The sequence below is a fragment of the Microbispora hainanensis genome (assembly GCF_006874475.1).
GTDB classification, from domain to species: Bacteria; Actinomycetota; Actinomycetes; order Streptosporangiales; family Streptosporangiaceae; genus Microbispora; species Microbispora hainanensis.
Window position 1 is genome coordinate 1 of record NZ_VIRM01000020.1, and the last position, 113,269, is coordinate 113,269.

General features: G+C 71.8%; 99 protein-coding genes and 3 pseudogenes (1 of these 102 cut by a window edge). 46 read left to right on the top strand and 56 right to left on the bottom strand.

Annotated features, from left to right (window positions below; all coding sequences use genetic code 11):
- Nucleotides 1–126: 126 nt before the first annotated feature.
- The 9 genes and pseudogenes from FLX08_RS42130 to FLX08_RS17755 all read right to left on the bottom strand — a co-directional run bounded on the left by FLX08_RS42130 (nt 127) and on the right by FLX08_RS17755 (nt 8,575).
- Complete coding sequence (locus FLX08_RS42130; protein WP_244312717.1) at nt 127–1,338, bottom strand: SGNH/GDSL hydrolase family protein; 1,212 nt, start codon at nt 1,336–1,338, stop codon at nt 127–129.
- A gap of 289 nt (nt 1,339–1,627) precedes the next feature.
- The gene (locus tag FLX08_RS17725) at nt 1,628–2,653 is read right to left on the bottom strand and encodes a LacI family DNA-binding transcriptional regulator (RefSeq protein WP_142619982.1); all 1,026 of its coding nucleotides are present in this window, start codon (nt 2,651–2,653) and stop codon (nt 1,628–1,630) included.
- 259 nt (nt 2,654–2,912) lie between these two features.
- Nucleotides 2,913–4,676: an RICIN domain-containing protein gene (locus FLX08_RS17730; RefSeq protein WP_142619983.1), complete on the bottom strand. Its 1,764-nt coding sequence runs from the start codon at nt 4,674–4,676 to the stop codon at nt 2,913–2,915.
- 130 nt (nt 4,677–4,806) lie between these two features.
- Nucleotides 4,807–5,277: a hypothetical protein gene (locus tag FLX08_RS17735; RefSeq protein WP_142619984.1), complete on the bottom strand. Its 471-nt coding sequence runs from the start codon at nt 5,275–5,277 to the stop codon at nt 4,807–4,809.
- A gap of 142 nt (nt 5,278–5,419) precedes the next feature.
- Nucleotides 5,420–5,755 (bottom strand): hypothetical protein, encoded by a 336-nt coding sequence (locus FLX08_RS17740; RefSeq protein WP_142619985.1) that lies wholly within the window; start codon nt 5,753–5,755, stop codon nt 5,420–5,422.
- A gap of 30 nt (nt 5,756–5,785) precedes the next feature.
- Nucleotides 5,786–5,869: pseudogene (locus FLX08_RS43400) on the bottom strand (hypothetical protein); the annotation flags it as partial.
- Between the two features lie 65 nt (nt 5,870–5,934).
- Entirely contained in the window at nt 5,935–6,594 is a 660-nt protein-coding gene (locus tag FLX08_RS17745) for a response regulator (RefSeq protein ID WP_142619986.1), read from the bottom strand.
- Entirely contained in the window at nt 6,591–7,745 is a 1,155-nt protein-coding gene (locus tag FLX08_RS17750; protein WP_142619987.1) for a sensor histidine kinase, read from the bottom strand. The genes FLX08_RS17745 and FLX08_RS17750 overlap by 4 nt, the downstream gene beginning before the upstream one ends.
- Complete coding sequence (locus tag FLX08_RS17755; RefSeq protein ID WP_142619988.1) at nt 7,742–8,575, bottom strand: CPBP family intramembrane glutamic endopeptidase; 834 nt, start codon at nt 8,573–8,575, stop codon at nt 7,742–7,744. The genes FLX08_RS17750 and FLX08_RS17755 overlap by 4 nt, the downstream gene beginning before the upstream one ends.
- Nucleotides 8,576–8,833: 258 nt before the next feature.
- Between FLX08_RS17755 and FLX08_RS17760 the strand changes: the two genes are divergently transcribed.
- The 4 genes from FLX08_RS17760 (at nt 8,834) to FLX08_RS17775 (ending at nt 12,003) form a co-directional block, all read left to right on the top strand.
- Nucleotides 8,834–9,427 carry a TetR/AcrR family transcriptional regulator gene (locus FLX08_RS17760; RefSeq protein WP_142620072.1) on the top strand — a complete coding sequence of 198 codons (594 nt, stop codon included), beginning with the start codon at nt 8,834–8,836 and terminating at the stop codon, nt 9,425–9,427.
- Complete coding sequence (locus tag FLX08_RS17765; protein ID WP_142619989.1) at nt 9,424–10,299, top strand: alpha/beta fold hydrolase; 876 nt, start codon at nt 9,424–9,426, stop codon at nt 10,297–10,299. Before FLX08_RS17760 ends, FLX08_RS17765 begins: the two co-directional genes overlap by 4 nt.
- Before the next feature lie 148 nt (nt 10,300–10,447).
- On the top strand, nt 10,448–10,771 hold the full coding sequence (locus FLX08_RS17770; RefSeq protein ID WP_142620073.1) for a YciI family protein: 324 nt from the start codon (nt 10,448–10,450) through the stop codon (nt 10,769–10,771).
- Complete coding sequence (locus FLX08_RS17775) at nt 10,768–12,003, top strand: RNA polymerase sigma factor (RefSeq protein ID WP_142619990.1); 1,236 nt, start codon at nt 10,768–10,770, stop codon at nt 12,001–12,003. The genes FLX08_RS17770 and FLX08_RS17775 overlap by 4 nt, the downstream gene beginning before the upstream one ends.
- Here the strand turns inward: FLX08_RS17775 and FLX08_RS17780 are convergent.
- Together FLX08_RS17780 and FLX08_RS17785 are read right to left on the bottom strand one after the other, a co-directional pair.
- Nucleotides 11,990–13,351, bottom strand: coding sequence for an aminobutyraldehyde dehydrogenase (locus tag FLX08_RS17780; RefSeq protein ID WP_244312725.1), 1,362 nt, complete (start codon nt 13,349–13,351; stop codon nt 11,990–11,992). The genes FLX08_RS17775 and FLX08_RS17780 overlap by 14 nt on opposite strands.
- Before the next feature lie 702 nt (nt 13,352–14,053).
- Entirely contained in the window at nt 14,054–15,064 is a 1,011-nt protein-coding gene (locus FLX08_RS17785) for a hypothetical protein (RefSeq protein ID WP_142619992.1), read from the bottom strand.
- A 132-nt stretch (nt 15,065–15,196) separates the two neighbouring features.
- Between FLX08_RS17785 and FLX08_RS17790 the strand changes: the two genes are divergently transcribed.
- Both FLX08_RS17790 and FLX08_RS17795 read left to right on the top strand, forming a co-directional pair.
- Nucleotides 15,197–16,321 (top strand): sensor histidine kinase, encoded by a 1,125-nt coding sequence (locus FLX08_RS17790; RefSeq protein WP_142619993.1) that lies wholly within the window; start codon nt 15,197–15,199, stop codon nt 16,319–16,321.
- Complete coding sequence (locus tag FLX08_RS17795) at nt 16,309–16,971, top strand: response regulator transcription factor (RefSeq protein ID WP_142619994.1); 663 nt, start codon at nt 16,309–16,311, stop codon at nt 16,969–16,971. The genes FLX08_RS17790 and FLX08_RS17795 overlap by 13 nt, the downstream gene beginning before the upstream one ends.
- Nucleotides 16,972–17,066: 95 nt before the next feature.
- Here the strand turns inward: FLX08_RS17795 and FLX08_RS17800 are convergent, their stop codons facing one another.
- Nucleotides 17,067–18,212, bottom strand: coding sequence for an FAD-dependent oxidoreductase (locus FLX08_RS17800; RefSeq protein WP_142619995.1), 1,146 nt, complete (start codon nt 18,210–18,212; stop codon nt 17,067–17,069).
- 86 nt (nt 18,213–18,298) lie between these two features.
- Here FLX08_RS17800 and FLX08_RS17805 point away from each other — a divergent pair, with 86 nt between their 5' ends.
- Both FLX08_RS17805 and FLX08_RS17810 read left to right on the top strand, forming a co-directional pair.
- Nucleotides 18,299–18,835 (top strand): TetR/AcrR family transcriptional regulator, encoded by a 537-nt coding sequence (locus FLX08_RS17805; RefSeq protein WP_142619996.1) that lies wholly within the window; start codon nt 18,299–18,301, stop codon nt 18,833–18,835.
- 103 nt (nt 18,836–18,938) lie between these two features.
- A complete protein-coding gene (locus tag FLX08_RS17810) occupies nt 18,939–19,565 on the top strand; it encodes a maleylpyruvate isomerase N-terminal domain-containing protein (protein WP_142619997.1) in 627 nt (208 codons plus the stop codon).
- Nucleotides 19,566–20,041: 476 nt separating this feature from the next.
- On the opposite strand, the gene FLX08_RS17815 is transcribed toward FLX08_RS17810, so the two are convergent.
- The 8 genes from FLX08_RS17815 to FLX08_RS43405 form a co-directional block, all read right to left on the bottom strand.
- Nucleotides 20,042–22,273 carry a DUF222 domain-containing protein gene (locus tag FLX08_RS17815; RefSeq protein ID WP_167530471.1) on the bottom strand — a complete coding sequence of 744 codons (2,232 nt, stop codon included), beginning with the start codon at nt 22,271–22,273 and terminating at the stop codon, nt 20,042–20,044.
- 1,025 nt (nt 22,274–23,298) lie between these two features.
- Nucleotides 23,299–23,631 (bottom strand): YnfA family protein, encoded by a 333-nt coding sequence (locus FLX08_RS17820; RefSeq protein WP_142619999.1) that lies wholly within the window; start codon nt 23,629–23,631, stop codon nt 23,299–23,301.
- A 118-nt stretch (nt 23,632–23,749) separates the two neighbouring features.
- The gene (locus FLX08_RS17825) at nt 23,750–24,052 is read right to left on the bottom strand and encodes a hypothetical protein (protein ID WP_142620000.1); all 303 of its coding nucleotides are present in this window, start codon (nt 24,050–24,052) and stop codon (nt 23,750–23,752) included.
- Nucleotides 24,049–24,540, bottom strand: a complete 492-nt coding sequence (locus tag FLX08_RS17830) for a MerR family transcriptional regulator (RefSeq protein WP_142620001.1) — start codon at nt 24,538–24,540, stop codon at nt 24,049–24,051. Before FLX08_RS17830 ends, FLX08_RS17825 begins: the two co-directional genes overlap by 4 nt.
- Nucleotides 24,537–24,926, bottom strand: coding sequence for a hypothetical protein (locus FLX08_RS17835; protein WP_142620002.1), 390 nt, complete (start codon nt 24,924–24,926; stop codon nt 24,537–24,539). The genes FLX08_RS17830 and FLX08_RS17835 overlap by 4 nt, the downstream gene beginning before the upstream one ends.
- A 381-nt stretch (nt 24,927–25,307) precedes the next feature.
- Nucleotides 25,308–26,093: a crotonase/enoyl-CoA hydratase family protein gene (locus tag FLX08_RS17845; RefSeq protein WP_142620003.1), complete on the bottom strand. Its 786-nt coding sequence runs from the start codon at nt 26,091–26,093 to the stop codon at nt 25,308–25,310.
- Nucleotides 26,094–26,095: 2 nt separating this feature from the next.
- Nucleotides 26,096–26,710 carry a trimeric intracellular cation channel family protein gene (locus FLX08_RS17850; protein WP_142620004.1) on the bottom strand — a complete coding sequence of 205 codons (615 nt, stop codon included), beginning with the start codon at nt 26,708–26,710 and terminating at the stop codon, nt 26,096–26,098.
- 47 nt (nt 26,711–26,757) lie between these two features.
- Complete coding sequence (locus tag FLX08_RS43405; RefSeq protein ID WP_425280629.1) at nt 26,758–26,865, bottom strand: DUF5360 family protein; 108 nt, start codon at nt 26,863–26,865, stop codon at nt 26,758–26,760.
- Between FLX08_RS43405 and FLX08_RS42950 the strand changes: the two genes are divergently transcribed.
- Entirely contained in the window at nt 26,816–26,950 is a 135-nt protein-coding gene (locus FLX08_RS42950; protein WP_280117112.1) for a hypothetical protein, read from the top strand. The genes FLX08_RS43405 and FLX08_RS42950 overlap by 50 nt on opposite strands.
- Before the next feature lie 282 nt (nt 26,951–27,232).
- Here FLX08_RS42950 and FLX08_RS42135 read toward each other — a convergent pair whose 3' ends face one another.
- Nucleotides 27,233–27,457: a hypothetical protein gene (locus FLX08_RS42135; RefSeq protein ID WP_244312729.1), complete on the bottom strand. Its 225-nt coding sequence runs from the start codon at nt 27,455–27,457 to the stop codon at nt 27,233–27,235.
- A 211-nt stretch (nt 27,458–27,668) separates the two neighbouring features.
- Between FLX08_RS42135 and FLX08_RS42955 the strand changes: the two are divergent.
- Together FLX08_RS42955 and FLX08_RS42140 are read left to right on the top strand one after the other, a co-directional pair.
- Nucleotides 27,669–27,776, top strand: a pseudogene (locus FLX08_RS42955) (hypothetical protein); the annotation flags it as partial.
- A 91-nt stretch (nt 27,777–27,867) separates the two neighbouring features.
- Nucleotides 27,868–28,248, top strand: coding sequence for a PP2C family protein-serine/threonine phosphatase (locus FLX08_RS42140; protein ID WP_280117113.1), 381 nt, complete (start codon nt 27,868–27,870; stop codon nt 28,246–28,248).
- 5 nt (nt 28,249–28,253) lie between these two features.
- Here the strand turns inward: FLX08_RS42140 and gap are convergent, their stop codons facing one another.
- Together gap and FLX08_RS17865 are read right to left on the bottom strand one after the other, a co-directional pair.
- Complete coding sequence (gene gap, locus FLX08_RS17860) at nt 28,254–29,252, bottom strand: type I glyceraldehyde-3-phosphate dehydrogenase (protein ID WP_142620005.1); 999 nt, start codon at nt 29,250–29,252, stop codon at nt 28,254–28,256.
- Nucleotides 29,253–29,402: 150 nt separating this feature from the next.
- Nucleotides 29,403–30,350, bottom strand: coding sequence for a GlxA family transcriptional regulator (locus tag FLX08_RS17865; RefSeq protein WP_142620006.1), 948 nt, complete (start codon nt 30,348–30,350; stop codon nt 29,403–29,405).
- Nucleotides 30,351–30,504: 154 nt separating this feature from the next.
- Between FLX08_RS17865 and FLX08_RS17870 the strand changes: the two genes are divergently transcribed.
- Genes FLX08_RS17870 through FLX08_RS17895 form a run of 6 tightly spaced genes read left to right on the top strand, consistent with a single transcriptional unit; the run spans nt 30,505 to nt 37,891 of the window.
- Nucleotides 30,505–31,602 carry an LLM class flavin-dependent oxidoreductase gene (locus tag FLX08_RS17870; RefSeq protein WP_244312718.1) on the top strand — a complete coding sequence of 366 codons (1,098 nt, stop codon included), beginning with the start codon at nt 30,505–30,507 and terminating at the stop codon, nt 31,600–31,602.
- Nucleotides 31,599–32,795, top strand: a complete 1,197-nt coding sequence (locus tag FLX08_RS17875; protein WP_142620007.1) for an LLM class flavin-dependent oxidoreductase — start codon at nt 31,599–31,601, stop codon at nt 32,793–32,795. The genes FLX08_RS17870 and FLX08_RS17875 overlap by 4 nt, the downstream gene beginning before the upstream one ends.
- Entirely contained in the window at nt 32,792–34,402 is a 1,611-nt protein-coding gene (locus FLX08_RS17880; RefSeq protein ID WP_244312719.1) for an ABC transporter substrate-binding protein, read from the top strand. The genes FLX08_RS17875 and FLX08_RS17880 overlap by 4 nt, the downstream gene beginning before the upstream one ends.
- Nucleotides 34,399–35,388: an ABC transporter permease gene (locus FLX08_RS17885; RefSeq protein ID WP_142620009.1), complete on the top strand. Its 990-nt coding sequence runs from the start codon at nt 34,399–34,401 to the stop codon at nt 35,386–35,388. The genes FLX08_RS17880 and FLX08_RS17885 overlap by 4 nt, the downstream gene beginning before the upstream one ends.
- The gene (locus tag FLX08_RS17890) at nt 35,388–36,251 is read left to right on the top strand and encodes an ABC transporter permease (RefSeq protein ID WP_142620010.1); all 864 of its coding nucleotides are present in this window, start codon (nt 35,388–35,390) and stop codon (nt 36,249–36,251) included. Before FLX08_RS17885 ends, FLX08_RS17890 begins: the two co-directional genes overlap by 1 nt.
- Nucleotides 36,248–37,891: a dipeptide ABC transporter ATP-binding protein gene (locus tag FLX08_RS17895; protein WP_142620011.1), complete on the top strand. Its 1,644-nt coding sequence runs from the start codon at nt 36,248–36,250 to the stop codon at nt 37,889–37,891. Before FLX08_RS17890 ends, FLX08_RS17895 begins: the two co-directional genes overlap by 4 nt.
- 59 nt (nt 37,892–37,950) lie before the next feature.
- On the opposite strand, the gene FLX08_RS17900 is transcribed toward FLX08_RS17895, so the two are convergent.
- Genes FLX08_RS17900 through FLX08_RS17915 form a run of 4 tightly spaced genes read right to left on the bottom strand, consistent with a single transcriptional unit; the run spans nt 37,951 to nt 42,184 of the window.
- Nucleotides 37,951–39,135 (bottom strand): LLM class flavin-dependent oxidoreductase, encoded by a 1,185-nt coding sequence (locus FLX08_RS17900; protein WP_142620012.1) that lies wholly within the window; start codon nt 39,133–39,135, stop codon nt 37,951–37,953.
- On the bottom strand, nt 39,132–40,484 hold the full coding sequence (locus FLX08_RS17905) for an NtaA/DmoA family FMN-dependent monooxygenase (protein ID WP_142620013.1): 1,353 nt from the start codon (nt 40,482–40,484) through the stop codon (nt 39,132–39,134). The genes FLX08_RS17900 and FLX08_RS17905 overlap by 4 nt, the downstream gene beginning before the upstream one ends.
- Before the next feature lie 43 nt (nt 40,485–40,527).
- Nucleotides 40,528–41,238: a GNAT family N-acetyltransferase gene (locus FLX08_RS17910; protein ID WP_142620014.1), complete on the bottom strand. Its 711-nt coding sequence runs from the start codon at nt 41,236–41,238 to the stop codon at nt 40,528–40,530.
- Nucleotides 41,239–41,266: 28 nt separating this feature from the next.
- Entirely contained in the window at nt 41,267–42,184 is a 918-nt protein-coding gene (locus FLX08_RS17915) for an NADP-dependent oxidoreductase (protein WP_142620015.1), read from the bottom strand.
- 229 nt (nt 42,185–42,413) lie between these two features.
- Here FLX08_RS17915 and FLX08_RS17920 point away from each other — a divergent pair, with 229 nt between their 5' ends.
- The 3 genes from FLX08_RS17920 to FLX08_RS17930 are packed head-to-tail and all read left to right on the top strand — an operon-like array spanning nt 42,414 to nt 45,016.
- Nucleotides 42,414–43,274 carry an amino acid ABC transporter permease gene (locus tag FLX08_RS17920; protein WP_244312720.1) on the top strand — a complete coding sequence of 287 codons (861 nt, stop codon included), beginning with the start codon at nt 42,414–42,416 and terminating at the stop codon, nt 43,272–43,274.
- A complete protein-coding gene (locus tag FLX08_RS17925; protein WP_142620016.1) occupies nt 43,271–44,035 on the top strand; it encodes an amino acid ABC transporter ATP-binding protein in 765 nt (254 codons plus the stop codon). The genes FLX08_RS17920 and FLX08_RS17925 overlap by 4 nt, the downstream gene beginning before the upstream one ends.
- Before the next feature lie 33 nt (nt 44,036–44,068).
- Nucleotides 44,069–45,016 carry an ABC transporter substrate-binding protein gene (locus tag FLX08_RS17930; RefSeq protein ID WP_244312726.1) on the top strand — a complete coding sequence of 316 codons (948 nt, stop codon included), beginning with the start codon at nt 44,069–44,071 and terminating at the stop codon, nt 45,014–45,016.
- 199 nt (nt 45,017–45,215) lie between these two features.
- On the opposite strand, the gene FLX08_RS17940 is transcribed toward FLX08_RS17930, so the two are convergent.
- Together FLX08_RS17940 and FLX08_RS17945 are read right to left on the bottom strand one after the other, a co-directional pair.
- On the bottom strand, nt 45,216–45,812 hold the full coding sequence (locus FLX08_RS17940; RefSeq protein WP_425280628.1) for a hypothetical protein: 597 nt from the start codon (nt 45,810–45,812) through the stop codon (nt 45,216–45,218).
- 188 nt (nt 45,813–46,000) lie between these two features.
- Complete coding sequence (locus tag FLX08_RS17945; protein ID WP_244312721.1) at nt 46,001–46,576, bottom strand: TetR/AcrR family transcriptional regulator; 576 nt, start codon at nt 46,574–46,576, stop codon at nt 46,001–46,003.
- Nucleotides 46,577–46,686: 110 nt separating this feature from the next.
- Between FLX08_RS17945 and FLX08_RS17950 the strand changes: the two genes are divergently transcribed.
- Nucleotides 46,687–47,241, top strand: a complete 555-nt coding sequence (locus FLX08_RS17950) for a hypothetical protein (RefSeq protein ID WP_142620020.1) — start codon at nt 46,687–46,689, stop codon at nt 47,239–47,241.
- A 59-nt stretch (nt 47,242–47,300) separates the two neighbouring features.
- Here the strand turns inward: FLX08_RS17950 and FLX08_RS17955 are convergent, their stop codons facing one another.
- From FLX08_RS17955 to FLX08_RS17975, 5 genes are all read right to left on the bottom strand, one after another.
- The gene (locus FLX08_RS17955; RefSeq protein ID WP_167530473.1) at nt 47,301–50,915 is read right to left on the bottom strand and encodes a serine/threonine-protein kinase; all 3,615 of its coding nucleotides are present in this window, start codon (nt 50,913–50,915) and stop codon (nt 47,301–47,303) included.
- A gap of 136 nt (nt 50,916–51,051) precedes the next feature.
- Nucleotides 51,052–51,468, bottom strand: coding sequence for a hypothetical protein (locus tag FLX08_RS17960; protein WP_142620022.1), 417 nt, complete (start codon nt 51,466–51,468; stop codon nt 51,052–51,054).
- Complete coding sequence (locus FLX08_RS17965; protein ID WP_142620023.1) at nt 51,465–53,768, bottom strand: nitric-oxide reductase large subunit; 2,304 nt, start codon at nt 53,766–53,768, stop codon at nt 51,465–51,467. The genes FLX08_RS17960 and FLX08_RS17965 overlap by 4 nt, the downstream gene beginning before the upstream one ends.
- Before the next feature lie 149 nt (nt 53,769–53,917).
- Nucleotides 53,918–56,638, bottom strand: coding sequence for an arabinofuranosidase catalytic domain-containing protein (locus FLX08_RS17970; RefSeq protein ID WP_142620024.1), 2,721 nt, complete (start codon nt 56,636–56,638; stop codon nt 53,918–53,920).
- Nucleotides 56,639–57,058: 420 nt separating this feature from the next.
- Entirely contained in the window at nt 57,059–57,775 is a 717-nt protein-coding gene (locus tag FLX08_RS17975; protein WP_142620025.1) for a haloacid dehalogenase type II, read from the bottom strand.
- Between the two features lie 207 nt (nt 57,776–57,982).
- Here FLX08_RS17975 and FLX08_RS17980 point away from each other — a divergent pair, with 207 nt between their 5' ends.
- Entirely contained in the window at nt 57,983–58,342 is a 360-nt protein-coding gene (locus FLX08_RS17980; protein ID WP_142620026.1) for a hypothetical protein, read from the top strand.
- 43 nt (nt 58,343–58,385) lie between these two features.
- On the opposite strand, the gene FLX08_RS17985 is transcribed toward FLX08_RS17980, so the two are convergent.
- Nucleotides 58,386–59,282 (bottom strand): aminoglycoside phosphotransferase family protein, encoded by an 897-nt coding sequence (locus FLX08_RS17985; RefSeq protein ID WP_142620077.1) that lies wholly within the window; start codon nt 59,280–59,282, stop codon nt 58,386–58,388.
- A gap of 329 nt (nt 59,283–59,611) precedes the next feature.
- Between FLX08_RS17985 and FLX08_RS17990 the strand changes: the two genes are divergently transcribed.
- Nucleotides 59,612–60,964, top strand: coding sequence for a family 43 glycosylhydrolase (locus tag FLX08_RS17990; RefSeq protein WP_142620027.1), 1,353 nt, complete (start codon nt 59,612–59,614; stop codon nt 60,962–60,964).
- A 68-nt stretch (nt 60,965–61,032) separates the two neighbouring features.
- On the opposite strand, the gene FLX08_RS17995 is transcribed toward FLX08_RS17990, so the two are convergent.
- Complete coding sequence (locus FLX08_RS17995; RefSeq protein WP_142620028.1) at nt 61,033–61,617, bottom strand: dihydrofolate reductase family protein; 585 nt, start codon at nt 61,615–61,617, stop codon at nt 61,033–61,035.
- A gap of 226 nt (nt 61,618–61,843) precedes the next feature.
- A complete protein-coding gene (locus tag FLX08_RS18000) occupies nt 61,844–62,515 on the bottom strand; it encodes a hypothetical protein (protein ID WP_142620029.1) in 672 nt (223 codons plus the stop codon).
- A gap of 229 nt (nt 62,516–62,744) precedes the next feature.
- Here FLX08_RS18000 and FLX08_RS18005 point away from each other — a divergent pair, with 229 nt between their 5' ends.
- Nucleotides 62,745–64,403 carry a TIGR03767 family metallophosphoesterase gene (locus tag FLX08_RS18005; RefSeq protein WP_142620030.1) on the top strand — a complete coding sequence of 553 codons (1,659 nt, stop codon included), beginning with the start codon at nt 62,745–62,747 and terminating at the stop codon, nt 64,401–64,403.
- A gap of 69 nt (nt 64,404–64,472) precedes the next feature.
- Here the strand turns inward: FLX08_RS18005 and FLX08_RS18010 are convergent, their stop codons facing one another.
- Complete coding sequence (locus tag FLX08_RS18010) at nt 64,473–66,671, bottom strand: glycoside hydrolase family 3 protein (protein ID WP_142620031.1); 2,199 nt, start codon at nt 66,669–66,671, stop codon at nt 64,473–64,475.
- Between the two features lie 110 nt (nt 66,672–66,781).
- On the opposite strand from FLX08_RS18010, the gene FLX08_RS18015 reads away from it, so the two are divergent.
- From FLX08_RS18015 to FLX08_RS18050, 8 genes are all read left to right on the top strand, one after another.
- Nucleotides 66,782–67,357, top strand: coding sequence for a TetR/AcrR family transcriptional regulator (locus FLX08_RS18015; RefSeq protein ID WP_142620032.1), 576 nt, complete (start codon nt 66,782–66,784; stop codon nt 67,355–67,357).
- A 167-nt stretch (nt 67,358–67,524) separates the two neighbouring features.
- A complete protein-coding gene (locus FLX08_RS18020; protein ID WP_142620033.1) occupies nt 67,525–68,274 on the top strand; it encodes a GntR family transcriptional regulator in 750 nt (249 codons plus the stop codon).
- On the top strand, nt 68,258–68,485 hold the full coding sequence (locus FLX08_RS18025) for an indolepyruvate ferredoxin oxidoreductase subunit alpha (protein ID WP_079312946.1): 228 nt from the start codon (nt 68,258–68,260) through the stop codon (nt 68,483–68,485). The genes FLX08_RS18020 and FLX08_RS18025 overlap by 17 nt, the downstream gene beginning before the upstream one ends.
- 15 nt (nt 68,486–68,500) lie before the next feature.
- Entirely contained in the window at nt 68,501–69,955 is a 1,455-nt protein-coding gene (locus tag FLX08_RS18030) for an ABC transporter substrate-binding protein (protein WP_142620034.1), read from the top strand.
- Nucleotides 69,952–70,827 (top strand): ABC transporter permease, encoded by an 876-nt coding sequence (locus FLX08_RS18035; protein WP_142620035.1) that lies wholly within the window; start codon nt 69,952–69,954, stop codon nt 70,825–70,827. Before FLX08_RS18030 ends, FLX08_RS18035 begins: the two co-directional genes overlap by 4 nt.
- On the top strand, nt 70,824–71,633 hold the full coding sequence (locus tag FLX08_RS18040) for an ABC transporter ATP-binding protein (protein ID WP_142620036.1): 810 nt from the start codon (nt 70,824–70,826) through the stop codon (nt 71,631–71,633). Before FLX08_RS18035 ends, FLX08_RS18040 begins: the two co-directional genes overlap by 4 nt.
- A 2-nt stretch (nt 71,634–71,635) precedes the next feature.
- On the top strand, nt 71,636–74,380 hold the full coding sequence (locus tag FLX08_RS18045) for a fumarate reductase/succinate dehydrogenase flavoprotein subunit (protein ID WP_142620037.1): 2,745 nt from the start codon (nt 71,636–71,638) through the stop codon (nt 74,378–74,380).
- Between the two features lie 145 nt (nt 74,381–74,525).
- Nucleotides 74,526–74,753 (top strand): hypothetical protein, encoded by a 228-nt coding sequence (locus FLX08_RS18050; RefSeq protein ID WP_142620038.1) that lies wholly within the window; start codon nt 74,526–74,528, stop codon nt 74,751–74,753.
- A 102-nt stretch (nt 74,754–74,855) separates the two neighbouring features.
- Here the strand turns inward: FLX08_RS18050 and FLX08_RS18055 are convergent, their stop codons facing one another.
- The gene (locus tag FLX08_RS18055) at nt 74,856–75,962 is read right to left on the bottom strand and encodes a YeiH family protein (protein WP_142620039.1); all 1,107 of its coding nucleotides are present in this window, start codon (nt 75,960–75,962) and stop codon (nt 74,856–74,858) included.
- The gene (locus tag FLX08_RS40690) at nt 75,962–76,099 is read right to left on the bottom strand and encodes a hypothetical protein (RefSeq protein ID WP_167530474.1); all 138 of its coding nucleotides are present in this window, start codon (nt 76,097–76,099) and stop codon (nt 75,962–75,964) included. Before FLX08_RS40690 ends, FLX08_RS18055 begins: the two co-directional genes overlap by 1 nt.
- Before the next feature lie 200 nt (nt 76,100–76,299).
- Here FLX08_RS40690 and FLX08_RS18060 point away from each other — a divergent pair, with 200 nt between their 5' ends.
- The 7 genes from FLX08_RS18060 to FLX08_RS18090 all read left to right on the top strand — a co-directional run bounded on the left by FLX08_RS18060 (nt 76,300) and on the right by FLX08_RS18090 (nt 82,443).
- Nucleotides 76,300–77,553, top strand: a complete 1,254-nt coding sequence (locus FLX08_RS18060) for a lanthionine synthetase LanC family protein (RefSeq protein ID WP_244312722.1) — start codon at nt 76,300–76,302, stop codon at nt 77,551–77,553.
- Nucleotides 77,554–77,574: 21 nt separating this feature from the next.
- Nucleotides 77,575–78,711, top strand: coding sequence for a sulfite oxidase (locus FLX08_RS18065; RefSeq protein ID WP_142620041.1), 1,137 nt, complete (start codon nt 77,575–77,577; stop codon nt 78,709–78,711).
- Between the two features lie 151 nt (nt 78,712–78,862).
- Nucleotides 78,863–79,432 carry a hypothetical protein gene (locus FLX08_RS18070; protein WP_142620042.1) on the top strand — a complete coding sequence of 190 codons (570 nt, stop codon included), beginning with the start codon at nt 78,863–78,865 and terminating at the stop codon, nt 79,430–79,432.
- 101 nt (nt 79,433–79,533) lie between these two features.
- Complete coding sequence (locus tag FLX08_RS18075) at nt 79,534–79,755, top strand: hypothetical protein (protein ID WP_142620043.1); 222 nt, start codon at nt 79,534–79,536, stop codon at nt 79,753–79,755.
- Between the two features lie 460 nt (nt 79,756–80,215).
- The gene (locus FLX08_RS18080; RefSeq protein ID WP_142620044.1) at nt 80,216–80,749 is read left to right on the top strand and encodes a flavin reductase family protein; all 534 of its coding nucleotides are present in this window, start codon (nt 80,216–80,218) and stop codon (nt 80,747–80,749) included.
- A gap of 115 nt (nt 80,750–80,864) precedes the next feature.
- A complete protein-coding gene (locus FLX08_RS18085) occupies nt 80,865–81,431 on the top strand; it encodes an NADPH-dependent FMN reductase (RefSeq protein WP_142620045.1) in 567 nt (188 codons plus the stop codon).
- Between the two features lie 37 nt (nt 81,432–81,468).
- Nucleotides 81,469–82,443, top strand: a complete 975-nt coding sequence (locus FLX08_RS18090) for a glutathione S-transferase C-terminal domain-containing protein (RefSeq protein WP_142620046.1) — start codon at nt 81,469–81,471, stop codon at nt 82,441–82,443.
- A gap of 132 nt (nt 82,444–82,575) precedes the next feature.
- On the opposite strand, the gene FLX08_RS18095 is transcribed toward FLX08_RS18090, so the two are convergent.
- The 3 genes from FLX08_RS18095 to FLX08_RS18105 form a co-directional block, all read right to left on the bottom strand.
- Nucleotides 82,576–83,322, bottom strand: coding sequence for a hypothetical protein (locus tag FLX08_RS18095; protein ID WP_142620047.1), 747 nt, complete (start codon nt 83,320–83,322; stop codon nt 82,576–82,578).
- Nucleotides 83,323–83,510: 188 nt separating this feature from the next.
- Nucleotides 83,511–84,275 carry an SDR family NAD(P)-dependent oxidoreductase gene (locus tag FLX08_RS18100; RefSeq protein ID WP_142620048.1) on the bottom strand — a complete coding sequence of 255 codons (765 nt, stop codon included), beginning with the start codon at nt 84,273–84,275 and terminating at the stop codon, nt 83,511–83,513.
- A 33-nt stretch (nt 84,276–84,308) separates the two neighbouring features.
- Nucleotides 84,309–84,869 (bottom strand): NADPH-dependent FMN reductase, encoded by a 561-nt coding sequence (locus FLX08_RS18105; protein WP_142620049.1) that lies wholly within the window; start codon nt 84,867–84,869, stop codon nt 84,309–84,311.
- A gap of 85 nt (nt 84,870–84,954) precedes the next feature.
- Here FLX08_RS18105 and FLX08_RS42145 point away from each other — a divergent pair, with 85 nt between their 5' ends.
- From FLX08_RS42145 to FLX08_RS18120, 3 genes and pseudogenes are all read left to right on the top strand, one after another.
- Complete coding sequence (locus tag FLX08_RS42145) at nt 84,955–85,422, top strand: MarR family winged helix-turn-helix transcriptional regulator (protein WP_142620050.1); 468 nt, start codon at nt 84,955–84,957, stop codon at nt 85,420–85,422.
- Between the two features lie 5 nt (nt 85,423–85,427).
- Nucleotides 85,428–85,827, top strand: a pseudogene (locus FLX08_RS18115) (MoxR family ATPase); the annotation flags it as partial.
- 205 nt (nt 85,828–86,032) lie between these two features.
- Nucleotides 86,033–86,506 carry a hypothetical protein gene (locus FLX08_RS18120; RefSeq protein ID WP_208761517.1) on the top strand — a complete coding sequence of 158 codons (474 nt, stop codon included), beginning with the start codon at nt 86,033–86,035 and terminating at the stop codon, nt 86,504–86,506.
- A gap of 138 nt (nt 86,507–86,644) precedes the next feature.
- On the opposite strand, the gene FLX08_RS18125 is transcribed toward FLX08_RS18120, so the two are convergent.
- From FLX08_RS18125 to FLX08_RS18140, 4 genes are all read right to left on the bottom strand, one after another.
- Nucleotides 86,645–87,166 carry a hypothetical protein gene (locus FLX08_RS18125; RefSeq protein WP_142620051.1) on the bottom strand — a complete coding sequence of 174 codons (522 nt, stop codon included), beginning with the start codon at nt 87,164–87,166 and terminating at the stop codon, nt 86,645–86,647.
- Nucleotides 87,167–87,191: 25 nt separating this feature from the next.
- Nucleotides 87,192–93,608, bottom strand: a complete 6,417-nt coding sequence (locus FLX08_RS18130; protein ID WP_142620052.1) for an RHS repeat-associated core domain-containing protein — start codon at nt 93,606–93,608, stop codon at nt 87,192–87,194.
- Nucleotides 93,609–93,710: 102 nt separating this feature from the next.
- The gene (locus FLX08_RS18135; RefSeq protein ID WP_208761518.1) at nt 93,711–97,511 is read right to left on the bottom strand and encodes a laminin G domain-containing protein; all 3,801 of its coding nucleotides are present in this window, start codon (nt 97,509–97,511) and stop codon (nt 93,711–93,713) included.
- Nucleotides 97,512–97,885: 374 nt separating this feature from the next.
- Nucleotides 97,886–100,531 carry a helix-turn-helix transcriptional regulator gene (locus tag FLX08_RS18140; RefSeq protein ID WP_142620053.1) on the bottom strand — a complete coding sequence of 882 codons (2,646 nt, stop codon included), beginning with the start codon at nt 100,529–100,531 and terminating at the stop codon, nt 97,886–97,888.
- A gap of 42 nt (nt 100,532–100,573) precedes the next feature.
- Between FLX08_RS18140 and FLX08_RS18145 the strand changes: the two genes are divergently transcribed.
- The gene (locus tag FLX08_RS18145) at nt 100,574–101,176 is read left to right on the top strand and encodes a dihydrofolate reductase family protein (RefSeq protein ID WP_142620054.1); all 603 of its coding nucleotides are present in this window, start codon (nt 100,574–100,576) and stop codon (nt 101,174–101,176) included.
- Nucleotides 101,177–101,560: 384 nt separating this feature from the next.
- On the opposite strand, the gene FLX08_RS40695 is transcribed toward FLX08_RS18145, so the two are convergent.
- A complete protein-coding gene (locus tag FLX08_RS40695) occupies nt 101,561–101,734 on the bottom strand; it encodes a hypothetical protein (protein ID WP_167530475.1) in 174 nt (57 codons plus the stop codon).
- A gap of 12 nt (nt 101,735–101,746) precedes the next feature.
- Here FLX08_RS40695 and FLX08_RS18150 point away from each other — a divergent pair, with 12 nt between their 5' ends.
- Complete coding sequence (locus tag FLX08_RS18150; protein ID WP_142620055.1) at nt 101,747–102,583, top strand: SDR family oxidoreductase; 837 nt, start codon at nt 101,747–101,749, stop codon at nt 102,581–102,583.
- Between the two features lie 187 nt (nt 102,584–102,770).
- Entirely contained in the window at nt 102,771–103,430 is a 660-nt protein-coding gene (locus FLX08_RS18155; protein ID WP_142620056.1) for a maltokinase N-terminal cap-like domain-containing protein, read from the top strand.
- A 48-nt stretch (nt 103,431–103,478) separates the two neighbouring features.
- Here the strand turns inward: FLX08_RS18155 and FLX08_RS18160 are convergent, their stop codons facing one another.
- The 4 genes from FLX08_RS18160 to FLX08_RS18180 form a co-directional block, all read right to left on the bottom strand.
- Nucleotides 103,479–105,518, bottom strand: a complete 2,040-nt coding sequence (locus tag FLX08_RS18160; RefSeq protein ID WP_208761519.1) for a beta-galactosidase — start codon at nt 105,516–105,518, stop codon at nt 103,479–103,481.
- A gap of 266 nt (nt 105,519–105,784) precedes the next feature.
- Nucleotides 105,785–107,146 carry an ABC transporter substrate-binding protein gene (locus FLX08_RS18170; RefSeq protein ID WP_142620057.1) on the bottom strand — a complete coding sequence of 454 codons (1,362 nt, stop codon included), beginning with the start codon at nt 107,144–107,146 and terminating at the stop codon, nt 105,785–105,787.
- Nucleotides 107,147–107,236: 90 nt separating this feature from the next.
- A complete protein-coding gene (locus FLX08_RS18175) occupies nt 107,237–108,172 on the bottom strand; it encodes a carbohydrate ABC transporter permease (protein WP_142620058.1) in 936 nt (311 codons plus the stop codon).
- A 3-nt stretch (nt 108,173–108,175) separates the two neighbouring features.
- A complete protein-coding gene (locus FLX08_RS18180; RefSeq protein ID WP_244312723.1) occupies nt 108,176–109,084 on the bottom strand; it encodes a carbohydrate ABC transporter permease in 909 nt (302 codons plus the stop codon).
- A 278-nt stretch (nt 109,085–109,362) separates the two neighbouring features.
- Here FLX08_RS18180 and FLX08_RS18185 point away from each other — a divergent pair, with 278 nt between their 5' ends.
- Entirely contained in the window at nt 109,363–110,460 is a 1,098-nt protein-coding gene (locus tag FLX08_RS18185) for a LacI family DNA-binding transcriptional regulator (protein WP_208761520.1), read from the top strand.
- 7 nt (nt 110,461–110,467) lie between these two features.
- On the opposite strand, the gene FLX08_RS18190 is transcribed toward FLX08_RS18185, so the two are convergent.
- From FLX08_RS18190 to FLX08_RS18205, 4 genes are all read right to left on the bottom strand, one after another.
- On the bottom strand, nt 110,468–111,265 hold the full coding sequence (locus FLX08_RS18190; RefSeq protein ID WP_142620059.1) for a tRNA(His) guanylyltransferase Thg1 family protein: 798 nt from the start codon (nt 111,263–111,265) through the stop codon (nt 110,468–110,470).
- A gap of 112 nt (nt 111,266–111,377) precedes the next feature.
- Nucleotides 111,378–112,040, bottom strand: coding sequence for a TetR/AcrR family transcriptional regulator (locus FLX08_RS18195; protein WP_142620060.1), 663 nt, complete (start codon nt 112,038–112,040; stop codon nt 111,378–111,380).
- A 195-nt stretch (nt 112,041–112,235) separates the two neighbouring features.
- Nucleotides 112,236–112,436, bottom strand: coding sequence for a ferredoxin (locus tag FLX08_RS18200; protein ID WP_142620082.1), 201 nt, complete (start codon nt 112,434–112,436; stop codon nt 112,236–112,238).
- Between the two features lie 52 nt (nt 112,437–112,488).
- On the bottom strand, nt 112,489–113,269 hold the 3' portion of the coding sequence (locus tag FLX08_RS18205; RefSeq protein ID WP_142620061.1) for a cytochrome P450. 431 nt of this gene lie beyond the right edge of the window; only the last 781 of its 1,212 coding nucleotides appear in the window; its start codon lies off the right edge, out of view — the gene reads right to left on this strand; the stop codon is at nt 112,489–112,491.

Here is a 113,269-nt window from a genome sequence, read left to right on the forward strand (position 1 = left end):
CGTGTCTCCTCGTCGTTTCCTCGTCAGTGGGGGTCGGGGGTGAGCCGTCCGGCAGACTCCGTGACGGGCACGGCCGTGGTGTCCCGCCTTCGCCGCGGTCGCCACGGCGAAGGCGGGACACCACCGTCAGACGCGGGTCCAGCGCTGGTTGGCCTGGCCGTTGCACGACCAGATCTGGAGCTTGACGCCGTTGGCGGTCGAGTAGTTGGGGACGTCGAGGCACTTGTTGGCGCCGACGGCGGTGATGGAGCCGTCGGAGTTGAGGCGCCACTGCTGGTTGTTCTGGCCGTTGCAGTCCCAGATGATCACGCTGGTGCCGTCGGCCGTGCCGGCGCCGTACGCGTCGAGGCACTTGCCGCCGTAGACCCGCAGCTCACCGGCACTCGTCACGGTCCACTGCTGGTTGCTCTGTCCGTTGCAGTCCCAGATCTGCACCTGGGCGCCGTTCGCCTGGGAGACGCCGGTGACGTCCAGGCAGCGGCCCGACCCCACGCCGCGGATGGCGCTCGTGGAGGCGGTCGGCGTCGGGCTGGGAGTGCCGCCGGGCTGGCCGATGCTGCCGGAGACCGACTGCAGCGCGGCGTACCATGCGGCGGCCATCTTGTCGTAGCCGTTGGCGGTGGGGTGGATGCCGTCGATGAGGTCGCCGGTGGTCAGCTTGCTGTGCATGTCGACCAGGTGGACGTGCTTGCCGCTGTTCGCCTTGGACTGCACGATGCCGGGGATCGCCGAGTTGAAGGTGCGGGCGGCGGCCTCCTGCCCGGAGTTCGACAGCGGGATGATGGTCGCGACGAACACCTCGGCGTCCGGCGCCGCCGCGGTGATGTGGTCGATCAGCGTGGACAGCCGCTGCGGTGCGCCGGACACGTTGTAGTTCTGCAGCACGTCGTTGGTGCCGATGTGCAACAGCACCGTGCGCGGCGTGTAGTTGCGCAGCCAGCCGGTGATGTTCGCGTCGATCTGGTCGATCCGCCACCCCGGGTGTCCCTCGTGGTCGTGGTCGCCCAGGCTGCCCGGTCCGTTGTACTGCGACCCGACGAAGTCGATCGTGTAGCGGCCCGAGGCAAGACGCGACCACAACCCGATCCGGTAGCCGCCGGGCACCTGCGTGCCCTCGGTGATCGAGTCGCCCAGCGGCATCACCCGCACCCCGCCGTTCGACTCCGCGACGGCGACCCCCGGGCTCGTCAGCGTGCCCGCAATCGCCACGACCACGGCCAGCAGCGCCGCGGCCGACAAGCGTCTCCACGTACGCGCGGTCGCCGCCGCGTGTCCGCCGAGCATGTTGCGAGGGGTGATTGCGGCGCCGACCAGGCGCAGAAGGGATTCGATCTTCATGAATGCTCCTGGGGTAGTGCGGGAGGGACGACGATCAGGCGTTTTGTTAGCGCTAACATTTGCGCCTACAGGACGGGTCCTCTCTGTGTGGTGATTAGGTGGTGGTGCGGCGGAGCAAATACGACGGCCGACGCCCCGTCAAGGCTCCCGCCCGGCCCGGGCCGGCCTCCCCGGTCTGCCGGTGCGCCTCATCTGCCGCGACGACAGCGGGCCCGGTAACCGCAGGCGGCCACGGGTGAAAATTTCACGACTTCGACGGAGCGGTTATGCGCCGGCCCGCGTACGGTCGTCAGGAACGGTGACGGCGCGCGCGGGCGGGGCCGGTCGTGCCCCGCAGGGAGATGGGCGGTGCGACCAGGAGATGACCGTGCGGGGTGGCGGGGTCGGCGATCAGCCGGATGAGCATGTCGACGGCGCGGGCGCCGAGCTCGTCCGCGGGGACGTCGGCGGCCGTGAGCGGAGGATGCAGGTTCTCCGCCCAGTGCCGCGCCGCGACGCCGGCGATGGAGAAGTCGCGAGGCACGACCAAGCCCGCCTGGGCCAGCGCGTGGTACATCCCGGGGGTGGCGGCCTCGTTGATGGTGGCGATCGCGGTCAGATCGGGATGCTCGCCGAGGAGCCGCTCGACGCAGGACACCCCCGATTGGGCGTCGTCGGCGCAGCAGGTCTGCACCCCGTCGAGACCCCGCTCCGTCATCGCGCGGGCGAAACCGGCCTGGGCGCGGTGGCCGGGACCGTATCCGGCCGCCACCAGCTCCTCGGAGCGGTTGACCAGGGCGATGCGGCGATGACCGAGGTCGGCCAGGTGGTGCACGCAGTTGGCGATCAGCTTCTCGTAGTCGATGTCCACCCAGGACATCTCCTCCGGCCGGCAGGTGCGGCCGATGCCGACGAAGGGCAGCCCGGCCTGCCGCAGGCGCGTCACCCGGTCGTCCTCCAGCCGTATCTCCATGACGATGACCCCGTCAACGCGTCTGCCGCCGACCACGCGCTCGAACGACCGGTCGTGCTCGCCCCCGGACGGTGACAAAAGGACGTCCAGGTCGGCGTGGGCGGCCGCGTCGACGACGCTGGCCACGAACCCGAGCTGCATGTCGGTAAGGCGCCGGCTGGCGGGTGGGATGACCAGGCCGATGGTGTGGGTCCTGCCCTCCTTGAGCGCCTTGGCGGCGGCGTTGGGCCGGTAGCCCAGCTCGTCGATGACCGCCTGGATGCGCCGGCGCGTCTCCTCCGACACGGGCCGCTTGCCACTGAGGGCGTACGAGACGGTGCTGCGCGCCACACCCGACCGCTTGGCGATCTCCCCGATGTTCACCGGCGCTCCTCACCTCGTCCGACCGACATGCACATCGTAAGTCGAATCGAGCGCATGCATCGACGACCACGACGCATGTCACCATCCGCGCGACCCCCGTGACGTGCGCGATCTGCTCCTTCGCGGTCCTACGAATCGATTCGACGTCAGGGGAGGCGATCGCGCCGGCGAGTCCGGACGCCGGTCGGACGTGTGGTGGCGCACGTCCGACCGGTATGGCGGTTACGAGCGAGGCGGGCCGGCGCCGCCGGTCACCTGATCAGTTTCGGGTCCACTTCTGACTGGTCGTGCCGGTGCACGACCACAGTTGCACCTTCGTGCCGTTCGAGGTGCCGAAGTTGCTCGCCTCCAGGCACAGGCCGGACTGCACGCCGGTGATGGTGCCGTCGGCGTTGACGTTCCACTGCTGGTTGGCCTGACCGTTGCAGTCCCAGATGATCGCCCTGGTCCCGTTCGCGGTTCCGGCGCCCTCGGCGTCCAGGCACTTGGCGCCGTACACCTGCAGTTGCCGCGAGGAGGTGTACGTCCACTGCTGGTTGGTCTGGCCGTTGCAGTCCCACAGGTTGAGCTGGGTGCCGTTCGTCTGCGACACGTTCGGCACGTCGAGGCAGCGGCCGGCGTTGACGTTGCGCAACGCCGACGCCGACCCGCCGCCGCTTGAGGGCGGCAGGAGTGTGATGGTGAAGGTGTCGTCGATGGCGGTGTGCGGAAGGTTGACCGTCGTGCCGTTGCCGGACAGGGTCACCACGGTGTTCTGGACGGTGACCGGCCCCTGGACCGCGCCGCCGCCGTTGTAGGGGATGCGCTCGACGAGGACGCGGACCTGGTTGTTCTGCACGATGCCGCCGGTGGTGTCCAGGCGCCGCAGGTTGACGGCGACGTTGCCGGTGGTGCGGCCGCCGCCGACGAGGATCTTGGCGTTCCCGCTCGCCTTGGTGGCGAAGGCGTCGTAGTTGGAGCTGGGGGTGACGGAGGCGATCTGTCCGGTCTGCGAGCCGTAGAACCGGTAGACCCACCACTCGCCCTTGGGCTGGTATTGGCCGGAGGAGTTGTGGACGAGGAGGTTGCCCAGGTCGTTGTGCAGGTTGCTCCCGCCCGCCCAGTTGGCGCGCAGGCCGTCGGCCCCGGCCCGCTCCAGCCGGGCGATGTACCAGGCGCCGTCGGCGGGGTTCTGCTCGTTGGAGGCGCCGTACTCGTTGATCTGGTACGGGCGAGGGTGGGCGATGCCGCGGGAGTTCAGCGTGGTGTCGGCCGTCGCGACGTTGGTGACCGGGTCCCCGGGCAGGGAGTGCCAGCTGACGATGTCGGGAACGACGTTGTTGGCCTTGACGTAGTCGAGGTACTGCGTCCACCAGCCGCCGGTGGACGGCACACCCGCGAGGCTGGGGCCCACGATCAGGTGGGAGGGGAACGCGGCACGGATGCGCTGGTAGGCGCGTTTCCACATCTCGAAATACTGCGACTGGGGACGGTTCCAGAACAGGGTGATGTTCGGTTCGTTCCACAGGTCCCACTGGACCGGGGCGCCGGTCGCCCGTAGGTCGTCGATCAGGCGGGTCAGGAAGTTGTCGTAGTCGGTCCAGTCGCCGTTGTCGCCGGGGAAGCGGGAGATCGGGTAGCCGTCGGCTCCCCACAGGTCGTGCACGAGCAGGACGAACTCCCCGCCGAGTGACCGCGTGCGCAGGAGCTGGGCGCGGGTGGCGTTCCACCGGCGGTCGTACTTGCCCGACACCCAGCCGCCGGGGCTGTCGAGCTGGGCGCCGCCGGCGCGCATGTATCGGAACTTCACGTCGGTGAAGTAGGTGTCCGGGGGCGCGGCCGCGTTCTCGGTCATGCCGTAGATCCACCCCGACGCCCGGTACGTCGGGGATCCGCCCGCGACCGAGAAGTCGACGGTGATGGACTCGTCGGCGGCCTGGGCCGGTGCGGCGGTCGTGAGGACGGACGCGGCGACGAGCGTCGCGGCGGAGAACAGGGCGGCCAGGCCGCGGCGGCCGCGCCGCCAACGTGAGGTGGTGTTCACTCGTGACTCCTTCGACGGGGGGTGGGGAACGCGCCGTCCGGCGGTCGGGGTGAAGCGAAGGGGTGGTCTCAACGCGGGCGACATAGTCGAATCGATTCGCGGAAAGCGTAAATTCACGCGGGAAGGCATGTCAATTGCGTGTGTCGCAGACATGAACGGGATATGTCCTGCGACTGCCCTGCGGAGGTTCCCGTCGCCGAGGCGCGAAACCTCCTCGCTCGGCAGCGTGTTTCGAATCGGTTCGCGGCCAGGTCAGGGCACGCATGGCGGTGACGAGCCGGTGTCCTGGATAGTCGGCGAGGCGAGGAAACTCCTCGCGGTGATAGCAGGCCCAGTAGCTCACCACACGCTGCTGAACGAGGGTGAAGAACCCGGGGTTGTCGGCCAGGAAACGGCCGTAGGCCCGGCGGGCGGGGGAGCCCGGAACGTCGAGGTCGCCGAGCGCGTCCGGGAACGCGCAGGTCGGCGACTCGTTCAGGCCGGAGGGCTCCGGCTCGCCGGAATGGTCGATGCTCCGCCATCGGTAATGGGCGTCGGGCAGGGTCTTGCTCGCTTTCAGTATGTCCAGGGCGCGGACGAGTGCGCCCTCGTCGTTACGCACGTCGCCGGCCGGCCGGTGATGTAGTCCCAGGGCGCATGCGGTCCCAGCGGCATGTGATGCCCGACGGCGCGGCGCAGGGCGACGTATCGCTCGAGGTGGGGCAGCGTGCGGTCACGCACGCGCCGTGCGTAGGCATCGAAGCTCACGAACCGTTCTCGCGGGCGTCGAGGGCCTGGACCCATTTCACCGCGACCGCGGCGACCTGGATGAGCTCGGTGCGCAGGCGGCCGGGGTCGTCCTCGGCGAACGCTTCGAGCACCTCTTCGTGCAGGATGTGCCGCCAGGTCAGGCGGCCTTCGGCCGCGGCGTCGGCCACGGCCCGCTTGGCGAGGTCGGCCTCGGGCGCGTACGCGGGCCCGGTGCCGTCGGGGTGTTCCTGCAGCCCCCACATCGCATCCTGGGCGACGCGCTCGGTTGTCACGTCGGCCAGAACTCGGTGCAGCGAACCGGGAACGCCGTAGTCGCCAGGCTGCGTCATGTGCCGGTGTCCTTCCTGCCGCACGATCACCTACCGCGACCGGCTCGCGTCCTGCCATGAGCTCGGGTGCGGCGGCTGGTTGTAGGCGGTGTTCTGCCAGGCCAGGGCGACGCGATAGCACTATATCCACTCCAGACGGGCAAAAGATCGCACTATCGGGCGGATCGCACCAGCTCGCCTCAGGTCACCAGGCCCCGGCGGTAGGCGTACACCACGGCCTGCACGCGGTCGCGCAGGCCGAGCTTGGTGAGGATGCGCGACACGTACGTCTTGACGGTCTCGTGGCTGATGACCAACGTCGCGGCGATCTCGCTGTTGGACAGGCCGTCGGCGATGAGGCGCAGCACCTCCAGCTCGCGCGGGGTCAGCGCGACGTCGTCCGCTGCGCCCTCGGCGGGACGGATCCGCGCCGCGTACCTGCCGACGAGCTGCCGCGTCACCTCGGGCGCCAGCAGCGCGGCGCCCGTCGCGACGGTGCGGATGCCGTGCAGGAGCTGCGCCGGTGGGGCGTCCTTGAGCAGGAACCCGCTCGCGCCCGCCCGCAGCGCCTCGTACACGTACTCGTCCAGGTTGAACGTCGTCACCACGAGCACCTTGACGGGATTCTCCACCCCCGCGCCGGCCAGCAGGCGGGTCGCCTCGATGCCGTCGAGCACCGGCATGCGCACGTCCATCACCACGATGTCCGGGTTCAGCCGCCGGGCGAGGTCGACCGCGGTGCGGCCGTCCCCGCACTCGCCCACCACTTCGAGGTCGGGCTGCGCATCGATGATCGTCGCGAACCCGGTGCGGATCAGCGCCTGGTCGTCGCAGATCAGGACCCGGACCGGCGCGGTCACGACGGGCTTCCCGAGGGGATGCGTGCCCGTACGACGAAGCCGCCGCCCGCCTGCCGGTCGGCGCTGAACTCGCCGCCCAGGGCGTCGACCCGCTCGCGGAGCCCGGCGAGACCGCGCCCGCTCCCACCGGGGGCGCCGGTTCGCGAGCCGGAGCCGCCGGTGCCGACCTCCACGAATATCTCCTTCTCGCCATAGCGCACCCGGACCTCGGTGCGGCTGCCATGAGCGTATTTGAGGGCATTGGTCAGGGATTCCTGCACGACCCTATAGGCGACGAACTCGGCGCTGCCGCTGGATTCGGCCGGTTCGCCCTCCTCGGTGAACTCCACCGGCTGCCCGGCCTGGCGCGTCTGCTCCACCAGCGTGCGGAGCTCGCCGACGGACGGCATCCTGACGTCGCTGTCGTGGCCGGGGTTGAGCAGGTCGAGCAGGCGCCGCAGGTCGGAGATGGCCCGCCGGCCGGTGTCGGTGACCGCGCTCAGGGCCGCGTCGAGACGCTCGGGCGCGGCGGTCAGATAGCGTGCCGCCTCGGCCTGTACGACCATCGCCGTCACGTGATGGGTGACGACGTCGTGGAGCTCGCGGGCGATGCGGGTGCGTTCGGCGGCGCGGGTGGCCTCGGCGACGCGGAGGCGGGCCGCGGCCTCGGCGGCCCGGGCGGAGCGCAGCCAGGCCCCGGCTCCCCACGCGAGGACCAGCGCCATGAAGAACGTGACGTAGCCGTCCAGCTCCTCGGGCGAGCCGCTCCGGTCGAGCGCGAGCGCCAGCGGCACGTACGCCGCCGAGAGGAGGACCATGATGACGCGCCGGTGACGCTCCAGGTGGACGCCCGAGCTGATGAGCGCGATGGGCAGCGCGGTGCCTCCCGCCGTGTGGTACGCGAGGAGCTGGTCGAGGGCAAAGCCCAGCGTCACCGGGAGGAGACAGGCGGCCGGCCATCGCCGGCGGACGGCCAGCGGCAGGCACTCCAGGGCGATCACCAGGACGGCCGCCGCGTCCAGGGGGCGGGTCGGCAGGTCGCCGAGCTGCGTCCCGTAGTTGCGCACCGGCGGCAGGAGTGACGTGGCGGCCAGCAACAGCGCCAACGAGGAATCCCGGACCGTGACGTCGAACCGCATCCACAGATCCGGCACCCGCCGGAAATCGATCACCGGGAGAGCGTAGCGGTCGCCGCGGCCCGGGCGTGCCGCCGGAGGGGGACCAGGTTGCCGCGACGGCGGGCCAGCCACATGAAGGCGATCGTCAGCAGCGCGCCGAACAGCACCGCGTACGGGCTCGCCTCCGGCCCGAAGTCGCCGCCGGTGAGCAGGGCCGGGCCGGACGTCACGCTGTTCAGCAGCCCGTGGGTCGCACCGTTGCCGGAGACCTCGGCGCTGAAGACGCCGGCCTCGGCGAAGTTCCAGCCGAAGTGCAGGCCGATCGGCAGCCACAGGGTGCGGGTGGCGGCGTAGGCGGCGGCGAGCATGCCGCCGGACTCGACGGCGATGGCGATCGCGCCCCACAGGCTGGCGTGCTCGCTGCCCAGGTGCATAAGGCCGAACACCAGGCCGGACAGTCCCAGCGCGATCCACGTGCCGGTCCATTGCTCGACGATCCGGAACAGCACGCCGCGGAACATCAGCTCCTCGGTCACGGCGGCGGCGGCCATGAAGCCGAGCAGCCCGATCATGCCCGTCACCGAGCCGAGGCCGTCGACCCGGAAGTACCCCAGGAAGGCGAGGTTCACGATCACGGCCGCGAACATCCCGGCCCCGATCAGCAGCCCCCGGCCGACGGCGGGGGCGGCGCCCCGCACGGCCACCTCCACCGGCGCGCGGCGCTCGGACCACCGCACCACCCGGGCGTACACGACCACGGCGAGGACGGCTGTCGCGAGACCGAGGACGAGGGTGACGAACGCGTTCCCCTGCACCGCGCCCACGAGCGCGCCGCCGGCGAAGGCGACCACCGCGACGGCCACGAGCTGCTTCAACAGTCGCATGACGACTCCTTCGGGAGACTCCGCGACCGGAGCGCCGCGGCTACGCCGAGAACGCTAGGGATCCGGCTGCCGGGAATCGTCACCGCGCGGTGGACATTCGCCGGTAGCTCGCACGGGGGACGGCCGCGGACCCGGACGACGTCGTCATACGAGCCGTCACCGCGATAACCGCTTGCGCTCCGCGCCGGCGTGCGGAAACCTAGGTGTCCAAGGAAAAATCTAGGGCTCCTAGGAATCTCTTGGAAGGGCGGCATGCGCATGGTGCGGGCCGGGTTGACGGCGGATCGGGTGACGCTCGCCGGTGCCGAGCTGGCGGACGAGGTCGGGCTCGACCACGTGACCATGTCGGCGGTGGCACGACGACTCGGGGTGAAGGACGCCAGCCTGTACGCGCACGTCCGCAGCCTTGAGGACCTGCGCGGGCGGATCGCGCTGCTGGCGGCGGACGAGAAGACCATCCGCATCGCGGAGGCGACCGCCGGGCGGGCCGGGAAGGACGCACTCGTCGCGTACGCCAACGCCTGGCGGCAGTACGCGCACGACCACCCGGGCCGATACACGGCGACGCAGATCCCGATACAGATCGACCCCGAGCTCGCGGCCCGGGCGGCCGGGCCGCGGCGCGCCGTCGAGCTGACCTACAGCATGCTGCGCGGCTACGCGCTGGAGGAGCCCGACCTGACCGACGCGGTCCGGCTGATGCGCAGCACGCTGCACGGCTTCACCAGCCTGGAGGCCGCGGGCGGGTTCGCGCACGCGCGCCCGGCGGAGGACACCTGGGTCCGCTGCCTCGACGCCCTGCACACCCTCCTGGAGCACTGGCCCACGCACGACGAAGGAGATCCGGCATGACCAGCCCCGCCATCGGCCACCTGCGCGTGGACGGCGCCACCCTGCACTACGAGGTGCGCGGAGCGGGACCGCTCCTGCTGCTCATCCCCGGCGGCACGGGCGGAGCGTCCTCCTTCGACGGCGTCGCCGAGGCCCTGGCCGCCGACTACACGGTCGCGTCCTACGACCCGCGCGGCCTGTCCCGCAGCCCCCTTGACGACCCGGAGGCTCCGCAGCGGGTCGAGCGGCACGCCGACGACGCGCTCCGGCTGCTGGAGCTGCTGTCTCCGGACGCGCCCGCCCGCGTGGCCGCCTGCAGTTCGGGCGCCATCGTCGCGCTGCACCTGCTCACCACCCATCCCGAGCGGATCGAACGCGTCGTGGCGCACGAGCCGCCGGTGGTGGAGGTGCTGCCGGACGCGGCCGAGCACCGCGCGCTGCTCGCCCGCGTCCAGGACACGTTCCATCGGGAAGGGCTGATGCCCGCGGCGGCCGTCTTCGCCGCCGGCCTGAGACGGCCCGGCACCGAGCCCGCCGACGAGCCCGCCGACGAGCCCGGCGCCGAGCCCGCCGACGCCGGGGCGGCCACCGAGCTTCCCCCGCAGGCGGCGGCACGGGCGGAGCGGACGATGGCCGACATGCCCTACTTCCTCGGACGCATCGTGCCGGGCTTCATGGCGTACCGGCCGGACGTGGACCGGCTGGAGGCCCTGTCGGACCGGCTCGTGCTCGCCGCGGGGGCGGACTCGGAAGGCGAACTCCCCTACCGTCCCGCCGCCTTCCTCGCCGAGCGGTTCGGCACGGAGCTCGTCCACTTCCCCGGCGGGCACACCGGGCTCAGCACGCACCCCGCCGAATTCGGCGAGCTGCTCCGCAAGGTGCTGACCGCCTGATCCGGCAGCTCCGGCGGAGTCCTGCCGCCGGGTGTCGTAAAAGGCGGGTGCCCGATCGTCTTCCTGTCGAGGGCCGATTCGAGGGCCGATTCGAGGGCCGATTAGAGGGCCGATCGAGGGAAGAGAGTCAACCGTGAAGTATGTGCTGATGTTCGTAGAGAACGAGGAGTTCGCCGCGCGTCTGGAGGCGATGGGCGAGCTGGAGCGCGAGGCCGCCTACGAGGCGGTGACGCGCTGGTTCGCCGAGAACTCCGGCAAGATCACGCATCACGCTCATCTGGCGCCCGCGCACACCGCGACCACCGTACGCCTCGACGGCGGCGAGCCCGTCGTCACCGACGGACCGTTCGTCGAGGGCAAGGAGGTCGTCAGCGGCTACGCCGAGGTGGAGGTGGCCGACCTGGACGAGGCGCTGAAGCTGGCCAGGTCGTGGCCGGCGTGCCCGGTCGTGGAGATCCGCCCGATCGCATGAGCGCACCGGACGACGGCCGGGGGAGCCGCGAGGCGCTGGCCCACGTGGTGCGCGAGCACGCGGGCCGCCTCGTGGCCTGCCTGGTGTCGCTGCTGGGCGACTTCTCCGCCGCGGAAGACCTGGTGCAGGACGCCGTGGAGACCGCGCTGCGCCGCTGGCCGGTCGAGGGCGTGCCGGACCGGCCGGACGCCTGGCTGCTCACCGTGGCCCGGCGCCGCGGCCTCGACGTGCTGCGGCGGGAGACGAACCACCGCGCCAAACTGGCCCGGCTGCGGTGGCCCGAACCGGGGGAGGGCGACGACCGGCTACGGCTGATCTTCACGTGCTGCCATCCGGCGCTGTCGCCCGAGGCCCGGATCGCGCTGACCCTGCGGGTGGTGTGCGGGCTGAGCACCGCGCAGATCGCCGCGGCCTTCGTCGTGCCGGAGACCACCGTCGCCCAGCGGATCACCCGCGCCAAACGGAAGATCGCCGCAGCGGGCATTCCCTATCGGATTCCGGCCGCGGACGAACTGCCCGAGCGGCTCGGCGCCGTGCTCGCGGTCGTCTATCTGCTGTTCAACGAGGGCTACCTGTCGAGCACCGGCGACCGGGCCGAGGCACGCGACCTGGCCGACGACGCCGAGTGGCTGGCCGCGCTCCTGGCCGGCCTCATGCCGGGCGAGCCGGAGGTGGCCGGGCTGCTCGCCCTCATCCGGCTCCACCGCGCACGCGGCGCGGCCAGGTTCGACTCCCACGGGCGTCTGGTGCCGCTCGCCGAGCAGGACCGCTCGTTGTGGGACCACGCCGCGATCGCGGAGGCGACCGCGGCGCTGACCCGGGCCGCCCGGGCCCACCGCCGGCCGGGGCCCTACCAGGTGCAGGCCGCGATCGTCGCCTGTCACGCCGAGGCGGCCGGCTTCGAGCAGACCGACTGGGCGCAGATCCTCGTGCTGTACGACATGCTCCTGGCCGTCGCCCCGTCGCCGGTCACCCGGCTGCACCGGGCCGTTGCCCTGCGCTATGTCAAGGGGCCGGCCGCCGCGCTGGCGGAGCTGACCGGCCTGGAGGAGGCCCTGTCCCGCTACCCGCTGCTGCACGCCACCCGGGCCGAGCTGCTGCGCGCGCTGGGTGACACCGATCAGGCGCGGCTATCCGACGAGCGAGCGCTGGGCCTGACCGCCAACCCGGCCCAGCAGGCACTGCTCCACCAGCGGCTGGATCAGGCGCACGGAGACGTCAGGTATGGCTGATCATCACGTGCTTGACCCGTGTGTAGGCGTCGAGGCCGTATCGGGACAGGTCCTTGCCGGTGCCCGAGTGCTTGAAGCCGCCGTGCGGCATCTCGGGGATGATCACCTGGTGGCAGTTGACCCAGACCGCGCCGAAGTCCAGCGCGGCGGAAAGGCGCATGGCACGCCCGGTGTCCCTGGTCCACACGCTGGAGGCGAGCGCGTACTCGACCCCGTTGGCCAGGGCGACGGCCTCGTCCTCGTCCTCGAACGGCTGCACGGTCACGACCGGGCCGAAGATCTCCTGCTGCACGATCTCGTCGTCCTGCCGCACGTCGGCGACGACGGTCGGCGGGAAGAAGTAGCCGGGACGGTCGAGCCGGGCGCCGCCGGCGACCACCCGGGCGTGCGCGGGCAGCCGGTCGAGGAACCCGGCGACCCGCTCGGCCTGGGCGGCGTTGTTGGACGGGCCGAGGAACACGCCCTCGTCGGGGCCACCGACGGCGAGGGCCCGCGCCGCCTCGGCCAGCGCCTCGACGAACCCGTCGTAGGCGCGCCGCTCGACGAGCACGCGGGTGACGGCCGTGCAGTCCTGTCCCGTGTTGAAGAACGCCGCCTCGGCGATGCCGGCGGCCGCGGCGGCCGGGTCCACGTCGGCGAAGACCAGCGCGGGGGCCTTTCCGCCCAGCTCCAGGTGGACGTCCTTGAGGTCGCTCGCCGCGGCCGCCATCACCTCGGCTCCGGCCCGGGTCGAGCCGGTGATCGCCACCATCTCCACGCCGGGGTGCGCCACCAGCGCTCGGCCGGTGTCCCGGTCGCCGCACACCACGTTGACCACGCCGGGCGGCAGCACCCGGGCGCACAGCTCGCCGAGCAGCACGGTCGAGCCCGGCGTCGTGTCGGACGGCTTCAGCACCAGCGTGTTGCCCGCCGCCAGCGCCGGGCCGATCTTCCAGGCGGCCATCATCAGCGGGTAGTTCCACGGCGTCACCTGGGCGACGACGCCGATCGGCTCACGGCGTACGAACGAGGTGTGCCCCTCGGCGTACTCGGCGGCGCCGAGGCCCTCCAGCACCCGCGCCGCGCCGGCGAAATAGCGGATGGTGTCGATCGCCCCGCCCACGTCGACCCGCAGCGCGATGCCGCGCGGCTTGCCGGTCGCCCGCACCTCGGCCTCGGCCAGCGCCTCCCTGTTGTCCGCCATCAGATCGGCCAGCTCAAGGAGCAGCCGCTGACGCTCGGCCGGGGTGGTGCGCCGCCAGGTGCGCGCGGCCTCGGCGGCGGCCGTGACCGCGTGGTCCACGTCGGCGCCGCCCGAGCGGGCCGCCTGGGCGTACACCTTCTCGGTGGACGGGTCGACCAGGTCCATCCACTCTCCGGACGCCGGGTCGCGGCTCTCTCCGGCGATCACATTGCGATACGTGTCCACGACGGTCTCCTTGGAGTCGATTAGGGTCTCAGGCGGCGACGGAGGCGCGGTGAGCGCGGCGCGACAGCGGGCGGGTCGCCGAGGCCCAGGTCGGCCGGCACCGCGACCGCGGCTTTCGCCGACCCCTATGCGTTCGACGTGACACGCGAGAACAACGACCACATCACTTTCGGCAAGGGCAGCCCGCACTTCTGCCTGGGCAACTCCCTCGCCTGGCCGACATCAGGACGAAGTTGGACCTGACGCGGCGGGCGTCGCCCCCGAGCCCTGGCCTGACCGGCATCGGACGGCCCACAGCGGGGCCGGCGGGCTCTCATGGCCCCGCCGGCCCCGCTGTGCTCCCGTACGGTTACCGGATCTCGCGGGACTCGCGATCGACATCGAGGCCCATCGGGATCTCCGCCGTGTCTTCCAGACACGTGTCGTTCCCGTCCGGGGGTTCGCCGTCGGCCCGGGCGTCGCCTCGATGGCCCGGGCGGTCCGGGGTCTGTGCCCGTTCGTCCCGCGGGCGCCTGGGCCGGCCTGCCTGTTGGTCCTTCCGCATGAAGACACCTCCAGGATCATGGGAATGAGGGCCTCCTCGCCCTCGCATGGGTGCGTACCCGCTGCCCGGTATAGCGACGTGCGAAATCCGGCCTGCGCTCATCCGGTGCGAGTGAGGCCGGCGATCCGGCGGCCCAGCAGGGCCAGCAGACCCACCATGACCACGCCGACGGCCGCCAGACCGGCGCGGTCGGCCGCCGTGTCGGTGTTGGAGATCAGGCCGAACGCGGTGTGCGCGATCAGGGCGCCCGAGGCCAGGGCGAGACTGTGCCGGTCCGTCCAGAGGCCGCCGGCCGTCCAGCGGCGCAGGAGCCACGCGACGATGACCGCCAGCACGGCCGCCGCCGACATCGGCACGATCACCCATCCGCCGTGCGTGAAGGCGGGCCGGGTCGCGCCCCCGAAGGGGAACAGCGACGCCAGGAATGCGAAGGCGGCCACGGCGCCGAACACCCCGGCCACCGCGGGCGCGGGCGGGCTGACCGGGGATACGGCCCGGCGGAGCCTGAGCCGCAGCCCCACCGCCGTCAGCAGGGCCACGGCGGCCGCGCAGCCCGCGAGGATCGCCGGTGGCGCCTCATACCCGGGGTCGATGGCCGTCACCACCGTCACCCGCAGCAGCAGCGCGCCGAGGACGAAGACCGTCCCGGCCACCCAGGCGCCGAGCCTGCCCAGGTAGGGCCGGTCACGCAGCGACGGGACGATCAGATCGGTCAGCAGGATCGGGATCGCGGCGCTGAAGACCGCGTGATAGGGGATCTGCAGCTCGGCGTACGCGCTGTTCAGCCCCAGGATCCGGGGCGCCCACCCGGCGGCGCCGTAGATCGTGGGGCTGCTCAGCGCCTGCAGCGCCAGGCCCTCCTCGACGATGCCGTACGCGGCCCCGAGCAGCAGCACCCCGGTCCAGCCCGTCCCGGCCCGCCGCACCAGCTCGCGCACCAGGACGACGCCCGCGCCGTATATCGGGACCCACAGCAGCAGGAGCCAGGCCATGCGCAGCGGCGGGTTGCCGAGGGTGAACTCGGCCACGAGCGGTGTGATCACCGCGAGGAGCAGTGCGGCCAGCCGGCCGCGCGTCTTGTTCGCCTTGTTCGTCTTCTTCGCCGTCATGCGCCCAGCGTGTTCCGCACCCAGCATGGACGTCTGCCGCCCCGGGCCCTGGCCGTGCCAACCCAGGTGACAACCCGGAGTCGACTTTGGTTGCTGCCGCCGCCGGGCCCGCCGTCATTACGCTGGGCGTCCGTGACGGCAGACGTACGGCCGGGTCCGGCCACGACACGGCGGGACCGGGCGATCCGGGTGGGAGGGGTCGCCTGCGCGCTGGCCGCGGCGGCGGTCGTCGTGCACGGCGACCTCGGCGCGGCTTCCGGCTGGTGGCTCGCCGTGGACGTGGCCGGCGGCGCGGTGGCGTGCGGGGCGTTGTGGCTGTCGCGCCGGTGGCCGGCCACGATGGCGCTCGTGGCCGTGGCGCTGGCGGTGCCCGCGGCATCGGCGTCGGTCGCGGCCGGCATCGCCACGCTGATGACCGCTCTGTATCGCCGCTCGGCCGTCGCGATCGGGGTGGGCGCGGCGTGGGTGGCCGCGACGCTGGCCCGGTTCTGGCTGCGGCCGCCGGGGCTGGCGCCCTACCCGGTGTGGGCGCTGGTCGCGGTGCTGTTCGGGGTGGCGCTGACCGGATGGGGGATGCTGGCGCGGGCCCGCCGTCAACTGGTGCTGTCGCTGGAGGAGCGGGTCCGCAGGGCCGAGGAGGAGCAGCGGCGACGCGTCGAACAGGCCCGCCACGCCGAACGCCTGGCCATCGCGCGCGAGATGCACGACGTGCTGGCGCACCGGCTGTCGCTGCTGGCCCTGCACGCCGGGGCGCTGCAGTTCAACGCGCGGGCCGACCCCGAGGAGGTCGTCGAGGCGGCCGCGGTGGTGCGCTCCAGCGCGCACCAGGCGTTGCAGGAGCTGCGCCAGGTCATCTCGGTGCTCCGCGAGGCGCCCGTCCTCGCCGAGCTGGACCTGCACGCTCTGGTCGAGGAGGTACGGCAAGCGGGCATGCAGGTGGAGATGCACGACGGCGGTGTGCGCCTGCCCGGCCTGCCGGGGCTGACGGCGCGGGCGGCCTACCGGATCGTCCAGGAGGGGCTCACCAACGCCAGGAAGCACGCACCGGGCAGGCCCGTGACCGTCCGCCTCGACGGCGGGCCGGAGCAGGGGCTCGCCATCGAGATACGAAACCCCGTGGTGCACGCTCCCCGGAGTGAGGGCGCCGGCCTGGCCGGGATGCGGGAGCGGGCCGAGCTGGCGGGCGGCCGGGTGGAGCAGGCCGGGATGGACGAAGGCGAGTTTCGGCTGGCGGTCTGGCTACCATGGCCGGTGTGAGCGCCGTACGCGTGCTGGTCGTGGACGACGACCCGCTCGTCAGGGCGGGTCTGACGCTGATGCTCAAGGGCGCCGACGAGCTCGTCGTGGTGGGCGGCGTGGCCGACGGCGCCGAGGTCGGAGCCGCGGTCGACGCGTACGCGCCCGAGGTGGTGCTCATGGACATCCGCATGCCGGGCCTGAACGGGATCGACGCCACCCGGCTGCTGCGGCGCCGGCCCGACCCGCCCCACGTCATCATGCTGACCACGTTCGACGCCGACGAGCACGTCTTCGGCGCGCTGCGCGCCGGGGCCAGCGGTTTCCTGCTCAAGGACACCCCGCCGGAGGGCATCGTGGACGCGGTGCTCCGGGTCGCGGCGGGCGAGCCCATCCTGTCGCCCGGCGTGACCCGGCGCCTGATCGCCCACCTGGCGCCGGAGGCGGAGGACCGCCGCCGCGACGACGGACGCAGACTGCTGTCCCGGCTCAGCGACCGCGAGCGTGAGGTCGCCGCCGCGGTCGGCCGGGGCGCGTCCAACGCGGACATCGCGGCGGAGCTCCACATGAGCGTCGGCACGGTCAAGAGCTACATCTCCCGCATCCTCGCGAAGACCAACCTGGACAATCGCGTCCAGCTCGCCCTCATCGCCCACGACAATCCGCTCTAGCCGTTCCCGGCCCGCGTCGTTCATGCGGTGGGAGTTGATGCCGCATGCGTTCATGCAGTGTGCGTTCATGCGGTGTGCGTTCCTGCGGTGTGCGTTCATGCGGTGTGCCGCCGGTTCAGCCCGGACAGTTGCCAGGCCAGCCGCGTACGGACGGTGGGGATGCGGCCGGCCAGGGCAAGGACGAGGTTGCGCAGCACGCGGCGGCCGGCGGCGGCGGTGGCGAGCTTGGTGAGCCGCCCGGCGAGGGCGACCACCTGCTCTGCCTGGGGGAGCCGGGTGGCGGCATAGGAGTCGAGGAGGCTGTCCGGGCCGCCGTCGAGCACCCGGGCCAGCGTCTCACCCAGGTGTACGGCGTCGTCGATGCCCAGGTTCATGCCCTGGCCACCGGCGGGTGAGTGCACGTGGGCGGCGTCGCCGGCCAGCAGGATGCGGCCCCGGCGGTAGGTGTCGGCGATGCGGTGGTGGACCCTGAAGCGCGAGCTCCAGATCAGCTCCCGCACCCGCGCGGGCTCGGCCTTCGGGCCGCGGGTGTCGAGCAGGTGCTGCACCAGGGGGATGCCGGGCTCCTTGGGCGCCTCGTCCACGGTGGCGACGATGCGGTGCAGGCCGCCGGGCAGCGGGGCGACGACGACCAGTCCGGCGGGCGAGAAGTACAGGATGACCTCGTTGCCGGGCACCCCGCCGGACAGGCGGACGTCGGCCAGCACGAACGACTCGGCGTAGGTGCCGCCGCTGAAGCCGATCCCCGCGCTCTGGCGGACGGTGCTGTGCATGCCGTCGGCGCCGATCAGATAGGCGGCGTGGATGCGCTGCCCGTCGTCCAGGGTGGCGGTGACACCCTCGGCGTCCTGCTTGATCCCGCTCACCCGGACGGGCCTGATCACTTTGCCGCCGAGCTCGTGCAGACGGGCCAGCAGGTGGGCCTCCGTGTCGGCCTGGGAGATCATCAGAGTGTACGGGTAGGCGGTCGGCAGACCGTCGAAGGGCACCGGCACCAGCACTCGGTCGCGGTCGCGGATGGTGAAGACCGGAGCGTGGATGCCCTGCGCGGCCAGCCGGTCCGCCACGCCGTACGGCTCCAGGACTTCCAGTGTGCGGGAGTGCACGACGGCAGCGCGAGAGGTGTTGGCGCCTCCCTCCTGCGCGTCCACGATCACGACCTTCCGGCCGTGCCGGCTCAGGACGATCGCGGCGGTCAGCCCGACGGGTCCGGCTCCCACGATGAGCACTTCGGCGTTCATGGCGTCTCCTTGGTCAACGGTTGTTGGCATGACCGTAAGCCCGCCGCGCGTGCGAAGTCAACAAGTGTTGGCCTACAATCGTTGACATGAGAAGATCCTCCACCGAGACCAAGGCCGTGATCCTGGCCGCGGCCCGCGAACGCTTTGCCGCCGACGGCTACGACAAGGCCACCATCAGGGCCATCGCCGCCGATGCGCGAATCGACCCGGCCATGGTGATGCGTTATTTCGGCACCAAGGAGAAGCTGTTCGCGGCCGCGGCCGAATTCGACCTGGAGCTGCCCGAGCTGCCCGCGGATCAGGCCGGCGTCGGCCTGGTGCGCCACTTCCTGCGCAAGTGGGAGGCCGACGAAGGACTGCAGGTCCTGCTGCGCACGGGTGTGACGAACGAGGCCGCCGCCGAACGCATGCGGACGATTCTCGGCGGCCAGGTCATGCCGCTCGTGATCAGCCTGACCGGCGATCCGGAACGCGCCCCCCTGCGGGCCTCCCTGGTCGCCTCACAACTGCTGGGCTTGGCCCTGTCCCGCTACATCCTGAAATTTCCGCCGATGGTGGCGGCAACGGAGGAAGAACTGGTCGCCTGGCTGAGTCCCACGATCCAGCGTTATCTCACCGAGTGAGGCCGGGGCGTGAAGGTCGCCCGCGCCTGGTTCGCAGTTTTGGCGCCTCGGCGCGGACGGAAGGACCGGATCGGGTGCGTGAAACCGCGTTTACCCTTCTGGCGTGATCTCCGCGTTTCTCGACACGGCCGAGGTCGTATCCGGGCTGCTGCACGCTCCGGCGCTGACCGAACGCTGGGAGCGGCCAAGCGCGCTGGCCCGGTTCCGGGTCAGCGGACTGGCCGGTCATCTTGCCCGAGCCGTCTTCAACGTCGAGCGCTGGGTGGCTGAGCCGCCGCAGCCCGACGGGACACCCATCGACGCCGTCGCGTACTTCCTGGCCGGTGCCAGGCCCACGCCGGATCTGGACGATGCGGTGCCGCGCCGGATCCGCGAGCTGGGCGAGCAGGAGGCGGCTGACGGGCCCGTCGCCTTGGTCGAGGAGTTCGACGCCGCCCGCGCCCGGCTCACATCGTTGCTGCCGGCCCTGCCGCCCGACCGGCCTGTCGGCGTCTTCGCCCATGTGCTCCCGCTCGACCAGTGCCTGCTGACCCGGCTCGTGGAACTCGTCGTCCACCTCGACGACCTGGCGGTCAGCCTGGAGATCCCCACACCACCGGTGCCCGTCGAAGCCGCCGACGCGGTCACCACCTGCCTGACCCGCATCGCCGTGGCCCGCCACGGTTGCCTCCCGCTGATCCGCGCCCTGTCCCGCCGCGAACGCGCCGTCGACCAGATCGCAGCGTTCTGAAACTCCTGCACGTCCGGAAGCAGCGGCATCTGCTGGGCGCGCGGAGATCGGCGTCAACGGCGGCCGCGTGGGCGCTATCACGGCCGAGCCCTGGCCGCGAGTGGGTGCAACGGACCTTGGACCCGGTTCATGGCGGTAGCCAGCGGTAGTTATGCGCGGGACAGACCGTGATCCCGTTCCGTAGGCAGTTATGCGCGGGACAGATCGTGGACCCCGGTCACTGCGCCAGAAGGAAACTCCGGTCCTCGCGAAGCCCGCTCCGCTGGGCCTTCGCTGCGGTCCTCGCTCCCTTCCGCTCCGCTCCCTCGATCCCGCCGGAGCACCGTGAAGCACTGCAGCGCACCGTGAAGCGCTGTGAGCACTGTGGAGCCCAGCGGATCGCGCGCGGGCGACCCTCGCGTCGGTCCTCGTGTGGGCCCTTGGCCCTGGTGGTCATTCCCGCAGCCGCCCGGGCCTGTCCGCGCGTCGCGCCTCCCTCACTCGTGTAGTCGTCGGGCTCTTCCGAGGCGGTGGTAGGTGAAGGCCCAGCGGTCTTTGCCTTCTTTGCGGCGGGTGTAGCGCTCGGGGTGCTGGTAGCGGTCGCGGTTGTGGAACTGGCAGGCCGGGCCGAGCAGTTTCAGGTCGGTGAGGCCGCCGGTGCTCCAGTTGTCGGCGTGGTCGATCTGGCACATGGTCGCGGGCAGGGGGCAGCCGTCGATCCAGCAGGTGGCGTAGCGGGCGTAGATGGCCCGTCGTTGGGCGGGGGTGGCCAGGCGGACCTTGCGGCCCATATCGAGGACCTGTCCGTCGGCGTTCATGACGATCCGCACCAACGTGCTGGTGCGGGCGAGGCGGTGCACGCTGGAGACGGGCAGCACCTGCCCGGTCGCCAGCAGCAACCCCGGCACCATCCCCAGCGACGCCCCCAACGACGCCCCCAACGACGCCCCCAGCGACCCACCCAGTGCCGTCCCCAGCAATCCCGGTATGCCCTGGCCATGCCGGCCGTCCCCCGCAGGCCGAGACCCGGCGTGGGTGTGAGGTGCGGAGGCGTCCTCGGGAGGAGGATCCGGCCGGGTCGCCTCCGAAGGCGCTGCCTGTGATGGCGGTGCGTCCGAACCTGTCGCGTCCGAACCTGTCGCGTCCGAACCTGTCGCGTCCGAACCTGTCGCGCCCGAAGCCGTCGCGCCCCAAGGCGCTGTGTGCGAAGGCGCTGTGTCCGAATGCCTGCCACCGTCGGCAGGCCATGCTGACGCGCCCCGCCGGATGTGGGTTGCTCCAGAGCGGGCCGCGCCGCGATCGCAGCCATCGCCCTCTACGGCCGCGGTCTCGTCGCCCTCGGCAGAGGCAGTGCTCGCAGTCTCATCGCCCTCGGTGGAGGCGGCGTTCGCGGTGTGGTCGCCCTCGACAGAGGCGGTGCTTGCGGTGTCGCGCGGCTTGCACTCGCCGGGCCGCTGCTCGCCGGCCCTGCGCTCACCGGCCCTGCGCTCACCGGCCCTGCGCTCACCGGCCCTGCGCTCACCGGCCCTGCGCTCACCGACTCCGCAGTCGCGAGACTCCTCATCGGCAAGTCCGGCCGCGGCGTCGACGGAACCACGGGCAGGGGCGAGGTCGGTGGCGGGGGCGGTGGCGGGGGCCGCCTCGGCCGCGTCCACACCACTGACGTCGGCCTCTGGGATATCGCAGGCATCGGCGCAGGGGTCGGCGGCGGCTTCCTCGCTCGCGCCGTCGGCGCTCCCCGCACCGGCACCTGCCTTGGCCTCGGCAATGTCGCGCCCGTCCGCGACCTCGGGGGCGTCGATGCCGCCCGCAGCACCGGGGTCGCCCATCGTGCCGGAGACGGTGTCGTCAGCCTGGCTCGGGTCGTCGGCGCTTCCGGCACAGCCGGGGGCGTAGTCGCGGGTGTCGTCGGCTTCGGCGGGAGCGGGATCGGCGGGGTCGTCGGCGGGGTCGTCGGCGGGGTCGTCGGCGGGGTCTTCGTCCGGGTCTTCGGTGGCCGGGTCAGCGACGGGGTCGGTGGGGAGGGATTCGGCGCTGACCACGACGAGGAGTTCGGTGACGATCTGCTGCTCCAGCGCGGCGATGAGGGCGTCCGCTTGGCGCTCCGTCAGCGTGCGGTCATCACCGTCGGCCTTCTTCTTGGCGTACTCCTGCAACAGGGTCATCAGGCGGGCGCCGGGTTCACGGGGAATGTAGAACTCCCCTTCCACGCCGCCGCCCTTACCGGGCCGGACCCGCAGGAACCGCCGCCCGTAATCGGCCTGCTCATCGCGCTCTTCGCCGTCGGGGTCGAGCACCGCCCGTAGATGGCGGCCGGCTTTGGCCACCTCCGCCGCACCGGCTTTGCCCGCCAGCTCCACCAGGATCGGCTCCGCCAGTGAGGCCTGCTCATCGGTCAGCCCGGCGACAGCGGCGCAGATGGCCTCCACCACCCCCGCCGCCAACTCACCCACGGCGAACTTCTCCCGCACCTGAGGGAGGCGCGGCAGCTCAGCCCCCAACGTGAGCAGGCGGCCCGCACCCCCCACCGTCATCCCGGCGGCGGTACGCAACCACGACCTGGTGGAGGCATGCCCATGCTGCTTGGCCTGACCTGCACGATGGACCCGGCCCACCCGGTCGGCCAGGGCGCACGTGATCCGATCCCGGGCGAACAGCAACTCCTCCGCCTCAGCCAGACAAGTGTCCACATCGTCGGGAAGCGGCGCCAGCGCCAGCTCTTGCGCCACCTCACGAACACACCCCACCACCACCCACGACGACCGCACACGGCCGCGACCACGACCACCCACACCGGAAGCACCCGCACCAGCGCCACCCGCGCCAGCAGCGTCGGCACCATCAGCATCCCTACGGGCGGCATTCGGGTCAGAAGCACCAGCACCCTCGGCATCCCCACGCGCGGCATCCCCACGCGCGGCATCCCCACGCGCGGCATCCCCACGCGCGGCATCCCCACGCGCGGCATCCGCGCCAGCGCCGTCTGCACCAGAGGCAGTCCCACGGGCGGTATCCGCGCTGTCGGCCTCTGCGCCGTCGGCAAGCCTGCCAGCGGTGTCCGCGCCCGGGCCGGCTGTGCTCCCACTATCGGGCGCACCGTTGCTCGCGGATGTGCTCCCGCTCTGGCTCGCATGCTGCGGCGGCTCGAAGCCGATGATCGGGAAGGGCTCGCGGGCGGACGAGCCGTCGGACGACCACAAGGGGGAATTGGCGATCAGACGGTCCCACCACTCACCGTCGCCATCGTTCGAATGACGAAGGCGCTCGGGATCGATGTCGAACAGATCCATCACACCTCCATCCAGCGATTCGAAAACTTGTATCAATTTTCTCGTCTCTCCGAGGACGATGCAAGATCAACTAAGAATCTCTTGGGATCACAGATGAGGGCTGCGAGGGCCCTGGCGATGTGGGTCTTGGCGGTCAGCAGGCAGATGACCAGGCGCTCGGTGACCTCCCGCGCGTGGGAGGTGCCGGCCGTGGTGAAGTACGCCGCTGCAATACCAGCCGCCGCAATACCAGGAGCAACCTCCGTTGATCGGCTGCTTTGCGCTGAGGGCTGTGACAGTCTCGCCCCTGGATGTAGCGGGTGCGGCCCTCGTTCTCGCCGCGATTTCGCTGTGACCACCCGCAATCAGGGGCTTGGGGTACGCGGGCGGACTACGTAAACGGGATTCCGGCGGCGGGCGCCGAGCCGCCCTCGGCCGTCGCGTCGACACGGTGTGAACAGCACGACCAGGTCGGCGGTGCCTGGTCAGCCGCGTGGTGCGTACATGATGACCAGTACACCGGCGAGGCAGACGAGCGCGCCGATGACGTCCCAGCGGTCGGGCCGGAACCCGTCGACGAGCATGCCCCACGCCAGGGAGCCGGCGACGAAGACGCCGCCGTAGGCCGCGAGGATCCGGCCGAAGTTCGCGTCCGGCTGGAACGTGGCGACCAGGCCGTACAGGCCCAGCGCGATCACGCCACCGCCGACCCACAGCAGGCCACGATGCTCGCGTACGCCTTGCCAGACCAGCCATGCTCCGCCGATCTCGGCGAGGGCGGCCAGGACGAAGAGCAGCAGGGAGCGGACGACCGTCATGGCCGGTAGTACAGCGCATGGCAACGGACGACGCGCCGCCGGGGCAGCCTGCGCGCCACAGATCGGGCCATAGACCGGGCCATAGACCGGGCCACAGATCAGGTCGCGGTTCGGGCGCTCAGCATCCGCAACCGCTCCCGCCGCACCCGCAGGGGGAGCTCGCGCGAGAGGCGCGTCGGCGGTGCAGCCACCAAAAGCTCGCCGCGGCGGCGATCAGCACTCCGGCCACGGCCGGCAGCGTCTGTTCTGCCAGCGCGGCACCGGCGCCGGTGAGCAGTCCGGCGCCGATCAGCACCGGCAGGGCGCAGCAGGCCGCGCACGTGAGCACCGCCAGAGTGGCGGCGACCTTGCTTCGCAGGGGCGGACCGTCACCGCCCGGCAGGCGGCGGACGGGGCTCCGACGCTCGGGGTGGGTGCTCACGACGGTCGGACCTCCTCGGGAGCGCGGCCGGGAGCGCGCCCGGTGGTGCGGCCAGTGGTGAGGTCGGTGGCCAGGTCGGCGTACGGCAGCGGGCAGTCGGGACAGGTGCAGTTCGTCAGGCTGTCGCAGCCCGCGGTGACCACCTGGGTGAGCGCGGTGCGGATGGTGGTGAGGTCGGCGATGCGCGCGTCCACCTCGGCGATCTTGGCCTGGGCGCGGGCGCGCAGGTCGGGGGTGGGGTGACCGCGCCGGCCGGTGTCGATCAGTTCGGCGACCTCGTCCAGGGTGAAGCCGAGCCGCTGGGCGGCCTTGATAACGGTCAGCAGGGTGACGGTCTCCGGCGGGTAGGCGCGGTGCCCGCCGGGGCTGCGCGCCGGTTCGGCGATCAGCCCGCGGCGCTCGTAGTAACGCAATGTCTGCAGGTTGACGCCGGCCTGCCTGGCCACTTGCCCGCTGCGCAGGTAGGGGCCGTCGAGATCCTGACTCACGCCGAGCCTCGCGATGCGGCAGATCCCTGTACGGCAGGCGGGGGTGCGGCCGACGCGGCGGCGCGGGCCTGGAGCGCGTCCAGCACCTCGGCGTGCGCCGGGGGCACCGCCACCTCCAGCGTCAGGCCGCCGTCGGCGATGGTCAGGGTGAAGGCGAAGAAGGAGCAGCAGCCGGTCTCCCGCGCGGTCAGCTCGGCCGCCCGGGCCGCGTGCTCCGGGCTGAAGGCCAGCTCCAGCCGCAGCACCTCACGCCCGGGGCGTCGCACCGCCTGGACCGCCTCGGCGAACAAGGCGTCGAACTCGGCCACCCGCAGTGGCCGCTCGGCAGTCGGCAGGGTGCACGCTGAGGGAGCCCATCCCCATTCGGGGGCGATGTCCTGGGTCATGCCTCCGACGGTAAGCCTGTACCTGGGTATCGGTTGCAAGCCCTTGCTGAGCGGGCGACCGCGCGTACGCGGGATGGCGTCGGATCAGCGGGAGTCGTCCTGGGCGGGGGAGCAGCACGGGTCACCGCACCGGCCGGACGAGGGGGACGGCGCGCGGGCGGGACCGGCGCAGCAGGCGTCCCCACGCCAGGCTTCGCGGCCTTCCTGGGCGTGGAGTGCTCGGCCTCGCCGGAGCCGAGGAGGGCGCGTACGGCGTCGACGGCGACATAGGCGGCCAGCCCGAAGAACGCTTCTCCCGCGCCTGGTGGCCGGCTGCGGAGAACTGCCAGGCCACCACGGTGGCGGAGGCGACCTCGACGACGGAGTCCAGGCCCTTTCACGTCACGACGCGCCGGGTTCGGGGACGCCGTGACGGCCTGCGCCGGCGGCGAAGCGGGCCGCGCCGGCCACGCCCTCGCGCTCCACGATCGGGACGCCCGCCGTCCCTTCGGCGCGCAACGCCTCGGCCAGGGGCAGGTCGAGGGCGGCGTACGTGGAGGCCCGGTCGGCCAGGACGCATGCGAAGGGGAACGCCGCGATCTGCCCGGCCAGCTCACGGGCCGCCTCGACCGCCCGGCCCGGCTCGACGACCCGGTTGGCCAGCCCGATCGCGAGGGCTTCCTCGGCGTGCACCGGGCGGCCGGTGAGGATCATGTCGAGGGCGCGTCCGAGACCGACGATCCGCGGCAGCCGGACCGTGCCGCCGTCGATGAGCGGCACCCCCCAGCGGCGGCAGAACACCCCCAGCACCGCGTCGGACTCGACAACGCGCAGGTCGGCCAGCAGCGCCAGCTCCAGACCGCCCGCGACGGCGTATCCGCTGATCGCGGCGATCAGCGGTTTGCTCAGGTGCGTCCGGGTCGGCCCCATCGGGCCGCCGCCGCCTCCCTCGGGGTCGAGCTCGTTGCGCCGCTCGGGGTCCCCGACCGCGGTCAGGTCGGCGCCCGCGCAGAAGGTGCCGCCGCTGCCGGCCAGGATCGCCACCCGCCGGTCCTCGTCGGCCTCGAACTCCTCGAACGCCGCCCGCAGTTCCCCGGCCATGGCCCGGTCGACGGCGTTGCGCCGGTCGGGCCGGTCCATCCAGATCGTGGTGATCGGCCCCTCGACCTCCACCCGTACGTCACCCATCGCTACTCCCTCCCGCCGAGGCCCCAGGCCAGGGGCGCACGCCAGCGATACCGCATGGCGAGGATGCGGAACGCGAAGGCGACCACCGCCGAGGACAGGATGGCGGTGAACCCCCGCACGTCCAGCGCGTAGAGCACGGCCATCATCGTCGAGCCGAGCATGGCCGGCACCGCGTAGAGCTCCCGGTCGTAGAGCAGGGTCGGCTTCTCTCCGGACAGGACATCCCTGATGACGCCGCCGCCGACCGCCGTGCAGACCCCGAGGAACACGGCGTGCATCGGCGCGAGGCCGTAGTGCAACGCCTTGGACGTCCCGACCGCGCAGAACAGCCCGAGGCCCGCCGCGTCGAAGACCAGCACCCCGGGCATCGCCCGTTCGAGCTGGCGATGCCAGAAGAACGCGATGACGGCGGCCGCGATCGGCACGAGGAGATAGGCCGTGTCGCGCAGCGCGGCGGGCTGCACACCGATGAACAGGTCGCGCACGATGCCGCCGCCGACGGCCGTGAAGAACGCGAGCACCGCGATGCCGACCGCATCGAACCGCTTGCGTACGCCCTCCAGCGCGCCGGACAGGGCGAATACGAAGATTCCGGCGAGGTCGAGCACGGGGGTCACAGCCGCTCAGTCTCCCATAAAACGGGTAAAACCCCACGTCACGATGTTCAGCACTGACGAATGGGGCGCCTCGTCAAGCGGACGATCGCGGGAACGGGGAAGAGCATGAGACAGAGGTTCGGTATCCACCAGGCGAGCGAGAAGTCTCCCCGCAGCGTCCAGAGCGCGATCGCCATGGGCCCTGAGGCCATGGTCAGCACCAGCGAGACCGGTCATGCGTACGTGAAGCGGGCGGGGTAGCGTCGGGAACATGCCGCAGGACGGGCAGCGGGGGCGGTAGGTGAACGAGTGCCCTGACACCGGGCGCATCTGGGGCGGTCTGGTGCGCGATCACCACCTGACGCCCCTGGACGACCTGGCGTCGTTCGTCATCGAGCATGTCAGGCCGCTCGGCTTCACCGAGGTCATGATCTACGTGGCCAGCCTGCGGCCGCTGTATCTCGTGCCGCTGCCGGGGCAGAGCGACGCGTACGGCGAGCCGCTGAACCGCCTCGCCATCGACACGACCCTGGCGGGGCGCGCCTACCGCAACCTGGAGATCGTCCAGGTGCGCCCCGCCGCCGACCCGTACGTCGCCGAAGCCGCGGAACCGCTCGGCAGCGAGGGGCCGCGGCGGCTGTGGGTGCCGATGCTGAACGGCGCGGAACGGGTCGGGGTGCTCAGCGTGACCGTGCCCGTGGTCGACGCGGCCACCGAGCGGATCGCGACCGAGCTGGGCGGGCTCGTCGCGCTGCTGGTGGTGAGCAAGCGGACCTACAGCGACACCTTCGCGCGGCTGATGCGCACCGAGGAGATGCACCTGTCGGCCGAGATGCTGTGGACGCTGCTGCCCATGAGGAGCTTCGCGACCGGCACGGTGGCGGTGAGCGCGGCGCTGGAGCCGGCCTACCGCGTCGGCGGGGACGCCTTCGACTACGCCCTCGACGGCGCCACCCTCCACCTCGGGATCTTCGACGCGATGGGGCACGACACCTCCGCCGGGCTGACCGCGGCCATCGCCCTGAGCGCCTACCGCAACAACCGCCGCAGGCGCCGGGCCGGGCTGCTCGAAGTCAGCGACGCGATCGACGAGGCGATCGCCTGGGAGTTCGGCGCCGCACGTTTCGCCACCGCGGTGCTGGCCGACCCTGGATCTCCGCACCGGATGGCTGACCTGGGTGAACCGGGGGCACCCGCCGCCGCTCGTCCTGCGGCGGGGGCGGGTGGCCTGCGTGCTGGAGACCCCGCCGGACACGCCGATGGGCCTGCGCCTGGGCCCGACCGCCGTGCTCGCGCGCCGCCGGCTGGAGCCCGGCGACCGGCTGCTGTTCTACACCGACGGCATCGTCGAGGCGCAGACCCCGGACGGGGAGCGGTTCGGGCTGGAGCGCTTCGCCGACTTCGTCATCCGGCGCGAGTTCGACGGCGTCTCCGCCCCGGAGTCGCTGCGCCGCCTGATCCAGTCGATCCTCGTCTACCAGCGCGGCCGGTTGCAGGACGACGCCACGGTGCTGCTGGTCGAGTGGCGCACCGGGCGGGAGCATCACCGCACGACGTGAGCCGCTCAGGCGCGGGCGAGCAGCTCCAGCGTGTCGACGACCCGGTTGGAGAAGCCCCACTCGTTGTCGTACCAGGCCACGACCTTGACGTGCCTGCCCTCGATGCGGGTGAGTGCGGCGTCGAAGATCGCCGACGCCGGCTGTCCGGTGATGTCGCTGGAGACCAGCGGCTCGTCCGCGTAGTCGAGGATGCCCTTGAGCCTGCCGCCGGCGGCGGCGCGGTAGGCCGCGAGCACCTCGTCGCGGGTGACCTCCCGCGCGACGGCGGTGTTCAGCTCCACGATCGAGCCCACCGGGACCGGCACGCGGATCGAGTCGCCCGACAGCTTGCCGTCGAGGTTCGGCAGCACCAGGCCGATGGCCTTGGCGGCCCCCGTGGTGGTGGGCACGATGTTCACGCCGGCCGCGCGGGCGCGGCGCAGGTCGCGGTGCGGGCCGTCCTGGAGGTTCTGCTCCTGGGTGTAGGCGTGCACCGTGGTCATGAAGCCGTGCTCGATGCCGGCCAGGTCGTCCAGCACCGACGCCAGCGGAGCCAGCGCGTTCGTGGTGCACGAGGCGTTCGAGACGACCACATGCCGGGCGGGGTCGTACGCCTCGGTGTTCACGCCGTAGGCGAGCGTGACGTCGGCGCCCTCGGCGGGGGCGCTCACCAGCACGCGCCGGGCGCCCGCGTCGATGTGCGCGCGGGCCGCGTCCGCCTTGGTGAAGCGGCCGGTGGACTCCAGCACGATGTCCACGCCGAACTCCGACCAGGGCAGCTTGGAGGGCTCGCGTTCGGCGAGCACCGCGATGCGGCGGCCGCCGACCACGAGCGCGGCGCCGTCCACCTCGACGGAGTGGCCGAGCCGGCCGAGCGCGCTGTCGTACTTCAGCAGGTGCGCGAGGGTCTCGGGGGCGGTGAGGTCGTTGACGGCGACCACTTCGAGGTCGCTGTCACGTTCGAGCAGGGCGCGGAGGGTGTTGCGTCCGATGCGGCCGAATCCGTTGACGGCGATGCGAGTCATGGGCGTTCCTTTCGTTCCGCGCTCCATGATCGGTAGCCGGATGCCGAGCCGACAGTGGCTCGAAAGACAGCACGCGCAAGGATCCAGCCAAGAGTTTCGCCATCGCCCGCAAGGATCTCGCCAGGGATCTCGCCACCTGCCGTCAGGGCGTCAGGCGGAGAAGGTGTGGCGATACTCGGTGGGGGAGGTGCCGAGGATGCGCTGGAAGTGCAGGCGCAGGTTGGCGCCGGTGCCGAGCCCGACCCGGTCGGCGATCTGCTCCACGCCCAGGTCGGTGCGTTCGAGCAGCTCGCGCGCCAGGTCCACGCGTGCCCTGAGCACCCACTGCATCGGCGTGTAGCCGGTGTCCTCCACGAACCGCCGGGAGAAGGTGCGCGGCGACACTCGCGCGTGACGGGCGAGGGTCTCCAGGGTCAGCCGTTCCGACAGGTGCGCCAGGGCCCACTCGCGCGTGTTCGCGAACAGGTCGCCGAGCGGCTCGGGGACGCTGCGGGGCACGTACTGCGCCTGGCCGCCGCTGCGGTAGGGCGCGGCCACCAGCCGTCTCGCGACGTGGTTGGACAGCCCGACGCCGTGGTCGCGCCGCACCAGGTGGAGGCACAGGTCGATGCCGGACGCCGCGCCCGCCGACGTCAGCACGTCGCCCTCGTCCACGAACAGCACGTTCTCGTCCACTCGTACGAGCGGATGCCTGGCGGCGAGGGCCTTCGTGTAGTGCCAGTGGGTCGTCGCCCGCTTGCCGTCGAGCAGGCCCGTCGCCGCCAGGGCGAACGCCCCTGTCGAGATGGCCGCGAGCCGGGTGCCGCGTTCGCGGGCGGCCATGAGCGCGCCGACGACCGCGGCCGGCGGTTCCGTGGTCGCGGGCTCCCGGTAGCCGGGGATGAATATGGTGTCGGCCTCCTCGAAGGCGTCGAGGCCCTCGGCCACGTGATAGGAGAGGCCGTCGCCGCCGGTCACCAGCCCGGGCGCGGCGCCGCACACCCGCACCTCGTACGGCATGCTCGGCCGGTTGGAGAACACCTGCGCCGGGATGCCGACGTCGAGCGGTTTCGCGCCCTCCAGCACGAGCACGGCGATGCGATGGTTGCTCAGGCTCATCGGCCTCCTCCGGCTCTCCCGCGATCCGGCGGGCGTCGCCCCGCGCACCGTGACCGCCATGACCACTACCGCAAGCATCCTGCCACCGCCCATGTCAACCGTTGACAAAGCATGCTTTTCCTACATAGTTAGTAGGTAAAGCCCCCTGGGAGGTATGCGACTCGTGAAATTCCTCGCCATCACCCTCATCGCGCACGGGCCCGACCCGCTGACCGGCGAGACCGAATCCACCACCGAACGGTTCCGCGACGTCGTGGACAGCGCCCTGCTCGCCGAGGAGCTGGGCTTCGACGGCTTCGGGGTGGGAGAGCGGCACGAGCGGCCCTTCATCTCCTCGTCGCCGCCGGTCGTGCTCAGCCACATCGCCGCCCTGACCTCCCGCATCCGGCTGTTCACCGCGGTCACCACGCTCAGCCTGCTCGACCCCGTGCGGGCGTACGAGGACTACGCGACGCTCGACCACCTGTCGGGCGGCCGGCTGGAACTGATGATCGGCAAGGGGAACGGGTCGGCCCAGGCGCGGCTCTTCCACGTCACGCCCGAGGACCAGTGGGACCGCAACCGGGAGGCGTACGAACTGTTCCGCAGGCTCTGGCGGGAGGACAGGGTCACCTGGGAGGGCCGGTTCCGGCCGTCCCTCACGGACGCGGAGACCTGGCCGCGCCCCCTGCAGCGGCCCATCCGGGTCTGGCACGGCAGCGCCACCAGCAAGGACTCGGTCGACCTGGCCGCCCGCTATGGCGACCCGCTGTTCTCGGCGAACGTCACCAACCCCATCGAGCCGTACGCCGAGCTGGTCGACCACTACCGCGAACGGTGGGCGCACTACGGGCACGACCCGGCCGACGCGCTGGTGGGCGCGGGCAGCGCCGGCTTCTACACGGCGCGCACCTCGCAGGAGGCGATCGCCACCTATCGCCCGATCTACGACGCCCGGGTCGCGTTGTTCCGCAAGGCGGGCGTGGAGCCGGTCTTCCACTCGCTGGAAGACGCCATCGAGCGCGGCTCGATCCTCGTGGGCAGCCCCCAGCAGATCATCGACAAGGTCCTGCGCTATCACGCGCGGCTCGGCCACGAGGTCGTGCACATCAGCGCGGACGGCGACGGCCTGACCCGCGCGCAGCACCGGGAGGCGCTTGAGCTGTTCCAGAGCGACATCGCTCCCGTGTTGCGCAAGGAGATCCCGAGCCGGCCGTTCCCCCAGAACACCCCCCTCACGAGCACCCTCACGAGCACCGGAGCACCGGCATGAGCCTCCCCCAGCAGACAGCACAGGAGAGCACGGCGCGGCCGGTTCCCCTGTCGATCCTCGACCTGGCCCCGATCCCGTCCGGCAGCGGCGCGGGAGACGCGTTGCGCAACAGCATCGACCTCGCCCGGCACGCCGAGCGGCTCGGGTATCTCCGCTACTGGGTGGCCGAGCACCACTTCGCGGCCGGCGTCGCGAGCTCGGCCCCGGCGGTGCTCATCGGCCTCATCGCGGCCGCGACGAACCACATCAGGGTGGGCTCGGGCGCGGTGCAGCTCGGCCACCAGACGCCGATCGCGGTGGTCGAACAGTTCGGTCTCGTCGACGCGCTCCATCCCGGCCGCATCGACCTCGGGCTGGGCCGTTCCGGGCAGCGCAGGGCCGAGGTCGTGGCGGAGGCCGCCCAGGCCCCTGAAGCCTCAGCGGCCTCAGCGCCGCGTGAGCCGCGCGTGGTGGACGGGCTGCTGATCCCGCCCGCGTTCTCCTTCGCCGAGCTGGCCCGCCTGCCGCAGCTCGCCGTCCAGGCCGCGCTGCTGCAGCAGCCGGGCGCACGGACCCCCGACTTCGCCGAGCAGGTCGACGAGGTCGTCGCCTTCCTGGAGGGCACCTACCGGTCGTCCGACGGGATCGCGGTGCACGCCGTGCCGGGTGAGGGCGCCGAGGTGGAGCTGTGGATCCTCGGCAGCAGCGGCGGGCAGAGCGCGAAGGTGGCGGGGGAGCGGGGGCTTCCGTTCGCCGCCAACTACCACGTCAGCCCGGCGTCCGTGCTGGAGGCCGTGGAGGCCTACCGGGGGGCGTTCACCCCGTCCAAGGTGCTGTCCGAGCCGTACGTCGTCGTCTCGGCGGACGTGGTCGTGGCCGAGGACGACACGACGGCCAGGCAACTGGCCAGACCGTACGGCCTGTGGGTGCGCGCCATCCGCACGGGCCAGGGGGCGATTCCCTATCCGACGCCCGAGGAGGCGGACGCGCACGTCTGGAGCGAGGCCGACAGGGCACTCGTGGCCGACCGGGTGGACACCCAGTTCGCGGGCTCGCCGGAGACGGTCGTGGAACGGCTGCGCGTGCTCCAGCGGGTCACGGGCGCCGACGAGCTGCTGGTCACCACGATCACGCACGGGCACGCCGACCGGGTGCGCTCCTACGAACTGCTCGCGGAGGCATGGCAGACCGGCACGGCAGGAGGAGCACGGTGAAGGCCATCAGGGGCGCGCTGCCCTTCATCCTCGTCGCGGCCCTGGCCGCGTGCGGCTCGCAGACACCGGCCGCGCAGACCGGCGGCACCGCTCTGACGTGGGCGGTCGAGACGGAGCCCATCACGTTCAACCCCCACCAGTGGGGGCAGAACAAGGCCAGGCTGCTGGTGTTCAACCAGTTCGACGCGCTGGTCGCGCGCGGGGAGGACGGGTCGTTCGTTCCCTGGCTCGCCCGGTCGTGGAAGGTCTCGGACGACGGCCGCACCTACACCCTGGAGCTGCGCGACGACGTCACCTTCCAGGACGGCACGAAGTTCGACGCGGCGGCGGTCAAGGCGAATTTCGACAAGCTGCGCGAGCCCGGCTACAACCCGACGGTCGCCGCCATCCAGCTGCACGCCTTCGACAAGGCCGAGGTGGTCTCGCCGACCACCCTGAAGATCACACTGAAGGAGCCGGACGGGCTGTTCCTCGACTTCCTCTCCTCGCCGCTCGCCGGGCAGGTGTCCCCGAAGTCCCTCAAGGAGGCCGAGGACCTCAAGGCCGGCGGGCCGGACGTGGTCGGGACCGGCCCGTTCGTCCTCGACCGCTATGTGCGGGGCCAGGAGGTCCACTACACGCGCAACCCCCGCTACAACTGGCCGCCGCAGGGCAGCGCCCACCAGGGACCGGCGTACCTGTCGGAGGTCACCTACCGCTTCCTGCCACAGGCGGCCGTCCGCATCGGCGCGCTCACCTCCGGACAGGTCCAGGTCGTCGAGGGCGTCCCGGCCACCGACATCCAGACGGTCAAGAGCGATCCCTCGCTGTCCTTCCAGTCGGCGCTCAACTCCGGCACGGCGTTCTCCTACTACTTCAACACCTCCCACCCGCCCTTCGACGACAGGCGCGTGCGGCAGGCGTTCCGGGAGGCCGTCGACCTCGACACCGTGCTGGCGTCCGTCTACCAGGGCACCGCCAAGCGGGCCTGGAGCGTCGTCGCCGACACCAGCCCCTTCTACGACCCGTCCCTGGAGAAGACGTACGGCGGGGACGCCGCCAAGGCGAACGCGCTGCTCGACGCGGCGGGCTGGACCCAGCGCGACGCCGAGGGCTACCGCACCAAGGACGGCAAGCGGCTGACGGTCCGCTCGGTGGCCGCGGCGCCGTACGTCCGCGACCGCAGGGACATCCTGGCCCAGGCGATCCAGGCCCGGCTCAAGCAGACGGCGGGCATCGACTTCCAGGTGAGGATCGTGGACCAGGGCACGGCGCAGAAGGCGTACGAGGACGACGCGTTCGAGGTCTTCGAGAACTCGCGCGGCGACTCCGACGCCGGGGCCGCGCTCAACCTCATCCTGCCGAAGGGCGGGGCCATCAACCGCACCCACTTCGCGGACGCCGCCCTCGACACGTGGCTCGCCGGCGCGACGGCGAGCTCCGACACCGCCGAGCGGAAGGCCCTGTACGCCAAGGTCCAGCACAAGGTGGTGGCCGACGAGGCGATCGTCTTCCCCATCTACGTGCCCTCCGACCAGATCGCGGCGAGCAGGAACGTGCAGGGCCTCGGCTTCGACCCCGTCTCCGGCACGCCGCGCGGCGTCTACGACGTGCGGATCGCCGCATGACGGCGGCGCTGCCGGCCCGGCGGCCCCCGGCGGGGCGGGGGCTTGCGGGCCTGCGGGTGCCCGCCTGGCTGGGCACGCCGGTGCGCAGGCTCGTCACGGCGGTGGCCGTGCTGTGGGCGGCCGCCACCACCGCGTACGCGGCCCTGCTGCTGGCGCCCGGGGACACCGTCGACATCCTCGTGGGCGACGGCGCCGACACGCCGGAGATCCGCGCGCAGATCGTCGCCGAGTGGGGCCTGGACCGGCCCGAGGCCGTGCGCTATCTGAGCTATCTCGGCCGGCTGCTGCACGGCGACCTCGGCCGTTCCTACCAGTTGCAACGCGACGTCGGCGAGATCCTGGCCGGGCAGGTGGGCCCGACGGTGCGGCTGACCCTGGCGGCCGCCGCGGTCGGCGTGGTGCTGGCGGTCGCCGTGGCGGTGGCGACGGCGGGCAGGTCGGTGTGGCCGCGCCGGATCGTCTCCGCCGCCGAGCTGGTGGCGGTGTCGGTGCCGCAGTTCGTGATCGGCATCGTGCTGCTGTTCGTGTTCTCGTTCTCGCTCGGCTGGTTTCCCGTCTCGGGCGCGGCCGATCCGCAGGCGCTCGTCCTTCCCGCGCTGGCGCTCGGCCTGCCCGTCGCCGGCGTGCTCGGACAGGTGCTCAGGGAGGGCCTGGAACGCGCGCTTGAGCAGCCGTTCGCGGTGACGGCGCGCTCGCGCGGCCTCAGTGAGCGTGCCGTGGTGGCCCGGCACGCGCTGCGGCACGCGCTGCTGCCCGCCGTCACCCTCGCCGGCTGGTTCACCGGTGTCCTGCTCGGCGGGGCCGTCATCACCGAGGCGCTCTTCGGCCGCCCGGGGCTCGGCCGGGTGACCATGCAGGCCGTCACCGGCAAGGACATGCCGGTCGTGATGGCCGTCGTCATCCTGTCGGCGGCGGTGTACGTGACGATCAGCGCCCTGCTCGACCTCGCCTATCGGCTCATCGACCCCCGGCTCAGGAGCGCGTGATGGCCGTCGCCGCCCCCGTCGCCCGATCCGCCGCCCGATCCGCCGCACGGGCCGGCGCCCGCGTGCGCCCCGGCCTCGTCCTCGCGTTGCTCGTCCTGGCCGTCCTGGTCGTGGCCGTGGCGGCCCCGGGCCTGATCACCCGGGTCGACCCGCTGGCGGCCGACCCGCTGCGGGCGCTGGCCCCGCCCGGCGCGGGCCATCCGCTCGGCACCGACCACCTCGGCCGGGACGTGTTCGCCCGCGTCGTGTACGGCGCCCGCCACTCGCTCGGCATCGGGGCCCTCGCCACCGCGCTCGCGGTGGGCGCGGGCTCGCTGCTCGGCCTGGCCGCCGGGCTGGCGGCCCGCCTCGCCGGTGAGGCGCTGGCCCGCCTGTTCGACGTGCTGTCGACCTTCCCCGAGCTGCTGCTCGCGCTCCTCGTGATCGCGATCACCGGCCCCGGCACCTGGAACGTCGTCGTCGCGATCGGGATCGCCCAGATCCCCACGTACGCGCGGGTCGTCCGGGCGCAGACGTTCGTCGTGCGCCGCTCCGGATACGTCGAGCAGGCCGTGACCTTCGGTCACTCGCGGGCCCGGGTCGTCGCCCGGCACGTGCTGCCCAACGTCGTCGGACCCGTCCCCGTGCTGGCGACGATCGGGCTCGGCCAGGCCGTCATCGCGACATCCGGCCTCAGCTTCCTCGGCATGGGACCCCAGCCGCCCGCCCCGGAGTGGGGCACCATGCTGGCCGAGTCGCGGGACTACCTGCGGGTCGCCTCGTGGGTGGCCTTCTCCCCGGGGGTGGCCCTCACCCTGTCGGTCGTGTGCCTGACGGTCGCCGGACGGCATCTTCAGCGGCGTTTCGAGGGAAGGACACCATGACAGAGCTCGCGGTCACCCGCGCCCATCCCGCCGCCGCCGGCGCCGCGCCGCTCGTCGCGGTGGAGGACCTGCGCGTCTCGTTTCCCGCCTCCGGCGTCGAGGCCGTACGCGGGCTGTCACTGTCGATCGCGCCGGGGGAGTGCGTCGCCCTGGTCGGCGAGTCGGGGTCGGGCAAGAGCGTGACCGCCCGCTCGCTCATCGGCCTGGCGGGCCCGGGCGCGACGGTGCGGGCGTCCGCCTTCCGCGTCGGCGGCGGAGACGCGCTCACCTTCGGCCCGCGCGAGTGGCGCCGGGTGCGCGGCCGGTTCGCCGGGCTGGTCCTCCAGGACGCCCTGGTCTCGCTCGACCCGCTGCGCACCGTGGGGGCCGAGATCACCGAGGTGCTGGCCGAGCATGACGTGGTGCCCCGCCCGGCCCGGCCGGAGCGCGTACGCGCGCTGCTGGCGGCTGTGGGCGTCCCGGATCCCGACGCGCGCGCGGGGCAGCACCCGCACCAGCTCTCCGGCGGGCTGCGGCAACGGGCCCTGATCGCCTCCGCCATCGCCGCCGAGCCCGAGCTGATCATCGCGGACGAGCCCACGACCGCCCTCGACGTGACCGTGCAGGCGCAGATCCTGCGGCTGCTCGCGGAGCGGAAGGCGGCCGGGACGGCGCTGCTGATGATCAGCCACGACCTCGCCGTGGTGGCCGCCATCGCCGACCGCGTCCTGGTCATGAAGGACGGCTTGGTGGTCGAGGAGGGCCCGGCACGGGAGGTGCTGACGACTCCGCGGCACGACTACACGCGGGAGCTCCTCGCCGCCGTGCCCTCCATGTCCGCCGGATCCCGCCGCCCGACCGGCACCCTGTCCCCCACCCCGGCCCCGCGCGATCCCGTGCTCGCCGTCACGGGGGTGTCGGTCGCGTACGGCTCGCGCAGGGCCGTGGACGGGGTCTCCTTCCGGCTGCACGCGGGTGAGACGCTCGGCGTCGTCGGCGAGTCGGGGTCGGGCAAGACGACCCTCGCACGGCTGGCCCTCGGCCTGCTCGCGCCCGACGCGGGAGAGGTGAGCCTGCGGGGAGGCCCGTGGAGCGCCCTGCCCGAGCGGCGGCGGCGCCCCCTCCGCCCCGCGATCCAGGTGATCGCGCAGAACCCGCTCGACTCCTTCGACCCGCGTCACACGGTGGGCCGCCTGGTAGCCGACCCGCTCTCCGCGCTGCCGCGGCGGCAGCGCCGGGAGCGCGCGATCGAACTGCTGGGCCGCGTCGGGCTGCCGCCCGAGCTGCTCGGCCGGCGTCCGCGCGAGCTGTCCGGCGGACAGCGGCAGCGCGTGGCCATCGCCCGCGCGCTCGCGTCCCGGCCCGAGGTGCTGATCTGCGACGAGCCCGTCTCCGCGCTCGACGTGTCCGTCCAGGCCCAGGTGCTCGACCTGCTGGCCGAGATCCAGGCCGAGGACGGGACGGCGCTGCTGTTCATCTCCCACGACCTGGGCGTCGTCCGCCACCTGAGCGACCGCGTCCTGGTGATGAAGGACGGCCGTGTTGTGGAGGAGGGCGACGTGGACGAGGTCTTCCGTCACCCCCGGCATCCGTACACCCGGGAGTTGCTGGCGGCCGTGCCCCGGCTCCCCTGCTCCCCGGATGAGCGGGTGACCGGATAACGATGCTGTGCGGGGCGAGCCCGGCCGCCTCGCCCCGCACACGATCTCAGGCCGCGTCTTCAGGCCGCGTAGCGGCTGGCGGGACGGGCCAGGCCGAGCCGCCCGCGCAGGTCCACCGTGTCGTACGCCGACCGGAACGCGCCCGCGTTCTGCAGGGCGGGCACCAGGCCACGGGTGATCGCCGTCAGGTCGTGCGGCAGCACGCCCGGCCTGAGCCGGAAGCCCTCCAGCCCCGCCTCCCGCCACTCCAGCAGCAGCCGGGCGAGCTCCTCGGGGGTGCCGGTGAAGACGTGGGCGTCCGACTCGAACGCCGCGCCGTCGAGGTCGTCCAGCCGGGCCCTGCGCCCGGCCGCGTCGTGGGCGTCGAGGAAGACCACGAGATCCGCGAAGATCCGCAGCGGCGGCTCGGTGCGTCCCACCGCCGCCTCCGCCGCCCGGACGCTCCCGACGATCGCCGCCGCGTCCTCCCGGTCGCGCGGCGTGACGTACACGACGTCGGAGGACCGGGCCGCGAACTCGTACGGCAGCCTGTCGTGGGCCAGGGAGGTGACCAGCGGCTGGCCCTGCGGGGAGCGCGGCGTGATCGAGGGGCCCTTGACGCTGAAAAACTCGCCGCGGAAGTCGATGTAGTGGAGCTTGTCGCGGTCGACGAAGCGGCCGGTCGCCACGTCGCGGATCTCGGCGTCGTCCTCCCAGCTGTCCCACAGGCGGCGGACGACCTCGACCGCGTCGGTGGCCTCGGCGAACAGGGTCCGCACGTGCCCGGCGAAGACGGGATCCCGGTCGGGGGAGTAGTCCTGCGGCGGGAACGGAGGACGGCGGCCGAAGTGCGCCACATGGTCGGGACGGCCGGAGATCTGGGGCCGCCAGCCGGCCCTGCCACGGCTGATGTGGTCGAGCGAGGCGATGCCGATCGCGACGTGGAACGGCTCGGTGTGGGTCGTGCTCGTGGTCGGCACGAGGCCGATCCGCGAGGACAGCGGGGCCACCCGCGAGGCGATCAGCACCGCGTCGAGCCGCCCGCGCACCTGGTCGAGGCGGCCGTCGGGCTCGTCGAGGCGGGAGGACTGCAGGCCGAGCGCGTCTTCGAAGGTGACGAAGTCGAGCAGGCCGCGCTCCGCCTCCGCGACGAGCTCGGCCCAGTATCCGGGGGTGAACAGCCGGTCGGGCCGCGCGCCTTCGGCCCGCCAGGCGGCCGGGTGCCAGCCCGCCCCGTCCAGCGCGACGGCGAGATGCAGGGTCATGAGGTCTCCTCGATGCGGTTCGGAGTGCGGGGGGCGAGGCCGAGGTGGTCGCGGAGGGTGGGCCCGGTGTAGTCGGCCCGGAACACGCCCTTCTCCTGCAACAGGGGGACGACCTTGTCGACCAGGTCGTCCAGCCCGCCCGGGGTCAGGTGGGGGACGACGATGAAGCCGTCGGCCGCGTCGGTCTGCACGAAGTGGTCGATCTCGTCGGCGACCGTCCGCGGCGTGCCGATGAAGGTCTGCGGCGCGGCGACCTCGATGGCGAGCTCACGGATCGACAGGTTCTTCTCCTCGGCGAGGGCACGCCACTTGGCCACCAGCTCGCCGCGGTCGCGGCGGAACGCCGCGTGTCCCTTGGACACACCCTCGTCCAGGTTCGGCTCGACGTCGGGCAGCGGGCCGTCGGGGTCGTATCCCGACAGGTCGCGGCCCCACACGGCCTCCAGGAAGTAGAGCGCCGTCTGCGGGCCGACCTGCGCGCGGCGGATCTCGACGGCCCGCTCGGCGGCCTCGGCCTCGGTGTCGCCCAGCACGTACGTCACGGCGGGGAGGATCTTGAGGTCCTCGGGCCGCCTGCCGTACGCGGCGAGCCTGCGTTTGACGTCACGGTAGAAGGCGCGGCCCTCCTCCAGCCTGCTGTGCCTGCTGAAGATCACGTCGGCCGATGACGCGGCGAACTCGCGGCCCTCGTCGGAGTCGCCGGCCTGGATGATCACGGGGTGGCCCTGCGGGCCGCGCGGCACGTTGAACAGCCCCGAGATGTCGAAGTGCCGGCCCTGGTGCCGGAACGGCGTGACGCCACCGGGCCGCAGGAACCGCCCCGACCGCGCGTCGGCGGCCACCGCGTCCGTCGCCCACGAGTCCCACAGCTCCCTGGCGGTCTGCAGGAACTCCTTCGCCCGGGTGTACCGGTCGGCCTCGGCGAGGAAGCCGCCCCGGCGGAAGTTCTCCCCGGTGAAGGCGTCGAAGCTGGTGACCACGTTCCACGCGGCCCGGCCGCCGCTCAGGTGGTCGAGCGTGGCGAGCCGTCGCGCCACCTCGTACGGCTCGTTGAAGGTGGAGTTGACGGTCGCGGCGAGCCCCAGGTGGGTGGTGACGGCGGCCAGGGCGGAAAGGACGGTGAGCGACTCCGGGCGTCCCACGACGTCCAGGTCGTGGATGCGTCCCTTCGCCTCGCGCAGCCGCAGCCCTTCGGCCAGGAAGAAGAAGTCGAACTTGCCGCGTTCGGCCGTCTGGGCCAGGTGACGGAACGAGTCGAAGTCGATCTGACTGCCCGACGCGGGGTCGGACCAGACCGTGGTGTTGTTCACGCCGGGGAAGTGCGCGGCGAGATGGATCTGCTTGGTCACGGGGACTCCTGATGTCTCGAAACGGTCGCCCGATCTGCCGGTCTCACGCGACCGGCACGTCGGCGGGCACGCGTACGGTGGCGAACGTCGTCCGCCGGCGGAGCCGGAAGCCGAGCGCCTCGTAGACCCGGATGGCGGAGACGTTGCTCGCGGCGGCGTGCAGGAACGGCGTCTCGCCGCGGGCGCGGATGCCGGCGGCGACGGCCAGGACCAGCCGCGACGCCAGGCCCTGGCGGCGGAAGGCCGGATCGGTGCAGACCGCGCTGATCTCCGTCCAGCCGGGCGGGTGCAGCCGCTCCCCGGCCATCGCGACCAGCGCGCCGCCCCGGCGGATGCCCAGGTAGGTGCCCATCTCGACGGTGCGCGGCCGGAACGGGCCCGGCTGCGTGCGCGCGACGAGGTCGAGCATCTCCGGCACGTCGGCCGCCCGCAGGCGGACCGCCTCGTCGTCGGGTGCGGGGACCACGTCGTCGCCGGTTAGTTGCACGCCCTCGCCGTGCGCGACCACCTCCCACCCGTCCGGCAACCCGTCCGGCGCCGCAGTGGCGTCACCGGTGACCGCGACCGTCGCGCCGGGCCCCGCGAGCTTGGCCAGGTCGTTCCAGTCCGCGGGACCGGGCTCGCCGGGCAGCGCGAAGAACGGGGACACGTCGTCCGGGTAGCGCAGCGCGCCGCCGCACCGTTCGGCGAAGCGCGCGTGCGGGCCGGTCAGCGACGCCCACGCGGGGTTGTCGAGGAGGTGCCGGTCGCTCACTTCGGCTCCCCTCGGGACACCTCGCCGGTCACGCGTCCACCTCGATCACGATCTTGCCGCGGGCGTGGCCGTCCTCCACCGCGCGCAGGGCCTCGGGCGCCTGCGCGAGGGGGAAGGTCCGCGTGACGTACGGCCGGAGGGCGCCGCTCGCGGCGAGGCCGGCCACCGCTTCGAGCACCGCCCTGTCACGGGCTCGCTGGACGAGGGAGCCGCCGAGCCGCGTGACCGTCTCCCCGTCGGCCGCGCTGATCAGCTTCGAGCGGTCCTTCAGCACCTCGGCCGCCTCCTCCAGCGCGGCGCCGCCGACCAGGTCGTAGATCGCGTCGACGCCGTCCGGCGCGGCCGTGCGGATCCGGTCGGCCACGCCGGGCCCCGGCTCGACGTGGACGACGCCGAGCGACTCGACGAAGTCCTTCTTGCCAGCGCCGGCCGTGCCGATCACGGTGACGCCGGTGTGCCTGGCGATCTGCGCCGCCGCCACTCCGACCCCGCCGCCGACGCCGGTGATCAGCAGGGTGGCGCCGGCCGGCAGTCCGAGCGGGCGTACGCCGTCGTAGGCGGTGGCGGCCGCCACGGGCAGGGTCGCCGCGTCCGTGAACGACAGGGCGTCGGGCTTGCGCGCGGTCAGCTCGCGGGGGAGCAGCGCATACTCGGCGAAACCGCCGGCGAGCGTGTTGCCGAACACCGCGTCACCGGCCGCGAACTCGGCGACGCCGTCCCCCGCCTGCTCGACCACTCCGGAGACTTCGCGGCCGAACACGGCCGGGAACTCGACCGGGACGATCTGCGCGAGGTGACCGTCGCGCTGTTTCCAGTCGACGGGGTTGACTCCGGCGGCGCGCACCGCCACGAGCACCTGCCCGGGACCGGGCACCGGCCGTTCGACGTCCGCGAACGCCTCGACCTCCGGGCCTCCGTATCGGGTGAACACATATGCCTTCGGCATCGGACCTCCTGTCATTCGTCCACCTGCGACGTATCGTAGATAAAAACCTACTAAACAAGTAGGTCTTGACGGTATTACTTAGGTGTGCTGAAGATGGGGGCATGTCAGACGTCCGAGGCGCGATGACCGCGCCCGCCGTGCCGGAGGAGACGGCGGCCGAGTCCGCCGGCTCCTGACCGTCGTCAAGGCACGTCACCCCGGGCGCTGGATCGCCGGCGCGCTGGTCGCGGTGCTGCTGGCCATGGCGGTCAACGCACTGGTCACCAACCCGGCCTGGGACTGGCCGGTCGTCGGCGCCTACCTGTTCCACCCCTCGGTGCTGCACGCGGTGCTGTTCACCGTGGAGCTGACCGCGCTCGGCATCGTGCTCGGCTTCCTGCTGGGCACCGTGCTCGCGCTGATGCGGCTGTCGCGCGTCCCGCTGCTCGCGTCGGCGGCCTGGGGCTACGTGTGGCTGTTCCGGTCGGTGCCGCTCATCCTGCAGCTGCTGTTCTGGTACAACCTCGCCGCCCTGTACAAGCAGATCTCGTTCGGGGTGCCGTTCGGGCCCGCGTTCTTCTCCGTCGACTCGATGGACCTGATCGGGCCGGTGACGGCGGCCGCGCTCGGCCTGGCGCTGCACCAGGCGGCGTACGCCGCGGAGATCGTGCGGGGCGGCTTTCTCTCGGTCGATCCTGGCCAGCTGGAGGCGGCCGCCGCGCTCGGCATCCCGAGGGCCAGGCAGATCTTCCGGATCCAGCTTCCGCAGGCCATGCGGTCGATCGTCCCGGCGGCCGGAAACGAGATCATCGGCCTGGTCAAGGGCACCTCGGTCGTCTACATCATGGCGCTGCCCGAGCTCTTCTACCAGGTCCAGGTGATCTACAACCGCAACGGCCGGGTGATCGCGATGCTGCTGGTGGCCGCGATCTGGTATCTCGTCCTCACCACGGTGCTGTCGGTCGTGCAGCACCACGTGGAACGCAGGTTCGGCCGGGGCCTCGCGCGGACCCTGCCGCCCACGCCGCTGGAACGGGCGCGCCGGATCCTCACCGTACGGCGGGCCGCCCGGCGGCAGGGCCCGGCCTGGGACGGAGGCGGGCGGCGATGAGCACCCCCATGGTCGACGTGCGCGGCGTGCACAAGAGCTACGGCCCGCTGGAGGTCCTGCGCGGGGTGGACCTGACGGTCCGGCCCGGCGAGGTGACGGTGATCATCGGTCCGTCCGGGTCGGGCAAGTCGACGCTGCTGCGCAGCATCAACCACCTGGAGAAGATCGACTGCGGCTACGTCGCCATCGACGGCGAGCTCGTCGGCTACCGGCGGTCCGGCGACCGGCTGTACGAGCTGCGGGAACGCGACATCCTGCGCCGGCGCACCCAGATCGGCTTCGTCTTCCAGAACTTCCACCTGTTCCCCCATCTCACCGTCCGGGAGAACGTGACCGAGGCTCCCATCTCGGCCCAGGGCCGCCCTCGCGACGAGGCCGAGGCGCTGGCGGCCGAACTGCTGGAGCAGGTGGGCCTGTCGGACAAGGCCGGCGCCTATCCGCGGCAGCTGTCCGGGGGACAGCAGCAACGCGTCGCGATCGCCCGGGCCCTGGCGCTGCGTCCCAAGGTCGTGCTGTTCGACGAGCCCACCTCGGCACTCGACCCCGAGCTGGTGGGCGAGGTGCTGGAAGTGATGAAGGCGCTCGCACGCAGCGGCACCACCATGATCGTCGTGACCCACGAGATCGGTTTGGCCCGCGAGGTCGCCGACACCGTGGTCTTCATGGACGCCGGTCAGGTCATCGAGCACGGCCCGCCCCGGCAGGTGCTCGACCAGCCGAGACACGACCGCACCCGCGCCTTCCTCAGCAAGGTGCTCTGACCCCCAAGGAAGTCATCCCTGTCCCGGTTGTCCGTGCTCGGCGCGTCCGCACTGCTGCTGCTCGCCGCCTGCGGCACGGTTCCCGACGACGGCGCGGCCGGCGCCGCCGAGGCCGTCCCGCCCGGCGTCTTGAAGATCAACACGAGCCCGGAGCAGAACCGGATCCGGGCCGCGAAGGTGGAGGCGATCGCCGCCGAGGTGCCCGCCGCGATCCGGGCCAAGGGGGAGTTCCTGATCGGCACCTCCACGTTCGAGCCGCCGCTGTCGTTCGTCGCCGACGACAACGTCACCCCGATCGGGGTGGAGGAGGACATCGCCTCCCTCGTCGCCGACGTGCTCGGCCTCAAGCTGCGCATCGAGGCCACGTCGTGGGAGAACCTGTTCCTCGCGGTGCGGTCCGGCAAGTACGCCGCCGGCTTCTCCAACATCACCGTCACCGAGGAACGCAAGGACATCTACGACTTCGCCACCTACCGGCTGGACCAGCTCGCCTGGGAGGTGCCGAAGGGCAGCACGATCACCTCCATCGCCAAGCCGGCCGACGTCGCCGGGCTCAGCGTGGCCGTGGGCTCCGGCACCAACCAGGAGAAGATCCTGCTGGGCTGGGACAAGCAGAACCAGGCCGCCGGGCTGAAGCCCGTCCGGATCCAGTACTACAAGCAGGCGGCCGACACCTACCTGGCGCTCAGGTCGGGCCGGATCCAGGCGTACTTCGGGCCCAACCCCACCTCCGCCTATCACGCCGCGGTGAGCGGCGACACGAAGATCGTGGGCACCTACTCCGGCGCCGGTCCCACGCTCCAGGGGCTCATCGCCGCGATGACGCAGAAGGGCAACGGCCTGGCCGAGCCGATCGCCGACGCCCTCAACGCCCTCATCGAGGACGGCACCTACGGCAAGGTGCTCGCCCGCTGGGGCCTGTCCAGCGAGGCCGTCCCCGAATCCCTGGTCAACCCGCCCGGCCTGCCCCGCGAGCAGTAGGCCGTTTTTTGGAGAGACCGTCTCCGGAGAGACCGGCCGTCCGTACGGCGAGCCGGAGGTTGAACAGGGCGGCCCCACCGCTGACATGCAGCGAGCGCCCGCGGGGGTCGCGGACGCGAAGGCGAGCCGGTGGCCGGGTCAGGCCGGCGCCCACCCCCAGGGGGCCGGGGGTGGGCGCCGGAGCCGATGGGCCGCAGGTCTACTTGAGGATCGGGAAGCGGCGGACGAGGCGGGTGGCGGCCCACCGGGTGCCGAGCCCGAGGGTGGTGCCGGCGCCGGCGAGGGCGAGTCCCGCCAGGACGATGGCGTAGACGATGTGCTCGTCCATGAAGGGGTTGGTGGTCAGCGGCAGTTCCGCGGCCCACATCATCAGCAGGAGCAGTCCGCCGGTCGCGGCGGCGATGCGCATTCCGATGCCGAGGACGAGGGCGGCGCCGATGCCGGCGAGACCGGTCATGAACAGCCAGTCGACCCAGGCCTGACCCGCGAGGGTGTTGAACAGGCCGCCGAAGGTGTGGTCGGCCGTGCCCTTCAGGAAGCCCGTGGTCGGGCTGCCGCCGTTGATCCACGCCTTGGCGGCGGGGGTGGCGAAGCCCCAGCCGAACAGCTTGTCCAGGAAGGCCCACAGGAACACCCAGCCGATGGCGATCCGGGCGGCGGCCCACACGTACCGCACCGGGCCGGTGCCCATGGTGGCGGTGGTGGTCGTCTCGCCGTGCGTGCGGGGGGCGGGGACGGTGGGAGCGGCGGCGCGGAGGTGGTGGTTCCTCTGGTTACGCCCTTCGATGGTGGCCATGACCGGCCCCTTTCAACGTCTTTTCGCTCTTTTCGACACCTCAAGGAAACCGCGATCACCGGCCGTGCCGCAGGTGCCGTACGGCACGCTCAGACCGGCATGAAGTCCCCTGATCGTGGGACTTTCGGTCCAAGCCGGTCAGACGAGGCGGACCGGCACGCCGTGAGGCATCGCCGAGGGCCGCCCGCTCAGCTCCGGGCCGAGTCGCCGATGCCGATGACGGCCCGGCTGCTGCGGAGGAACGAGGCGGCGACGGTGGCCGGCTGGTCGAGATATCCGGCGACCATGGCGCCGTCGCGGATCAGCATCAGGTCGTCGGCGACCTCGGCGGCGTTCGCGATCCCGAGCGGGGCGATCAGCTGCTCGAACGCCGTCCTGTTCCAGCGGCGATGCGCCTCGACGGCCTTGCGGACCGGGCTGTCCGCGTCGGGATGTTCGGCGGCGGCGTTGATGAAGGGACAGCCGCGGAAGCCGGGCGTGCAGGCGATCATCCCGATCGCCTCCGCGATCGCCCGCAGGGTGGCGTCGACATCGCCGTCGCCCTGCTTGATGGCCGCGCAGATGCCGTCGCGCTCCAGGGCGGCGCGGCGTTCGAGGTAGGCGACGACGAGGTCGTCCTTGCTCTTGAAGTGCCGGTAGAACGTGACCTTCGTCGTGCCGGCCAGGTCGATGACCTTGTCGACGCTCACGGCGCGGAGCCCATGCGCGTAGAACAGCTCGGTCGCCGCCTCGACGAGGCGCTCACGCATCGGGCTGCTGCTCATGCTCGAGATCATACGCATTCCTCCCTTGCGCCGGACCTCCCGGCGGGCTACTGTCTGCCAGGTAGAGTTACTAGTCATTCTACCTAGCCTGCCTGCCGAAAGGGGAGACGATGACCACCGTCGCCGACAGAAGCGCCAGCCGCACCGCCATGGCGTTGCGGAACCTCTACGTGGTGCGCTTCGCATTCGCCCTCATCTGGGCGATCCTGCTGTTCCTGACGCAACCGGCTTCCGGCCCGCTGGGCACGGCACTGCTCGTGATCTATCCGCTGTTCGACGTCGCCGCGGCGCTCGTCGATCTGCGCTCCACGACCGCGCGCCCCACCGCGGCCCTGTACGTCAACCTGGTCCTCAGCCTGCTCACCGCCGTGGGCCTGGCCGTCACGGCGGCCTCGGGCGTGCCCGCGGTGCTGCGGGTCTGGGGCGCTTGGGCGATCACCGCCGGAATCGTGCAGCTCATCGTCGGCGTCAGCCGGCGCAGCCTCGGGGGCCAGTGGGCGATGATCCTCAGCGGAGGGATCTCCGCGGTCGCCGGGACCGCGTTCATCGTCCAGGCCGGCACCCCGGCCGCGTCGCTGACCAATCTCGCCGGCTATGCGCTCTTCGGCGGCATCTTCTTCCTCGTCTCCGCCCTGCGTCTGAACCGCGCCGCCAAGAGCGCGTGAATCCCCCTGCGCTCCCGGAGCCGCCGGCCGCCGATCACGTGCGAAGCGGGACCGCGACCTCAGCAGATCTTCGTGTAGGGCACTTCCCCGCCGACGTGTTCCCGCCACTCGGCCGGGGTCAGTTGCCGGCCGGCGCGCCGGCAGACCTCGGGTGCGGCGTGGCCGGCGTCGAGGGGGAGTTCGTGAAGAGTGCCGTCGGCTCCGAGGACGCGCAGCACACTGCCGTCCGCGGAGAAGGCCATGACAGGTGGCACCGGGTTTCCCTGCTCGGCGTCGCCCACGGTGACGACCTGCGGAGCGCCCAGCTGGTAGCCGCCGGCCACGTCGAACAGCGTGACGCGGGTGTCATGGCTGACCGCCAGGAACCGTCCGTCGGGGGAGAACCTTCCGCTCAGCGCGTTCCCGGGCAGCTTGAGCAGGCGCCCGGTCGGCTTCCAGGTGCGTGTGTTCCACAAGGCCACCGCTCTGCCCCCGTACGGGGATGCCGCGAGGCCGCCCTTCGGGGCCAGTGTCATCCAGCCCTTGGCCAGTGTGCCGGGGCCCTCCGACCGCGGCAGTACCTTCTTTTCCACGAGGTCGATGACGTCGACGCCGCCGTCGTCGGCGGTGACGAGGGTCTTTCCGTCGGCGCTGAAGGACATGTGTCCCCCCGCGACCGGCGTGAACCGCATCACCTGCTCGCGACGCCCGACATCCACGATCTCGACACCGCCCTTACCGGTGTAGTCGCTGGGCAGACTGTGGCTGAGGGCGAGGAGGCGGCCATCCGGGCTGAACCGCAGTTCGCGGTTCTCCGCGCTCTCCTCCTTCAGCGTGACGTCGCCCAGTTTGCGCCGGGTCTCGATGTCCCACAGCGTCAGCTTCGGCGTGGAGGCATTGAAGACGCTGGTCGCCAGCGTGCGGCCGTCCGGGGAGACGGCCATGCCCAGCTCTTCGAACTTGTTCGTGCCCGGCTTGATCTTCAGGTTCGTCTCCGTGAGGGCGGGCAGCGCCCATCGGTGCAGCACACCGCCGGCCAGGGCGAACAGGGTGTCGCCGGTGACGTCGAGCTCCCTGTTCTCCGCGTCGGCATCCGGGACGTCGGGTGGCCGCGTGTGCCGGCTGATGTCGTAGGCCGTCACCTGTCCCGTTTCGTCGAGCAGGGTGAGCGTACGGTTGTCGGGGCTGATTCTCGGGGACCCCACGATCGCGGCGTCGACGGTCATATCGAGAAGCCGGACGCCGTCCTTCAGCCGCCACAGTGCGACGGTGGTCCCTTGCCCGCCGGCGTCGTAGGTGACCAGCAGCGTGCCGTCCGCGCTGAAGACCGCGTCCTGGCTCGGGCCGTGTAAGTTTCGCCCCCACTCGCCTGTGGTCAGGTTCCACAGCCTGACCTTCTCCTCACCCGTCTCGTGGTCCGCGATCACGGCGAGAGTGGCGTCGGGGGAGAAGGCGAGGATCCTGCCGGGGAGGCTTCCCGGGAGCCGCATGCCACGGACGGGTCCGCCTGCGGGAAACGCCCGCAGCGTGGCCGTCGGCCTTTCCCCGTCCGTGACGGCCACCACGCCGAAGTCGTCGTGCGGGCCCAGCGTCGCGGCATTCAACGCCAGGATCTCCGACTCCGGCAGCGTCGCCGGCGGAATCTCCAGCCGCCGTTTCCCGACGTTCCACAACGCGTGGTACGGCCCGCCCCGGTTCTCGTACGCCCACAGGTATCCGCCCCCTGGGCTGAAACGCAGTTCGCTGGGGTCGCCCTTGCCCGCGTTCTGCCTTCTCGGCACGACCGCCCCGTCGCCGAGGCGCTCGCCGGTGCGCAGGCTCCACAGGTGGATCCCGTTCCTGCCCAGTGCGAGGGTGTCGCCGTCCGGGCTCAGGGCGGCGCTGAAGGGGCCGTGCCCGACCCCGGTGAAGGTCCTGATCGTCTTGCCGGTGCCGACGTCGTAGGCGGTCACCCTGTCGGCGCCCGCGCTGACCAGTATCCGTCCGTCGACGCTGAGCGCCCGCCCCTCGTTGGCGAGCGCCGGGTCCTTGAAGACGCGATGCTCCTGCTGCGCCAGTGCGCTGAACACCGCCGCCCTCGCCTCAGGCACCGGTGCGATTCGATAGGCGGCGACGCTCAGCAGCATCGCCTTCACCGGGTCGCTGTCGCGCAACGCGTCGGCCTGCAGGGCGACCCGGCGAGCGGCGGCCTGAGCACGCTGCTCAGCGAGCCGCAGGTCGCTCGCCTCACTTCTGCGTGCCTGCTGCCAGGCGAACAGTCCGCCGGTGAGCGCGCCGACGAGCAGCATCGCCACCGTGCCCGCCAGCAGCCTGCGCCGCCTGCCCTGCCGCGCCGAGTCGGCGCCGCTTCGCCGGAGGAACTCTGTCTCCAGGGAGTTGAGCGTGAGGCGCGTCGACGCCGTCCAGGCCAGGGCGGCGTGCAGGGCGCCGCCTCGCAGGAGGTCCTCGGCCAGGCGCCCGTTCGCTGTCCAGCGGCGGGCGGCCTCGCCGAGCCGGCGGTGACGGCCGATCGACTCGGGATCGGAGGTGACCCATTCATGCAGGCGGGGCCAGGCCCGCAGCAGCGCGGCCTTGCCCAAGGTGACGGTGCCGGCATCCAGGCGGACCAGCGACGCCCGATCAAGTGCCTGGAGCACTCGCCGGGCCTCCTCCGCGTCGGGCCGCCCCTCGACGAGCTCGCCGAGGGCCGCGCTGCGCGCCACCTCCTCACCGTCCCGCACGTCCACCAGGCGCAACAGCAGATCGCGTGCCACCTCGCGCTCGTCCGGCGGCAGCGCCGCGTACACCTGCTCGGCGACGACGCCGAGCGCGGGTTCCGCCGCCAGGGAGTCCGGAGGCCGTACGCCCGAGGCGGCCCGCGTGCCGCCGACGAGCAGGGCGCTGCCGGTCCCGCTTCCGCCGAGAAGGCTCAGCAGGAGCCCCTGGGCGGAGGGGCGGCCGGCCGGCTCCTTGGACAGGGCGGCGGCGGCGAGTTCGCGCAGCCCCGCGGGCAGCGCACCGAGATCGGGATCATGGGTCAGCAGCCGGTTGATCACCGCGATCGGTGTGGGCCCGTCGAACGCGTCGCGGCCGGTGGCGGCGAACAGGAGCACCGCCGCCCAGGCGAACACGTCGGCCGCCGGCTCGGCCTGGCCGCCGGAGAACAGCTCGGGCGCCATGTAGGCGGGGGTGCCCACGAGTCCTTCGGTGGTGCCGGTCGTCACTCCGGCCGCACGGGCGATGCCGAAGTCGATGACCCGGGGGCCGTCCGGGCCGAGCAGCACGTTCTCCGGTTTGAGATCGCGGTGGACCACCCCGGCCTCGTGAATGGCGGTCAGCGCGGTGGCGATGCCGACGGCGAGCCGGTGCAGCGCCTCGGGGCCCAGCGGCGGCCCTTCGCGCACCGCCCGGCGCAGACTGGGGCCGGGGACGAACTCGCTGACGATGTACGGGCGGTCGCCGTGGAGGTCGTGCCCGAGCACCCGGGCAGTGCAGAACGGCGGCACCCGCTCGGCCGCCCGCGCTTCCTTGGCGAATCGCCGCCGCAGGGGATGGTCGCCGGCGAGATAGGCGTGCAGCACCTTGACGGCGACCCGGTTGGCGGCCTCGTCGTACGCCTCGTAGACGACGCCCTGCCCACCCGATCCCAGCCTTGTCGCCAGCCAGTACGGGCCCAGGCGTAAGGGACCCTCGGGGCCCGATGCCTTGCTAGTCATGCGCATTAGATCCACGAGGAGTGCATTCGGTTGTCGGTCTCACGGTTGTCACCGGTGCGCCGGTTCTTCGGCGACGCCGCCACCGGCTTTGACGCCCTGGGAAAGCACAGGGAGGCCCTGACGTCTCAGGAAGGTACTACCGGTCGCGATTCGCCGTCCTCTGCCCGGGCTCGGGAAAGCCTGCGGGGGCGGCGCGCAGGTGGCCGGTCAGCCACCGTCCCGTGACGGCGGCGGCCGCGAGCACGGCGGCGGCCAGGGCGAGGTCGGGCCAGGCTGGATGGCGCACCGCCTCGACGAGCGTCAGCGAGGCGGCCAGGACGACCAGCACGAGAGCGAGCCCGCGGTGGAAGCGCCCCGCCTCGGAGTGCGGCCAGGGCCGCGGCGCCCGGACGATCTCGCGCCCGTCGTGCGAGGGGGTGCGGCCGGGCCTGCGGCGGCGTTCGGACCGCCCGGCGACGCGGCGGGCCAGACGGTCCAGCCCGGCGGCGGTGACGAGCAGCGCGGCCGCGTAGCCGTACGCCAGGACGGACTCCGTGACGAAGGGACCGATCATGCGCTGTCCACCGGCTCCCTGACGTCCGACAGCCGGGGCGCGGGGGTGAGCCCGGTGGCCGGGTCGGCCGCGGCCTGGCGGCCCCTGTGGCGTACGCCGAGCCAGGCGATCCAGCAGAAGGGGAGCACGCCGCCGACGATGAACAGCGCGTCGCCGGGCAGCCGCAGCCACTCCAGCAGCGTGTTGGTGCTGCCGGTGATGTAGCCGAGCGAGCGCGCCTCGAAATATCCGGAGGCCACCGACTCGTGCAGTTGCAGGAGCCCGAGCGGCAGCAGGGTGGCGAAGCACATCCAGGCCAGGCCGATGTTGAGGGACCAGAAGGAGACCCTGGCCCACTTCTCCGGCCACCGGCCGGCGGGGATCAGATAGCGCAGCGCGAACAGTCCCAGGGCGACGGCGAGCATGCCGTAGACGCCCATCATCGAGCCGTGCGCGTGGTTGGCCGTCAGGCCGGTGCCGATCTCGTAGTAGGAGACGATCGGGAGGTTGATCAGGAAGCCGAAGACGCCCGCGCCGAGGAAGTTCCAGAAGCCGACGGCGACCAGGAACATCACGGCCCAGCGGTGCGGGAACGGCGTGCGCGACTCCATGTGCTGGCGCGCTCCGAGCTGCACGAACGACCACGCCTCCACGGTCAGGAAGGTCAGGGGGACGACCTCCATCGCGGAGAAGAACGCGCCCAGCGCGAGATGCTCCACGGGCTCGCCGCTGAAGTACAGGTGGTGCATGGTGCCGATCACGCCGCCGGCCGAGTAGAGGATGATGTCCAGATAGATCACCACGAGGGCGACCCGCTCCCGCACCACGCCCAGCTGGACGAACATGTAGGCGACCATGACGGTGGTGAACAGTTCGAGGAAGTCCTCCACCCACAGGTGCACCACCCAGAAGCGCCAGAAGTCGGTGGCGGTGAAGGTGTCGCCCGGGCGGGCCAGCAGTCCGACGGCGTAGACGCCGGGGATCGCCAGGCCGGCCAGGAAGAACAGCCAGGGCAGGTTGCCCCGGCTGTCCCTCGCCAGGGTCCCGCGCAGCACCCGCCACATCATCACCGCCCACAGGGCCATGCCCGCGGCCAGCAGGATCTGCCAGACGCGGGGGAGATCGAGCCATTCGAACTGCTGGCTGCCCCAGAAGCTGCCCGGCGGGACGAACCCGTGGATGCTCAGCCCTTCTGCGAGGAGGGAGCCGAACGCCACGACCACCAGGGCGATCAGCAGCGTCCAGGCGAGCCTCCCCTGCCCACGTGGCTCGCGTCCGGCCATCAGCGGAGCCAGGAAGATGCCGGCCGCGAGGAAGGCGGCCACCACCCAGAACAGCGACAGTTGCAGGTGCCAGGTGCGGGCCAGGTTGAACGGCAGCAACCCGGCCAGGTCGAAGCCGAAGAAGCTCGTGAGGTCGGCCCGGTAGTGCTCCGTCGCACCGCCCAGCAGCACCTGGGCGAGGAAGAGCAGCGCGACGACGAGGAAGAAGAACGCGGTGACCCGTTGCGCGGGCGTGAGCGCCACCTGGTCGGGGGAGTGGAAGTCGACGGTCTCCGCCTGACGGCCGCGCCAGCCCAGATGGCCGCCCCACCGGCCGACGGCTCCGAACAGCGCCCCGATGCCGGCCAGCAGGGCGATCAGCGACACCACGCTCCACAGCACGGTGTCGGCGGTGGGCACGTTGCCCACCAGTGGCTCACCGGGCCAGTTGTTGGTGTAGGAGTAGTCCTCGCCGGGGCGTTCGGCCGCGGCGATCCAGGCCGTCCAGGACAGGAACGCGGTCAGCTGGTGGATCTGCCGCGGGTCGGTGATCGCGTACGGACGCAGTCCCTTGCCGGTGCGGGGGTCGGCGAAGTAGCCGCGATAGTGGCCGACGAGAGCGGTGAAGGCGTCCGCCTGCGCCCGCGTGTAGGTCAGCACCCCTGAACGGGGGTCGTAGCGGTTGGTGCGGAACTCCTGCTCGAGCTGCTCACGGGCCCGGTCGCCGCCGCCGCTGGCCCGCAGGGCGATGGTGGCGGCCCGGCGCAGATAGTCGGCCGTGTAGTCCGGCCCGAGATAGCCCCCGTGCCCGAGCACCGACCCGTACTGCATCAGCCCGTGGGCCAGGAAGACCTTCTGCCCGTCGGCGACGTCGCGGCCGGTGTACACCTCCTGCCCGGATTCGCTCACCACGAGCCGTGGCACGGGCGGCTGCGCCGTGTACGTACGGAGGGCGAGCACCCCCATGACGAAGAACCCGAACACGGCCACCAGCGCCGCCGCCTGGATCCAGCGTCTGGAGACCAGAAGCTCTCTGCGCGTCCCTGCCCCTGGCACCATCGATAACCGATCTCGATCAGGAAGGGGAGAGCTTCCTACTCCTATCGGGCACGGGCCGCACCGGTCGAGAGGACACGCCCGCCGCGCCGGACTCCTGGGGTGCCCACGGGGGGACCGCGGGCACCGCAGGTGCCGGGGAACCGATCGGGCTACCTGGAGTTGGGCCCGCCCGGAGTGGGCGCGTTGGACGTGACGAAGTCGTGGCAGAGGCTGTCGGCGTCGGTGCCGTCGGGCCAGCGGGCGTTGCTCCGGCCCGCGCCGGCGGCCGCGCCGGCCACGACGGCGATGCAGCCGCCCTTGCCCTGGTCGGCCTCCATGACGGCGAGTTCAGGGGTGGCGATGGTTCCGTTGCCGCTCGAACTGCTCTGCTGGGAGCCGTAGACGACGGCGTCGACGACCACGCCGCCTCGTTCGTCGAGGAGCGCGATGGAACCGGCGCTGGTGGACAGGGCGCTCCCGAACCACTGGTCGGGCGCCGGCGTTCCCTGGTAGCCCGCCGTCGTCACCAGGGGGTTGACCACGGCCGTGCCGATCGGGTGGGCCTTGAGCGGCTTGTCGAGCGTGAGACCGCCGCCCAGCGCCTGCACCGGCTCGCCGCTCGTGTGCGGGTGACGGGTCGGCGGCGAGAAGCCGATCCCGGTGCCGGGGTCGGACACGTCGACGCCCGACGCGTGGGCCAGCCGCAACGGCGCGGCCAGGTCGACGCCAGTGCCGTTCGCGCCGGTGGTGCCGACGTTCGCGACCGTGACGGTCTCCTTGTTCTCGCCGGTGTCCACCGTCAGGGTGTCGCCGACGGTCATGTTGGCGTCGGCCGCGACCTTGATGTTGGTCGCGCCCTCGGCCGCGTCGGCCGACAGGGTCGTCTGTGTGGCCGCCTTGCCGACCGCGCTGACCGTGGCGAGCTCGTAGTCGTCGCCCGAACCGATGCCGATCCTGTCGCCGACGGTGAAACCGGTCGCGTTCGTGACGGGCACGTTGGTCGAGTGGGCGGGGACCGTGATCCAGGGCCCGGTGGAGACGGGAACGAACAGAGTCGTCACCAGGCTGGCCGCCGTCCCGACCGACTGGATCGTGCGGGTCTCCCGCTCGTGCCCGGTGTCGATGTCGATCTGCTGGCCGGCCGCGAAGCCGGTCGTGCTCCTCACGTTGATCGTGGTGTCCTCGGCGTTCGCGGGGGCCGCCAGCCCGGAGCCGGCGAGGCCGAGCAGGTAGTAGGCGCCGCTCGCGAGCCGCGTCCCGGCAGGGATCTTGGCCAGTGTGGTGCCGGGTGAGCCGCTCGGGGTGGTGGTCAGGGTCCAGCCGGAGATGTCGATGTCGTTCGCGGAGGGGTTGTAGAGCTCCACGAACTGGTCGGTCGCGTTGGTGCTCGTACGGAACCGAACCTCATTGATCTTGATGGGGAGGACGTTGCGTACGGCTTGCGCGGTTTCCGTGGACTGGCGGCCCTTCACCGGGCCCGAGGGGTTCGTCCACTCGGCCCTGCCGGTCAGATAGCCGGCGCCGGTCCTGTCCGCGGAGGTGACCGTGAAGGTCGCGCTCACGGTCTCACCCGGTGCGACCGACGGGAACGTCGCCGACTTGTCGCGGGTGTCCTTGACCGAGGCGGTCCATCCCCCGGGGGCGGACAGGCTCAGCTTGACGCCCACCGCGGCCGAGCCCGTGGTGTTCGTGAACGTCTCGGTGACGTCCTGCGCGGAGCGCGGGGTGAACGTGGTGGCCCGCGACAGCGCCAGACGCGTCACGTCATACTTGGCGGCCACGATGTTGGCCTGCACCGCGTCCGTGGTGGCCTCCGACGGGTAACCCTTCGTCATCACTCCCTCGTAGAAGGTGCCCGACGAACCGTTGCCGTTGTCGCCGCCGGTGCCGAGGAGGACGGCGCCCTTCTTGCGCATGGGGTAGTAGCTGCTGTTGGTCAGCGAGCCGGGACGGATCCCGCTGTAGAAGGTCGTCAGAGGGCCGTCCTGGGCGTTGCCGCCGCGCAGATCCCACTGGTTCCCGCCGCCGCCGTCGACGACCGCGGTGACGAATCGCCAGGAGTCGATGGTCGGATCCGCCGGGTTCTGCTTCGCGTTGTACCCGGAGAACAGGCCCGCCTCCATGTCGGCCATGATCCACGGGCCGGGGCCGCTGCCGCTGCCCCAGGCGGTGGCGGTGCCGAAATACGTGGTCTCCATGGTGCCGGTGCCCACGGCGCGGCTGTTCGTCGAGGAGTTGCCGTAGTCGAAGCAGCAGCCGCTGTCATAGTGGGTGCCGTCGATGACGTAGTAGATGCCCTCCGGCTCGTCGCCCTTCGCGAGGCCGGTGGCGTTGTTGTTGCGGTACCCCATGCCCGGCATGATGTACACGCCGTAGGCCTTGTGGCCGCCGATCGTGATCGGCGCCATGTCCGCGATCGCGAGGGTGTCGTAGCCGCCGACGGCCGGGCCCCGGAACGTGCCGGGCGGAGCCTGATAGAGGTCGTTGCCGGTGCCGGACTGGTCGTAGATCTTGGTGATCACGCAGACCACGTGGTCGCAGAACGCGTCCTGGGAGGCCGCGTCGGCGTATCCGCCGGAGTCCGGGGAGGGGTGGGCGGCGGAGCGGACGACGCCGATGTCCCTGGTCGCGTTGTCCGAGGTGCGCATGACCTGGTAGAGCGGGCCGTTGTAGGACGAGTACAGCGCGCGCGTTGTGCTGTGGGCGGCGACGCAGGGCGTGCCGCCGGCGGCGTAGATGTCACAAGGACCCTGTGGCCGGTCCGGGGCGGCGGGCGGCGCCGCCTGCGCCTGCGGCGTCACCGCGAGCGCGCCGCCGATCAGAGCCAGTGCGGTCGCCGTACGAGCGGCCAGGGTGCCGAGGCGTCCGCGTTCGATGGGGGGTCTGAACATGTCGGATCAACTCCTCCATGCGTCGTGCTCGACTGAGCCGACGTGCGGGGGCGTGGCCTGCCGAGGTTCGGTTAGGCGACCGCGGACACCGTCACGCGGGCATGGGCGATCCCGCGCCGGACGTCTCGGTCGGCACTTGGCAGGGTGCCCGCTGACCGCGCTTTGTTAGCGCTAACAAAAACGATCGCGTCAACGGGTTCGTGGATGGAGAGGGAGTCGGGAGCGGGGTTGATCTTGATCAACTGCCCACACTATGGCATCGGCCGCAGGTAACGTCAAGGTTACATACGCAATATCGGACCGGTCCTTTCCGGCCGGCCCGGTGCTCGGCCTGCGACGTCCGGGGGCCGTCATGCGTGCCGTCGTGATCCCGGCGTGATCCCGGCGTGATGCCGGAGCGCCCGCCCGTGGAGCTCGCCGTCAGCGCCGGAACCGGATGAGCTGATCGGCCAGGCCGGGCAGGTCCGGCGCGACCAGGTCCGGCCTCGGCAGGGACTCGACGGGCAGCGGGGCGTTCCCCGGCCGGGTGATCAGACCGGCGGTGTAGCCGCAGCTCTGCGCGCCCATCGTGTCCCACAGGTGCGCGGCGACCAGGAAGCACGAGGCCGGGGGGACCCGGAGAGACTGCGTGACCAGGTGATAGACCCGGGGCGCCGGTTTGTAGGCGCGGACCGTGTCGACGCTGAACTGCCGCTCGAAGAAGTGCGCCAGACCGGCATGCTCCAGCGGGCTCCGGCCACCGGGGCCGAGAGGCGAGTTCGTGAGCGTCACCAGGCGAAATCCGGCGTCCGCGAGCCGGGTCAGGCCGGCTTCCACGTCGGGATGGGGTGGCATGGTCAGCATGCCTTGGCTGATCTGTTCGATGTCGGCGTCGGTGACCGTCACCCCGTGGATGTCGCCGAGCATTCTGAGCAGCCCCTGCCCCAGGGTGAAGAACTGCTCGTAGAGGCCCGCCGCGGTGATGGCCATCGAATACAGGAAAAGATGGCCGAGCCATTCGCGCATCACCCGGGCGTCCCCGAAGACGCGCTGGAAAAGCGGGTTCATCGACTCGAAGTCGATCAGCGTCTCGTTGACGTCGAACACCAGGATCGACGGCTCGCCGGCGGCGATCGCGGGCGCGGCGTCGTCGTTCATCGGTGCGGCCCCCTTCCGCGCGGGCCCCACCATTATGGTGCGTGCACGCAGTGTCACCGCAGGTCGGCCCCGCTCTCCGCGCGTACCGGCTCCGCCACGGAGCCGGCCGCCCCCGGCCGCCGGCGGCTGCGGATATGACGGGTGTCATGGTCAGGACGCGACGTGCGGCACTTATCGCCACATCGGCCGATCCGTAGCGTGAAGGTCATGACGAACACGACATCATCGCAGCGTACGGACTGGCACGTCTCCCTCATCGGCGGCCTGAAGCGCCGGGGCCCGGGGCGGATGCCCGCGGACACGGTCGTCCTCACTCCCATCGGGGGAGCCGACCTCGACCTGCGCGACGCCCGGATCGAGGCGATCACCTCGGTGACGAAGATCTCGATCGCGGGCGGGGTGCGGCTGCGGGTGCCCGCCGACGTGACAGTGGAGGTCGAGAGCTTCAGCCTGTTCGGCGGCCGTAAGGTGGAGCCGGGCACACAGGACACGCCGGACGCCTCCTGCCGTGTCGTCCGCGTCCGCAACTACAGCGTCTTCGGCGGCGTCGACGTCACCCGCGGCTGAGCCTGGTCGGAGGTGGCCGGGGGCGGCCGGAGGCGTCGCGGGCTCAGGCGGGGCCGCCGTCCGCCAGGATGCGGTCCAGGGTGCGCCGGCCCATCCGGCTCATGGCCGGGTTGGTCTCCAGGTAGTACCAGACGAGTCCCATCGCCTGGGCGAAGGCCCACGCCTTGCCCCGCTCCCACTCGAGGTCGTCGCACCCCAGGCCGAGACGGAGCACCTGGCGCGGCGCGGCCTCCAGCAGATGCCAGGCGCTCACGAGATCGAGGGCGGGGTCGGCCGGCCCGAACCCGCCGCCGTCGAGAATCCCGGCGAGCCGGCCGGCGGACACGAGCACGTTGCCGGGGATGAGATCACTGTGATTCATCACGTCGGCCGCTTCGCGCGGCAGGCTGCGAAACGCGTCCCACATGCGGCGCAGCCGGGGAACGTCCAGCAGTCCTTCACTGCGCTCGAAGCAGGTCTCCATCCACGCGTCGTGGGCCGTAAGGTCGCCTCCCCGGCCCGTGCCGGAGAACGTACGGCCGCGCGTGCCGGCCGCGCGCAGGTCGGTGATGAGATCGGCGAGGTCGTGGGCGAACGCGATCGACTCGCCCGGGTCCTCGTCGGTCGCCACGGTGCCGGGCAGCCACGTCTGCACCGACCACGGAAGCGGATATCCCGCACCGGGCTCGCCGAGCGCGACCGGCTCGGGGGTGGGGAAGCGGGTGGCGGCCGCCAGTTCGCGGGCCGCCTCCGCTTCGGACTCCAGCCACCGCCGCGTGACGTCGACCGGCCGCGGCTGCAGGGGGAAGCGGGCCGTGAGGCGGTCGCCGACACGGAAGATGGCGTTGACCGTCCCGTGAGAGGCGACGCCCGTGACGGGCAGGCCGCGCCACTGCGGGAACTGCTCGTCCACCAAGGCGCGCACGGTCTGCGGTGACACCGTCAGCTGGTCGGCATGCATCTTCACGCCGGTGAGGGTTCCGCTTTCCGGTCGTCTCCCGCAACCGGTTTTTCGGCATCCCGAGACGGCTTCAGGAAATCATGGAGAACGATTCTCCGGTTGCCGGCCGCCCGTTTTTCCGGCCGATTCATTTCGTTGTTGCATCGCGTGGAAAAGCTGATCCGATTTCGGTGCGCGGCCTCGGCGCCCTCTCTGCTCACGTCCGCGACGCCGGTCCGGCCGTGCGCCGAGAACCTTTTTGTCGTCTGTTCACTGTCGAAATGACTCTTACTACCGTGTCCTCCCGGCAGGGCGCCCGCGCCCTTCGTGGAAAAGGAGGACCCTTACCGATGACTGGTGCCGATAACGGATTTCAGGTGGGCCGGCGGTCCGTGCTGGCCGGTGTCGCAGGCCTGTTGGGAGCGGCGGCGCTGCCCCCGGCCGCCGCGCACGCGGACCCGAAGGAGCTGCCGCACGGGGGCGGGCCGAAGGGGCGTTACCCGTCCAATTGGCCCGAGCTCACGCCGTACGGCCTGGCGGACACGCGGACGGACCTGTGGCCGCGTGACGACAACTCCTTCATCCTCCCGCTGGAGCCGCGCCCCCGCGACGAGGAGCTCGGCCGGGTCTGGATGCGGGACACCTACGTCAACTGCTTCGACGTCGGCGGTCGTCCGGTCTACGTCGCCACCGGCACCACGCGGGTGCCCGGGCTGGCGGCGGCGGGCCCGTGGAACGACGGCATCTTCGTGTGGACGGCCACGTCGCTGCACGGGCCGTGGAAGCTGGCCGACACCACGGGCATCCGGCCGGACGCCGAGAAGGGCAAGGTGTGGTCGCCCGAGTTCGCAGGCGAGAACCGGCCCGGGCGCACGGTCGTCGCTCCCTGGCAGGAGTACTGGTATGACGACCAGTTCGGCAAGCGCGGCAACGTGTGGGCGCCCGAGGTGCACTACTTCCGCGGCACGTGGTACATCGTCGCGTGCATGGGCGACCACTCACAGAAGGTCGGGTCGTTCATGCTCGTGAGCGAGGGCGGGGTTGAGGGTCCCTACCGGCTCGTCCAGGGCAACCACGACAAGCCCTTCGGCGACTCCTTCATCGGCGGGCCGGCCTTCATCAAGCCCGGCGCCTACCACCACATCGACGGCGGCCTGTTCAGCGAGGGCGACGAGGCGTGGCTCGTGCTGCACAACAACCTGTACGCGAAGTTCCGGGATGACATGGAGGACATCATCCCCACGACGAACCTGCCGCGGTTCCAGCAGACGCCCTACGCGCCCGAGCCCTATCTCGAAGGCGCGTACGTGTTCAAGTACGACGGCAAGTACTACCTCGTCCACGCCGCGTGGGACCGGTCGTCGGCCGGCCCCGACGGCGGCACGCGCTACGCCTACGACACGGCGGCCGCGGGCCGCGTGCAGTACCAGTACGACGCGATCGTCGCCGTCGCCGACAGGTTCGAGGGGCCCTACTCCAAGCGGTGGACCCTGGGGGTCGGCGCCGGCCACAACAACATCTTCGCGGACCGCAGCGGCCAGTTGTGGGCGACGTTCTTCCGCAACCCCAACGCCGGCTACTGGGCCGACCCGTCGCGCATCGGCCAGGCCGCCGTGCCCGGCGTCGTACGGCTGGAGTGGACCGGCCCCGAGGGCGACCGCCTGTACGTCGCCCGCCGGAACCCCGGGCACAGCAAGGATTGACACCCCCGCCGCGGACCCGCGCCCGCTGATGGGCGTGGTGACCGCACGCTGGCGGCTCCGCCGGGGGGTCACTCCACGGCTTCGGCCGGGACCCGCGCCGTCGTTGCCGGGCGGTAGCGGATGTTCACCACCGACGCGGGGTCGACCGGGCCGAGCCGGTGGAGGCGGATCGGCTCACCTCCGGGGTTGTCGTACAGCCGGATGCCCTCGCCGAGCAGGACCGGCGCGATGTGCAGGTCGATCTCGTCGATCAGACCCAGTTCGAGAAGACGCCGCCCGATGGTGGGGGAGAAGACTTCGAGGTTCTTGCCGCCGGCCGCCTCCAGTCCGATCCGCACCGCCTCCGCCGGGTCGCAGCTCAGGAACGTGACGCCGGCGGCGGGCGTCGCGTCCTCGGGATGGTGGGTGAGCACGAACAACGGACCCTCCCAGAGGCCGCCGTACGGGCGGTGGCCTCCGGCGGAGTCCCAGCCGTCCCGGCCGCCCAGTATCGCGCCCGTGGTCCGGACGTACTCGTCTATCAGCCCCGGACGGGCCGAGATCCCGCTCATCCAGCCCATCTCGTGGCCCGGCCCCGCCACGAAACCGTCGAGCGACATGGTGAAGTGCCAGAGGACCTTCCCGGTCGCGGTCTGCGGCTCGATGTCGCTCATTCATCGCCTCCCCATTCGGGTTGCATTTTGCAACCAGTGGGGCCACGCTAGGTCCTCCGATTGCAAATCGCAACTGGTTCCGTGATGACGGACACGCGCTCCACCCGGATGGAGCCGCAGAGTCGTCCCACCGCCCCGTCGCCGACGAGATCGCCGGGCAGGAGGACACGGGGGTATGTCGCTCCGGAGTAGCCGTCGGCGGAAAGACGGCTCGGGAGCCGGCCTGTCACCGTGACCGGAGACGGCGGCGTGACAGGAGCCCGGCGCAGGCGGCGAGGGTGATCACAAGGCCGGCGAGCACGTACATCCGCCCGTCCGGCCCGGCCTCGCCGCCGCCTCCGGTCGCAGCCCCGCCTACCGGGGTCGTGTCCACGTCCTGCGCCGCCCCCGCATCCCGCTCAAGGTCGTCGTCGCCCGATTCGCCGGCCGTGTCTCCCGCTGTGTCTCCCGCTGTGTCTTCGGCCGGGTCTCCGGCCGTCACGGTGACCGTGACGGTGCGGGTCGGCTTCGGGCTGGCGACGGCGCCGTCCGGAGAGGGGGTGGGACTCGACTGACCCTCCTGAGTCACGGTCAGGGGATAGGTGGTCAGGGTCCCGGCGTTCCGCACCTCGCACTTGATGAGCGGCGCGGTGGGCGAGGGCCCGATGTTGACGGCGGCCGGCCGCACCCGTGCCGTGCCCGCCGTGGGCGAGGTCGTCTTCAACGTGATTCCAGCCTGCGGCAGCGGAACGACCTGCCCGGCGGCGACGGTCACCGGCTCGCTCACACCGGTGGCGGAGGTCAGATTCTCGATGCCGGTGAGGGCCGCGTAGGCGTACACCTTGACGTCGGCCAGGCCCTCGGTGGGCGCCCGCAGCTCGCTGCCCGTGACGTACGTTCCGCGCCAGCCGATCGACATCTGCCGCCCCGCGGTGGGGTCGTCCGGGCCGGGCGACCCGTGAGCGCGCTTTTCTGAACGGCGGGCAAGCGGCGGGGTTCCGATCCGCTGCCGCCAGGCGTCCGGCCCGCATACGGCCATTTCTCGGCCGCATATGGCTGGACGGCGTTTCAGCCGTGTTAGCGCGGCGGTCATTCCGGCTGTCGACCATTCCCGGTGGACGTTCGCCTCGCCGCCACCGGGGAGCATCATGGATCCCACCCTCAGCCGCCGTGCCTTCCTCCTCGCCTCCGGAACGACCGCCTCCGGGGTCGCACTGGACATCGCGCTTTCCGCCGCCCCGGCCGCCTCCTCGGCCGTGACCCCGTCGACGGCCGCGCTCATGACGACGGTCCACACCGTCGCGCGACCGCGCGGCGCCGGCGGATATCGCCGGCTGTCCGACGGCCCCGGCTGGCGGCGGGTGACCCGCACCGAACTGGCCGGGGCCGGAAAGGGCAGGGCGGAAAGCCGCACGGCGCTGGCCTGCTTCGTCCAGTTCACCGACCTGCACATCACCGACGTGCAGAACCCGCAGCGCTACGAGTTCCTGCGCGCCGCCGACATGGGCTCCTGGCGCCCGCAGGAGGCGCTGACCGCCGTCGGAGCCGTCTCGCTGATCGAGCAGGTCAACGCCCTGCGGTATGGCCCGGCCACCCGGGCGCCGATCGGCTTCGTCATGACCACCGGCGACAACACCGACAACAACTCCCGGATCGAGCTGGAGTGGTTCCTCACCGCCATGAGCGGCGGGCGCTTCACCCCTGACACCGGCGACCCGGGCGCGTACGAGGGCGTGCAGGGCTCCGGCCTGGGCCTCTACTGGCAGCCCGAGTCAGGCGTACGCGACATCGACAAGCGGGCGGGGTTCCCGCACCTGGAGGGTTTCCTGGAGGCGGCCGTCCGCGAGGTGAGCAGCCCCGGCCTGGCCGTGCCGTGGTATTCCACCATCGGCAACCACGACCGGCTCTTCGGCGGCGCCTACTCCGCGGCCGGCGGCTTCTTCGCCGACCTGGCCACCGGCTCGCGCAAGCTGTTCGACCTGCCCGCCTCCGAGGCCGGCGCCGTCTATCGGGCGCTGCGCCATGGCGACCCCACCGGCGCCCGCTTCCGCGCCGCGTGGCAGCACTACCGGCGCAGGGCCCGCACGGTCACCGCCGACGAGCGCCGCGCCCCCGTGAGCCCGCACGCGTACCTCGCCGCTCACCTCGACCCGGCGTACGCCGGGCCCGGACCGGTCGGCCACGGCTACACCCGCGACAATCTCGACAGCGGCCGCCTGGACTACTCCTTCCGGATCGCCGACGGGGTCGTCGGCATCAGCCTGGACACGACCGACCGCGGCGGCGACTACCGGGGATCGGTCGGCACCCGGCAGCTGGCCTGGCTGGAGCGGACGCTGAAGACCCACGCCGACGACGTCGTGCTGATCTTCAGTCACCACCCGAGCTGGGCCATGACCAACCTCGTCCCCGATCCCGCCCGCCGGCACGAGAAGCGCCACGGCGGGCAGGAGCTGCTGGCAGTGCTGCGGAAGCACCGCAACGTGGCCGCGTGGATCAACGGTCACTCCCACCTGAACAGGATCGTCCCGCACGACGGCTTCTGGGAGATCTCCACCGCCTCCCACGTCGACTATCCGCAGCTGGCGCGGGTGATCGAGCTGGCCGACAACCACGACGGGACGCTGTCGCTGTTCACCACGCTGGTGGAGTCGGCCGCGCCGCACCGTACGGATTTCACCGACCTGTCCCAGAGCGGCCTGGCCGCGCTTTATCGGGAGCTCTCGTTCAACTCACCGGGCCTCCGGAGCGGGCTGGCGGGTATGCCGGGTGACCGCAACACCGAGCTTCTGGTGAAGAAGCACTGACGGCGCGCCAGTGGTGAAAAGCGCGCACAGCGCGCCAGTGAAAAGCGCTGCGGTCTCCCGGCATGGCCGTCACAGCGTGACGGTCGAGACGAGGGCGCCGGGGTCACCCGCGTAGGAGGCCGCCTCGATCACGGCCGTCGGGGCGGCCGGGACGAAGCCGGTGGGCGTCCACCTCAGCAGGGGCCGGGCCGACGCGGGCACGGTGATCCGAGCCGACGCTCCGGCCGCGAGCTCGACGGTGGCGAAGCCGAGCAGCACCCGGGTGGGGAAGTCGTCGGCGGTCGCGTCGATCCCCGTGGGCCGCCCGTAGAGCTGCACGACGTGGCGCCCCGCCCGCGAGCCGATGTTGGTCACGGTCACGGTGCCCGTGAGCGAGTCGCCGCCGGACGCGCTGACGGAAAGGTCCGCGAGGGCGAAGCTGGTGTAGGACAGCCCGAACCCGAGCGGGAAAGCCGGCGCGTGTCCGTCCCGGTCCAGCAGCCGCTGGCCGAACCACTTGTCGTAGGTGATGGCGGTGGCGTCGCGGTCGAAGTGCGGCAGGTGCTCCTCGGCGGCCGGGATCGAGTACGGCAGCCGTCCGGCGGCGTCGACGTCGCCGAGCAGCACGTCGGCCAGGGCGCGGCCGCCCTCACAGCCGGAATACCAGGAGACCAGCACGGCCGGCACGGCGTCGCGCCACTCCTCGGTGATGACGGCCCCGGCGGTGACGATCACCACGACGGTGCGCGGGTTGGCCGCAGCCACGGCACGGATGATCTCGGCGTCGACCGGCCGGATCCGCAGGCTCGCCCGGTCGCCGCCGGCGCTTCCCCCGCTGATGGAGTCGACCGCGCCGGGCTCGGCCATGAAGGCCGCGAACGACTGTCCCGCCGGGTCGTCGCCGGGGGGCGGGAACAACGCCAGCAGCTCGGGATCGGTCAGAACGTCGCCGCCGACCCACTCGCCCTCGTCGGCGGCCGTGTAGCCGGCGACGACGACGGCGACGTCGGCCTGCCCGGCAGCGGCGGCGGCAGCGGCCGGGTCGTCGTCGGCCACATGGGTGATCCGGACCCCCGGGAGCGCCTCGGTCAGCCCCCGCAACGCGGTGATCACCTCCGGGGCGCGCACGTCGGAGGAGCCGTTGTCGCCGGTGTTGGGCATGTCCGCCAGGCGCCCGACGACCGCCAGGGACGTGAGGGCGTCCCGCCGCAGGGGGAGCACGGGCGCGTCGCCGACCGGGTCGTTCTTGAGCAGCACCATGCCGCGGGCCGCGACCTCACGTGCCAGCGCGCGGTGCTCGGGGCTGAACACCACGTCGAGCGAGGGCTCGGGCTCGGCGAGGGAGGCGTAGTGGCGCACCTGGGTGCGCAGGACGCGGCGGGCCGCCCGGTCGACGTCGTCCCAGCTCGCCCGGCCGGCCTCCAGGTCGGCGGGCAGGTGCTCGCCGCGCTGCTGGCGGAAGGGCTCCTCCACGTCCAGACCGGCGCGCAGCGAGGCGGCGGCGTCGCGCAGGCCCCAGATGAAGTCGGAGACGGTGACGCCCTCGAAGCCCCACATGCCGCGGAGCACGCCTTCCATCAGGTGCTCGTTCTGCCCGGCCCACTCGCCGTTGACGGAGTTGTAGGCGGTCATGACGCCCGACACGCCCTCTTCCACGATCCTGCGGAAGTGCGCCAGGTAGACCTCGTGCAGGGCCGCCTCGTCGGCGGTGACGTCCACCTTGAACCGGGCGTTCTCCATGCTGTTGAGCGCGTAGTGCTTGACGACGGCCATGGCGTTGCGCTGCACCCCCCGGGTCAGCGCCGCGCCGAACTCGCCGAGCAGGACCGGGTCCTCGCCGTACGTCTCCTGGGCCCGCCCCCAGGCGGGGTGGCGGGGCAGGTTGACGCACACGCCGCCGAAGAAGTTGGCGCCCTGGGCGCGCAGCTCGCGCCCGATGACGGTGCCGACGCGCTCCTCCAGGGCCACGTCCCAGGTCGCGCCGCGGGCCATGGACACCGGGAACGCGGTCGACTTGCCCATCACGACGCCGCGCGGGCCGTCGGAGAACAGCAGGCCGGGGATGCCCAGCCGCTCGATCCTGCCCATCGGGATGGGGGTGAGGTTGTATCCGTTGGTCAGCATGTCGGCCATCCCCGGCCAGAACGGCAGGTCTCCGTCCAGCAGCCACAGGCGTTCTTCCCGGGTCAGCTGCGACAGCAGCTCGTCGACCGCCTCGTCCAGAGGCCGGCCGTCACGCACTGCGGCGACGGCGACGGAGAAGGGGGTCGGAGAAGAGGGCGTCGACATGCGCACACAACTCTCTGAACAGGCGCGACAGCGCTATCTACCAAACGGTAGATAACCTAGGCTGGTATCGTGATCGAAATCAACCCCCGCCTCCGAGGAGCCTGGACGGCATGACCCCCTCGCCGGGACGGCGCCGGCTGCCGCTCGCCGAACGCCGAGAGGAGATCCTCAAGGCGGCCACCGAGCTGATCGCCGCCTCCGGGTTCAAGGGCGTCACCCTTGAGGCGTTCGCCGCGGCCTGCGGCATGACCAAGGCGGGGCTGCTGCACCACTTCCGCTCCCGCGAGGAGCTGCTCATCGCGGTCCTCGAACGCCGTGACACGCTCGACCTCACCACCGTGGCCGGCGCGCTGGAACCGGCTCCCGACGCGGCCACCGCCCGTGCCGTCATGTCGGGATTCGTCCGGCGCAACCTCGCCCAGCGCTCGCTCGTGCAGCTCTACACCGTGCTGTCGGCCGAGGCGCTCGACCCCGCGCACCCCGCGCACGCCTACTTCCGCAAGCGGCTCCGCGAGGGCCGGGCCATGCTGGAGCGCTACCTGCTGGCCTGGCATCCCGATCCGGGGGCGGCCGCCGTGGACCTGCTCGCCTTTCTCGACGGGCTGCAGCTCAACTGGCTGCGTGACGACGGCATCGACTTCCTCGCCCAGTGGGAGGCGTTCGCCGACCGCTTCTTCGCCGCCTGAGCCTTCCGCGGCCGGCCTTCTCCGGGCGCTCCGGGACGTACGCGAGGGTGGCGGTTGTCGGCCTCATCGGCGGAAAAGCGCAGGTCAACGGCGTTCGCCGGCCCTCCCGAGTGGCGTAATCGCGCCGTTATCCAGCTATTCCTACCGGGAAGGTAGTCTTTCGCGTCATGGAGTTGGCGGACGCGAGACGGCGCCGGGCGGACAGGGCCCGCCAGGTCGCCGACCTGCTGCGGCGGGAGGTCGTGCACGGCGGTTTCGGCGGCGGTCATCTGCCGCTGGAGTCCGCCCTCGCGCGGGAGTTCGGGACCTCGCGCAACACGATCAGGGACGCCCTCGACCTGTTGCGCGACGAGGGCCTCATCGAGCGGTGCCCGGGAGTCGGCACCACGGTGGCCGCGGAGAAGTACCCGCACGGCCTGCACCGGCTGCTCGGCCTCGCCGAGACCCTCCGGGAGCACGGAGAGGTCACCAACGAGGTCCGCGCGATGGGCCTGATCCCGCCTCCGGCCGCCGTACGCGGGCGGCTCGGCCTGCCGCCCGGCGAGTCCGTCGTCTACGTGGAGCGGCTGCGCCGGCTCAACGGGCTGCCGCTCTCGCTCGACCTGACCTACCTCGTCCGCGAGGTGGGGGAGCCGCTCTTCGACGCCGATCTCGTGCACAACGACGTGTTCGTGCTGCTGGAACGCATCGCCGGTCAGCCGCTCGGCGTGGCGGAGCTGACGATCGAGGCCGTGAACGCCGACCCCCACACCGCGGCCGTCCTCGACGCGCCGCGCGGCGCGGCGCTGCTGATGGTCGAGCGCCTCACCCACCTGTCCGACGGCCGCCCGGTCGACCTGGAGTTCGTCAGGTTCCGCGGCGACCGCCTCACCATGCGTGGCCATCTCTGGAGGAACACCGATGACCCTGGTCAATAGCCGCGTCGACGTGCCCGTCACGATCGACGAGTCGCTGTGCATCGAGGGCTGCACGTTGTGCGTGGACGTGTGCCCGCTCGACTCGCTGGCCATCCACGAGGTCAGCGGCAAGGCGTACATGCACGTGGACGAGTGCTGGTATTGCGGCCCCTGCGCCGACCGGTGCCCCGCGGACGCGGTCACGGTGAACATCCCCTACCTGCTCCGATAGAAGGACACACCCCCTATGCGTAAGATCTTCGCCGCCGTGGCGCTGCTGGCCGCGGCCGGGTGCTCCGTGTCCGCCGGCGCCGACGACGGCCGGCAGACGGTGGTCGTCGGATATCAGTCGAAGACCATCAACACGGTGACGGCCGGGACGCTGCTGCGCGACCTCGGCTACCTCGAAAAGCGCCTCGGCGACAAATATCGCGTCGAGTGGCAGGACTACGACACCGGCGCCCCGATCACCGCGAAGATGGTGGCCGGGAAGATCGACATCGGGTCGATGGGCGACTACCCGCTGCTCATCAACGCCTCCCGCACCCAGGGCGTGCCCGCGGCGCGCACCGAGCTCGTCTCGGTGACCGGCTACAACCTGCGCGGCGGGCTGAACGCGGTCGTCGTGCCCCCGTCGTCGGACGTGGAGACCCTGGCCGGCCTGAAGGGGAAGAAGGTCTCGGCCAGCTCGGGGTCGGCGGGGCACGGCACGCTCGTCCAGGCGCTGGAGCGGGCCGGGCTCGATCCCGCGACGGACGTCGAGGTCGTGAACCAGCAGCCGCCGGTCGGCGCGTCCGCGCTGCAGTCGGGCAACGTGCAGGGATACGCCCAGTTCGTGGCCTGGCCGGGACTGCTCGTCTTCCAGGACCAGGCCCGGCTCGTCTACGACGGCTCGGCGCTCGACGTGCCGACGTTCCACGGCGTCGTCGTACGGCAGGCGTACGCGAAGGAGCACCCGGACGTGCTCCAGGCGTTCCTCCAGGCCCAGATCGACGCGACGAACTACCTCCACGAGCACCCGGTGGAGGCGGCCGAGGCGGTGGCCAAGGCCACCGGGCTGCCGCCCGAGGTGGTCTACCTCTACAACGGCCGCGACGGCATCGCCTCGTTCGACGTGACCGTGAAGGCGCAACTGCTTTCCGCGCTGCAGCACGACGAGAAGTACCTGAAGATCATCGGCACCGACTTCACCGACGTCGACGTGACGAAGTTCGCGAACGACTCCTCCATCAGGAAGGCGTACGGCGCCTCCTACGACGCCGACACCGCGAGCACAGCCAACGCGGCGAAGATCACCGGCACCGACGAGGCCTGCGGCACCGCCGTGAGCGACCCGGCGAAGGCGGGCGAGCTCTGGCTCGCCGGGGAGGACCGGCTCCACCCCGCGGCCACCCCCACCTGCCTGCTGCGCCAGATCGCCGCCGCCGTTTCAGCGGGCACGACCGTGCGGGCCGCGTACGTGCCCGACGCGGCCACCGGGACGCATTGGTTCGCGGACAAGTCGGTCTGGGTGCGCGACCCCTCGGCGGGCGACGACGAGCGGTTCACGCCGTTCACCACCCGGGACGGCGCGCAGGCGTACGTGAAGGAGCACCCCAGGGCCGCGATCGTCGGCTACGACGAGGCGCTGAAGGCGGCTGCGGGAGAGCCGAAGGCGACTGTGGGAGAGCCGCAGGCGGCAGCGGGAGGCGCGTCGCGATGAGCACTCCTGCGCTGGACGCGACGCTCGGCCCCGGCGCCCCGGCCGTCGAATGCGCGGACGCCGCCACGGCGACGGGCCGCGCGAGAACGGCGGCCGGCCTGCGCGGCTGGGCGGTCAGGCTGGCCTCGCTGGCGGCCGTCGTCGCGCTGTGGCAGTGGCTGACGGTCACGGACGCCCGCATCGGGCTGCGGTTCGACCGGCTGCCCTCGCCCGCCGAGGTCGCGGCGGAGTTCGGCCGGCAGCTCGGCACGGGGATCTACTACCTCGACCTGGCCCAGAGCATGATCCGCATCCTCACCGGGTTCGCGCTGGCGGCCGTCCTCGGCATCGCCCTGGGCGTCCTGGTCGCGCGGTCCCGGTGGGCCGGAGACGTGCTGCTGCCGCCCATCGAGGTCGTCCGGCCGATCCCGGCGATCGCGCTCGTCCCGATCGCGATCCTGGTGTTCCCCACCGACGAGCAGGGCATCGTGTTCATCACGTTCGCCGCGGCGTTCTTCCCGATCATGGTGAGCACGCGGCACGCCGTACGGGCCCTGCCGACGCTGTGGGAGGACGCGGTCCGCACGATGGGCGGCGGGCGCGCGCACGTGCTGTGGAACGTCGTGCTCCCGGGCACGCTGCCGGGCGTCTTCGGCGGGCTGTCCGTCGGCATGGGCGTCGCCTGGATCTGCGTGATCTCCGCCGAGATGATCTCGGGGGAGTTCGGCGTCGGCTACCGCACCTGGCACGCCTACACGGTGGTCGACTATCCGGCGGTGCTCGTCGGCATGGCGTCGATCGGCGTGCTCGGCTGGGTCGCCTCGGCCTCCATCGAACTGCTCGGCCGGCGCCTCACCCGCTGGCTGCCGCGCGGCGAAGGGGGTGCCCGATGAGCGCTCCCGCCGTGGAGACCGCGCGCGTGGACGCCGGGCTCGCCATCCGGCTGGAGGGTGTGTCCCTCGGCTACGGGCGGCACGCCGTGCTGGAGGACCTGCGCCTCGACATCGCCCCCGGCGAGGTCCTGGTGATCGTCGGCCCGTCCGGATCGGGCAAGTCCACCGTCCTGCGGGCGATCGCCGGACTGCTGGCGCCGCGCGCCGGCCGTGTCCTGGCCGAGGGCGTGCCCGTCACCGGGCCCTCGCCCGACCGGGCCATGGTCTTCCAGGACGACGCGCTGCTGCCCTGGCGCACGGTCCTGCGCAACGTCGAGCTGCCGCTGCGCATCCGCGGCGTGCCGAGGCGGGAGCGCAGGGCGGCCGCCGAGAGCTGGATCGCCCGCGTCGGCCTCGCCGGCTGCGAGGACCGGCTGCCCCGGGAACTGTCCGGGGGCATGCGGCAGCGGGTGCAACTCGCCCGGTCGCTCGCGGGCGCGCCGCGCGCCGTGCTCATGGACGAGCCCTTCGGCGCGCTCGACGCGCAGACCCGGGCCGGGATGCAGCGCCTGCTGCTCGACGTGCTCCGCGACACCCTCGCCACGGTCGTCTTCGTCACCCACGACGTGGACGAGGCGCTGCTGCTCGCCGACCGGGTCGTCGTGCTCGGGCACCGCGAGGGACAGCGCGAGGGACACCGCGAGGGACACCGCGAGGGACAGCGCGGCGGACACGGCGACATCGCGACCGTCTTGAGCGTGCCGCACCCGCGGACCCCCGACATCGACCGCGCCGGGCTGCGCGCCCGCATCATCGAGGAGCTGTGAAAGTGGACATCCCTGCCCCGGCCGACCGTACGCATCTGGAATGCGAGGTCCTGGTGGTCGGCGGCGGCACCGCCGGGACCATGGCCGCGATCACCGCCGCCGAGCGCGGCGCCGACGTCATCCTGCTGGAGAAGGCGCACGTACGGCACAGTGGCGCGCTGGCGATGGGCATGGACGGCGTGAACAACGCGGTCATCCCCGGCAAGGCCACCCCGGAGGACTACGTCGCCGAGATCACCAGGGCCAACGACGGCGTGGTCAACCAGCGCACGATCTACCAGACGGCCACGCGGGGCTACGACATGGTCCGCCGGCTGGAGCGCTACGGCGTGAAGTTCGAGAAGAACGAGCACGGCGACTACGCCGTGCGCCGGGTCCACCGCTCGGGCAGCTACGTCCTGCCCATGCCGGAGGGCAAGGACGTCAAGAAGGTCCTCTATCGCGTGCTGCGCCGCCGCGACATCCGGGAGAAGGTGCGCATCGAGAACCGGGTGATGCCGGTCCGCGTGCTGACGAGCGAGGGCCGGGCGGTCGGCGTAGCCGGGTTCGACACCCGCTCGGGCGGGTTCGTCACGGTCGCCGCCGGGGCGGTGATCCTCGCCACCGGCGCCTGCGGGCGGCTCGGCCTGCCCGCGAGCGGCTACCTCTACGGCACCTACGAGAACCCGACCAACGCCGGGGACGGCTACGCGATGGCCTACCACGCGGGCGCGGAGCTCAGCGGCATCGAATGCTTCCAGATCAACCCGCTGATCAAGGACTACAACGGCCCGGCCTGCGCGTACGTCGCCAACCCCTTCGGCGGCTACCAGGTCAACGCCGACGGGGAGCGGTTCGTCGACTGCGACTACTGGTCGGGCCAGATGATGGCCGAGGTGGCCAGGGAGATCGCCTCGGCCCGCGGCCCGATCTACCTCAAGACCAGCCACCTGCCGGACGAGACGCTCACCGCGCTGGAGAACATCCTCCACACGACCGAGCGGCCCACCCGGGGCACCTTCCACGCGGGACGCGGCCACGACTACCGCACCCACGACGTCGAGATGCACATCTCGGAGATCGGCCTGTGCGGCGGTCACTCCGCCTCGGGTGTCTGGGTGGACGAGAACGGCGCCACCACGGTCCCCGGCCTGTACGCCGCGGGCGACCTGGCGTGCGTGCCGCACAACTACATGATCGGGGCGTTCGTGTTCGGCGACCTCGCCGGCGCCCACGCCGCCGAGCACCACCACACGCCGGACGGCCTGGCGGAGGACCAGATCGCCGACGCGCACGAGCTGATCTACCGGCCGCTCCGCAACCCCGACGGCCCGCCGCAGCAGCAGGTCGAATACAAGCTGCGCCGGTTCGTCAACGACTACGTCGCCCCGCCGAAGACCGCGAGGAAGCTGGACATCGCGCTGGAGACGTTCGAGCGGATGCGCGACGAGATCGCGTCCATGGGCGCCAGGACCCCGCACGAGCTGATGCGCTGCGCCGAGGTGACGTTCATCAGGGACTGCGCCGAGATGGCCGCCAGGTCGTCGCTGCTGCGCACCGAGAGCAGGTGGGGCCTCTATCACGACCGCGCCGACCGGCCCGAGCGGGACGACGACGAGTGGCTCTACCACCTCAACCTGCGCAAGAACGCCGCCGGGGCGATGGAGTTCGTCAAGCGCCCTGTCGAGCCCTACCTCGTGCCCGTCGAGGGCTTCACGCCCTGCCCGGCCGAGCCCGTCCTGCTCGGCGCGTACGGCACGGCGGGCCCCGCGCGGCGCAGGGCGGGCGGCCGGCTCGCCGTGGAGGCGATCGGGCGTTCGCCCCGCATCCTCGAACTGCTGCGCCTGGCCGACGGCGAGCCCACGCTCGACCAGGTCACCCCCTACCTGGCGGACGCCGATCCCAAGGTACGCAGGGCGGCCGTCGCGACGCTGACCGAGACGGCGCCCCGAGGTGTGGAGACCGCGCTCACCCGGGCCCTCGCCGACCCGCACGGCACGGTGCGGCGCGCCGCCGCCACCGGCCTGCGCGAGCTCGTCGAGGTGCTGCCCGCGACCGCCGAGTTCGGCGCGTCGCTCCGCGCCCTCTCCGGTCACCCCGGAGAGGGTCAGGACGGAGCGGCGGACCCGGTCGTCCGGGCGGCGGTGCTCGACGTGCTGCGGGCGCTGCGCCTCGGTGACGCCGCGTTGTTCGAGGCGGCGCTCGCCGACGCGGACACGCGGGTGCGGATCGAGGCGGTCAGGGGGCTGGTCGCGCTCGACGACGCGGAGCGGGTGGCGCTCGCCGCCGATGACCGCGACCGGGAGGTACGCGTCTGGGCGGCCAGAGGGCTGGGCGTCATCGGCCTGCCGGACGGCGTCCCCGCCGTCGCGCGGCTCGTCGCCGACCCCGACCCGCTCGTCCGGGCGGCGGCCCTGGAGGCGTTCGCCGGGCTCGGCCAGGCTCTGCGCGGGGAGCCGGGCCTCGCCGAGACGGCCGTACGGGCTCTGGCGGATCCGGCCTGGCAGGTGCGGGTCGGGGCGGTGCGGGGACTGGCCGCCGCCGATCCGGACCAGGGCGCTGGACCGCTGGTGGCCGCGCTGGCCGACCCGCACCTCGACGTGCGCAAGGCCGCGGTCCTCTCGCTGTCCGGGTGGGCGGCGCGGCCGGAGGTCGCCGCGGCCCTGCACGCCGCTCTCGGCGACTCCGACGCCGACGTCCGGGCCTACGCCCGCAGGGCGCTGGACGCCGCCCGTGCCGACACCGCCGGGGTGCCGGCGAGGGTCTGACCCTTCAGGCCACGGACTCGACGACCCGGAAGGTCTGGCGATATGCCGTGGGGGAGACGCCCAGCGCGGCGGCGAGGTGCCGGCGGAGAGGCCATCCCTCTATTACATATCGAAAGTATAGGGAATTTGTGCCAGGATGAAGCGCGTGACCGATTCCGACCGTGGTGCGCGATCCCTGGCCGTGGCCGCCGTCCCCGCCCCCAGGGGCGCCGCGGAGGCGACCGGTGTGTGGCGTGACCCCTACCCCGGGGACACGCACTGGTATGACCTGCCGGACGACGACGCCGCGCCGGAGGAGGACGAGACCGAGATCGAGATCGAGACCGAGACCGAGGCCCGGTGGCGGCCGTGGCGCCTGATGAGACGGCGCTGAAAGCCGCCACCGGGAGAGCGGCCGTCTCGGCCGCGCTCGTACGGCGGGCTCGTGCTGGGGGCTCGGGCTCGGGGCTAGTGGTGGGGGCTCGGGCCGCGCCGTTCAGGTGACGGTGAAGCCGCTGAACAGGACCGTGGCGAGCCCCAGGGCCAGCAGCACGTTGGCCACGGTGGCGGCGGCGAAGACGGCGACCGGCCGCCAGCCCGCCTCCCGGAGCGAGGCCACCCGGAACTCCAGGCCGATGCTGACGAAGGCGAGGATGAGGAACCAGGTGCGCAGGTCGTTGGCGACGCCGATGACGGCCTTGCCCTCGGCCGCGCTCACCGTGGTGAGATACCACGTGGCCACCACTGAGGATGCCACGAAGCCGAGCACGAACTTCGGGAACCGCCGCCACAGCTCGCCCGCGCCCGGCCGCTTGGCGCCGGGACGGCGCTCGATCCGGAACGCGAACCAGGCGGTCAGCAAGACCACCACGACACCGATCAGGGCGTTCTGGGTGACCTTGACGATGGTGGCGACGGCCAGCGCGTTCTCGCCCGCGAGGGCGCCGGCCGCGGTCACCGCCGCCGTCGTGTCGATGTTGCCGCCGATCCAGGCGCCGGCCACCTCCGGGCTCAGCCCCAGGGCCGAGGCCAGCGCCGGGAGAATGAAGATCGACGGGAGCGCGAACACGATCACCAGGCTCGCGCTGTAGGCGAGTTGCTCCCGCCTGGCCTGTACGGCTCCCGCCGCCGCGATGGCGGCGCTGACGCCGCAGATGGACACCGCGGCCGACAGCAGCGCCCGCAGCCTGTCGTCCAGGCCGAGACGGCCGCCGAGCCACCAGGTGAACAGGAACACCGCGCTGATCAGCACGATGCCCTGGACGATCGCGGGACCGGCCGCCGTGGCGATCACCTTGAGGTTGATCGACGCCCCGAGCAGCACGAGGCCGGTCTTGATGAAGAACTCGGTGCGAAAGCCCCCGGCCAGGCGGTCGCGCAGCCCGGTCGCGGTGAGCACCGCGTTGCCGAGCAGGCCGAGGACGATCGCATAGACGGGATATTCGATGGCCTTCGCCAGGTCGGATCCCGCGAACCATTCGGGCACGCCCTTCTCCAGGGCTCTCGTGCCGGCGGCGAGGACGAGGACGGTGAGGACGCCCAGGGCGGGCCACTGCCACGCCGTGGCCCTCGTCGCGGTGGGGACGGCCGCTTCGCTGCTCATCACGGCACCAGTCCCGTCGGGATCACGCCGATGAGGACCAGCGCGAGGAGGACGAGGCCGACGATGGTGGCGGCCCAGTCCTCGTTGAAAGCGGTACGGGTGTGCTCGGCGACGGTCGGGGGGTGTTCGTTGCTCACTCCGGACGCCTTTCTCGGGAGTGTGAGGTGTTCGGCTCGACTGTGGAGCGCTCATCCCCATCAAGTCAATAGGAAATACCGGAAAGCCTTCGGCGGATAGTTGCTATTACCTACCGGGTTTGTGGGATAGTAGGCGCATGGGCCCGGACCCGATCCGCTCATCCGGTGAGCGTGCAGAGACTCCGCTGACGGCCGCCATCATGGCAGGACGATGGATCCGTACGGCCGCCGTCGACGACGAGGACGGCAGGCGATGGCGGGCTAACCCCGACCCGTACGGCCGGCATGCGACGCCCGGCGGGCCCGCGTCCCTCCACTCCGGCGCGGCCGGGATCGTGCTGTTCTTCCTGGAGCTGGCCGCGGGCACCGGACACGACGCCTACCTGGAGGACGCCCGCGCGGGCGCCCGCTATCTCGCGTCGACCTGGCGGCGACAGGCCGACGTGTCGCTCCACCACGGCCTCGCCGGTGTCGTCCTCGCGCTGACCGAGGCCGGGTGGGCGCTCGGCGAGGAGCGTTTCGAGAGCGTGGCGGTCGGGGCGGCTGACAGGATCGTCAGGAGCGCCCGCGCGTTCGGCGACGGCGGCATCGGCTGGTCGGGAGACGCCACGCTGCGCGGTGACGGCGGCGTCGTGCTGGGGCTGCTGCGCGCCGCGACGGCGCTCGGCGTGCCGGCCTACGAGGAGATGGCCGTCGAGGCCGGACGGCGGATCGCGCGGCTGACCGCGCCCCGGGAGCGGCCCGCCGCGTGCCCGGCCCTGTCGGCGGAGGCGGCCCCGCCCGGCTTCCTGGCCGGCACGGCCGGGACCGCCTTCCTCCTCGCCCGCCTGTACGGCGCGACGGGCGAGGAGGCGTTCCTCGACGCGGCACGCCGCGGTGCGCACCTCGTCAGGAGGGCCGCCGTCCTGACGGGGGAGAGCGCGACCGTCACCGACCACCTGGGCTACTGCTCCGGCTCCGCCGGGATCGCGCGCATGTTCTACGAGCTGTATCGGGTGAGCGGCGACACCGGCGACCTGGAATGGGTGCGGCGGCTGGCCAGGGGCGTCAGGGAGTCCGGCGCGCCCTTCCGGCAGACCGCGGGGCTGTGGAACATCGCCTGCCAGTGCTGCGGCACCGCCGGGCTGATCGAGCTGTACGTGGGGTTATGGGCGGCGACGGGAGAGCAGGAGCATCTCGAGTTCGCCCGCAGGCTCGCCGACCACCTGATCGGCCGGGCGACCGGCTACGACGACAGGGGATATCGCTGGTATCAGGCGTACCGGCGGCACCGCCCCGGCGAGGTGTCGGCCGACACCGGCTATCTGACCGGGGCGGCGGGGGTAGGGGCGGCCCTGCGGCACCTGGACGCGGCGGGACAGGCGGACCGGCCGCGCCGCGTGATCCTGCTGCCCGACAACCCCTTCCCGCCCATTCCCGTGCCGGCCGTCGCCCTGAGGAGGCCGGCCGGCTGATCGCGGCAGGTGAGGAGGCGCATGACTTCCATGAAGGACGGCCTTGAGACCCGGCGTACGGCGCCGGAGGCGGCACCCCCGCCCGGCATCCGCAAGCCCCTGCCGCCTCGCCTGTTCGCCGTGCGCGGCACGAACGCGGAGACCCGCTGGGAGGCGCTGCGCGGCGACGACTACCTGACGCCGCACGACCTCTTCTTCGTCCGCAACCACACCGCCACGCCGCTGATCGACGCGGCCGGCTGGCGGCTCACGCTGTGGGGCGACGCCCTGCGCGGCGGGCCGGTCGCGTTCACCTACCGGGACCTCCTCGGCATGCCGGCCGAGACCGTGACCGCGTTCATCGAGTGCGCGGGCAACGGCCGCCGCCTGTACGGCGAGCAGCAGAACCAGGAGGTGCCGGGCACCGCCTGGCGGCTGGGCGCGGTCGGGGTGGCGCGCTGGCGGGGCGTGCGGCTCGCGACGCTCCTGGAACGAGCGGGGATGAGCGACAGGGCCGTCGCGCTGATGCCGCGCGGGCTCGACGCCGACTACGTCGAAGCGGGGGAGAACCTGGGCAGGGTGCGCCGCCCGCTTCCCGTGGCCAAGGCCCTGGACGACGTGCTCGTGGCCTACGAGATGAACGGCCGGCCGCTGCCGCCCGACCACGGCCATCCGGCCCGGCTGGTGGTGCCGGGCTGGGTGGGCGTCGCCTCGATCAAGTGGCTGGGGGACATCGAGGTGTCGGCGGCGCCGCTGGAGTCGCCGTGGAGCACGCGGCTCTACCGCATGCACGGCCCCGGTCACCCGCCCGGCGGCGGCCCGCCGCTGACCGGCGTGGGGGTGAAGAGCGCCTTCGAACTACCCTGGCCGGCCCGTCTCGTGGCGGGGCGCGAGCATCTGCTGCGCGGCCGTTCGTGGTCGGGCGGCGGGCGCGTGGTCCGCGTCGAGGTCAGCGACGACGAGGGCGTGTCGTGGCGGCCGGCCCGCCTGCGCGACGACCGCCACCCGCGCGGCTGGGTCCGCTGGACCTTCCCCTGGACCCCGCGCGAGCCCGGGAACCTCCGGCTGCTCGCCCGGGCCGCCGACGAGACCGGCGCCGTGCAGCCCGACCGTGCGGCGTACAACCTCCTCGGCTACGGCTTCGATGCGGTGGTGCGCCACCCCGTCGTCGTCACCTGACCCGGTCGCCTGCCCGTAGAACGGAGGACGACTCCATCACGGTGAAGCCGTCTCCCGTCGTCCGGACCCTGGCTAAAGTTTGCCTCTGATCTTTCAGCGGAAGGCGAAGGGTTCGCGGTTGGCCGGACAAAATCGGGGACGCCCCGGGTGGATGCACGTCGGGCCCCTGGAGGAGCGGCTGACACGGGGCTGGAGCCCGGACACCTTTCCCGACGCCGAGCTGCTCCTCGCCGTGATGACACTGGCCGCGGTGCCCCACGCCCTTGCGGTCCGCCTGGCGGCCCACCTCACCGGAGGCATCTGCCTGGGTTACGGCTCGGTGCCAGACCTACCCGGGTTCGAGTCCTTGCGGAGCCTGAGCCTGCCCGTCCAGGACGCCTCCTGGGACCTCACTCCGGGGGTCTACGATCCCAACGCCCGCCGCATCGGGATCGGTACCGTCCCATCGACGAGCGTCAGCGTGTGTGGCCACGAGTTAGGTCATTCCTGCGATCACATGGACGGATACCCCTCACGCGGGGAGTTCTGGCAGCACCTGCAGGACAGCTGTCGAGACCGCCTGATGCGGCCCTACCGGGAAGATGCCGGCGAGTTGTTCGCCGAGGCCTTTGCATGCACGCTCATCAGGAAGGTCACCCGCCTGATCCGGCTTTTCGGCGGCGACGAGGCGTCGGCCGAACGTGCCTATCACTGGCTGTCGGGCCGCTACGGCATCGGATGACAGCGACCGGGGAATGGCCCCGGCGATGGTAGGCGGGCAAACGTTGCGGTTATGCTGGCCGAGCGGCCATGGTCTCGGCTGTCGAACGGAGAGGCGCGGCGATGAGCGTGATAATGCTTCCCGGCGGTGTGCTCCGCGTGCCGGCCGCGACCACCCTGCCTGACGGCACGAAAGTCGACGGCACCCGAGAGATTCGCCCGGACGACCCGGAATACCCGCGCTGGCTGCCCTACGCGCAGCGGGAAGCCGAGCTATGGCAGGGGGACGAGGCCGAGCAGGACCAGCGCATCCTGGCACGCTGGCAGCGCCGCGAAAGCGCCTGAATAACCGGGGTTCACGTCCACGGACAGCGGGCTCTCGTCTTTCTGCTGGTCGTACAGCACAGCGTCGGGAGTAAGCGGCGCCGCCGCAGGACGTACCTGACGCAGCCACCGGCAGTTGCTCACTCCGGGCCATTTTCCTGCAAAGCTAGTAGGAAATATTGACTTTTCTGTCCGGTGATCGTACGTTCGGTGGTATGAGCCAGGGCGTTCGTCTGACCCGGCGTTCGAGCGTGGACTTCGGCCACGTCGCCAGCGCGCAGTGTCGTTGATCGTAATCTTCCGTCGTCTTCGAGCCGATGAGGGGCCGGCAGAGAACGTCGGCCGCCCCTCCTCGCGAGCCGTGCGCGACCACGTCACGTACGGTCCCGCCTCCATTTCGAATCCCTGATCCCGCGTGCCGTGGTGCCCGCGGCGGGCGGGATCGACCTTGTGAGCAGCCGCGACCTTCCGGAGGTTTGTCATGACGGAGACTCTGCTCGGCCCCGACCTCGACGCCGACGACTACAAGCGCGCGCTGGACGCCGACGGCTACAGGCGTGCGCTCGCGGTGCACGCGGCGGGAGTCGTCGTGATCACCGCGCAGCGTGAGGGAGTGCCGGTGGGGTTGACCGCGACCTCGTTCTCCTCGGTCAGCCTTGACCCGCCCCTCGTGTCCTTCTACGTGGACCAGTCGTCCACCACCTGGCCGTCCCTGCGTGAGGCCGACCACTTCGCCGTCAACGTCCTGGCCAGCGACCAGGCCGATCTCGCCGCCCGGTTCGCCCGCAAGGGGATCGACCGGTTCGCCGAGCCCACCCGATGGCGTCCGGGGCCGCTCGGGGCGCCACTGCTCGAGGACGTCTCCGCGCACCTGATCTGCCTGCCGTACGAGCGGGTCGGCGTGGGCGACCACATCCTCGTCGTGGGGCTGGTCACCCAGGCCGAGGTGCGCGGGCCGGGGCGTCCGCTGCTCTACCACCAGGGCCGCTTCGGCCGGTTCATCGCCCACCCGTGATCCCGCCCCCGCTTCGCACGAACGCCCGTTCCGATCTGGAGGACCGTCTGTTGACCATCCGTACGCTTTCCGACGCGGACACAGGACACGCCGAACGGCACGAGGCGGTGGTCTCGTGAGCTCTCTCGTGGCGCTGGTGGGCAATCCGCGCGGCGGTTCCCGGACCCATCTCGCGGCCGTGGCGGCGGCCGAGGCGGTGGGGCGCCGGATCGGGCACGAGGCGCCGCCCGAGGTCGTGGACCTGTCCGCGATCGGGCCGCACCTGTTCACCCCCGGGCCCTCGCCGACCGTGGAGGTGGCGCTGGAACTGGTCGCCGGAGCGCAGGTGCTCCTGGTGGCGAGCCCGACCTACAAGGCCACCTACACCGGCCTGCTCAAGGCGTTCCTCGACCGCCTCCCCGGTGGGGCGCTGACCGGGACGGTGGCGCTGCCGCTGCTCGTCATGGGATCCCCCCGGCACGCCCTGGCCGTCGAGCTGCACCTGCGTCCCGTGCTGGTCGAGCTGGGCGCGCTCGTGCCCACTCCCGGCCTGGCCCTGCTGGAGGCCGAGATCCCCGACCTCGACCGGGTCCTCGCCGACTGGACGGAGCGCGTCGCCCCGCAGGTGACCGCGGCACTGGGGCCGGCACTGGGGTCGGCACTGGGGCAGCCGCACTCCGGTCGTCTCGTCGAGCCGACCTGACCCTTCGACCACCATCGGCCGACCGCAAGGAGGCTTCATGACCACCCAGGCGCCCGCGTACGCCAGTCCCGCGGACGTCGCCGCCCACGGCCCGTACGGGCCGGGTAGGACCGATCGTCCAGGACCCCTGTATCCCTTCCAGGGCAGGATCACCGCCGACGGCTCCAGCGGCCACCCCGCCGAGCCCGGCCGCTATCACCTCTACGCCTCCTTCACCTGTCCGTGGGCGCAGCGCGCCGTCATCGTGCGCGACCTCGCCGGGCTGCGGGACGTCGTGGCGGTGTCCTACGTGGACGACGACCGGGACGGCCGCGGCTGGGCCTTCCGGGAACGGCGCGGGCCCGACCCGGTCAACGGCTTCACACTCCTCAGGGAGGCGTACGACGCCACCGAGCCCGGATATCCCGGCCACATCTCGGTGCCGGTGCTGTGGGACCGGCGGACGAGCCGGATCGTCAGCAACGACTTCGCGCGGATCCCCTTCGAGCTCGGCACCGCGTTCGCCGAATGGGCCACCACGGACCTCTATCCGCTGGACCTGCGCGACGAGATCGAGGCCCTGGACGAGGAGATCGCGCGCGACCTCGGCCAGGGCGTGCAGCAGGTCGCCAGAGCGGCCACCCAGGAGGAGTACGAGCGGCGGCGCGCCGGGGTGGCTGCGACGCTGGACCGCTACGACGCCCGCCTGGCCGGACGGCGATATCTGTTCGGGGAGCGCCTCACCGAGTCCGACGTGCAGCTATGGGTGATCCTGGTCAGATACGACCTGCTGCACAATCCGCTCGCCGGGATCACCAAACGCCCGTTGACCTCCTACCCCCACCTCTGGGCGTACGCCCGCGACCTCTACCGGATCCCCGCGTTCCGCGAGACCACCGACTTCGCGGCGTTACGGCTCACCGCCGGGCCCGCCCATCCGGGCCGAGGGCCCATGCGGATCGAGGTCGAGCCGCACCAGGCCGACTGGGACGCGCCGCACGGACGCGAGGCGCTCGGCGAGGAGCACGTGTAGCGGCGCATGCGATTGCGACGACGAGGAGTCCGGCCGACGAGGGCAGTTCGTCCGGCACCGACAGGCGGGGCTCGATGCCGAACGAACTGCGGTCCCAGGACCTTGCGCGCGCCGGGAGTTCCACCAGCGCGATCAGCTCGGCTGGAAAGTGATCTTTTTGGCCGGAAGGGTGAGCCGGACCTTTGTCCCCCATGACGAGAAACGCATGTCGGTGCGGGCGACCATCGCTCCCGTCAGGTGGTCCGGATCGGCGAAGGTCGTGTAGAGCCGGGTCGGCAGGCCCTTCCGGTCCGTCCACAACCGCCAGTGGACCTTCAGCGCGGCCTCTCGCCGGGAGGGCTTCATGTCGGGCTGCGCACGCAGGGACGGCGACGCCTTGTACAGCGTCCCCATGGTGATGGTGCCCTGATAAACGCCACCGGTCCGCTTGGTCGTGGTAGCAAGCAGCGCTTTGTACGTAGCCGGCTCGAAAACCGGCGGAACCAAGGAGAACGGGTTGCGGTCACTGGCGGTGAACCGCTCCTTCCACCAGGCCTTCCCGTCCGGCAAAAACTTCTGTAGCGGCTTTCCCGACTGGTACGTGTACCCGCCCGCGGCGAGCAACCGCAGCTGCCCCCCGAGCTGCTTGGTCTTCACGGTGAGGTCGTATGCGGTCAACCCCGCCCTGCCGAGCCGCACCGCACCACGAATGTCGGATGTCTCGAAGAGGTCCTTCCGGATGTGCACCCGGTGCGTCTCGCTCACCTTCACCCAACGCTTGGCCGCCACCTGCGCTGTGAACGCCGCCAGGGGGTCGGCCGTACGCGCCTCGGCCGGACCTGCCGGCCAGGAGACCAGTAACGCCGTGACCACACCCGCGCAAATCACCGAGCGCCTCATGCATTCACTCCCGAAGTCGGATTCCTCGGCTCGTCAGAGGCGCGAGGTCGTCGGCGGCAGATTACCTCTTCTTGGTGAGGCGCCCGCCGAGGGCGGAGGCTCGCCAGTGGCGAGGGCGGTTTCTTCTCGGCCACCGGCCGATCCCCCCTGACGCTCGGTGGCCGGACGCCAGGGGGGATCGAGTGGCGTCACCAGGCGGTCGCGCCGCCGTCGACCGCGTAGTTGGCGCCCGTGATGTACGCCGCCCGGTCGGAGGCGAGGAAGGCCGCCAGCTCGACGATCTCCTCCGGCCGGCCGAAACGCTTGAGGAGCGTCTTGCGCGTGATCGCGTCCCTGGCCGCCTTGTTGTTGCCGAGATCGCGGTCACTGGCCGGGGTGAGGATCGGCCCCGGGCTGATCGCCACCGCGCGGATCCCGTGGCGCGCGCCTTCGAGCGCGAACTGCCGGGTCATGCCGATGACCCCGGCGTTCGCCGCGCTGTGCGCGACCATCGGGGGCACCTCACCCGCGATCATGCCGGCCATGGACGTGACGTTGATGATGACGCCGCCACCCCGCCGCATCAGGGGCGGCCAGGCGAACTTCGACACGAAGAAGGGATTGTCGAGTTCGCTGGCGATGGTCGCCCGCCAGTCCTCCACCGAGAAGTCCGGCACCGGCCCGAAGCGGGGCCTGGCCGCGTTGTTGTAGACGATGTCGAGCCCGCCGTACGCCGCCACGGCGTCCTGGACCAGCCGCCGCGCCTGTTCCGGGTCGGTGAGGTCGACGGGCGCGATGCCCGTCATGTCACCTCCGGCACGGCGGACGAGTTCCACCGTCTCGTCGTTGGCGTCGACCTGGATGTCGCACCCGACGACCTTCGCGCCCTCCCGCGCGAAGACCAGCGACGCGACCCGGCCCTGACCACCGGCGGTGCCGGTGATCAGCACCACCTTGCCGTCAAGCGTTCCCATGGAGTTCCTCCTGATCCCCGAGTCAGTGCGAACTCAGCTGACGCGCAGCGGCGCGAGTGCCCTGCTCCACGCCACGACCTGGTCCAACATGGCGGTGAGCGAGTCGCGCTGGAACTCGTTGGGCGTGAACACGCTGAAGTCCTTGAAGTCGGTGAAGAGCGACAGCGCCACCTGAGCCCGCACGTCGGCCATCTGGAGCTCACCGGCGATCAGGCGCAGGTGCTCCACCGCCCGGGTGCCGCCGACCGAGCCGTAGCTGACGAAACCGACGGCCTTGTTGTTCCACTCGCCGTAGAGGAAGTCGATGGCGTTCTTCAGCGCGCCCGACGTCGAGTGGTTGTATTCGGGCGTCACGATGACGAACCCGTCGAACGAGGCGATCTTGTCGGCCCACGCCATGGTGTGCGGCTGCGTGTACTGGCCCAGCGAGGGCGGCAGGGCCTCGTCGAGGTGGGGGAGTTTGTAGTCGAGCAGGTCGACGAGCTCGAACTCCGCGTCGCTCCGCTGCCCGGCGACCTGGTGCACCCAGCGGGCGACGGCCTCCCCGTTCCGTCCGGGGCGGGTGCTGCCGAGAATGATCCCGATCCTGGTCATGACGATCTCCACTTCTGCGAGAAATGATTGCTTCGCGAAGAAACCATATTGGTTACTTCGTTCGTGAAGCAAGTAGAATGTGGCCATGACCACATCGCAGCCAGTGCCGCCGGCGGAGCCGCTGACCTCCGAGGAGGAGGCGTTGATCCGCGCGCTGCCTCGCCTGATCTACGCGCTGCCCCGCGCGATCGACGCCGACATGGTGCGCGAACACCGGATGCCGCTCATCGAGTGGATCGCCCTGATGCGGTTGTCGGAAGCGCCCCGGCGGCGCATGCGGATGGGCGAGCTCGCGGTCGCCTGCGAGCTCTCCCTGAGCGGGATGACGCGCATCGTCACCGTCCTGGAACGGCAGGGCCTGGTCGAACGGGTCAGGTGCGACGACGACGCCCGGGGGTTCAACGCCGTCCTCACCGACGCCGGCCTCGCCCGCCTGGAAGAGGTGTGGCCGAGCAACCTGGCCAGCGTGCGCCGGCACTTCCTCGACCACCTCGATGGCGTCGATCTCGCCCGCCTCGCTCGTGCGATGCAGAACGTGGCGAGCAACGCCTGACCCGCGACAACGCGCTCGCGAGGCCCATGCCGTCCGCGCTGGTCAACCGCATGATCCACGTTCATCTGCGGGCCTCGGCCGACGACTGGCTGAGCTGGGCGGCCGCGAGCGGCATCCATCCCTGGATCGTGGACTACCTCGTGCAGCGCCCCGACCACCTGTGGAGCGCGCCGCCCAAGACGGAGGAGCCGTTCTCCACGCCGCGCGGCTGGCACATGCTGTCCGACGCCATGCACTCGGCTGGTGAAGGAGCTGCCGCAGTCGAAGGAGCACGCCTCGCCCGCCGGCCGGCAGCTCGCCTTCCGCGCCAAGAACCTGCTGGTCGAGCTGGCGGGGATCTCGCTCGAATGCGCGCAGCTCGTCATCGCGGCGGGTGACGACGGCGCGCCGGTGCTGCCGTCGTGATTCCTGGTCGAGGTCGGCCGCGACCTGCCGCGCCTGGCCGCGGCCCGCGGCCGACGGCGACGGGAGCCGACGTGGCCCGCGGCAAGCGGAAGGCCGACCCCTGGCGCGACGCCGTGCTCAAGGGCTGGGCGGCGAGGAGTGCACCCGGTGGGGGCAGCCGCGGCGGGTTCCCCGGCACCCCTACCTGGCCGCCTGCTGCCTCACCGTGGACCGGTTCCTCGCCACCCTCAAGGTCGGCAGGGCGCCGGAGCCGCGGCCGCCGGTCTTCCCCCCGGAGGACGAACGGACGCCGGCCGGCCTCGAGCAGGAGATCCGGGCCCTGGACCACCCGCCGCTGCCCTGGGACGCGGCGCTCGAGGCCATCGCGTCGTACGCGACCGCGCGCGACGTGCCGCGCGCCCGGGTCGTGTTCTGCGACGCCGTCGCCTACCACGCGGGATATCTGCCGGTGGAGGACGTCGCCCGCAGGGTACGCGTGCGGGGACGCGGGGGGACGATCCTCCAGCCGGGGGTGGACCTGCTGGAACGGGCCGGCGACTTCCCTCCGGACGGCCCGATCCTGGTGATCACCGACGCGGGGTGCGACGTGGTGCGGATCCGCCGCGAGCACGCCTTCCTGATCCCCGAAGGCGCCTTCCTGCCGTTCGCCCCGCGCGGCCCGGTCTTCCGCATGAGCTGACGGAAGCCGCCCGCGCCCGGTCGCGTCGCGAGATCGGGTGCGGGCGGCAGTGGTCACGAGGGCATGGTCGGGAGGGCAGTGGTCACGAGGGCATGGTCACGAGCGCATGGTCACGAGGGCATGGTCACGAGGGCATGGTCACGGGCGGCAGCGGTCCGGGTCGGTGCGCAGGAAGGCGTCCCTGGTCGTCTTCACGGTCTCGTCGCCGCCCGCCCAGGCCAGCACCTGCCCGTCGCCGAGCCCCGCCAGGTCGGCCGCCGTGAACGGCACCCTGCCCCGCAGGTTGCGGCCGTTCATGAAGCCGTTGACGGTCGCGACATAGGGCACGCCCTCCCGCAGCGCGGTGAGGCTGTCGTCCGTGGTCCGCCAGCCCTCGGGCGGCGCCTGCAACGCCCGCACGTCCCGCACCGTCGCGCCGCCGCCGCTGTTGTGCACGTTCCAGGTGAGCAGGTCGCCGCCCTCGGTGTCCTCCAGGACCGTGAAGTCCCGGGCGGCGTAGCCGGGACAGTCGGCGAGCAGCAGCCTGACGCCGCCGTCCTCGGCGCGCTCGACGCCGAGGACGCCCTTGGGCGCGGGCGTGCTGTCGCACGCCGTGGCGAAGAAGGCCAGGGCGGCCAGGACAGCGGCCGCGTATCCGAGCCCCGGCCTTCTTCCGCGCATCATCATGGTCCTTTCTATCCGATTTCTAGCTCACGGGGCCCCAGTGCAGCGGCTGCCATTCGACGTAGCCGCCCCACCACAGGTTGGCCTCCACCTCGAAGGCGTTGGCGGCCGCGGGATCGCCCCAGTCGTGTTGCGACCGCCAGGCCTGACCGCCGTAGGCCGCGATGAAGTCGGTGGCGTTCCTGAAGCGCGCCCACTGCTCGGAATGCACCGCCTCGTGCTTTTCGAGGTTGGGCCCGTACTTGTCCGCGGTCGCACGCCCGGCGGTCTTGGCGATGTCGTTCCTGGTCTGCTTCTCCTGCCGCAGCCGGCTCTCGAACTCCTTCTTCGAGTAGGGGAAGAAATGGACGTCCCCGACCGTCATGGGCTGGTCGCCGCCGGGCGAGCCGCCGTAGCAGACGTACTGCAGCGCCCGCCGTTCACACCCCTCGCTGGCGAAGGCCTCGTACGTCACCGCCAGCGCGTTCGCTCCGTTGAAGTTGTTGTTCCAGTGGAACGGGTGGATGAGCAGCGACTTCAACAGGTTGACGCCGTTGTCGCGGTTGACCGGCTTGCAGTGGCAGCCCCCGGCCGGCGGCTTGGGCGACGGGCCCGGAGACGGACTCGGCGTCGGGTAGCTCTTCTTCCCGGACTGCTTCTTCTTGCGATGCGCGGCGCCCTTGGCGGGGTCGACCTTGCCCGTCTTCGGGTCGTAGCCGACGCTCGCCTGCGTCTCCTTGTCGCAATACTTGAGGTCGTACTGGCACGAGTTGGGCCGCGAGCCGATCTCCTCGCCCGTCGGGTCGCTGAACGTGACGGGGCTGTTGTTCCCGTACGAGTAGCCGTTGAGCGACTGGGCCTGGTCGGTGGACAGCACCGGGTCGACGCTCAGGAACCTGCCGACGACCGGGTCGTACATGCGGGCTCCGATGTAGGTGAGCCCGGTGGCGGCGTCGGCGGGCTTGCCGAGGAACCCCTTGTCGTCGGGCCACGCGCCGCCGACCGTGTCCCCGCGCGGCGCGCCGAACGGCGTCGTGAACCGCTTGCTGATCGCCTGACCGGCCGCGTCGACCGACAGCGAGGAGGTGCCGTGCTGGTCGCCGGCGAGGAAGGAGACCGCGTTCTTCCCGCCCTGGGTCGTGCGCACCGCGATCACCTGGGTGTCGGCGGCGTAGAAGCGGCTGGCCCAGGTCGTGACGGTGCTGCCGGTCTTCTTCGAGTGGATCTCGGTGGCGCCCAGGTAGAGCACGCTCTCCCCGTCGCCCACCGCGCGGCGGATCAGCAGCGCCCCGTCGGCGTCGTACAGGTAGGCCGTTTTCTGTGTGCCCTGGGTCAGGGTCGCGATGCGGCCCTGCGCGTCCCAGGTCAGCACCTGGCCGCCCCGCCCGGTCGTGTTGCCGGACTTGTCGTAGGAGTAGGTGGCGGTCGCGCCCGTGCAGGAGCCCGTGACGACCGCGGTCAGGGCGTGCCGCTTGGTTGTGTCGCCGTAGCAGTACGCCGAGGTGGTCGCGGTGGAGCCGTTGTAGCGCGTCTCCGTCGCCCGCAGCCCGGAGGCGTTGTAGGTGTAGGCGGTCCGGTAGGGCGCCGCGCCGCCCAGCGTCTTGCCGGTGCAGTCGTCGGTGGCCGGCGTCCACGCCTCGGTCAGCCGCCGCTGCCCGTCGTAGGCGAAGCACTGGATGTCGTTCTGTCCGGCGCCGTCCTGCGTGGGGGTGTCGGCGATCTCGGTGACGTTGCCCGCGTCGTCGTAGTGGTAGGTCAGGTCCTGCGGCTTGACCGGCGTGGACTGGGTGGTGACGAAGGACCGCTTCAGCCGGTCGGTGCCCTCCTCGTAGGTGTTGTTGAGGAAGGTCTTCTTGGCCTGCGTGGCCCCCGAAAGGCCGAGGGTGAACTGCAGGGGCTGCCCGAGCGCGTTGTAGTCGGCCTTCTGCAGATAGTCGGTGGTGCCGGTCAGCCCGTTGACCTGCCCCGTCGGGGTGTAGGTCAGGCTGATCCGCTCCTCGGCCAGGCCGCCCGCCGCGGGCTCCGTGGAGCTCTTCAGCGTGCCGTCGAGGTTGTAGTCGCTGCCGAAGACGTAGCTGGTCTTCGCCGCCCCGGACAGGACCATCGGGTCGTTCGGGTCGATGTCGATCTCGGTGCTGGTGGCCCGATACTGGCCGTCGTACGCGAGGACCTTCTTCGTGTACGCCTTGCCGGAGACGCCGCCGTCATAGCTGGTGGACGAGGCGAGCTGTCCCTTGGCCACGGTGTCGTAGGTCCAGGCGGCCAGCTTGTTCGCGTCGGTCCGCGACCCCGACCACAGCCCGGTCTTGCGGCCGAGCTCGTCGTAGCCGTACAGCAGGACCGAGCCGTTCGCGCCGGTGACCGTGTCGATCTGGTCGAGCGCGGTGTAGCGGATCGTGCTCGCGCCCTTGTCGGGGTCGCTGATGCCGGTCTGCCGCCCGAGCAGGTCGTAGCTGTTGGACCACTTCGTGCCGTCGGGACCGGTGACCGTCAGCTCCTTGCCGTCGGGCCGGTAGGTGAAGGACGTGGAGGTGTGCCCGCTGGAGGTCAGCGACCCGAACTGGGTGTCGGCGGGGGAGGGCGAGTCGTACTCGCGCCGTTCCACCGTGCGGCCGAGGGCGTCGGTGATGGTGCGGACGGCCGTGCCGCCGGTCACCGAACTGGCGGCGGTGGAGTCGCCGGTGTAGGTCGTGGTGGTCGTCCACTTCTCCACGCCGTACGACAGGAACGTGCTGCGGATCTGCCGCCCCGCGCCGTCGAAGACGAGGTTCGTCTGCTTGGGCGCCTCGCCGTACTCCTCCCGGGTGTAGGTGGCGTTCGGCGTCCGCGTGGAGTCGAAGATGTCGGCGTAGGTCTCGTAGGCGAGGCCGCGCGAGTCATAACGGGTGTCGGTCAGCAGCCGCCCGCCGTTCGGGGCCGGCCTCTGCGTCTGCATGGGCCGCAGCAGCGAGTCGAAGATCTCGTACGACCAGCTCGCCGTGGTGGACGACTTGACGACCGAGGTGCCGATGGCGGGCGCCTTGCCCCGCTGGTAGACGTAGGAGTAGGCGTAGGTGGGGGTCTGCCCGCCGTCCTTGCTGCGGTCGGGCAGCCACACGCCGGTCAGCCGGCCGAGGGCGTCGTAGGTCTGCTCGGTCTTGCCGTTGTTCGGGTCGTAGGTGCGCACCGGAAGGCCGCGCGTCCCGTCGAGGAACGTCGTCACCTTCTGCTGCTTGGCGTTGGTCTCCACCGTCTTGGTGAGGACCCCGGCGCCGGCCGGCGTGTACGCCGTGGTGGTGGGGTTGCCGCCCGCGTCGGTCACGGTCAGCGGCCTGCCCAGCGTGTCGTAGGTGGTCGAGCCGGTGCGCTGCCAGCCGGTCGGCGGGCGGTCGTCGCCGGTGACGGCCGACGGATAGCCGGTGGCCCGTCCGGTCCAGGTGGCGTCGCCCTTCACCGGCTTCTGGCTCGCCGACCACCCGGTCGCGGCCGTGTTGTCATACACGGTGGCGGTGTCGGACAGCACGTCGCCGGGGGTGGCGGAGTCGGCGGGCAGCGACAGGTCGGCCTCCTTCACCGAGCAGGCGCGGCCGACCACGCGGGTGCGGGAGACGAGCGAGTTCAGGCCCTTGGCGTCGTCGCGGGCATACCAGGTGCGGGTGCAGGTCTCGTCGCCGCTCTTGGCGGTGTCGCCCGTGCTGTCCTGCGCGACCGCCATGCCGTACGAGTCGTACGTCGTGGAGGTCGTGACGGTGCGCCAGGTCTTGGGGACCGTCAGGTAGGTGTGCTCCGAGGTCCTGCCCATGCGCACGTAGTAGGCCTCGGTGTCGGCGTACGACTTGTGCTGGGTGGCGGTCTTCGCCGACCAGGGGTCGTTGACCGTGACGTCGACGGGAGTGGACCCGTCGTAGGTGACCTCCTCACGGGTGAATCCGGCGTACTGCTCGGAGTCGGTGAGGTCGGGCACGTCGAGACCGGCGACGTCGAGGCCCGGCACGGTGGCGGAGCGCCGCTTGTCGGGGTCGACGGTCCTCGGGCTCGCCGACTTGAGCAGCCGGTCGCCGTTCATGCCCTGCAGGTAGACCGACACCGTCTTGGTGCGGGTGCCGTCGGCGTCGCCGACGTACGTCGTGACCTTCTGGTAGCCGCGCCACAGGGACCAGGTGCGCTCGTCGGACGGAGTGAACGGGCTGTCGTTGTAGCGCCAGCCGGGCGTGGAGTATTCGTAGGCGTACTCGACGAGCGGGTTGTGCCCCGCCGGGTCGGCGATGTTCACCGCGAGCACGCGGTATTTGTTGAACCAGTCGATCGAGGCGTCGGTGGCGCCGTTGATGTGCCAGAACTGCGGATAGCAGGACAGGGAGTTGTCGTCCTCGGCCTTGGGCATCGCCGAGCCGCGCACGCACTCGGGCTCGTTGTAGGTGACCGTGGTGATCGCGCCGGTCTCTGAGGTGATCGTCTCGATGCGCGGCCTGGTCAGCGGCAGGATGTTGCCGCCGCCCGGCTGGGTGCCGCCGTCGACCCGGTTGGGCCGCATGGTGTAGGTGAACGAGACGGGGTCGAGCGTCATCGGCGTGTCGGCGGTGGAGCCGGTCCGGACGATCGACATCAGTGACAGCGTCTGGTCGGCGGAGCTGCCGATGTCGCCGCCGTCCAGGTATTTCTGCGTGAACGCCCAGGAGTCGACCGGCTTGTACGCGGTGCCGGACAGGACGCTCGTCTCGATCTTCACCAGCCGCTTGCGGCTGAAGAAGGCCGGGCTCTCGGCGTGGCAGTCGTCCTTGTCGGCGTCCTTCTTGCAGATGGCGTCGAAGGGGACGTCGGGCCAGTTCTCCGCGGTGTCCTTGGTGAGGCTGCCGCAGTCGGACGCCGTGCAGCGCTCGGCGTAGGAGAAGGCCACCTTGTAGGGCGCGTCGACGGTGAACAGCGTGTCGGACCGCTGCCCGTAGAGGATCTTGTCGAGGTAGCCGCCGCGGACGTAGGAGGTGGTCGCGGCGGCCGACTTGTTCTTCCGGTAGTAGTTGGTCTCCGCCGTGTACCAGTACGTCATGGCGTTGCCGTGGGTGTCCTCGGCGTAGTCGAGGTTCCACCGCCACGCCTGGGTGACCGAGCGGTCGGCGAAGGAGTCGCCCTTGCTGTAGCCGGGCTCACCGGAGTCGTCGCCGAACACCGGGACCGTGAACACCGAGTTGGTCCGCTGGCTGCCCGCGCCGCTGAGCTTGTTGAGGCCGAAGACGTACTTGGTGCCGTCGCCGGTGATGACGGTCCAGTATTCGCCGTCGTCGTCGCCGTTGTCGGCGCCCGTGGAGTGGACGACCGTGGAGGCGTCGTCGTTCTGCAGCCGCCACTTGCCGCTGGTGTCGTCCTTGACCAGCTCGGTGGCCTTGCCGTTGAGGACGAGCGAGGCGTTGTCGTACTTCCAGCACAGGTCGTACTGCTTGTCGTGGCCGTCTTCGTGACAGGTGCCGAACTGGCGGTCGATGTAGGAGGTCGCCGCGGTCTCGAAGCCCTCGCCGATCGAGGTGCCCTGGTTGTTGCTGGTCGAGGTGCGCCCGTCCACGCTGCCCGAGTCGTACGACAGGTCGAGCGCGGGCGCCGGACCCTCCGCCGGCTCCACCGGGGCGATCGGGTAGGACCAGCTGAAGGAGCCGGAGTTGCCGCCCGCCTGCCAGGTGGACGACGCGGAGAGCGGGGTGGCGGCGTAGTTGCCGCTGCCGTCGGCGGCCTCGCCGCCCTCGCCGGGGGCGTCGGCGGTCACGGCCAGCACGGCCGGGGCCGCGTCGAACGCGACCGGCGCCGAGAGGGTCTGCGCCGTGGCCGAGTTCTCGGTGTCGAGCGGGGTCCGTGTGCGGCACTCCTCCCGCTCGGGGGTGGTGGCGGCGCAGGCGGGCAGCCGGACCAGCCGTAGCCGGCCGCTCCACCCGCCGCCGTACGCGGAGGCGAAGGCGGCGTAGCCGACGCGCAGCGTCGCGGTGCCCGGGGCCTGCGCCGACGCGGTCAGCAGCACGCCGTCCACGCCGGCGGCTTCGGCGGCGGCGCGGTCGAGCACCCGCACGCGGGCCGTCTGTGCGGCGGCGGTGCTTTCGGGGGCCGCGGCCTGGGCGCCGGCCGGCGCTGCGCTGTCGGAGGCGGCGCTGTCCAGGCTCACCGGGAGCCCGCCCACGCTGACGCCTTGCGCGCCGCCGATCGGCACGTCGGCCTCGCCCGCGCCCGGCCACCGGGCGGCCTCGCGCTCCTTGGCGGCCCGGTCGGCGGCGGCGTCGTTGCGCGCCCTGGACGCGGCGACCCGCTCCCTGGCCTCCTTCGCCCCGCTCGCGTCCATGGCCCTGACCTTGCTGGACCGTTGCTTCTGCACGGGAGGGGCGCCGGGCGGGCCGTGTTCCGCGGAGACGACGGCGGCCGAGGCCGTCGTCACCCCGGCGGGTAACGAGATCACCACCGTCAACGCGGCCACCAGGGCAGCACGAATTCCGGGCCGTCGCATGACCCAACCTCCTCAAGAGGAACAGAGAGAACCCGCGGACCAGCCGGGGGAGGATGCGGGAGCCGCGGGGGCCGGCGGGCTCGCCGGCCCCCGCGCCTTTCGTCAGTCGCCGATGACGGCGTCCAACTGGTCGGAATCGGCCATGGCGCCCGCCCACAGCCGCAGATCGGTGATCCTCGCGGGGAGGAAGTGACCCCAGGAGGTCGCGCTGAAGCCCTTGCCGGCCGCGAAGTCGCCCGACCCTGGCACGGCGGTGTAGGCCATGTCGAGGTCGTTCTGCTCGTGGCCCACGTAGAGCCGCACCACGCGCCCGTTCGCCGCCAGGGCGTCGTACACGCCGGTCAGGCGCACCGGGCTGTCCAGGCTGGCCGCGGTGTCGGAGCTCACCCAGGTCTTCGTGCCGTCCTTGCCGACCCGGCCGAAGCGCCAGTAGCCCACAGGCACGCTGACCTCGTTGCCGTCGTCGTCGAGCTGCGTCTCCTTGCCGGTCAGCTCGAACCACAGGCCCCACGACGACCCGTCGGCGGTGCGCTGCCCGGCCACCTGGCCGACGGTCCCGATCGGCTTCGACACGATCGTGTCCCGGTCGAGCTCGACCCTCGCGGTGACCGTGAACGAGCCGGTGTCGTCCACGACCGGGCCCGCGGTGGTGGCGGCGTCGTCCACGCCGTCGAACACCAGGCCCTCGCCGTCCAGCGACGCCCCGCCGGCCAGCGCCAGCGCCCGGCCGTACCCCGACAGCGAGTCGGGCAGCTGCGTCCCGGCGGCGCCCGCCGGGTCCCAGTCGGCGACCAGCTCCACGTCGTTGCGGCCGGACGCCGGCGACTCCGACCGCGTCTCCGTCGCCACCTCCTCCGGGGTCAGGACGCGCTGCCAGGCGGCGACCTCGTCGATCGAACCGGGGAAGTGGAACTGGAAGACGTCGGCCCACTTGTAGCGGCCGATCTCGAACGGCCCGGTGGCCGACCACAGGCCGGAGACGGTCGCGGTGCCCTGCGGCACGCCGTTGACGTAGAAGCTCAGCTGCTGCGTCGCCGGGTCGTAGGTGCCGGCCAGGTGGGTCCAGACGTTCGCCCTGGACGTGCCGTTCTTGCCGCAGACCCCGAAGTACGCCTTGCCCGTGTCCGCGTCCTTCTCCTTCACCCCGAAGCAGAAGGCGCCGTAGTCCTTCTCGTGCCAGAGCAGGAAGGGACTGTAGCCGCCCGAGCCGTCCTGCGACAGGACGATGCCGTCGTCGCTCACCTTGTCGAGCCGCACCCAGGCGGCGACCGTGTAGGCCGACCTGGTCTCCAGCACGGGCCCGGACGTCGCGGCGTACGCCGACGTGCCGTTCAGGCTCAGCCCCTTGTCGACCTTGGGGGTGGCCAGTGCGTTGCCGGCGTCGTCATACCAGACCTCGCCGCGGCGTCCCCGGGTGTCCCGTACGGCGCCGCCGGAGAGCGTGGCGTCGTGGTGCCCGCTGCCCCGGTCGACGGCGACACCGGAGTCCTCGTCGAAGTGCCACCTGCCGACCGGGCCCGCGCCCGCGGCGACCAGGAAGTCGACGACCGTGGTCGCGCCGTATCTGCCGACGTTGTCCTTGGCCCGCACGTACAGGCTGTACGTCCCGGCGGCCGGTGGGGTGATCACCACCTTGGCGACCGCCCCCGCTATGTCGGACGACCAGGTCGAGCTGGTGGACGCGCGGTATTGGTAGGCGACGTTGTTGGCGTCGCCGGACGCCGGGCCGAAGGTGACGGTGGTGCTCTGCCCGGGCCCGCCGGCCGGCGTGCAGCTCGTGGTCGTGCACGCCGTGTAGGGCGCGCCGAGCGCGACCACGGGCGCCTTGGGCGCGGTCGGGTCGACCTTGAAGTAGCACCATCCGGTGGTCGAGCCGTTGGACGGCCCCGGCAGCTGCTTGGTGTAGTTGCTGTAGTAGGAGCGGGTCCACGAGCGGTAGCGGTACAGCACCCCTTCCGACAGCGTCGGCGTGGAGGCGGTGACCTTCACGTTGTCGCCGACGTGCCCGGTCGTGGGCCGCTCCATCGTGGTGAAGGCGTCGGTCCAGGTGCCGTCGGAGTTCTTCTTGTCGACGTCCATCGCCGCCCGGAGCATCGCGCCCGACTCGCCGCCCGGCTCGGTCTGCGGTGTGGACGCGAGGGTGGGCGTGGGGTCGGAGACGACCGCGGGCGCCGACTCCTTCGTCTCGCACACGGTGCCCGATCCGGTGACGATGCCGATGCCGGTCGGCAGCGCCGGCAACCCGACGTAGTCGACGACGAGCACGGCGTCGTTCCTGAACCGCTTCCAGGCGGAGGTGTCGCCCTCGTCGTGCGCCCGCAGCTCCAGCGTGAGCTTGGAGAACTTGCCCGCCGCGAAGTCCTTCACGGTCGGGGTCAGGTTCTCGTTGGTCTCGTCCGGGTTGTCCTTGAACTGGATCACCGCGGCCGGCTGGCTGGGGCTGCAGGCCGAGCCGCGGCCCGCCGACACGTTCCGGTCGCCCATCAGGTCGAGCTCCTTGGGCCGGCTCGACCAGGTGGTGGACGAGGTGAAGTTGTTGGTCCGCTCCAGGTCGACCCATCGGGCGCTGCACTGGAACGACCAGGACTCGGTGACGCGGAACGCCGCGCTCAGCACCTGCTTGCCCTTGAGGCTCGCGGGGGAGAACTGGAAGTACAGCCGCTGGGTGTATCCGGGCCCGCAGTAGTAGCCGCTCCAGGTGCCGCAGTGGCCGACGCCCACACCTTCGTTGTCGTCGCCGTTGCCCCAGTTGTACGACTTGTAGCCGTCCGAGCGCAGCAGCGTCCTGTCGGTCTCTCCCCAGGTCACGGTGGGGTCGATGTAGACGGGGTAGGCCGACTCGTCCTTCTGCCGCAGCAGATCAGCGTCGGGCACGAGGGTGATCGAGTCGTCGCCGACCTCGATCGGCAGCTCGGCGTGCCCCGCCCCGGGAGCGGGGCCGTCGGCGGCCGGCCCCTCGTCCGGCCCCTCGTCCGGCCCCTCGTCCGGCCCCTCGTCCGGAGCGCCTTCCGAGGGCTGCGGCGTCGCCGGTGACGTCGGCTCCGGCGAGCCGTCCGCGGGCGCGCCCTGGGGAGCGGTCTGGGGAGCGCCGGCCTTCGCGGAGGGGGCGGCGTCGGAGGGTACGGCGCCGGTCGCGCCGGCCTGCCCTGCGGTGGGGTCCCCGGTGGAGTCCCACATCGCGGCGGGAGGCGAGGTGAAGACCTCGGTGGCGTTGCCGTCGGTCGCGGACATGCCGCCGTCCGCGGTCTCCTCCACCTTGAGCCCGGACGACTTCACGGCATACCGGATCTTCGCGAGCGCGGGGTTGGCCGCGGCCTGCGGAGTCTTGACGATCAGGACCTGGCGGAAGCCCTCGGTCGTCGCGGTCATCCTGAGGTCGACGTCCGGCAGCACGTTCGGATAGGTGGCGTTGGGGCCGTCCAGCACCGGCTCGGGCAGGGTTCCCGGCCAGCCCAGTGCGAGGGTGCGGCCGTCGCGGTGCATCGTGACGAGGTTCCCGCCGTCACCGCCTCCGGAGAAGGAGATGCCCACGGCGGCGGCGACCGGCCCCACGCTGCCGTCGGCGCGACGGGCGAGCGTCGCGTCGGGGGACACCCACGCGCCGTCCGGTCCCTTGACCCGGACGGGGGTGGTCGACTGCTCCAGCCGGAACGACTCGCCGTCCGGATTGGCATACGTGGTGGTGAACTCGGTCCGGGCCTCGGTCACCTCGACCGGCTCCCGGATCTCGGCCGCGCGCTTCAGCGCCTGCTGCCAGCCGTTGAGCGGGCCCGCGTCGGATCCCGTCCGACCTTCCTCCTGCGCCGCCATCGCGGCCGGGGGCGCCCCGGTTCCCACCAGTAAACCCGCCACGACCACGGCAGTGAGCGCACGCCAACTCCGCAGTCCGGGAAGCCTGAACATGGGTTATCTCCCGTACGAAATCCACAAGATCGCCCACATTAAACGTTTACAGTTCACTCCTGTCAACGAAATCTTTTCGCCCAATAAGGAGGTTGATTCATGTTCTCGACACAAAGCAAAAGAAAGTGATATTCGGGCAGTAAGTCAGACAAATTGACACGGTGCTGCACACGATGCGCGTCGGCGTGCCAGACCTCCGCCGCGGATGTCGTGCCACGGAGAGCGGGCACTCACGGTGGGTGACGGAGGATCGGCGGCCCCGGCCGGGACCGCGTCGCCGCGTTGCCGGATCGCTGTGTTGTCTCCGTGTCGCCGTGGGCCGGGCCCGCGCCGGCCGGTGTCTCAGTGGTCCGGCGTCTCAGTGGTCCGGCGTCTCAGCGGTCGTGTTCGCGGTGCAGCGCGGCCAGTTCGGTGCGGTTGGCCACGCCGAGCTTCGCGTACACGTGCGCCAGGTGCGTCTTGACCGTGCTGCGGCTCATGAACAGCCGGCCGCCGATCTCGGGGTTGGACAGGCCCGCCACGGCCAGCCGTACGACCTCCTGCTCCGCGGGAGTCAGGCTGGCCCAGCCCGTGGCCGGACGGCGGCGTCCGCCGTGCGCGCGGCGGGTGAAGGCGACGGCCTCCTCCAGCTCCATCCGGCGGCCCTCGGGATCGGACGCGACGCTCGGCCGGTGCGGCCGGGGGTAGCCGAGCTCCTCCCTGGCGCGGTCGCACGCGCCCATGATGCGGGCGCCGGTGGTGGCGCCGGCCGGTGCCGCCAGGGCCTCCAGGCTGTCCACGCAGGCCAGGCGGAGGCCGCTGGCGGCGCGCAGGCGCAGGGCCTCCAGATGCAGCGCGACGGCGCGCGACTCGTCGAGGAACGCCTGCTGCTCCAGGGCGTCGGCGATCAGGCGCGGCATCCCCAGGGCCTCGGCGGCGTCGAGGCCGGCCGCGCACGCACGGGCCGCGCCCTCCGGGTCGCCGGCCTGCCGCAGCGCCGCCGCCAGAGCGATGCGGGTCTCCGGGGTCAGCAGCTCGTCGGGCTGCTCGCCGCCGCGCCAGGCCGTCTCACTCCTGAACCATTCGGCCGCCCGCACCGCTTCGCCCCTGCTCAGGCAGAGCCGCCCGATCGTCAACGCGAGCCCCGGCACGAAGGGCGCCGAGGGCGCCTGGTCCACCAGCCGGATGACCGGGTCGAGAGCGAGCTCGGCGGCCTTGTCGTCCCCCTGCAGGTGGCACACCCGGGCGAGGACGGCGCGCGCAGTACCGGCACGGTGGTAGTCGGCGAGCGGGGTGGCGACCTCGACCGCCTGCTCCGCCAGCGTCCTGGCCCGGTGCAGCTCGCCGAGATAGGCGCTGCCGAGGGCCATCAGGCCGAGCGCCAGCGCCGCCACGCCGCGGTCGCCGCGCCGCAGCAGGCCGCGGACCGGCGTCTCCATCGCCGCCAGCGCCTGGCGATGCTCCTCCCTCATGTGGTGGACCAGGCCGACGAGGACCTGCGCGGCGTCGCCCACGAAGGCGTCGCCGGCCGCGACGGCCTCCTCGCGTACGGCGGCGGCCCGCACCCGCGCCTCGTCCGGGGAGGTGAACAGCATGCCGATGGCGCTGAGCGACCCCGCCAGGCAGGCGGTCCGCAGGTCGCCGTGGTCGAGCGCCATGGCCCGGGCGGCGTCGGCCGCGTCGAACTCCAGCCCGGCGGGGTGGGTGGTGTCGGCGACGAGCGCCAGGCCGGTGAGCACGCGGGCCTGCAGCGCGCCGTGCTCGCCGGCGCCCCGCTCGGCCGCCAGCCGGAGCAGCCCCAGGCCCTCCACGAGCCGGCCTTCCAGATGCCACAGCCAGGCCAGCTCGGCCGCCAGGTGGCGAGCCTGGCCTAGACGGTCGCCGGACAGGCCCCATTCGATCGCCGCGCGCAGGTTGGGATACTCCTCGCGCATCCGGGCCCGCCAGGTGTCCTTGTCGCCGTCCAGCAGCGGGGCGGCCTCCCGCACCAGGGCCAGGCAGACCGTCAGGTGCCGGTCGCGTACGGCGTCGAGCTCGCCCGCCTCTGCGAGCCGCTCCCACGCGTACCGCCTGACCGAGGACAGCATCCGATAGCGGGTGACGCCCACGCGGGTCTCGGCCAGCAGCAGCGACTTGTCGATGAGCCGGCGCAGGCCCGTGAGCACCTCCACCCGGCCATGGCCGTCCAGCACGCCCTCGGCGGCGGCGAGGCTGAAGCCCGGCTCGAACACGCCCAGCCGCCGGAACAGCACCTGGTCGCGCTCCTGAAGCAGGTCGTGGCTCCAGGCCATCGACGCCGCCAGCGTACGGTGCCGCGGCGGCGCTCCCTGGTGGCCGTTGACCAGGATCGAGAACCGGTCGTCCAGCTCGGCGTGGATCTCCTGCGGCGTCAGCGTGCCGGTCCAGGCGGCGGCCAGCTCAAGCGCGAGAGGGATGCCGTCCAGGCGGGCGCAGATGTCGCGCACGGCGGTCAGGGCCTCCTCGGTGCGCGGCACGTCGTGCGCCCGGTCGAGGAAGAGGGTGACCGCGTCGTTGGCGTCCAGGGGCGGGACCCGCCAGACCAGCTCGCCGGGCAGGCCGAGCGGCTCCCGGCTGGTCGCCAGGACGGTGACGTGCGGGCAGTGGCGCAGCAGGCCCGCCACCACCTCGGCGACGCCGTCCAGCAGGTGCTCGCAGTTGTCCAGCACCAGGAGCAGCTCGCGCTCGCGCAGTTGCCTGGACAGGGCGGCGGTCTCGTCCGAGTCGCCGGCCAGGAGCACCCGCAGGACCGTCGCGACGAGGCGCGGCACCGCCGCCGGGTCGGTCTCCTGCGCGAGGTCCGCCCACCACACGCCGTCGCGCGGCGGGCGCACCGGCCGCCTGGCGAGCCGGGCCGCCAGCCGGGTCTTGCCGCAGCCTCCCGCGCCGGTCAGGGTGACCAGCCGGGCCTCGCCCAGCGCCGCCCCGATCATGTGCAGCTCGGCCCGGCGGCCGACGAACGAGGTCAGCTCCGGCGGCGGAGCGCCGTCGTCGGCCAGGTTCGCGTCTGGCATATCGGCCATCTGGCCGATGTTAGCCACTGCCGCCCCGGCAAGACTCGCCTCATGACAACGAACCGCACCGTAATCGCCAACATCACCCTCTCTCTCGACGGCCGGATCCACGGCCCCGGCGGCGAATACGACATGGGCTGGATCGTCCCCCACGCCGTCAGCGACGCGGCCCGCGACCACATGGTGAAGGTGACCTCCGGGGCCACCACCGCGCTGCTGGGCCGCAAGAACTACCAGGGCTTCGGCGGTTTCTGGCCCGCCGTGGCCGAGGACGAGTCGGCCGATCCCCGCGACCGGGCCTTCTCCCGGTGGCTGAACACCGTCGAGAAGGTCGTTTTCTCCACCACGCTCACCGAGGCGCCGTGGCAGAACTCCCGCATCGCCGCCGCCGGTCCCACCGAGGTCGTCAAGGAGCTGCGGCAGCAGGACGGCGGCGACATCGTCGTGCTGGCCAGCACCAGCGTCATCCAGGCCCTGCTGCGGGCCGGAGAGCTCGACCGGCTGAGCATCACGCTCGCGCCCGAGCTGGTCGGCGACGGGCCCCGCCTGTTCGCCGACGGCCTTCCCGCCACCGGCTGGCGGCCCGTCTCCGTCACGCAGGCCGCGAGCGGGGCGCTGTGCCTGCTGTACGACAGGGTCCGCGACGGCGACTGAGACGCGTCGCCGGCTCGTCCTCCCGCTCTGGCCGGCTCGTACGCGGCCTTGAGCACGGTCTGGGCGGGCTGGCTCACCGCGGAGCCCCCGCCGGCACCCCGGAGCCCTCGCCTGGGACCGCCGCAGGCGCCGTCCCGGGCGATCGGGTCCGGGCTCCGGCGCCGGCCGCCGCGCGAGGTCCCGGCCACCCATTGGGCCGCCGGAGACGTCACCGTCGGCGCACGCGCGGACTGAGCATGCGGCGATTCGTGCTAATTTCTTGATCGTAAGGTGCGGCGCTCGTACACGAGCGTGCCGGGACATCCGGCCGGCACGACAGCCTCAGCACAGGCTGTCTGGATCTCTCAGCGGAGAGTGTGCCCTGCCATGCCCGTGCCCTTGTCCTCACGTGCATCGGACCTCGTGACCGTCGGCGGCCGCCTGGAGATCGGTCCGGTCGATGCTCGCGGCGAGGCCGAGGGCCATCCCGCCCTCGGTGGCGACGACCGGCATGACCGCAGGCCCACTGCGCCTTCCCCGCTTGCGGAAGGCGGCCGCAGTCGAAACCGTACCGATCACCGGAGTATTTCCATGATTCTCGTCACCGGAGGCCGCGGCGCGGTCGCCACCCATCTGCTGACCCTGCTGGTCGAGGCCGGTCGCCCCGTGCGCGTGGCCTCCAGCGACCCCGGACGGCTGCGGGTCCCCGACGGCGTCACGGCCGTCACCTGCGATCTCCGCGCTCCCGCGACCTTCCCGGCCGCACTCGACGGCGTCACCGAGGTCTTCCTGTACGCCGAGCCCTCGCACATCGCCGAGTTCGCCGACGCCGCCGTCACCGCGGGGGTCGAGCACGTCGTCCTGCTGTCGTCCTCCGGCGTGCTGGAGCCCGGCGCGGCCGGCGATCCGCTGGCGGCGTCGCATCTCGACGTCGAGACCGCACTGCTCGCGGCGCCGCTCACCACCACGATCCTGCGCCCCGGCTCCTTCGCCGGCAACGCGGGCGCCTGGGCCTGGCCCATCAGGGCCGGACGCCCGGTGAGCCTGCCCTATCCGGGCTCCCACACCGACCCCATTCACGAACGGGACCTCGCCGAAGTGGCCTTCACCGTGCTCACCGAGCCACGCCACCAGGGCCGGCATCTCCATCTGACCGGCCCGGAGAGCCTCACGTTCACCGAACAGATCGAGCGACTCACCGAGATCACCGGCCGGCCCGTCACTGTCGGCCACGTCACCCGGGAGGAATGGAAGCAGGAGATGGCCGACTATATCCCCGGCCCCTACGCGGACGCCCTGCTGGATTACTGGCAGGCCAACGACGGCCGTCCCGTGCTCCTGACCGACACCGTCGAACAGGTCACCGGCCACGCTCCCCGCACCTTCGCCACCTGGGTCCGCGACCACGTCGCGGACTTCGCCGGCTAGCAACCCTTCGAGGGCCGCCGGGGCGTGGGTCGTCCGGCCCCGCCCCGGCGCGGACGCGCGTCCCGGGGCCGGCCGTACTGCTCGGGGAGCACGTGAAAGGCCGCCGAGGGGCGTGTGAGACGATGATCGGCCCCGGCCGTGGCGCCGGAGCGCACGAGACAGGACGCCGACGAAGGGGCTTCGCGCTATGGCTGTCGTCCATCGCACCACCTTGACACCCACCAAGCTGGAGCTGCTCACGTCCTGGCTTCCCACCCGGCCCTGGTATGAAGGCGAGGGACGGCCGGAGCTGCTGAAGGGCGGAGGCTTCCGCCTCGACGACCCGCAGGGCGAGGTCGGCATCGACTTCATGGTGGTCACCGACGTGTCCGGCGACCGGCCGTTCTCCTATCACGTGCCGCTCACCTATCGAGGGGCGCCGCTGGAGGACGCCGCCCACGCCCTCATCGGTACGGCGGAGCACGGCGTCCTGGGACCGCGGTGGGTCTACGACGGCACGCACGACCCGGTCCTCGTCGCGCAACTCCACGCCCTGCTCCACGGTGACGCCGAGCCGCAGCACCAGAGCGTGAGCGACACCCCCGACCCCTCGGTCGCCGCGAGCCTCACGGGAGCTCCGGTGCCGGGCCCGATCCGCCTGACCGCCGTGGCCGACGGACCGCACGCCACCGACGTCGTCGTGGACGGCGACGGGGGCGGGCGGCTGACCTTGCGCTTCACCCGCGTCATGCGGCCCGGCGAAGCGGACGCCGAGGGGACCCGGGGGCACGTCACGGCCGGCTGGCGGCTGCCCGACGAGACCGAGGTCCGCGGCGTGTACGTCGTCGTCACGGACGCGCCCCGCTGATCGTGACGCCCGGCGAGCCGCCTCGCCGGGGGCCGGTGAGGATCCCCGCTATGCGCGGGGCCGGCGCAGGACGCGGACCTGCCGGGGGGCCAGGGTCGTGTCCTGGGCCAGGGCGGGGCCGTGCAGAGGGTCGCCGGGGATCGCGGACACGTCGACGTGCCGGTCGGTGCGGTTGATCACGAACCAGTAGTCGTCCGTCCCGTCGGTGCGGACGGCGACGTCCACGAGCCCGCGCGCCTCGGGCGGCAGCTCCGAGGAGACCCCCGCGACGTCCAGCAGGTGGGGAAGGACGACCCCCAGGCCCTCCGGGCCGAGGCGAGTGGAGACGTACGACGCAGAGCCCGCTCCCGTACGGCGCGTCGTGACGGCGGGGCGGCCCGCGTGGTCGCCGGTCTTGTACGTCGCCACGACCTCGGCCGCCGGGTCGGTGACGTCGATCCGGTCGGTCCACAGCGTGCCGGACACGCCGAGGTCGAGCTCGACGGACTCGCCGTCCAGCAGGGGGCCGAACTCCTCGATCCGGATGCCGAGCAGGTCGCGCAGCGCGCCGGGGTAGCCGCCGAGCCACACGTGGTCGTCCTGGTCGACGATGCCGGAGAAGTAGGTGGTGACGAGGTGCCCGCCGGAGGCGACGTAGCCCTCAAGCCGCCGGGCCAGGGCGGCGGGCACGACGTGCAGGATCGGGGCCACGAGCAGCCGATAGCCGCTGAGGTCGTCGTCCACGCCGGCCACGTCCGCGCGGACGCCCGCGTCGAGGAACGCGGTGTACCAGTCGAGGGCCTCCTGGCGGTAGCGCAGCAGCGAGGTGGGGTGGGAGTCCAGCTCGCTGGCCCACCACGAGTCCCAGTCGAAGGCGATCGCCACGGGGGCGCGCCGCCGCCGGGTGCCCGCGACCGGCGCGAGGGCGGCCAGCGTGGCGCCCAGGCCGGCGACCGAACGGAACACCTCGCTGTCGGTGCCGGCGTGGGGCACCATCGCCGAGTGGTACTTCTCGGCCCCGCCCGCCGACTGCCGCCACTGGAAGAAGCAGACCGCGTCGGCGCCGTAGCCGACGTGGGTGAGCGAGTCACGGGCCATGCCGCCGGCCCGCTTCGCCAGGTTGACCGGCTGCCAGTTGACCGCGCTGGTGGAGTGCTCCATCAGGAACCACGGCCGGCCGCCGGCGAGCGAGCCGGTGAGGTTGGCCGAGAAGGACAGCTCGTCCTGCGCCTGGGGGCCGGTCAGCAGGTAGTGGTCGTTGGAGACGAAGTCGACCTCGCGGGCCCAGTCGGCGTAGTCCATGCCCTTGGTCTCGCCCATGACCATGAAGTTCGTGGTCACGGGGACGTCCGGGGTCAGCTCGCGCAGGACGTCCCGCTCCGCGCGCAGGTGGTCCTTCAGCGCGTCGGAGGAGAACCGCGCGAAGTCGAGCTGCTGGGTGGGGTTGGGGTAGGAGGCCGCCAGGCGCGGCGGCAGGATCTGCGTCCAGTCGCTGTAGCGCTGGGACCAGAACGAGGTCGCCCAGGCGCGGTTCAGCTCGTCGAGCGTGCCGTACCGTGCCCGCAGCCAGGCACGGAAGGCGGCCGCGGCGTCGTCGGAGAAGTCGTAGACGTTGTGGCAGCCGAGCTCGTTGGAGACGTGCCAGGCGGCGAGGGCGGGGTGACCGCCGTAGCGCTCCGCGAGGGCGCGGGTCAGCCGCAGCGCGTGCTCCCGGAAGACCGGCGAGGTCGGCCGCCAGTGCTGCCGCGCCCCCGGCCACAGCGTGCGGCCGTGCCGGTCCACGGGCAGGATCTCGGGGTGCCCGGCCGTCAGCCACGGCGGCGGCGAGGCCGTCGCCGTGGCCAGGTCGACGGCGATGCCGTGGGCGTGCAGCAGGTCCATCGCGTCGTCGAGCCAGTCGAAGTCCCAGACGTCCTCGTCCGGCTGGATCCGCGCCCACGAGAAGATCGCCAAGGAGACGATGTTCACCCCGGCCGCCCGCATCGCGCGCATGTCCTCGTCCCAGACCTCCCGGGGCCACTGCTCGGGGTTGTAGTCGGCCCCGAACCCCAGGCGGGCCCGTCCGGGCTCGGATGGCCAGCGCACCCAACGGTGTCGGTCAGCGTTCACAGCGACTCCTTCGAATGATGGTTACGTGGTTGTTGGCGCCGCCGCCGTCACAGGTCCGCAGGAAGACCGGGGTGCCGTTCGCGGTGCGGGCCTGGCCGACGTCCAGGCACAGGCCGGACTGGGCCGGCGTCGCACCGGCGAATACCCGGGCGGAGACGACGGCCAGTGCTGTGAGCGCGCGGGGGAGCGGGCCCGCCCCGGACCGTCGCCGCCGCCGCGCCCCCGCGGAACGGCGGCGGCGACGGTCCGGGGGACCTCGGCGACCGCTACTTGACGGTGAAGCCCTGCTCCTCGCCGTACTTCAGCGAGGCGTCCTGCCAGGCCTTCAGGCCGTCCTGCAGCGTGGTGGAGGAGGTGTACGCCTTGCCGACCGTGTCGTTGAAGATGCTGTTGGCGTAGACCTGGAAGGGCAGGTAGGACCAGCCGCTGACGACCTGCGAGGCGGACTCGGCGAGCACCTGGTTGACCTTCTGGCCGCCGAAGTAGGGGAACTCCTTGTCCTGGAACTTCTGGTCCTGCAGCTGGGCGGTGGTGGCGGGGAAGGCGCCGCCGTCCACCCGGGTCTGCACCCCTTCGTCGACGTTCGCGTACTTGAGGAAGGCGTAGGCGAGGTTCTTGTTGGCGCCGGCCTCGGGGATCGCGAGCGAGCTGCCGCCGTTCTCGGAGGTGGCCCTGCCGCCGGCCTCCCACTGCGGCATGGGCGCGACCCGCCACTTGCCCGCCCCGGCCTTGACGCCGGACTCGAGGTTGGCGGGCATCCAGGCGCCGATGACGAGGGTGGCGATGGTGCCGTCGCCCAGGCCCTGATACCAGGCGTCGCTCCAGCTGCTGGTCGGCGCGAGCAGCTTGCCGTCGATCAGCTTCTGCCAGAGGCCGGTGAACTTCTGCGTGCCCGGCTCCGCGAAGTCGATCCCGACCGTGGTGCCGTCGACCGCGTACGGCTTGCCGCCCGCCTGCCAGATCATGCTGGTGGTGAAGCCCGCGTCACCGGTGTCGTTGGTGATGTACGCCTTCGGGTTCGCCTGGTGCAGCTTCTCGGCGTCCGCCAGGTACTCGTCCCAGGTGGTGGGCACCTTGAGGTCGTACTTGTCGAAGACCTCCTTGTTGTAGAACAGCGCCATCGGGCCGGAGTCCATGGGCAGGCCGTAGATGCCGTTGCCGACGTGGACGGAGCTCCACGGGCCGGGGGTGAAGGTGCCGTCGAGCTTGCCCGCGCCCAGGGTGGCGAGGTCGGTGACCGACTTGGCGAGGGCGAACTGCGGCAGGGCGTAGTACTCCACCTGGGCGACGTCCGGGACCCCCGAACCGGCCTTGATCGCGTTCTGGAGGGCGGTGTACTGGTCGTTGCCGGTTCCCGCGTTGACGAGGTTGACCTTGACCTTCGGATACTTGGCCTGGAAGTCCGCGACGACCTGCTTGAGCGTCGGCTCCCACGCCCAGACGGTGATGGAGCCGCCGGTGTCGAGGGCCTTCTGGATGTCGGCGTCGGAGACGGCCGCGGACGCCGCGGGGGCGGCCGCGCCGGCGCCCGAGGAGGAGCCGTCGTCGCCGGAGCCGCAGGCGGCGGCGGTGAGCGACACGGTCAGGGCCGCGCCCAGCAGCAGGGCGTGACGGCGGGTTATCGCCATGGTTGTGCCTTTCTGGGTTATCCGGGGAGACAGACGTCGATGGGGCGGGTGCCGTTCACTGCCCGTCGTGCCGGGCGAGCGCGGTGCCGGTCATTCCTTGACGCTTCCGGCGGCCAGGCCCGACTGCCAGTAGCGCTGCAGCAGCAGGAACGCCGCGATCAGCGGGATGATGGTGAGCAGCGAACCGGTGATCACGAGGTTGAAGACGGCCTCGCCGCCCGCCGTGAGGGCCTGCTGGTTCCATTCCTTCAGGCCGACCGTGAGCGGATACCAGTCGGGGTTCTTCAGCATGATCAGCGGCAGGAAGTAGTTGTTCCAGGTCGCGACCACGTTGAACAGCAGGACCGTGACCAGCCCGGGCGCCAGCAGCGGCAGGCTGATGCGGAAGAAGGTGCGGAACTCGCCCGAGCCGTCCACCCGCGCCGACTCCAGGATCTCCTTGGGCACGGCGTCGTTCGCGAAGGTCCACATCAGATAGAGGCCGAACGGCGAGACCAGCGACGGGATGACGATCGACCACGGGGTGTCGGTCAGGCCCATCTTCGCGAACATCAGGAACGTGGGCACGGCGAGCGCGGTGCCGGGCACCGCCACCGCCCCGATGACCACGGCGAACACGGCCTTCTTGCCGGGGAAGTCGAACTTGGCCAGCCCGTAGCCCGCCAGCGTCGCCAGCAGGGTCGCGCCGCCCGCCCCGGCGACCACGTACAGCAGCGTGTTGAGCAGCCAGCGGACGAAGATCCCGTCGTTGTACGTGAAGGTCGTGCCGATGTTGTCGAACAGGGCGAAGTCGCCGCTGAACCACAGGCCGAAGGAGCCCAGCAGCCCTTCCTGGGTCTTGGTGGCGTTGATCACCAGCCACAGCAGGGGGAGCAGCGTGTAGACGAGCATGAGCGCGGTCAGCACGGTCAGCGTCGCGCTGCGGCGGCCCTGCGAGGACCGGCGCCGCCGGATGACCAGAGGGCCCCGGCCGGAGGAGGCCGCAGGCCGGGACGCCCGGCCGGCCGTGGGAGTGGAGGTCGCCATGGCTCAGACCGCCTTCCGCATGCCGCGCAGCTGGACGATGTAGGCGACGATCATCGTGATGATCCCCATGACGATGGCGACCGTCGCCGAGTAGTTGAACTGCTGGCCCGCGAAGGACAGCGAGTAGGCGTAGAAGTTCGGCGTGAAGTAGGTGGTGACCGAGTTCGGCGCGATCGTCTTGAGGATGCTCGGCTCGTTGAACAGCTGGAAGCTGCCGATGATCGAGAAGATCGTGGCGATCACCAGCGCTCCGCGCAGGGCGGGCAGTTTGATCGCCCAGATGATCCGGAGCTGGCCCGCCCCGTCGAGCGCGGCGGCCTCGTACAGGGAGGGGTTCACCACCTTGAGCGCCGAATAGAGGATCAGCATGTTGTAACCCACGAACTCCCAGGTCACGATGTTGCCGATGGACGCGAGGACCAGGTCGGGCGACAGCGGGTCGGGCAGTGAGAGCCCGAACGCCTCGTTGATGTTGCCGATCAGGCCGAACCTGGTGCCGTACATGAAGCCCCACATCAGCGTGGCGACGACCGCGGGCACCGCGTACGGCAGGAACACCGAGATCCGGAAGAACGCCGTGCCGTAGAGCCTGCCGCTGTCGATCGCGAGCGCGACCAGCAGCGCGAGGAACAGCATGATCGGCACCTGGACGACCAGGAAGAGCGCGACGCGCCCGAACGCCGACCAGAACTGCGGGTCCTGCAGGACGCCGAGGTAGTTGTCGGCCCCGACGAAGGACGTCCCGCCGATCAGCCGCGTGCGGAACAGGCTCAGGTAGATCGAGTAGGCGATCGGAGCCAGGAACACCAGCGCGAAGACCGCCATGAACGGCCCGACGAACTGCCAGCCCATCCATGACCGGCGTCTGCCGGCCAACCCTCCCCTGACGTTCGAATACCCTTCCGAGACCACCGGCTCGCTCCTCTCCGCGGCGTGGTTACCGACCGTGACTCTCCTGTTTACGTGAACATCATGAGCGTGTTTACGTAACCATCGTGATCGAACGAGTACGGCCCAGTTGTTACGGAGGGTGATTTCCCGAGTCGCCGAGGTTATGTTTACGTAAACTTCTGCTGCGGTATGGTGGCACTCGTCCCACGAGAGGTCAAGAGGCTCCCCAGGTCACACCCGGGTGGATCACGGCGTACGATCTCCGGCGACGAGGGCGAGCAGGCGGGAGCGACACAGGAATGAATCCGGACGTCCCGGCCCGGCAGGCGCCGGCGGCGGTCGGCGGCGCGCAGCGGGGCGGCTCGGGCATCCCGGGCGGGCGCCGCAAGCAGCGGGTCTCCATGGCCGACGTGGCCAAGCTCGCGGGCGTCTCGTCCCAGACGGTCTCGCGGGTCGCCAACGGCCATCCCGGTGTCGTCGGCGCGACCCGCGAACAGGTGCTCGCGGCGATGCGGGAGCTGGGCTACCGCCCCAACAGCGCCGCCCGGGCGCTGCGCTACGGGCAGTTCAACACGATCGGCGTGATCCTCTTCGGGCTGGCCTCGACCGGCAACAGCCGCACCGTGGAGGCCATCGCCACCCACGCCGCGGCCGAGGGCTACGCGATCACGCTGATCCCCATCGGCATCCCCACGCAGGACAACGTGCTGGGCGCGTTCACCCGGATGGGCGAGCTGGCGGTCGACGCCGTCATCGTCATCATCGAGATCCACCTGCTCGACGCCGGCACGGTGACGCTTCCTCCCGGAGTCCACGTCGTCGTCGTGGACTCCGACGCCGGAGACCGCTACAGCGTCGTCGACACCGACCAGGCGGAAGGCGCCCGGCTCGCCGTACGCCACCTCCTCGACCTGGGGCACGAGACGGTCTGGCACGTCACCGGCCCCCAGACGTCGTTCGCCAGCCAGCGCCGCGAGCAGGCGTGGCGCGCGGCCCTGGAGGAGGCCGGACGGGCCGCGCCTGCGCCGCTGCACGGGGACTGGTCGGCGGAGTCGGGCTACGCCGCGGGGCTGGAGCTGGCCGCCGAGCCGGCCTGTACGGCGGTGTTCGCCTCCAACGACCAGATGGCCCTCGGCCTGCTGCGCGCCTTCCACGAGCGGGGACTGGCGGTGCCCGACGACATCAGCGTGGTCGGCTTCGACGACATCCCCGACGCCTCCTGCTTCGTGCCCCCGCTGACGACCGTCCACCAGGACTTCGCCGAGGTGGGGCGGCGGTGCGTCCACGGGGTCCTGCGGCAGATCCGCGAGGGCGGCACGTCCCGGCCCGGCACCGAGCTGGTCCCCACCCGGCTGGTCGTCCGCGCGAGCACGGCGCCGCCACGCGCCCGGGGATGAGACCGCGTCACGACGTCCTCCCTGCGGTCAGCGACGGCATGACGGGGATGACGGCGGCGAGCCATGCGGCGGGGTCCGCGGTGAAGTGGGGCGCCGCCTGCACCTCCCACCACGACCGCTCGGCGAGGACCGTCTGCGCCTTCCCCGTCCGGCCGTCCCGGTAGCGGACCTCGCGCTGCGCGGTCTCCCGGACGACGACGCGGCCCCGCTTCGCGCCGGGGTCGTAGTCGTTCCAGTTGACGCCGTGGACCGCCCACAGCATCTCCTGCATCTGCGCCGTCGATCTGCCGTGGAGCTCCCGGTGGGAGAACTTCGCCTGTGCGGCCATGGTGATGCTGTTACGCACGCAGTCCCTCTGCCGCCAGAGGAAGTAGTTCGCGACTTCGCAAGGGTCGGCGAGGGTGAACGCGCGGGCGTCGAACATGGCGCGCCGGCCGCCGGCGCGGGTGTACGCCTCGCCGAACGCGATCGTCGCGATGCTCGCGGCCACGCTGACGATCTTCTGCGTCACGCCGCCGAACCACGGCTGCGAGGACGGGGTGGCGAAGTCGGTCGCGAGGACGCTGCACTCGTCGGACTGCACGTAGGCGAACGCGCTGCCGGTGATCTCCGCGCACAACGCCCTGCCGACCTCGTTCATGGCGTCCATGACGGCGGGGTCGAACGGCCGCCGGGCATGGCGGAGGAAGGTGTGGAACGCCCGGCCGTCCACCCGGAGGATCGTGTACGCCCGGCGCGGCAGCACACTCCTGGTGGCGCGCTCGTACGCCTTCATGCGGTCGCCGAGCGCGGTCCTGTCGCTCATGCCGGTCTCTCCTCAGCCTCCCGCCGCGTGGTCGTCCGGGGGGTGCGGCGGGTGATGCAGGATCTCACGCCACGGGGGAGTGGCCGCCACCGCTTATCGCGAGACCGGATTTTCAGGCGTGCTCCTTCTCGTCGGGGGCCTGGAGCCGGCCCAGAAGCATGAGCAGGAGCTCGTCCACGATCTGGTCGCGGGTGGCGTCGACCCAGCCGACGGCCCAGTCGTGCATGAGCCCGTTGACCGCCCCGACGAACGCGGCGGCCGTGATGCGGAAGTCGCGCCGGGGGATCTCGCCGCGGGCGGCGGCGTCGTCGAGCTGCTCGTAGATGAAGTCGATCCAGCGGGCGCGGCGGTCCAGGCGCTGACGATCGAGCCGGGGGCCGACCCCGATGACCTCCACGAAGGCGATGCGGGTGTGACGGGGGTCGGCGGTGGCGCCCGTGGCGTACGCGCGGAACAGCCGGGTGCAGCGGTCGATGGGCTCCAGGTGCCGGACCAGGGGGAGGGCGTCGAGGACGGCCCGCTGCGCGACGTCGTTGATGTACAGGTGCAGCTCGGCCAGCAGGTCCTCCAGGCTGCGGAACTCCTCGTAGAACTGGCGGCTGGACAGGCCCGCGGCGCGGCACACGTCGGCGATCCTGGTGGCGCGGTAGCCGGGGCCGGCGCCGAACAGGTCCAGGCCCGCCTTCAAGAAACGCCCGCGGCGTTCTGCCTGCCGTTCGGCCGCCGACCTCCCGCCGTACCGGCCCGCCGCCGGGGTGATCCTGCCCGCCACCATGTCCTCCGCATCCGTGTTGCATGCATTTTGGGCCTTGTGGCGGGCGTCATACGTGCCTACTGGCCGGTAACAAGTCTGAAGTGCGGTTCGTGCGCAGACGGCGTGCGGACTCCCCGGCCGGCCACCGCAGGGGAGCGTGCCCGTCTCCCGGACATCCGGGCACGCTCCCCGCTCACTCGTGACGTACGCGGGGGATCAGGCGTCCTCGTCCACGTGAATGGCCCCGGCGGGGCAGACGGCGGCGGCCTCGCGGACCGCGGTGTGCCGGTCCTCGGCGGGCTCGGGCTCCAGCAGGACGACGATGCCGTCCTCGTCGCGCTGGTCGAACACCTCCGGGGCGATCAGCACGCACTGCCCGGCGCCGCAGCACGCCGCCTCGTCGACGATGACCTTCATGTCCATGTCCTCCTTGCCGATCGAGTGTCGTGTCGAGTGTCGGGGCCGGAGGTCACCAGCGGACCGGGACCTCGCGCAGGCCGCCGACGGCCAGCCCCTCCACGCGTTCCAGCTCCTCCACCGGCACGGCCAGCTCCAGCGTCGGCAGCCTGCGCAGCAGCACCTCCAGGGCGACCTGCAGCTCGGTGCGGGCCAGCGCCTGCCCCAGGCAGGAGTGCGCGCCGGAACCGAAGGCCAGGTGGGGGTTCGGGCTGCGGGTCAGGTCCATCTCGCCGGCGTTCCCGAACGCGGTCTCGTCGCGGTTCGCGGCGGCCATGCTGCACACCACGGTCGTGCCGCGGGGCAGGACCATGCCGCTGACCTCGGTCTCCGCGTTGAGATAGCGGGGCATGCCGACACCGGAGTCGGCGTCGAAGCGCAGCGACTCCTCCACCGCGGTGCGGATCAGCGACGGATCGGCCAGCAGCCGCTCCCACCGGGAGCGGTCGGCCAGCAGCATGGCGACCATCTTGCCGATCATGTTGGCGGTGGTCTCGTGCCCGGCGACCAGCAGCGCCATGCCGGTGACGAGGATCTGGATCTCGGACAGCCCGCCGTCCTCCGGGCCGCCGGCCGTGATCAGCTCGCTCAGCAGGTCGTCGCCGAGGGCGGCGCGCTTGGCGGCGACAAGGTCGGACATGTACTGGAAGAACTCGCCCTGGGCCGCGTCTGTCTCGGCCTTGCCATAGCGGGTCAGGTTGAGCAGCGTGTCGGACCAGTAGGAGAACCGGTCGCGGTCGGCGGCCGGCACGCCGAGCATGTCGCAGATCACGTAGACCGGCAGCGGGAAGCCG

What these genes read in the sequence shown, in the direction of transcription:
- FLX08_RS42130 (WP_244312717.1), bottom strand. Translation starts at nt 1,338, where the DNA reads ATGAAGATCGAATCCCTTCTGCGCCTGGTCGGCGCCGCAATCACCCCT.
- FLX08_RS17740 (WP_142619985.1), bottom strand. Translation starts at nt 5,755, where the DNA reads ATGACGCAGCCTGGCGACTACGGCGTTCCCGGTTCGCTGCACCGAGTT.
- FLX08_RS17755 (WP_142619988.1), bottom strand. Translation starts at nt 8,575, where the DNA reads ATGCGACTGTTGAAGCAGCTCGTGGCCGTCGCGGTGGTCGCCTTCGCC.
- FLX08_RS17760 (WP_142620072.1), top strand. Translation starts at nt 8,834, where the DNA reads ATGGTGCGGGCCGGGTTGACGGCGGATCGGGTGACGCTCGCCGGTGCC.
- FLX08_RS17765 (WP_142619989.1), top strand. Translation starts at nt 9,424, where the DNA reads ATGACCAGCCCCGCCATCGGCCACCTGCGCGTGGACGGCGCCACCCTG.
- FLX08_RS17770 (WP_142620073.1), top strand. Translation starts at nt 10,448, where the DNA reads ATGTTCGTAGAGAACGAGGAGTTCGCCGCGCGTCTGGAGGCGATGGGC.
- FLX08_RS17775 (WP_142619990.1), top strand. Translation starts at nt 10,768, where the DNA reads ATGAGCGCACCGGACGACGGCCGGGGGAGCCGCGAGGCGCTGGCCCAC.
- FLX08_RS17780 (WP_244312725.1), bottom strand. Translation starts at nt 13,351, where the DNA reads ATGGACCTGGTCGACCCGTCCACCGAGAAGGTGTACGCCCAGGCGGCC.
- FLX08_RS17785 (WP_142619992.1), bottom strand. Translation starts at nt 15,064, where the DNA reads ATGACGGCGAAGAAGACGAACAAGGCGAACAAGACGCGCGGCCGGCTG.
- FLX08_RS17795 (WP_142619994.1), top strand. Translation starts at nt 16,309, where the DNA reads ATGGCCGGTGTGAGCGCCGTACGCGTGCTGGTCGTGGACGACGACCCG.
- FLX08_RS17800 (WP_142619995.1), bottom strand. Translation starts at nt 18,212, where the DNA reads ATGAACGCCGAAGTGCTCATCGTGGGAGCCGGACCCGTCGGGCTGACC.
- FLX08_RS17805 (WP_142619996.1), top strand. Translation starts at nt 18,299, where the DNA reads ATGAGAAGATCCTCCACCGAGACCAAGGCCGTGATCCTGGCCGCGGCC.
- FLX08_RS17820 (WP_142619999.1), bottom strand. Translation starts at nt 23,631, where the DNA reads ATGACGGTCGTCCGCTCCCTGCTGCTCTTCGTCCTGGCCGCCCTCGCC.
- FLX08_RS17835 (WP_142620002.1), bottom strand. Translation starts at nt 24,926, where the DNA reads ATGACCCAGGACATCGCCCCCGAATGGGGATGGGCTCCCTCAGCGTGC.
- FLX08_RS17845 (WP_142620003.1), bottom strand. Translation starts at nt 26,093, where the DNA reads ATGGGTGACGTACGGGTGGAGGTCGAGGGGCCGATCACCACGATCTGG.
- FLX08_RS42950 (WP_280117112.1), top strand. Translation starts at nt 26,816, where the DNA reads ATGAGACAGAGGTTCGGTATCCACCAGGCGAGCGAGAAGTCTCCCCGC.
- gap (WP_142620005.1), bottom strand. Translation starts at nt 29,252, where the DNA reads ATGACTCGCATCGCCGTCAACGGATTCGGCCGCATCGGACGCAACACC.
- FLX08_RS17865 (WP_142620006.1), bottom strand. Translation starts at nt 30,350, where the DNA reads ATGAGCCTGAGCAACCATCGCATCGCCGTGCTCGTGCTGGAGGGCGCG.
- FLX08_RS17870 (WP_244312718.1), top strand. Translation starts at nt 30,505, where the DNA reads ATGCGACTCGTGAAATTCCTCGCCATCACCCTCATCGCGCACGGGCCC.
- FLX08_RS17875 (WP_142620007.1), top strand. Translation starts at nt 31,599, where the DNA reads ATGAGCCTCCCCCAGCAGACAGCACAGGAGAGCACGGCGCGGCCGGTT.
- FLX08_RS17885 (WP_142620009.1), top strand. Translation starts at nt 34,399, where the DNA reads ATGACGGCGGCGCTGCCGGCCCGGCGGCCCCCGGCGGGGCGGGGGCTT.
- FLX08_RS17890 (WP_142620010.1), top strand. Translation starts at nt 35,388, where the DNA reads ATGGCCGTCGCCGCCCCCGTCGCCCGATCCGCCGCCCGATCCGCCGCA.
- FLX08_RS17895 (WP_142620011.1), top strand. Translation starts at nt 36,248, where the DNA reads ATGACAGAGCTCGCGGTCACCCGCGCCCATCCCGCCGCCGCCGGCGCC.
- FLX08_RS17900 (WP_142620012.1), bottom strand. Translation starts at nt 39,135, where the DNA reads ATGACCCTGCATCTCGCCGTCGCGCTGGACGGGGCGGGCTGGCACCCG.
- FLX08_RS17915 (WP_142620015.1), bottom strand. Translation starts at nt 42,184, where the DNA reads ATGCCGAAGGCATATGTGTTCACCCGATACGGAGGCCCGGAGGTCGAG.
- FLX08_RS17925 (WP_142620016.1), top strand. Translation starts at nt 43,271, where the DNA reads ATGAGCACCCCCATGGTCGACGTGCGCGGCGTGCACAAGAGCTACGGC.
- FLX08_RS17940 (WP_425280628.1), bottom strand. Translation starts at nt 45,812, where the DNA reads ATGGCCACCATCGAAGGGCGTAACCAGAGGAACCACCACCTCCGCGCC.
- FLX08_RS17945 (WP_244312721.1), bottom strand. Translation starts at nt 46,576, where the DNA reads ATGAGCAGCAGCCCGATGCGTGAGCGCCTCGTCGAGGCGGCGACCGAG.
- FLX08_RS17950 (WP_142620020.1), top strand. Translation starts at nt 46,687, where the DNA reads ATGACCACCGTCGCCGACAGAAGCGCCAGCCGCACCGCCATGGCGTTG.
- FLX08_RS17955 (WP_167530473.1), bottom strand. Translation starts at nt 50,915, where the DNA reads ATGACTAGCAAGGCATCGGGCCCCGAGGGTCCCTTACGCCTGGGCCCG.
- FLX08_RS17960 (WP_142620022.1), bottom strand. Translation starts at nt 51,468, where the DNA reads ATGATCGGTCCCTTCGTCACGGAGTCCGTCCTGGCGTACGGCTACGCG.
- FLX08_RS17965 (WP_142620023.1), bottom strand. Translation starts at nt 53,768, where the DNA reads ATGGTGCCAGGGGCAGGGACGCGCAGAGAGCTTCTGGTCTCCAGACGC.
- FLX08_RS17970 (WP_142620024.1), bottom strand. Translation starts at nt 56,638, where the DNA reads ATGTTCAGACCCCCCATCGAACGCGGACGCCTCGGCACCCTGGCCGCT.
- FLX08_RS17975 (WP_142620025.1), bottom strand. Translation starts at nt 57,775, where the DNA reads ATGAACGACGACGCCGCGCCCGCGATCGCCGCCGGCGAGCCGTCGATC.
- FLX08_RS17980 (WP_142620026.1), top strand. Translation starts at nt 57,983, where the DNA reads ATGACGAACACGACATCATCGCAGCGTACGGACTGGCACGTCTCCCTC.
- FLX08_RS17985 (WP_142620077.1), bottom strand. Translation starts at nt 59,282, where the DNA reads ATGCATGCCGACCAGCTGACGGTGTCACCGCAGACCGTGCGCGCCTTG.
- FLX08_RS17990 (WP_142620027.1), top strand. Translation starts at nt 59,612, where the DNA reads ATGACTGGTGCCGATAACGGATTTCAGGTGGGCCGGCGGTCCGTGCTG.
- FLX08_RS17995 (WP_142620028.1), bottom strand. Translation starts at nt 61,617, where the DNA reads ATGAGCGACATCGAGCCGCAGACCGCGACCGGGAAGGTCCTCTGGCAC.
- FLX08_RS18000 (WP_142620029.1), bottom strand. Translation starts at nt 62,515, where the DNA reads ATGTCGATCGGCTGGCGCGGAACGTACGTCACGGGCAGCGAGCTGCGG.
- FLX08_RS18005 (WP_142620030.1), top strand. Translation starts at nt 62,745, where the DNA reads ATGGATCCCACCCTCAGCCGCCGTGCCTTCCTCCTCGCCTCCGGAACG.
- FLX08_RS18010 (WP_142620031.1), bottom strand. Translation starts at nt 66,671, where the DNA reads ATGTCGACGCCCTCTTCTCCGACCCCCTTCTCCGTCGCCGTCGCCGCA.
- FLX08_RS18015 (WP_142620032.1), top strand. Translation starts at nt 66,782, where the DNA reads ATGACCCCCTCGCCGGGACGGCGCCGGCTGCCGCTCGCCGAACGCCGA.
- FLX08_RS18020 (WP_142620033.1), top strand. Translation starts at nt 67,525, where the DNA reads ATGGAGTTGGCGGACGCGAGACGGCGCCGGGCGGACAGGGCCCGCCAG.
- FLX08_RS18025 (WP_079312946.1), top strand. Translation starts at nt 68,258, where the DNA reads ATGACCCTGGTCAATAGCCGCGTCGACGTGCCCGTCACGATCGACGAG.
- FLX08_RS18030 (WP_142620034.1), top strand. Translation starts at nt 68,501, where the DNA reads ATGCGTAAGATCTTCGCCGCCGTGGCGCTGCTGGCCGCGGCCGGGTGC.
- FLX08_RS18035 (WP_142620035.1), top strand. Translation starts at nt 69,952, where the DNA reads ATGAGCACTCCTGCGCTGGACGCGACGCTCGGCCCCGGCGCCCCGGCC.
- FLX08_RS18040 (WP_142620036.1), top strand. Translation starts at nt 70,824, where the DNA reads ATGAGCGCTCCCGCCGTGGAGACCGCGCGCGTGGACGCCGGGCTCGCC.
- FLX08_RS18055 (WP_142620039.1), bottom strand. Translation starts at nt 75,962, where the DNA reads ATGAGCAGCGAAGCGGCCGTCCCCACCGCGACGAGGGCCACGGCGTGG.
- FLX08_RS18060 (WP_244312722.1), top strand. Translation starts at nt 76,300, where the DNA reads ATGGCAGGACGATGGATCCGTACGGCCGCCGTCGACGACGAGGACGGC.
- FLX08_RS18065 (WP_142620041.1), top strand. Translation starts at nt 77,575, where the DNA reads ATGACTTCCATGAAGGACGGCCTTGAGACCCGGCGTACGGCGCCGGAG.
- FLX08_RS18070 (WP_142620042.1), top strand. Translation starts at nt 78,863, where the DNA reads ATGCACGTCGGGCCCCTGGAGGAGCGGCTGACACGGGGCTGGAGCCCG.
- FLX08_RS18075 (WP_142620043.1), top strand. Translation starts at nt 79,534, where the DNA reads ATGAGCGTGATAATGCTTCCCGGCGGTGTGCTCCGCGTGCCGGCCGCG.
- FLX08_RS18080 (WP_142620044.1), top strand. Translation starts at nt 80,216, where the DNA reads ATGACGGAGACTCTGCTCGGCCCCGACCTCGACGCCGACGACTACAAG.
- FLX08_RS18090 (WP_142620046.1), top strand. Translation starts at nt 81,469, where the DNA reads ATGACCACCCAGGCGCCCGCGTACGCCAGTCCCGCGGACGTCGCCGCC.
- FLX08_RS18095 (WP_142620047.1), bottom strand. Translation starts at nt 83,322, where the DNA reads ATGAGGCGCTCGGTGATTTGCGCGGGTGTGGTCACGGCGTTACTGGTC.
- FLX08_RS18100 (WP_142620048.1), bottom strand. Translation starts at nt 84,275, where the DNA reads ATGGGAACGCTTGACGGCAAGGTGGTGCTGATCACCGGCACCGCCGGT.
- FLX08_RS18105 (WP_142620049.1), bottom strand. Translation starts at nt 84,869, where the DNA reads ATGACCAGGATCGGGATCATTCTCGGCAGCACCCGCCCCGGACGGAAC.
- FLX08_RS42145 (WP_142620050.1), top strand. Translation starts at nt 84,955, where the DNA reads ATGACCACATCGCAGCCAGTGCCGCCGGCGGAGCCGCTGACCTCCGAG.
- FLX08_RS18125 (WP_142620051.1), bottom strand. Translation starts at nt 87,166, where the DNA reads ATGCGCGGAAGAAGGCCGGGGCTCGGATACGCGGCCGCTGTCCTGGCC.
- FLX08_RS18130 (WP_142620052.1), bottom strand. Translation starts at nt 93,608, where the DNA reads ATGCGACGGCCCGGAATTCGTGCTGCCCTGGTGGCCGCGTTGACGGTG.
- FLX08_RS18135 (WP_208761518.1), bottom strand. Translation starts at nt 97,511, where the DNA reads ATGTTCAGGCTTCCCGGACTGCGGAGTTGGCGTGCGCTCACTGCCGTG.
- FLX08_RS18140 (WP_142620053.1), bottom strand. Translation starts at nt 100,531, where the DNA reads ATGGCCGATATGCCAGACGCGAACCTGGCCGACGACGGCGCTCCGCCG.
- FLX08_RS18145 (WP_142620054.1), top strand. Translation starts at nt 100,574, where the DNA reads ATGACAACGAACCGCACCGTAATCGCCAACATCACCCTCTCTCTCGAC.
- FLX08_RS18150 (WP_142620055.1), top strand. Translation starts at nt 101,747, where the DNA reads ATGATTCTCGTCACCGGAGGCCGCGGCGCGGTCGCCACCCATCTGCTG.
- FLX08_RS18155 (WP_142620056.1), top strand. Translation starts at nt 102,771, where the DNA reads ATGGCTGTCGTCCATCGCACCACCTTGACACCCACCAAGCTGGAGCTG.
- FLX08_RS18170 (WP_142620057.1), bottom strand. Translation starts at nt 107,146, where the DNA reads ATGGCGATAACCCGCCGTCACGCCCTGCTGCTGGGCGCGGCCCTGACC.
- FLX08_RS18175 (WP_142620058.1), bottom strand. Translation starts at nt 108,172, where the DNA reads ATGGCGACCTCCACTCCCACGGCCGGCCGGGCGTCCCGGCCTGCGGCC.
- FLX08_RS18185 (WP_208761520.1), top strand. Translation starts at nt 109,363, where the DNA reads ATGAATCCGGACGTCCCGGCCCGGCAGGCGCCGGCGGCGGTCGGCGGC.
- FLX08_RS18190 (WP_142620059.1), bottom strand. Translation starts at nt 111,265, where the DNA reads ATGAGCGACAGGACCGCGCTCGGCGACCGCATGAAGGCGTACGAGCGC.
- FLX08_RS18195 (WP_142620060.1), bottom strand. Translation starts at nt 112,040, where the DNA reads ATGGTGGCGGGCAGGATCACCCCGGCGGCGGGCCGGTACGGCGGGAGG.
- FLX08_RS18200 (WP_142620082.1), bottom strand. Translation starts at nt 112,436, where the DNA reads ATGAAGGTCATCGTCGACGAGGCGGCGTGCTGCGGCGCCGGGCAGTGC.